The following is a 103,044-nucleotide window of genomic DNA, read 5'->3' as shown; positions in this document are numbered from 1 at the left end:
TGTAACATTTCTTTGCATTCTGTATCGATTCCGTTTTTTAAAACCTTTTTTCTGTATTTTGTACACCAGACAAGATGATACTGCAAGGAATAGACATATCCCCTACCATATGAAAGTTTGTTTTTATCTATATTAAATATATCTTTTTCCATATAAATATTATACCATATGTATTGGTTTATGTAAACATTTGTTCTGTTGTTTAGTAAAAAAATTTGCGCGTCTAACTCATCACTGAAAGTAACGAGAATGCGACGCGCAGTTATTCAAAATCATAACCGATCTCTATTTTACTCTGTTCTTCTTTTATTACAGGATTTACTGCTTCGCTGCCTGTTTTTTCCCCATCTGCAGTAATATCAAAAAGTCCAAACAGCTTATCCATATCCTGATAACCTGCCTGCTGTAAATAGGTATCTTCGATCACCCAGTTCATCTTATATGGATCATCTTTTATGATTAGTTCAGATACATATCCTTCTTTTTTTACCGACATCTTCAGTTTCTTATTCTCTATCACGAATTCGGAACTCCTTCCTGCTGCCATATTTTTATAGTTAACATCCTTTATTTAGTAAATCTATCGTATGTCTCGGGATTTTGGCATTTTCATGCCAAAACACCTCGCGGAATAGCGGACTACTGAATAGTTACAATCTATCACTTTATATTTCCTGATGCTACAGAAAATATCAAGCAAAACTTAAGAAATTTCACACAAAAAAATACCCCTTATCAGATCAGGATTGTTTTCCTGTCTGTTTAAGGGGTATCTTATTTACGGTCTGAGTTCTTTCATCCACACAAGCATTTCACCCTCTCCTCTGTTATTCCAGTAAGGATACGGGATTGCTGTCAGTTCTACGTCTTCCAGCTGTGGTTTCTGTCCGCTGTACAGGCTGTTAGAAACAGAGGATTCTACAATCTTCTTTCCTCTGGCTTTTACAGTCACGATTCCGCCAAAAAGATCAGATTTCTCTTCTTCCAGAGCTGTATCTGTGTCCACAAAAACGGCCGGAAGATTTTGTGAATTATCAATTTCTTCCAGACAGTATACCAGCGGTCCACGAACAATTGCTGCTTTTCCCGAATCTGCACGTACCTGTGGATTCGCGTAAACAAATTTAGCCGGTGCTGCAAAGCTTACTTCTATTCTTGTGTCTTTTTCTACATGAACTCTGCGGTAGCCTTTTTCCAGTTCTTTATTTTCTTCATACATATTTCCGTCTGCTGTTACCTGATAATCCTGTGCATAATCCGGTACACGAAGCAACAAATCCATTCCTCCTTCCGGTACATTCTTTATTTCAAGACTATAAGTATTTACCCACGGAAATTCTGTCTGAAGTTTCACGGAAATCTTGTTTTCATTCCAGTCGAGTTCTGTCTCATTGGATACAAAGAGATTAACATATAACTCTTTTTTCTTCGAGTTCTCTGCATAGATATACTGTCCGAGAGATGCAAGTGTTCTTGCAATATTCGGAGGACAGCATGCCACGCCAAACCATTTTTGACGGATTGGTTTTACATGTTTCTTCGATGTTCCTTCCATGCATGCAGGCGGCCATACTTCCAGAGGATTTACATAGAAAAAGCTCTTTCCATCCAATGCGATTCCCGCAAGAACGGTATTATACAATGCACGCTCAGCCACATCAATGTACTGACTTTCTCCTGTGATCTGTGCCATTCTCAGGCCAAACAGAGCCAGTCCGATAGATGCACAGCTCTCAGAATAGTTGCTGTCATTCGGCAGATCATAGTCAACTGTAAAACGTTCCAGATAACCAGAGGAACCAATACCGCCGGTAATGTACATACGTTTCTGAACAATATTATTCCACAATGTTTTGCAGGCATTCAGCAGACCTTCATCCTGATAAGCCTCCGCCAGATCAGCCATTGCACAGTACAGGTAAACCGCACGTACTGCATGTCCTTCTGCTGTTGTCTGCTCTCTTACCGGTTTGTCTGACTGGGAATATGCCGGTGTATAGTCTGAAAATTCAGGAAAAATCAGTTTATAATCCAGGCGGCTCATTTCTTTCATAAAGTAATTCTCGCCCACACCTCTGGCATCTATAAAATATTTCGCCTGATCCAGATACTTCTGATTTCCTGTGACACGAGCAAGTTTGATCAAGCCGATCTCCACTTCCTCATGTCCCGGATATCCGTGAATTTTTCCCTCTTCTGTTCCAAAAGTATCGCAGATTAAATCTGCAAATTTACACAGGCAGTCCAGAAGTTTTCTTTTTCCTGTTCCCTCATAATAGGCAACTGCTGCTTCCATCAGATGACCTGCTGTATATAATTCATGTCCTTCGCATAAATCTGTCCAGCGTTTTTCCGGCTCTTTAATCGTGAAATAGGTATTAATATATCCATCCTCACACTGTGCATCTGCGATCAGATCAATGACCTCATCTGCCGTTTTTTCCAGTGCTTCATCCGGATAGCATGCCAGTGAAAAACCAACTGCTTCCAACCATTTCGCTACATCTGTATCCTGAAAAACAGCTCCATAAAATTCCCCCTCGGCTCTTCCTGCTGCAATCTTAAAATTCTCCAGACAATGACTGGATTCTGCGTCTGGAATTCTGTCATTCATTGCCTCCCACTGATACGGGATGATCGCATTTCTTACAAGATCAACATGTTTTGACCAGAATGGATCATGGATAGAAATATTCTTTATATCTAATGAATTTGATCTCATATTCTACGTCTCCTTTTATCGTTCTTAATAGTAAATCAGTGTATGTTTTTAGTTTACGCTTTTACAGCTCCGTTTGTCAATCCACTGACAATATATCTCTGCATAAAGATAAAGATCAGTACAACCGGTGAAATTGCAATGATACCAAATGCCATAGTGGAGTTCCACAATGTCTGATACTGCTGTACATAATTATAAATACTGGAAGTGATCGGTCTCATGTTCGGGTTTGTGATAAATGTAATACCATAGATCAGGTCGCCCCATGCATATACAAAGGAGAATACTGCTGCAACAACTACGCCCGGTTTTGCGATTGGAAGCATGATCATGAAGAAAGATTTCCAGTATCCGCATCCGTCAATATTTGCGGCTTCATCCAGTTCTTTTGGAATGGATAAGAAATACGTTCTTAAAATAATGATACTGAACGGAATTCCCAGGGTGGCATCTGCCAGGATCGGTGCCCAATATGTATTTAACAGACCGATTTTTGAGAACATGATATACAGAGAAGTCAGTACCAGTGTAGACGGAAGCATCTGTGTGATCAGGAAAAACAGGATAAACGCTTTCTTTGCACGGAAACGGAATCTTGCCAGTCCATAAGCTGCCGGGATGGATAACAGTGTGGAAATAATGGTGGAACCAACTGCTATGATCGCACTGTTTTTGAATCCGCGAAGTGTATCACCGGACGCGGAAAGCTGTGCCTTAAATGCATCAAGAGTCAGATTTCTCGGCCACAATGGAGTCGGAATCTCAAATATTTCCACCTGAGTTTTTAATGCAGTTACAACCATCCAATACAGAGGAAAAATAAAAATAATGAAAATGATCAGACCAACTATAAAGGACACTACCTGGCCTTTTTTCTGTTTTTTACCCATTACATGATTTCCTCCTCTTCATTGATTAATTTAATGTAAAAGATTCCTACCACAAGCAGAATCAGGAACAGAATATTGGCTGCTGCCGCACCTTTGCTGAACTGAAACTCCTCAAAGGAAAGTCTGTATGCATAAGTGGAAACCAGCTCTGTGGAATTGATCGGTCCACCTTTTGTCATAACCCATACAAGGTCAAATACTTTGAATGTATATACGAATCCTAATGTCAGAACAGACATGATCGCCGGTTTGATCATTGGAATTGTGATCATAAATAAGGTCTGAATTTTATTTGCGCCATCCAAGCTGCAGCTTTCATAAACTTCAGCCGGAATTGTAGTAAGTCCTGTGATCAGAAGCATCATGTTAAACGGAATACCAATCCAGATATTCGCAACAACGATCGCAACCATCGCAGATGTCGGATGTAACAGCCATTCCATTGGCTGGTCAATGATATGTAACGAAACAAGAAACTGGTTCACAATACCGCCGGAACTTGCAAACATAAATTTAAAAAGCAGACCTGCAACTGTAACCGGAAGCAGCCAGGAAATCATAGTCACGCCTCTGAAAAAAGAACATCCCGGGAACTTCTTATTAAATAACAGTGCCAGTGCAAAACCGATAATAAACTGAAAGAAAATCGATCCGACTGTAAATACCAGTGTATTAATGATAGATTTACTTAAAATAGAATTTCCGCTTGTAAATAATTCGATATAGTTCTGTAATCCTACAAACATCTGATTCTGCGGCTGTGCAAAGGAATAAACATCCACATTTTTAAAGCTCAGGATCAGGTTCTGGATCATTGGATAGCCAATAAAAACCATCATATAAATTGCTGCGGGAAGGGCGAACAGAAATCCCATCTTTGCCCCGCCGTTTAACTTTCTTTGTTTTTTCATTTTTTCTGCCCCCTTGTGTGGTAGTCCTAAGAAAAAGATGCCCCAGCGCATGAGGCGAGGCATCTTTTCACTTGTATTTTCTGCATCTATCCTATAACAGTTATCTGCGTATTCAGAGTTCAACAGATATTATTTCATTTTTTATTTCACTGCGTCTACTGCTGCCTGTGTATCTGCAGCTGCCTGTTCCGGAGTCTTGGCAGAAGTCATAACTTCCTGGAAACCTGTCTGGATCGCACTTGAATAAGACGGCCAAGATGCGCTTGGTCCCCTCGGGATAGATGTTTCAATCTGAGTCAGGAATGCTTTCTGGATCGGATCTTCTGTCCAGTAAGTATCTTTTGCTGCCTCTGTTTTTGGAGGATAGGAACCATACTGTTTCATGGCTTCTACCATTACATCTGTCTGATCATAATATTTCAGGAAAGCTTCTGCTCCTGATGTGTCGTCTTTGTTTACAACACCCATGTTTTCTCCACCAAGGATGGAAGTTGCCTGACCGGAATCAGCATCTTTCTTTGGAAGTACCGTTACTCCATAATTTAAATCCGGTGCGTTTGCTTCGATTCCAGGGATCTGCCATGGTCCGTTCTGCTGCATTGCCAGGTTTCCAGCCATAAAGTTATTGTTTACGTCAGACTGTGTCCAGTTTACACACTCTTTTGTCCAGGAACCATCTTCGATCATTTCCTGCATTAATTTGTAAGCATCTACTCCATCTTCAATGTCTGTGTAGGAGCCGCCTGCAGTGTAAATCCACTGTAAACACTGGAAAGTACCTTCATCTGTATTTGTTGCTGCATTTCCAAATCCGTAAACACCGTCTTTTGTAAGTGCTTTTGCCATTTCATGGAATTCATCCCATGTGGTATTCTCATCTGGATAATCAATTCCTGCTGCATCAAACATATCTTTGTTATAATACAGAGCTGTACAGTTAGTTGCAAATGGAATTCCATAATGTTTTCCGTCCATCATTGTGGATTCCAGCGGACCTTCAATATACTCATCCCAGTTAATATCCGCATCAGAAATATCTCCGAATAATCCAAGCTGGATAAAAGATGCCATGCTGCATCCATCCAGAATAACCAGATCCGGAAGCTCACCGGAAGCGATTCCAAGTGTCAGCTGTTTCTCATAATCAGAAAACGGAACATACACATGTGTTGCTTCGTATTCATCCTGAGAAGCGTTAAATCCATCCAGTAAAGACTGGATCATTTCTTTCTGTGCATCTGTCTCAAAATAGTCCCAGATCACAACTTCTTTTTTGTCTGCTGCAGATGCGGTCACCGCTGTTGCAGACAGCATGGTAGCTGCACATGCCATAGATAATGCAACGGCCATAACTTTTTTCATCTTCATAAAAAAACCTCCCTTGTAATGATTTTCCTCAGCTCCTTTGCTGTTGAACTCATTATAAGAGAGGTTTTGTTTTTCGTTAATTCTAATAATTTAAGAAAAGTGGACTATTTTATTTTTTCTCCACCAGTTGATACATTTTATCTGTCAGTTTCTGAGCAACACTTTCCCACTGAGGAATCGATGTCCTTGTCACTGCATCTTCCATCTGTCTGACAAACACTTCCATTCTTTCATCCTGTTTCGCCATTTCCTGCGCTGCACTGATTTTCGCCGGAAGAACATTTGCTGTTTCACAGAAAGCCAGAAGTTCCTGACCATCCATACAGAAATTCAGAAATGCAAGAGAACCTGTTACATTTTTCCCCTTAATGATCGCGATATTCTCTCCTCCCAGAACAGCCGCATTCTCCGTCGTTTCAGCATCTTTGCCAGGAATCGGTGCAACTCCATAATCAATCCCGGACTCATCCAGCATCGGAAATGCCCATGGACCATTCTGTATTATCGCTGCTTTTCCCTGAACAAATTCCCTGGAAACATCTGTCTGGGTAAGATTAATGCAGTTTTCTGACAGACTGCCATCTTCCAGCAATTCCGAAAAGAATCCATAGGTTTGCGTCCATGGACTTTCCTGTGTATTCTCCTGCTGATCTGAAGGATCTCCACTTGCAGCCAGGATCCAGGAAAGGATCTGAAAAGCCCCCTGTTCTCCTTCTATTCCACACATAAGAAATCCATCATGCTCTCCGGTTGTAAGTTTCTTTGCTGTTTCCCTGAGTTCCGCCCAGGTAGAAGGCGGCTCACATCCTGCCTCTTTCAACATTGTTTTGTTGTAGATCAGAGCTGTATTATTGCAGTTAAACGGTACTCCATAATATCTGTCCTCGTATTTTACAGTATCAATAATGGAAGCATAATACTCTTTCTCCAAATTCCAGTCCTGCACTTCTTCTGTAATGTCTTCAAATAGTCCAAGCCTTATCATGGATGGGGTGTCAGGATTGTCCAGAATCGCCATATCTGGAAGTTTATTTTCTGTATATGCCGAAGACAGACCTTTCACAAAGCCAGTCATAGGAACATATTCCCATGATACATGATATTGATTCTGGGACTGGTTAAAATCCCGGATCAGTTTATTCAGCCCGTCCCGCTGTGCCTGCGTTTCATAGTAGGACCATATTACCAACTCTTCTTTTTTATTTTCCTCTTCCTGTTTTTCATAGTCTGCTTTCTGACATCCGCCAAGCCCGATCATTGCAGATAAAAAAACAGCCAAGCCAAGTTTCTTCCACATATTTCTTATGCCTCTCAGTTATTCTGTCTGTAGTCTCCCGGTGAAATTCCCATTTCTTCTTTAAATACTCTGTTAAAATACTTTGGATCATTGTAGCCAACCTGCAATGCAATCGAATAAATCTTCTCATCGGTTCCTTTTAGAAGACGTTTTGCCTGACTAATCCGGAAACGCTTCAGAAAAGTGGAGAAATTGATCCCTACTTCCTTGTTAAACAAAGTACTCAGATATTCCGGCGTAATCTCCAGACGCTCTGCCAGCATATCAAGGGAAATATTCTCACTGTAATGCTCCCGGATAAAATTAATGGCTCTTCGGATTGCATAATTACGGATATCTTCTTTTTTATCCTTGGATTCCAGGATAGTGTCCACTGCTTTTTGAAAACACGCTTCCAGCTCTCCTTCTGTAATTTTTTCAGAGGCAAGGTGTTCCAGATCCTGGTTCTGTAACAGTTTATATGCCTGCTGATTCACCTCGTGGCATACATTTTCCAGAAATGCCAGCATCTTTTTATAGGTCTTCCTGATATATTTGGGACTGCATTTCATCTCTTTGGTATATTTCAGGAAATTTTCGCACTCTTTTTTCAGCTTTTCTGATGACTCGCTGCACAACGCTGTCTGTATCCGGTTTTCCAGATGTACCGGATATTGGAAATCCTCCACAGGAACTTTTCTTATCTTTTCTTCTGTAAGAATTTCCCGATATCCCATACGGATTCCGTACAGATAATCTTTTCTCATTTTCTGAACATTTTCCTGAATTTCTTCCAGCTCATCAGAAATCGCAAATATCCAGACAGGCTGTTCCTCTTCTGTCAGATTCTGATAAAGCCGTCTTGTCAATTTCCGTTCCAGTTCTTCTTCCGAAATCTCACCCTGTACAAGCAAAAAGATTTCCTGCGTGTTTTCCAGTGTAACCGGATAAACATTTAATTCCGGATAACTCTCTTTCATTTTTTCGAACTGCTGCTGTATACTTCTGGAATATTTTGTGCTGGTATTTCCCACATATCCCGCAAGAACAAATACTGGCGTTTTCTCAGCAAAAGCACCTGTTTTCAGAAGCTTCCGGCACTTCCTGGATCAGTTCTCTTACCTTCACGGTCATCTCATTGAAATTATCTGCAATTGTACCGATCTCATCAAAAGACTGAACCGGTACCACAACATCCAGATTTCCTTTCTTTACTTCCTGCATTCCACTGACAACAGATTTCACAGATGTATCCAGGTTTCTTACTGTGTAAAAAATCAGAGCAAGAGCAAAAACAAGCAGCAATACTGTAATCCCAAGCTGTGTTCCCTGCGTTCTGGTCAGGTCTTTGAGCATATAATCTCTGTCATAAGCATTGTAGAAAATCCAACCGGTATCTGCATCCTCGTATTGATTCAGTGCCACATTTTTGTTACGGAGATATCCGGATACATTAACAAATTCCTGAATATTTAGCTGGGGATTGATCGCATTACCGGTAAAATCTTCATCCGGATAGGACACCACACGCTGTTCTTTATTCAGGATAAAATTCACACTCGGATCTTCTTTACTTCCATTTCCGCAGATAGAGCTTAAAATTTTCTGATCTACCGACATGATCACAGTTGCAATACTTCCTTTTTCGAGATTATTAAAATCAAACATTCTTTTGGAAATATGAAAAAAATGTCCTGCATTTTCTTCTCCCTGAAAATTCATGGTATCTGTCAGAACCATGCCGGGAGCATCCAGTGATTCACGATAAGGTGGAATCTGCCGCATATCCGAATAATTATGCCAGATGGTATTTAAAGACGAATCTGTCTCGAAATCATAAATTACAGCCGTTCCATCCGGGCAGACAATGCTCAGGCATCGGATCCCCGCATCACTGTTGCGGTACTGCTTCAGGCGCTTTATGATCTGATTATATGCAACTGCCTTATGGCTCTCCTGTATATCACTTAACTCGCTGACACACTCTGTCACCTGATCATCCTTGTAAATCTGATAGAGAAGATTCGTATATACTTCCATATTCAGATTTACACGCTCTGCAATCTGTGTCAGATTGCTGACCATCAGTTCGTCAATCTTTTCTGTCATCTGCTTTCTGTTTACCTGAAATACATAAACCTGCATCAGCAGAAGTGGAATAATGGAAGCGAACGCAAACGCACAGAGCAATTTATGCCCGAGTTTCCAACTATTATAATGTTTCAGTATTCTTTTCCATATCCTCATCTTTGACTTCTCCGACCAACTGCTCACAACTGAACAGTTCTCTGACTGCATTCTCATATACTGCACATTTCTCAGCCTTCTTGATTTTCTTTGCATATTTTTTATTGTTCGTAAACATTGGTGCCAGATAAGACCATAATTCTTTCATGCGGAACAGAATATTTCTGTCACCCGAAAGATCTTCGCAGTATTCCTGATACATAATATTGTGAAATCTGCGGATTTCTTCTTTCGATGCAGGTGCTCCGCCACGGATTTCTCTTGCAAGTGCAGGATTTTTCAAAGTTCCTCTGCCGATCATGATGCAGTCCAGTGACGGAAACATTTCCTGCAGTCTGATACAATCCTGTACAGTAACGATATCGCCATTATAACACACCGGACTCTTTGAATGTTCCACTGCTTCTCCGAATGTTTCCAGACGCGGTGTATTTTTGTAATAGTCTTTCTGTACTCTTGCATGGACAATCAGTTCTTCCAGAGGATATTTATTATAAATCGCCAGAAGGTCTTCAAATTCTTCCGGTTCATCCATTCCAAGGCGGGTCTTGATCGAAATCTTCATATCACATTTACTGAAAATCTCATCCAGAAATTTATCCAGTTCATCCGGCCTGTCCAGAAATCCTGCGCCTCTGCCTTTCGTCACAACAGTCTTTGACGGACAGCCAAGATTCAGGTTTACTTCGTTATAGCCATATTCCTGTAAAGTTTCTGCTGTCTGGATAAAATCCTCTGCATTCTTTGTCAGAATCTGCGGGACTGCATACATGCCTTCATTGTTCTCAGGCATGATGTCTTTCTTCTCTCTGGTGCTGAGATGGCCTTTCTGGTTTGGCAGGATAAATGGAATGAAGTACTTGTCAAATCCGCCGAAACACTGATAGAGTGCACGTCTGTATGTGTATCCTGTGATTCCCTCAAGTGGGGCTAAATATATTTTCATGTGTTTCTCCTGTTGTATTATAGTCAGGCGGATAAAATCATTTTCTCTGTCCGCTTCAAGTCAAACAGATAAAATCATCCCTTTCGCAGCCTGCTCATGACCGAATAACTGTTGTTTTGTAGTTTCGGTTAAATTCTTCATTTATTATACTGTAGTCATTCTGATTTCTCAATGCACATTTAAAACATCAGTTAAAATCTTCATGCACAAAAAGAGATACTTTTTTCAAGTACCTCTGACCATTTTCCCCTGTTCTTTTCATTCACTGTCTTTTACGGTTATCTAACTGTTTAAATGAATTTCAGACAAACTATACTCTACAAATCTACAAGACTTTGCGTCCATTTACTGTCAGCTTAAAAGTTGTTCCAAGTATTTCCGCTGATTTTCTGCAAAGCATCATACGTTCAAGGAAGATTTCGAAATAGTCATACAGAGAACAGATATTTTCATCAATCTGAAGATTCAATGCAATAACTGACTTATCTTCCGCAATTTTCAGTTTGGAATCTGTAACTGCATAATTTACACGGTCATGAATATCATATGCTGATTTTTCCTTCTGGCGTACACGGCTTCTTCTTACATCTGTTTTATCCGCTATGATAAGTGCTGCTGAAATGACATCCTCAGGACTTCCAGTTGATTCATCATGATTACCAATTGCTGCAATCACTGTTATTCTGTCTTCCAGAGACATATCGGTTTCTTTCAGCAGATCATTTGCAAGAAGCGCACCATATTCTGCATGATGGGTTCTGTTGATCGCATTTCCAATATCATGCATATATCCTGCAATCTTTGCAAGTTCAATTTCATGTTCTGAATATCCCATCCGTTTCAGGATTTTTCCTGCCTGATGTGCTACCTGTACACAATGCGCTTTCGAATGATCTGTAAAACCAAGCTGGCCCAGGTTTTCATTTCCTTTCTGAAGATATGCGTTAATCTCTTTATTATTTGCTATTTCTTTGTATTTCATATATTATGTCTCCTCTTCTGATGTCTCGGAATTTTCCTTATTGCATCCTTTATTCTTTTTACTTAATCTGATGTTATATTCTAAATTTCATTAATCATCTGTTCCAGATTATTAATGCCTGAACACAATTCTTTTTTATCATAACAGCAAAAAATAAAAACTGCTATCATACTATTGTATAGAGTCGGTAAAATAACTGTAAAAGGTAAAAGCAGGAAAAGCACAAACATCCTGTCCTCGACATAAACTATATAGAAATCCCCTTCGAGGTAAGCATTTGAAGGCTTTTTTGAAACCTTTGTCCCTATCCCAGGAAAAATATTATCTTCAAAAGTATCAGGAGGGTGATTCTCAGGCAAAGAATATCCTGATCGAGCATAATCTCCGGCTGGTCGCCCATGTAGTGAAGAAATACCAGGGAACCGGTGAAGATACAGACGATCTGATCTCAATTGGTACTATTGGACTGATCAAGGCGGTTACTACTTTTAATCCGCAGAAATCTTCAAGATTATCTACGTATTCTGCAAGGTGTATAGAAAATGAACTGCTGATGTACTTCAGGTCTAAAAAGAAACATTCGAGGGAAGTGTCGCTGTATGAACCGATTGGAACGGACAAAGAGGGAAATGAGATTAATCTGTTGGATGTGATCGAGAGTACGCCGGTAGATATTGTGGAGGATTGTTATATAAGGGAAAATACTTCTTATCTTCTGAAATCTCTGAAAAAAATCCTGTCTGATAAGGAATATCAGGTGATCTGTTACCGCTATGGGCTGTTTGGCATGGAAGAGGAAACTCAGCGTGAGATTGCCCGGAAGCTGTGTATCAGCCGTTCTTATGTCTCCAGAATTGAGAAAACAGCTCTGCAAAAGCTTCGCGGACTTTTTCCCCAGATACAGTAAACGCAGCCAACGTTAACTTTGTTGGCTGCGTTTATTTTTATTCTGCTCTTCTCAATAAATCATAAACCTGGATTTCTGTTCCCAGATCAATGAACAGTTTCTGCTGTGCGTGAGGTGCACTCTCCATTGGATTGCCCTCTTCATCATAGATTCCCTTTACAACAACAGATACGTTCTGTCCGTCTGGTTTCATGATCTCGATGGTTTCACCTACAGAGAATTTATTTCTCTGAGTGATCTGTGCATAGCCGCGTTCATCTACTGCCTCTGCAAAGCCCAGATAAGTATATTCTTTCTGATAAGTGTTATTGTCGTAGATCTGTGTATTCTCATCCGGTTTTCCATAGAAAAATCCGGTTGTAAACTGTCTGTAAGTACAGTTGGAAATCTGTTCCTGATACCATGGCATGTTTGCCTGATATTTCTCAGGACTCTCCATATAGTCGTCGATTGCCTTGCGATAAGTTCTGGCAACAGTTGCTACGTAGAGTGCGGTTTTCATACGACCTTCAATCTTCAGGCTGTCGATTCCGCTGTTTATGATATCGTCCATATGCTCGATCATGCAGAGATCTTTTGAATTAAAAATATAAGTGCCTCTCTCATTCTCAAATACCGGCATATATTCTCCCGGACGTTTCTCTTCCACGATGGAATATTTCCAACGGCACGGATGAGTACAGGCTCCTTGATTTGCGTCTCGTCCTGCCAGATAATTGCTGAGCAGACATCTTCCGGAATAGGAAATGCACATAGCTCCATGAATAAATGTCTCAATTTCCATATCATCCGGGATATGCTCTCTGATCTCTCTGATCTCAGCAAGAGAAAGTTCTCTGGCTGTTACTACACGTTTTGCTCCCAGATTGTACCAGAAACGATAAGTTTCATAATTGGTATTGTTCGCCTGTGTACTGATATGGCGCTCGATCTCCGGACAGATTTCTTTCGCATACATAAAGATTCCCGGATCAGCGATGATCAAAGCATCCGGCTTCAGTTCTTTCAGTTCTGTGAGATATTCTCTGACACCCGGCAGATCATAATTGTGAGCCAGGATGTTTACCGTTACATAAACTTTTACCCCGTGCTCATGAGCAAAAGCGATTCCCTCTTTCATATCATCATGAGAGAAATTCTTTGCTTTGGCTCTCAGTCCGAAAGCTTCTCCTCCGATATATACTGCATCTGCTCCGAAAATAACAGCAATCTTTAATACTTCAAGGCTGCTTGCCGGAACCAGCAATTCTATTTTTCTCATATTGTTCACTCCTGTTTCACACTGACTGTAACCCCGTCTCCCAACGGAATGATCGAAGTTATCAGGGATGGATTATGTTTCAGTTCATACAGATACTCTCGCATCCGTTTATATATGGTTCTGTTTCTGCGCTCCACCAGATAATGAGATTCTATGATATCTCCCTCCTGAAGCACATTGTCGGAAATAAGAACGCCGCCCTTTTGCATCAGACGCATCACATCAGGAAGCCAGTTGATATACTGTCCTTTTGCGGCATCCATGAAGATCATATCAAAAGGACCTTCCAGTTCTTTTAATATCTGTCCTGCGTCTCCTTCCAGCAGAGTGATCTGTGACTCACGGCCGGCTTTGCGGAAATTCTCTTTTGCAATGGGAATTCTTTTCTCATAATTCTCAATGGTAACGATTTCCAGATCCTGCGGGCCATATTCACACATAAGAAGTGTGGAGAAGCCAATGGCTGTCCCCACCTCCAGAATACGTTTCGGCTGGTTCAAAGCCAGAAACATCTTTATAAAACTCTGCATTTCTCTTCGGATAATAGGAACCCGTTCTCTGATGGCATACTGTTCCAGTTCCTCCAGAAACGGTGTATTTCCCATATCCAGTGAATTGATATAGGTACGCATTCGTTCATCAACTATCACGAATCACTTACCCCTTCCTGTTCGTCATCTCCTGCCAGGATTCCCATAATACGGTTCGGTGTATATGCAGTACTTAAGAGATAAGTTCCCGGCTGAAGTTTACCATGATAAGCGGACAGTCTCTCCTGCACATAGAACACCGGAGCGCTCTTGACAAGTCCTTTCTTCTGAAGAGTCTTGGCAATCTTGTACAGGGAAGCATCCTCTTTAATTACTACTGTGACCTCCTGTCCCTCTCCCGGGCTCATGGCCTGCTGGTTAAAGACATCATGTCCAAACTGGAATGAAGCCCTTCCCACCCAGAAAAGTAACACTACCACACAAACATAAAGTGCGATCTTAAAAAATACTCCAGCTACAACAACGCCTGCCGCACCTGCACGTTCTTTGGTATCACTCATAATTTATTTCCTTTCATAGTTACGCAATCGGCACATCCATGTCAATACCTTCTGCTACTTTCACGCAGATCCTCTGCATCATCTTGCAAAGCGCAAGTTCTGCATCCAGATAAGCATTTACCAGTGGATGTCTGCGCAGTTCTGCAGATTCTTTTCCCATCTGCTCTACAACTTCAAACAGATTGTCGGAATCGCATTCATTCTGGACTCTGTAGTTATCCGCTCTGAATGCATCTACTCTTGCTTTCAGTTCCGGATCCTTTTCCAGAAGTTCACTCTGCTTACGAAATTCCAGATATTCCGGACTCTCTTTGATTGCCTCTAAAAGTCCGTTAATACTTTCCTCTATTGTGTTTGGTTCCATTTTATGCCTCCATGATAATAGGCAGGATCATCGGACTTCTCTTTGTGCGTTTCCATAAGAATTCGCTAAGCGCATCTTTTACTACTGTTTTGATCTTGCCCCAGTCTGTGATATTGCGTTCCAGACAGGAATCCAGTGCATTCTCTACTACTTCTCTCGCATGATCCATCAGATCCTCGGATTCTCTTACATATACGAAACCGCGGGATACGATGTCCGGTCCTGCAAGGATCACATTGCTGTGGCGCTCTAAAGTTACCACAACGATCATGATTCCGTCCTCAGCAAGATGCTGGCGGTCACGGAGAACAATGTTTCCTACATCACCAACGCCAAGTCCATCCACAAGAATGGCTCCTGTGTGTACAGTTCCTGTTACCTGTGCACTCTGGCTGTCAAGTTCCAGGATATTACCGGATGCAAGAACAAAGATGTTCTCTTTCGGAATTCCAAGTTCCTCGACTACATTCTTCTGAGCTGTCAGGTGTCTGTACTCGCCATGAACCGGGATCGCATATTTCGGTTTTACCAGAGAATAGATCAGCTTGATCTCTTCCTGGCAGGCATGTCCGGAAACGTGAACATCCTGGAAGATAACTTTGGCACCTTTCATGGAAAGTTCGTTGATAACCTTGGATACGGCTTTCTCATTTCCAGGGATCGGATTGGAACTGAAGATAATAGTATCATTCGGCTTGATCACAATCTTCTTATGGATATTTGCCGCCATACGGGAAAGCGCTGCCATGGATTCACCCTGGCTTCCGGTTGTGATCAGAACTACCTGCTCATCCGGATAGTTCTTCACCTGGTCGATCTCGATCAGTGTCTGATCCGGGATACGGAGGTATCCAAGTTCTGCTGCAGTTGTGATAACATTTACCATACTGCGGCCTTCTACTGCAACCTTACGTCCGAAACGGTATGCAGTATTGATGATCTGCTGTACACGGTCTACGTTAGACGCAAAAGTCGCGATAATGATTCTGTTTGTCTTATATTCATTAAAAAGATTATCAAATACATGACCGACAGAACGCTCGGACATAGTGAAGCCGCTTCGTTCAGCGTTGGTACTGTCACACATCAGTGCCAGTACACCTTTCTTACCGATCTCAGCAAAACGCTGCAGGTCGATCGCATCTCCAAATACAGGTGTGTAATCTACTTTGAAGTCACCGGTGTGAACGACGATACCTGCCGGTGAGTAGATTGCAAGTGCAGATGCATCCTGGATACTGTGGTTTGTCTTGATAAATTCAATGGAGAAATCTCCAAGATTGATGACCTGTCCGTGTTTTACTTCTTTTAACTTGGTAGTACGGGTCATATTGTGTTCTTTCAGCTTGTTTGCGATCAGAGCAATGGTAAGCTTTGTGGAATAAACCGGTACATTTACGTCCTTGAGTACATACGGCAGTGCACCGATATGATCCTCATGTCCATGCGTGATCACAAAACCTTTTACTTTGGAAATATTCTCTTTTAAATAGGTAACATCCGGGATTACAAGATCGATTCCCAGCATGTCATCTTCCGGGAAAGCCAGTCCGCAATCTACTACTACGATGCTGTCCTCGTACTCAAATGCTGTGATATTCATTCCGATCTGCTCCAGACCGCCAAGTGGAATGATCTTTAATTTGGATGTTGGTTTCTTAGGTCTGCGGGAAGCATTCTTTACAGAAGCCTTAAACGGTACTGGCTTTCCGCTCTTTTCTTTGTCTGCCGGTGCTTTACGGTCCTGCATCGGTTTTCTTCCATGAGAGTTTCTGTGCTGTGGTTTGAATTTATAATTCTTTTTATACGGTCTCTTATATCCGGACTGTCCCTCATGATTCTCACGCACTTCATTATTAAATTGGTTGTTATTTTCGTTACTCAAGCATTACACCTCCACGCTACATTTCAAGGTCTACGTCATCTAACATCTGTTCAAATACTTTAAAAACTGCCTGCAGTTCGTCCTCGTCCTCGACCATCTCATAGCAGGCTTCCTGACTGTCATCCTCTGACACATCTTTAAAAATATAGGCCGTCGCCTCATCGTCCATAGAGTCAGATACCAGAAGATAAGCCGTTCCTCCGATCCTGGTCTGCTCTTCTACATAAAACTCCGCTACTGTTCCGTCCTCGAGCTGAAATTTGATTTTTTCCATTTGTTTATTCTCCTAACAGGACAGGGAATCCAGATATCCCTGTAAAATAAAAACAGCAGCCAGCTGATCCAGATACTGCTTACGGTTCTCTCTGCGCACACTGGCTTCCATTAAAGTACGATTGGCTTCTACTGTAGTCAGACGCTCGTCCCACATAATCACTTCAAGACCTGTGCGTCTCTCCAGCATCTCTTTGAATTCCAGTGATTTCTGGGCACGTTCCCCAATCGTATTATTCATGTTCTTCGGATATCCAAGCACGATCTTCTCCACGTGATATTCCGAAACAAGTTCTTCGATACGGGCAAGTGTCTGGCGCAGGTGGTTCTCCTGTTTACGCCAGATTGTCTCTATACCCTGTGCGGTAAGCCCAAGCGGATCGCTGATGGCTACACCGACTGTTTTTGAGCCATAATCTAATCCCAGGATTCTCATATCAGCGTTCCCAGGATTTGTTCTTAATATACTCGTTTAAAAGTTCCTCTACCAGTTCGTCGCGCTCTACTTTCATGATCATGCTTCTTGCGCCTTTATGACTGGTGATGTATGTCGGGTCACCGGACATAATATATCCGACGATCTGATTGACCGGATTGTAGCCTTTCTCATCCATTGCTGTGTAAACGAGATCCAGCACTTCTTTTACCTGAAGTTCCTGGTCTGGTTTTGTTCTGAAATATTGGGTATTACCCAGATTGTTCTCTGCCATTTTATTCACGTCCTTACCTGATTTATTGTTGCAAAGTCTTTTAATTGTTGCATCTGCTGTTATGATGCTATTTTCAATAATTTTTCACTTTGCTATGTATTGCAAGTTTCGTATGATAACTGTTCAGTGCGAAATTGTCATTACTGAATAGTTATTTCGTATACAATACACATATATTCTTCTATATTTTAATATAATTCCACGTATTGTGCAACCCAAATTTACTGCTGACTCTTCCACTACTTACAAACATATTACTGTTCACTCTGTGCCCAGCAACACACTTCGCTGGATATCACCAGTAAACAGTAACACAAACATTCATTATTATTCGAGAACCAACAGTATAATTTTCTAAAAAATTTATTCTACTCCCAGAACCTCACCTGTCAATGTATGCTCTTCCAGGAATTCTTCCGCTTTTACAGTAACGATGTCATTCACACCGTAATTGTCCTGTTTCTTTACTGCTGTTTTAATATATTCCATGCTGTGACCGATATACCACTGTTCTCCGTTAATTTCTACTACTTCCTCCAGAAGTACTTTCAGTTCACTGCCGAGCATGGATTTCTCATATTCTTTTGCATGCTGTTCATTTAAAGCAAGCATCTTGTCGCTTCTGACAGCTTTCTGTGCTTCTGTAAGCTGTCCGGACATAGCTGCTGCTTTTGTGCCGTGACGGCGGGAATATTTGAAAATGTGGGTTTCGTAGAAGTGAATGCCCTCTACAAAATTATAAGAAGCCTGGAAATCTTCCTCTGTTTCCATCGGGAAACCAACGATCACATCTGTGGTAAGTGCAGGATTTCCCAGATATTTTCTCAGAAGTTCACATTTCTCTGCGTATTCTACGCTTCTGTACCTGCGGTTCATTCTCTCCAAAGTGATGTCGCATCCGCTCTGCAGAGACAGATGGAAATGCGGGCACATTTTCGGCAATGCAGCGATGCTCTTTGCAAATTCCTCGGTGATGATTCCCGGTTCCAGGGAGCCAAGACGGATTCTTTCAATTCCCTCAACTTCATGAACTGCCTGGATCAGAGACAGCAGTGTTTCTTTCTCTTCTGCCGGGAAATCTACTCCATAAGAGCTCAAGTGGATTCCTGTCAGAACTACTTCTTTGTATCCCTTAGCCGCAAGTGCACGGACCTCATCCATTACATGTGCGATCTTACGGCTTCTGACACGGCCTCTTGCGTAAGGAATGATACAATAGGTACAGAACTGATTGCAGCCGTCCTGAACTTTAATATATGCACGTACATGCTCTGCAGTATGGTCGATCGCCAGTTCTTCATATTCTTTTGTCTGATTGATCTTAAGCACATGTTTCTGTTTGGTGTGCTGTTGCTCATATTCCTCAAGTACCTGAACAATATTTCCCTTCTGGTTATTTCCAAGGATCAGGTCTACTGCCTCGTCCTTGTCCAGCTTGCCCTCGTCAGTCTGCACATAACAGCCTGCTGCAATTACGATAGCATCCGGGTTCATTTTCTTTGCCTTGTGCAGCATCTGTCTTGATTTACGATCTGCAATGTTGGTCACTGTACAGGTATTAATTAAATATACATCAGCGCCTGGCTCAAAAGGTACGATCTCGTAGCCTGCCTCTTCCAGGAGCTGCTGCATGGCTTCTACTTCATAGGCGTTTACTTTACAGCCTAAGTTGTGAAGTGCAACTTTTTTTCCCATTCTTTCCTCCTAATTAGTTTTTCTGTTTTTTCTGTTTTTATATTCTATACTTGCATACTCATTTTCTGTAGTCTGGACTTTGTATACATGCTGACATTTTGGAAACTTATATGCTTACAGAATAGATTTTGTTTTTGCTTTAGTTATTGTTCATTTTCTACAAAACAGTCTGATATTTTAGCACTGTTCTACATTTTCACTAAATCTTTCTGGAAATTTTATCCGTTTTCACCTTGACTTTTATGACTGCTGCCGTTAAGATGAAAACTGTAAGCTGACAGGCTATTAGGTCAGCAAATAACTATTATTAAGGGAGGTTCTCATAATGAAAACAGTTAAAATTTCACTGAACTCTATCGATAAAGTGAAAGCATTCGTTAATGAAATCAGCAAATTCGACTGCGATTTCGATTTAGTATCCGGAAGATATGTAATCGACGCAAAATCTATCATGGGTATTTTCAGCCTTGATTTATCCAAACCGATCGACTTAAACATCCACGCTGATGGCGCTGCTCTTGATACCGTTATGGCAATCGTAGGCAAATACGTTACAGAATAATTTTTCGCAGTCATTGAGGAACTGGTAAACAGTTCCTCTTTTTTTGTGCCACCGGTTTTTTCTGCCGCCAATCCATTATAACTGTCGTGAAAATATTTGACAACCTTTATTTTCACCGCATCGCGTTAAACCAAACTTCTTTTTCCTGTAATAAACAATAAATTTTTTTACTTCTTCTGACTGTATCAATATGCTCATCTTTTCGAAGCCTTCCTGAAGCTTAGGCTTACCACATCTACAATCATAGTTTCAAAATCATTCTCTTTCATATTTGTCGCCATTAACTAATGCGCCTCCTTTTTCAGTTAGAATCCACCGTTTTGATATGCTCTTGCAATCACATATGATGGCTCATAGAATGCACTACAGTTATAATTGTCAATTACATCACAGATTTCATTGTTATATACCCTGATTATCCCTTCTACAAAATCTTCTTTTGAAGTTAATGTATCTCTTATCAGACGCTGATATACAGCTCCCATATCCAAAGGTGAAGGAATAATTGAAGCCATCTCTTTGTCAACTGCTGTAATATCATAATCTCCAGTTTTTAAATCATAATCACTTATCCAGTCTTCTTCTACCTTTAATGGATTTTCGCAATGTAATACATTTGCACAGCTAAGCAGATGATATAAACCATCTCGTCCAATTGTATTTACAACATACTTATTTTTCTGTTTAATGTGTCTTGCAACACGCTCTATCATATAACATACGAAATAAAGATCATTCGATTCTATATCTTCGTCTGGAAAGTATTTATTCTTCATAATGTCTCACTCCCTTCAAAAGTCAATGTTTTCAGTGCTGCTTCTGTACAGAACACAATCTGATGGGTAGGATAATTAAATCTTACCAACCCCCAGAATGCATCTCTTGGGATTCTTCCATCAATGAATCCTTCCACAAAGTTCCAGATTTGATTGTCTGCCATAGGTTCTTCCACAATGTCATAACTATGTTCAATTCCTCGTCTGCAGTCTGCCACAAAATCAATTATGTCCGTTTCATATGTAGGAATCTTGACATCCCTGACATCTACCTGACCTGTAACTACATCTGCTATAAGTTTTGTCCGAAGTTCTTCGACAAGGGTGATTTTTTGTTCAAGCTGAGATGCTTGTTTGCTAAAATTTAACAATATTTTATCATTCTAATACCAAAATTTCAATCCACTCCGGCTTGTTCAGCAAACTCCTGAAATGAATTTTTTAATTCCGCCACCCATTAGCCGATAGAATTTACTCTCGCATAGTAGGCATTTACTCTTTCACATAATAATGTTATGGTTGTATCTCTTTCTGACAGCAGTAAGCGGACAACCTTATCTCTATCTTGACCGTTCCGTATCTGTTCCCAGCGCCTTTGTAAATCAAATGCTTCGTGCATGAATGGAGCAGGCTGACAAACTGGAAAACGGTGAAATCAGCAAAAAAGAATATGATGAATGGAGATATAAGTACCCGGAACTAAATATCTACCAGAGACATGCCAAAGTGCCTTCTCAGAAATTGAGTGATTACCTTGTACAGGCTTTATTTGATAAGAAAAAGAAAGAAAAGAAAAACCTTACCGATATTCAGTTTTTTACTTCTGAAAATCAGTAAGGCTTCTTTATGTACGTTAAGAAATAAAATTTTTATCTTTTGAATAATCACAAAATGTTGCCATTTTGTCGCCAAGCACTAAGCAAATTTGTTTGTACCACGCATAAATACTGGTGACTTGTGATTGTGTGGATTATTCAACTTCAATAATCTCAACAGTCTCCAGTGCTGTCTTCATCAGTTCGTCAATCTTTTCTTCCAGTTTAGTTTCAGAACGGTGGATTACATTCAGGTTTGGTTTGGTAACCGGGTGTTTGGCTACGAAGATGGTACAGCAGTCTTCGAATGGCTGGATGGATGTCTCGTAGGTTCCGATCTCCCAGGATCTTTCAACGATTTCCTGTTTATCGAAGCCGATAACCGGGCGGTATACAGGAAGGGTGCAGACTTCGTTGGTGGCTGCAAGGCTCTGTAAGGTCTGGCTGGCAACCTGGCCGATGCTTTCTCCTGTGATCAGGCCAAGGCATTTGCTTTCTTTTGCAAAATGTTCTGCAATACGCATCATGTAACGGCGCATGATGATAGTCAGCTCGTCATGTGGACACTGGTCATAGATGTAAAGCTGGATATCTGTGAAGTTTACCACATGGAGACGGATCGGTCCACTGTATTTTGCTACCTGTTTTGCCAGGTCTACAACTTTCTGTTTTGCTCTTTCGCTTGTGTATGGCGGAGCATGGAAGTATACGGCATCAATCTTAACACCACGTTTTGCGATCATGTAACCAGCTACCGGGCTGTCGATTCCGCCGGAAAGGAGAAGCATGGCTTTTCCATTTGTACCGATTGGCATTCCGCCTGCGCCTTTGATGGTCTGGGAATATACATAGATCTTGTCACGGATTTCTACTGAAAGAGTCAGGTCCGGTTCATGTACATCTACGCTTGCATCCGGAAACTCATCCAGGATACGACCGCCAAGTTCTGCACTAACTTCCATGGATGTGATCGGATAAGATTTCTTTGCTCTTCTTGTATATACTTTGAAACTTCCGTCGTAGTTCGGATGGCAGTTCTTCATGTAGGAAACTACGTCCTTTGCCATCTGCTCGAATCCCTGATCTTCGTAGATCACTACAGGGCAGATTCCAACAATACCGAATACATGCTGCAAGGCTTCTACAGTTTCATCATAGTCATACTGCTCCGGGCAGAATACATAGATTCTTCCCTGTTCTTTCTTTACTTCAAATTCTCCCTCTACTTTGGAAAGGGCAATGTTCATCTGCTTTACAAGGGCATCTTCAAAGATGTATCTGTTCTTTCCCTTGATAGCGATTTCAGCGTATTTTATTAAAAATGCGTGGAATATCATTTGTTTCTCCTTCTCTCATTTTAATCATTATCTGCGTGCATAGCGTTTCAGCATCGGCAGTACTTCGTTCAGAACTTCCAGGCAGTAGTCAACTTCTTCGAATGTATTCTCCTCTGAGAAGCTGATACGTACAGTGTTCTCGATCTGTGCATTGCTCATTCCCATTGCGGAAAGTGTTGCGCTTGGTTTTCTCTTATGGCTGGAGCATGCGCTTCCTGCTGATACGTAAATGTTTCTGTCCTCTAAGGTATGAAGCAATACCTCGCTTCTGATTCCCAGAAAGCTGACGCTTAAGATATGCGGTGCGCCCTCTCTTACAGGCATTCCGTTGATCACTACGTCATCAATCTTTGAAAGTCCCTCTGCCATGCGTTCTTTCAGCTGGTAGAGATGTTCTACTTTCTCGTCAAAGTTCTGGTACATCATCTTTGCAGCAACGCCAAGTCCTGCGATTCCCGGTACGTTGTCTGTTCCGGAACGCATGCCGTTCTGCTGGCCGCCGCCAAGAATCAGCGGCTGCACTTTTGCTTTGCTGTTGATGTACAGGAATCCTACTCCCTTCGGTCCGTGGATCTTATGTGAGCTGACGGAAAGGAGATGGATGTTCCATTTCTTCGGATAAATGCGGTATTTGCCAAATGCCTGAATTGCATCTACATGATACAGTGCTTTCGGGCACTTCTCCTGGATCATGGCACCGATTTTCTCTACAGGCATAACTGCACCAGTCTCATTATTTACCATCATTGTAGATACGAGAATAGTATCCGGTCTTAATGCCTTCTCCAGTGCATCAAGCTTTACAACGCCCTGCTCATCTACAGGAAGAATAGTTACTTCAAATTCCTGTTCCTGAAGAAAGGCTACCGGCTGGCTGACTGCGGCATGTTCTACTGCAGTTGTGATGATGTGATTGCCGCTTCGTTTATTGGCAAGTGCACCACCGATCAGAGCTAGGTTATTGGACTCTGTTCCGCCGGAAGTGAACAGGATTTCTTTGTCTGTTACTTTCAGTATCTGGGCCAGTGTTGTGGCAGATTCTTTGACATACCTTTCTGCATCTACACCTTTTTGGTGCATGGCAGATGGGTTTCCGAAATCTTCCATCATTGTTTTTACCACGATGTCCTTTACTTCTTCGAAGCAGCGGGTTGTGGCTGAATTATCAAAATATGCTTCCATTTTTATTCTCTCTTGTTTCTATATATTATCATGATGTCTCTAAATTACTTTATTCCCTATAGTCTTAAATATAAATCATATTAAACCTAATAATTGAAACTTCATCTTTAATACATTTCATACCAGTTCAACACTTCACAAGTATAAAATACACTAAAGTTTGTTTTTGACGATGGAAATAAGTATTTTTTAACATCCTGAATATCTCATTTATTCATTCTCCAGTTGGAACATCAGCACTGACAAAATCGCCAATCCTGCTGTCTCAGTTCTGAGGATTCGTCTTCCAAGTGTAATTGCATGTGCACCTGCTTCCAGTGCTTTTGCTACCTCCTCTTCCTCGAATCCGCCTTCTGGTCCGATAAAGATGCCGATAGACTGTCCTGGTTTGATTTCGCCGAGGATTTCTCTGGTTTCTTTCATTCCTTTTGCAAGCTCATACGGAATCAGCTTTACATCCAACTGTTTTGCAAATTCCAGTGCCTGTTTATAGGTCATTACTTCATGAATCTCCGGAATCAACATTCGCTTGGACTGCTTTGCTGCACTCTCTGCAATCTGCTGCCAGCGGGCTACTTTTTTCGCGGCTTTCTTCGCATCCAGTTTTACCACACATCTCTTTGTCTCTACTGGAATTATGGAAAAAGCTCCCAACTCTACTGCTTTCTGGATGATCAGTTCCATCTTGTCTGCCTTCGGCAATCCCTGAAAGAGATAGATTTTATTCGGCAGTTCATATTCCGGCTCCTGGGCATAAAGGATATGAAGCAGTACTTCATCCTCCCCCAGTTCTTCAATCTGGCAATGATACTCTTTATTTCCACCATCACTGATCCAGACATCTTCACCGCATTTCATACGAAGAACATTCTTAATGTGATTTACATCTGTCCCATTGATATGGATACGATGTTCCTCTTCCTCAATCTGATAAGGTTCCACAAAAAAACGCTGCATAGGATCAGTCCTTTCTTGCTGTTACGGAAACCCACTCGCCCTGATGTGTCACTTCTACGACTGTCAGGCCTGCCGCTTTTACTGCCTCTACCACAACTTCTTCTTTCACGTCAAGAATACCGGAAGTGATGTAGTAAGCGCCTTTCTTCATCTGATTTACAATTACAGGAGTCAGCGGGATCAGAACATCAGCAAGGATATTAGCTGTTACGATATCGTATTTCTCATATCCTGCCTGATCCTGGATTGCTTTGTCATCAATGATGTTTCCGATCACCATATCAAAGCTTTCATCTGCGATCTGGTTTGCTTCTTTGTTCTCTGCAACCGCCGGAATTGCGCATGGGTCAAGGTCTGTTCCCAGAACATGTTTTGCGCCAAGTTTCAGGGCAACAATGCCAAGAATACCGCTGCCAGTTCCTACATCAAGCATCTCTGTATCCGGTGTTACATATTTCTTTAACTGACGGATTACAAGCTGAGTCGTCTCATGCATACCTGTTCCGAAAGCTGTACCCGGATCAATGTGGAGAATCATTTTGTCCTTATCTTCTGCTTTTACTTCTTCCCATGACGGTACGATAAGAATATCGTCTACATAGAACTGATGGAAATACTGTTTCCAGTTGTTGATCCAGTCCTTATCCTCTGTCTGGGATTCTTCGATGGTAGCTTCTCCAATGTCCATAAAATTCTTCAGATCATCTAATGCTTCACGAACATCTTTCAGGATTGCTTCTTTGTCTGCATCTTCTTCCAGATAGAAGTTCAGATACGCAAGGCCATCATCTGCAGGACCTTCCGGCATAATGTCTACAAACATCTGAGCTTTGTCTTCCTCTGTCAGAGGCTGTTTGTCCTGGATTTCTACACCTTCAATGCCGACTTCTGCGAGTGTGCTGATGACGATATCTTCTGCTTCTGTTTTCGTTTTTACTGTAAAACGGTTCCACTTCATATATTTGTCTCCATTTCTTTTATCATATATATTTATTATTAGTTATCATTTTTAATAGGAAAAAGCCTCATCTGCCAGACTGATATTCACACTTAACTTTTCTTTTTATTCTGGGTGTATATTCCGCCTATTTTTTCAAAAAAATTTCTAAAAATATTGTTGCGGTTTCCTTTACTGTAAAATCTCCACGCCAGTTCCACCAGTCCCACTCCTGCAATTGCATCCACCAGATAGTGCTGTTTCAATACCTGTGTAGAAATAATGATCAGGATTGCAAAAATCAGCGAAAAATGCTGATACCATTTTGGAATCTTCTCTGATTTTCTGACTCCGCGCCAGCTCAGCCAGCTTACATAGCAATGGATAGACGGAAATAAATTCGACGGACTGTTGCCGCCATCTACCAGATAAAGCAGTCTGAGGATCTGATCAGACCATGTACTGTCTGAAATCTCAGGTCTTATATTCGTTGTCGGTAAAATAAGAAAGATTACAAAACATGCAATGTGTACAGTCAGGTCTGTTGCCACAAAGCGATAGAATCCGTCTTTTCCTCTCTGTGCTGCCAGGATATAGTTTACCGCCCAGAATGGAAATGCCAGAATATAGATCCAGACAAACTGTGGAATCAATGGCACTGCTCTGTCCAATGATGAAGTAAAATCAAAATGATACCTGCTGGCCGTCAGTATGCCACTGCCCCAGTAGATCAGGCAATTCAATACAACTATGCTTACCAGCGGCAGTATTGCCCATGTTGGGAGATATTTCTCCCGAAAATCTCTGATTTTCTCTTTTTTAGTCAAATATCTCTCCATTTCTCAGGAAACTTTTATCCTGCTAAACTGTTATGAACCTGTATCATTTTCAACTATCGGAAATACTTGCATCTGTAGTCTTTTATTCTATCCCTTTTTGAGGTCATATAATCATTGCGACTTCTCTTCTGCATTTTACCGTTATCTTTCAATATACACGACCACGCAAAAAAAGAAAAGAGGTTTGCCCTCTTTTCTTTAATTTTCTTTTATATTTCTGAACTTTTATAGAAGTCCAACCCTTAGATCTGTAAGGATCAGTCTTCAAAAGTCTCTTTTAATTTATCCATGAAGCTCTTTTTCTTCTTCTCAGATTTCTCTGTTCCTTCAGAAGATTCTTTCGGGCGGTTGCCGCATGCTTCGTCGAATTTACGCAGTGCTTCTTTTGCTTCTTCGTTGAGGTTTGTAGGAACCTGTACAACGAAAGTTACATAGTGGTCGCCACGTACATTCTTGTTTCTTAAAGATGGCACACCTTTTCCTTTCAGACGGATCCTTGTATCTGTCTGAGTTCCCGGTTTCACTTCATATTCAACTTCTCCATCCACTGTGTTGATACGTACAGTACCGCCCAGCGCTGCCTGCGCATATGTAAGAGGCGCAGTAGAGAAGATATTCATATCCTGTCTCTGGAAGATCGGATGACGTGCAACATTTACTTCTACAAGCAGATCGCCTCTCGGACCTCCGTTTGTACCCGGTTCACCCTTCTCACGGATGCGGATGCTCTGACCATTGTCAATACCTGCAGGTACAGATACCTGAATCTTCTTTCTTGAAGATGTATATCCGGTTCCGCGGCAGGAAGTACATTTATCCTTGATGATCTTACCTGATCCATGACAATCCGGACAAGTCTGTACATTACGCACCATTCCAAACATGGACTGCTGTGTATAAACAACCTGACCTTCTCCATGACATTTCGGACAGGTTACCGGTGAAGTACCCGGCTTCGCACCTGTTCCATGACAGGTGGTACACTCGTCTTTCAGTACGATCTCCAGTTCCTTCTCACAGCCAAAGACAGCTTCTTCAAAAGTAATATTTACGCGTGCGCGGAGATTAGCTCCCTTCATCGGACCATTATTGGCACGTCTGCTTCTGCTGCCGCCGCCAAATAAATCGCCGAAAATATCGCCGAAGATATCACCCATATCAGCACCGTTAAAATCAAAACCTCCGAAGCCGCCGCCAGCACCTCCGCCACCGTTTTCAAAAGCCGCATGGCCAAACTGGTCATACTGTTTTCTCTTCTCCGGATCGCTTAAGATGGTGTAAGCCTCTGTTGCCTCTTTAAATTTCGCCTCAGCCTCTTTATCTCCTGGATTTACATCCGGGTGATACTTCTTGGCCAGCTTACGATATGCTTTTTTAAGTGTTGCGTCATCGGCGCTTTTGTCCACGCCTAAGACTTCATAATAATCTCTCTTATCAGCCATGATTTTAATCCTATACCCGTTTTATTTATAACACAACTATTCAGTGAGAGAGACTCTCCCACTGAACAGTTATTATTGATATTTCCGTTGCAAATCTCTGCTTTTACAGAAATGTCACATTATACTTCTTTATAATCAGCATCTACAACATCATCGTTGTTTCCTGCATCTGTGCTGCCTGCTGCACCGCCGCCCATATTCATGTCCGGTCCTGCCTGGCCGCCTGCCTGCTGTGTCTGCTCATACATTTTAGCGAAAAGCTTCTGAGCACTTTCCATCATCTTCTCCTGAGCAGCTTTGATATCTGCTACCTGAGAATCTGTCATCTCTTCTGCATTTGCAGTCTGAGACAGTAAATCTTTCAGTGCGTTCAGGTCTGCTTCTACAGCAGCTTTATCATTAGCATCGATCTTGTCGCCTGCTTCTTTCAGTGCATTCTCAACCTGGAATACCATGGAATCAGCATTGTTTCTTGTATCGATTGCTTCCTTACGTTTCTTATCCTGTGCTTCAAACTCAGCAGCTTCTTTTACTGCCTTGTCGATATCGGAATCAGACATGTTGGAACCAGCTGTGATTGTGATGTGCTGTTCTTTACCTGTTCCAAGATCCTTAGCAGATACATTTACGATACCGTTTGCATCGATATCAAATGTAACTTCAATCTGCGGAACACCACGACGTGCTGGCGGGATTCCGTCCAGACGGAACTGACCAAGGGATTTGTTGTCTTTTGCAAACTGACGCTCACCCTGTACAACGTTGATATCTACTGCTGTCTGGTTGTCTGCTGCTGTTGAGAAAATCTGGCTCTTTCTTGTAGGAATAGTAGTATTTCTCTCGATCAGTCTTGTTGCGATACCACCCATTGTCTCGATGGACAGTGACAGTGGAGTAACATCCAGAAGAAGGATATCGCCTGCGCCTGCATCACCTGCAAGTTTACCACCCTGGATAGAAGCACCAAGTGCTACACACTCATCCGGGTTCAGGTTCTTGCTTGGCTCTTTGCCTGTTAACTGTCTTACTTTATCCTGTACAGCCGGGATACGGGAAGATCCACCAACCAGAAGTACCTGGCCAAGTTCAGATGCTGTGATACCTGCATCTGAAAGTGCACGACGTACCGGTTCTGCTGTCATTTCTACTAAGTCATGTGTTAATTCATCGAATTTAGCTCTTGTAAGGTTCATGTCGAAGTGTTTCGGGCCTTCTGCTGTAGCTGTGATGAATGGCAGGTTGATGTTTGTAGTTGTTGCGGAAGAAAGCTCTTTCTTTGCTTTCTCTGCAGCTTCTTTTAATCTCTGAAGTGCCATCTTATCATTGCTTAAGTCAACGCCTTCTGCTTTCTTGAACTCTGCAAGCATATAATCTGTAACTTTCTGGTCAAAGTCATCACCACCAAGACGGTTGTTACCTGCTGTAGAAAGTACTTCGATAACGCCATCACCGATTTCGATTACAGATACATCGAATGTACCGCCACCTAAATCGTATACCATGATCTTCTGTTCTTTTTCATTGTCAAGACCATATGCAAGAGCTGCTGCTGTTGGCTCGTTGATGATACGTTTTACATCAAGACCAGCAATCTTACCGGCATCTTTTGTTGCCTGACGCTGAGCATCATTGAAGTATGCAGGAACTGTGATAACTGCTTCTGTAACTTTCTCGCCAAGGTATCCTTCTGCATCTTTTTTCAGTTTCTGAAGAATCATAGCGGAAATTTCCTGTGGAGAATATTTCTTCTCGTCAATTGTTACACGGTAATCTGTACCCATCTCTCTTTTAATAGAAGAGATTGTTCTCTCTGCGTTTGTTACTGCCTGACGTTTTGCAGGTTCACCTACAAGACGCTCTCCTGTTTTTGTGAAAGCTACAACAGATGGTGTTGTTCTTGCGCCTTCTGTATTTGCGATAACTGTTGGCTGTCCACCTTCCATTACGGCTACACAGCTGTTTGTTGTACCTAAGTCAATACCAATGATTTTTCCCATAATCTTGTTCCTCCTAATTTATTCTCAACTAGATTTGATATATTCTATATTACTAATACAAATTAATTGGCTACTTTTACCATACTGTGGCGAACTACGAAATCTTTGTAGGTGTAACCTTTCTGGAATTCCTCTACCACAATATTCTCACCAGCTTCTTCGTCCTCCACATGCATCACTGCGTTATGGAAGTTCGGATCAAATTCCTTGCCGACTGCTTCGATCGGTTTCACACCAAGCTCATCCAATGTTGTGATCAGCTGTTTGTAGATCATCTTCATGCCATCCGCGAAAGAATCACCTTCCGGTGCCTGTGCAAGGCCTCTCTCGAAGTTATCCACAACTGGAAGCATTTTCTCAACGATGTCTTTAGCTCCGATGATGTACATGCTGGATTTCTCTTTCTCCGTTCTCTTACGGAAGTTATCGAACTCAGCCATGTTTCGTTTCAGTCTATCTGTAAGTTCTTCGATCTGCTGTTCAAATTTATCTTTCTCTTTTTTCTTCTTGCCGAAGAAAGAAGTTTTTGATTTGCTGTCTTTCTTGTCATCCTGGGAAGCTTCTTCGTCTCCATCCTCTACCGGGATCTCTTCTGCTTCAGCTTCGCCATTCTCTACAACTTCAGGTTCATCCTCAACAGTTTCTTCTGTTACAGGAGTCTCTGTTGTCTCTTCTTCCTGAGCTGTGTTCTTTGTTTCTTCTGACACTCTCTATTACCGCCTTTCTAACTCTCTTTCTTAATCAGTTCGTCCAACTGGACTTTCAAAGCCTTCAGGCTGTCAACTACGTTTGCGTAATCCATACGCTTCGGACCGATGATACCGATGGTACCATGCATTCCTTTTCCAAGTTCGTAAGTGGCTGTGACCACACTGCAGTCTTTCATGGTCTGCACCGGCATCTCATCACCAATGTACACCTGAATTCCTGTGTTCTCGGTATCAGACATTCTCTCTTTCACCAGGTCTACCAGATCCTGCTTCTCTTCAAATGCTGAAATCAGCTCGCTCGCTTTGCTTGTGTCTGCAAGCTCCGGATACTTGAAAATGTTGGTTGCTCCTGAAGTATATATCTGCATATCATCTTCGTCTACCTGGATGGTGTCTGCCACTGCATCAAGGACTGTGCCAACCACAGAGCCATGTACACCTGCCTGTTCTTTCAGGCGGGCGATCATTCCCAGGTTGATATCCTGAATAGGCACCCCATTTAAGTTGGTGTTAAGAAGAAGATTTAATTTCAGGATTGTCTGATCGTCCATCTCCTCATCCAGATTGATGATCTGGTTTCGGATGACATTGTTATCACTCACTACTACTGCCACAAGCTGAAGGGGTGTTACGCGGGAAAGCTGGATGAATTTAATCTTGCTTCCGCTATACTGTGGAACAGAGATCATGGTTGCATAGTTGGTATTGGAGGCCAGTACCTTTGCTACCTGCTTCAGCATTTTATCCAGTTTGTCAGTTTTCTCTATCATGAGATCCTTGATTTCCTGAACCTCTGATTCCTTTTCTTTCATCAGCTCGTCTACGTAGAGGCGATAACCTTTATCAGAAGGAATTCTTCCGGCTGAGGTGTGGGGCTGTACGATATATCCCATATCTGTCAGGTCTGACATCTCATTCCGGATGGTGGCAGAGCTTACATTTAAATCTGCAAACTTGGAAATGGTCCGGGAACCCACCGGTTCGCCTGTTTCCATGTAGGTTTTGATGATGGCTTTTAGTATTTTCTTTTTACGATCATCTAATTCCTGATCCATGAAGTTCCACTCCTTTTCTGCCTTTCTTTTTTGATTGTTAGCACTCGATAATTAAGAGTGCTAACATCTATGTTCATAAGATAGCACTCTTAAAGTTGTTTGTCAATATTATTTTGTGAATTTTTTGTTATTTTATGAACAATTGGTTACTGTTCTCACGCCACTATCCCGCGAGGTGTTTTGGCATGAGAATGCCAAAATCCCGAGACATATCGCGCGAATTTATGCGAATAGCATAAATTAAGTTTGCGAAGCAAACGATACTCCTTGGGCTTTGCACAAGGAGGTTCATATTTTTTGCATCGCGAAGCGTGTTACTGGGCACGGAGTGAACAGTAACAACAATTGGGATTGTTACTTATCCAGCGTATCCAGGTTCTTTTTCAGGTCGATCATTTTGTCGCGGAGTTCGGCGGCCTGTTCGAAGTTGAGGTCTGCGGCGGCGGCGCGCATTTGTTTTTCTACCTGGGCGATGAGTTTGGTGAGTTCTTTGCGGGTCATGGACTCTGGGTCTTTCTGGAGTCGGACCTCGGTTTCGGCTACTGCTTTGGATACGGCAATGAGGTCGCGGACTGCTTTTTTGATGGTGGTGGGGGTGATTCCATGTTCTTTGTTGTAGGCTTCCTGAATGGTTCGGCGGCGGTTGGTTTCGGTGATGGCTTTGTGCATGGAATCGGTCATGTTGTCTGCGTACATGATTACATGGCCTTCGCTGTTTCGGGCAGCTCGTCCGATGGTCTGGATGAGGGAGGTTTCGGAACGGAGGAAACCTTCTTTGTCTGCATCCAGGATTGCTACCAGGGTGATTTCAGGGATGTCCAGACCTTCCCTGAGGAGATTGATTCCTACCAGTACATCAAAGACATCCAGGCGCATATCGCGGATGATGCGGGCACGCTCTAAGGTATCGATATCGGAATGGAGATAGCGGACTCGGATTCCTACTTCTTTCATATATTCTGTCAGGTCTTCTGCCATTCGTTTGGTGAGGGTGGTGATCAGGATTTTGTGTTTCTTTGATACTTCTTTGTTTACTTCTCCGATCAGGTCGTCAATCTGTCCTTCAATGGGGCGAACTTCTACTTTCGGATCCAGAAGTCCGGTTGGACGGATGATCTGTTCTGCGCGGAGGAGTTCGTGATCATACTCATATTGTCCCGGAGTGGCAGATACAAACATGACCTGATCCAGTTTGGATTCGAATTCTTCGAAGCTTAAGGGACGGTTATCCTTGGCTGAAGGAAGTCGGAAGCCGTAGTCTACCAGCGTCTGCTTACGGCTCTGGTCACCGGCGTACATTCCTCCTACCTGAGGTACTGTAATATGAGATTCATCTATAATAAGTAAGAAGTCATCTCCAAAATAGTCCAGCAGTGTGTATGGCGGCTGTCCGGGCTTTAATCCTGACAGATGTCTGGAATAATTTTCAATTCCTGAACAGAATCCTGTTTCTTTCATCATTTCAATGTCGAAATTGGTGCGTTCTGAGATTCGCTGGGCTTCCAGAAGCTTGTCTTCACTTTTGAAATACTCTACACGTTCTTTTAATTCTTCTTCTATTGCTACAGCAGCTCTCTGGATCTGTTCTGCAGGCACTACATAGTGGGATGCAGGGAAGATGCTGATATGGGAACGCTGGCATTTGATTTCTCCTGTCAGTACATCAATTTCTGAAATACGGTCGATCTCATCTCCGAAAAATTCTACTCTCACGGCTGTGTCGGAGCTGTTGGCAGGAAAAATTTCCAGAGTATCTCCGCGGACACGGAAGGTGCTTCGGTGGAAGTCCATCTCATTTCTGGTATACTGAATGTCGATCAGCTCCCGGATTACCTCATCCCGGTCTTTGGTCATACCTGGACGCAGGGAGATCATCATGTCAAAGAATTCCTGAGGGGATCCCAGTCCGTAGATACAGGAAACGGAGGAAATGACCACTACGTCTTTCCGCTCTGACATTGCGGCTGTGGCAGAGAGACGGAGTTTGTCAATTTCGTCATTGATGGAGGAGTCTTTGGCAATATAGGTGTCTGAAGACGGGACATAAGCCTCCGGCTGATAGTAGTCATAATAGGACACAAAATACTCCACCGCGTTCTCCGGGAAGAACTCCTTAAACTCCCCGTAAAGTTGTGCCGCGAGGGTTTTATTGTGTGCCAGAATGAGGGTCGGTTTCTGTAATTGCTGGATGACATTTGCCATGGTAAAAGTCTTGCCAGAACCCGTAACCCCTAGTAAAGTCTGGCATTGGTTGCCTTCTTTGAAGCCCTGGACCAGCTTCTCAATGGCCTGCGGCTGGTCGCCGGTGGGGGCAAATTCTGAGTGTAATTTGAACTCCATAACTGCATTTTTCCTTTCTAGTGACCCGTAAAAAAGTTCGCCTATATGCCAGAAATTCGTAAAACTGGGTATTCAAAGTCCTAGCATATAGTCGAACTTTTGGCATTTTACGAATGAAAGTCACTAAAACCCATTTTTTGAAACACCGCAACACCAGATAACATCAGGTGGAATTGGTATCACGGAAATTCACTAAAAAGTATAGCATACATAAAATAAAAAGTATAGATGTTTCCCAGAACATTTGTTCTTCTGTTCATCTATACTTTTTATGGCTACTGCAGATAGGGTTTGTAAAATAAAATCAAAAGTGCCGACAGCAACAGCGTACAAACGCTCATTGCCATCGGCAAAATCATTACCTACCCCACAAACCGATACCCACTCCCAACCACAGTCTCTATGTACCCTTCTCCAATCTTCCGTCTAAAGGAATACGCCACATTCGCCACAGTCGCCCCGCAATGCTCCGGGTTCTCTCTCCAGACCGCTTCGTAGATCTGTTCTTTCGAGAGAACCCAAGACGGGTGTTGAGTTAGGTAGAGTAAAGTAAAGAACTCATGGTGGGGCATTGGCACTAATTCGCCATTCCGATAGACCGTCTGCTCCTTCAAATGGATTTCCAAGTCAGAAAATTTAATGCTTGGGGAGAGGATGTTAAATACGTGACCTGGCACTGTGCCTTTGAAGATAAGAAGTACGTGACCTCCTTCACAATTCCATCCTCATCCATTGTTAAAAAGTCGCCTTTCCGAAAAACCTCTATTGCGTGGCTAATACTCGTTTTGGAGAAACCCATGTGTCGGGCAAGATTAATGGAACGCACCATACCTTTATTCTTTCGAAGAATGAAGATAGCCTCCAGATAATCCTCACCTGACTTATAAAGATTTTTCCTGCTAGTTTTTTTTCAGATTGTCCATCTTTTCCGAAAACTAGATTGTCGAACAAGAGATGCATATATACTATTTCTCTCAATCAATTCTTCATGTATCCCTTGCTCTTTTATTCGCCCACCATCCAATACTAATATCTGATGTCTTCCGAAATGAATCCTCACATAGGGAAGAATAAGCAAACGCTCAAAGTCAGAGTGATTATTCCAATAATCAGATATGGGATGTTAAATTTCAATAGCTTCAAAGGATCAAATTTGCTGATGGAATAAGCCATGGTTCCCGCTGCACAGCCTGTGGGGAACGCAACGGCATACCACGCTGCCGCATTGGCAACAAGAACAACCGCTCTTGGATCCATGCCACCCGCAAGTGCGGTACTTGCCGCAATCGGGGTCAAAACAGCCATTGTGCCGTGATTGGAAAGGAACGTCGACATAACAACTGCTGCAACAGCAAACACTAGCACTACTGTGAATCCACTGGGGTTCTGTCCAAGAAGACGGAGCACCAGTTTTCCAATTGCTTCACCCGCTCCGGAAGTGCTCAGAGCCGTAGACATTGCCAGCATACCGCCGATCATCCACACCATATCGCTCGTCATTATATGTACAGCTTCTTCACGCTCCATAATTTTGGTGAAAATTAGGATCAGTACACCTGCAACCGGAATCAGGTAGGAGATATCCCCAATCTGACTGTTGAACAAGAACCCGACAATGACCGCAACAAAGAGAATAAGGACGATAATTTCCTGCGGTCGGGAAAGCTCTTTGACCTCTTCCGCCTGTTTCGTAGTGCCTTGAATCTGGTCGTGGCTAAGCTTCATTTTGGGTATCAGTTTCCATGCTAAGATAGAAAATACAGTCATTGCGATGGCAGGAAGAATTGAGACTTTCGTCAGATCAAACATACCCAACATTTGATCTGCTGACGCCATTCCTTCATAATAGGCATTGGCCTGCATGGGACGAGCAGCGCCCATACCAACCGGGAATAATCCTGTCCACGCACAGAGAATTACAAAAATGAGATACAGCATCCTCGACTGACTCAGTTCCCCGTCGTCATCCATGTTCCGAATAAAGACGTATATGATCGTCAGGACAGCTGCCTGGCCCATTACCTGGCACAAGAGTATGGTGATGCCAATCAGCGCCAGCATCAGTCCGATCCCGCTCTTACCTTTCAATCGGTTCATCACGTCTTTCAATCTTCGAATCAGGCTGGTTTTCGAGATGGCATTTCCGAGTACCATGACTGTTGCCACCATAATGGTATTCTTATTCACCAATCCCGAAAAGGCTTCGGAAAAGCTCAGAACACCTGTGATAGCAAGGATGGCCACAGCTGTCATAGCCGTAACACCGAACGACACTTTCTGTGTCACAAACATAATTATCATGCCAACCATTACGGCAATAACAATATATATCTGTATGTTTTCCATAATAGATTTTCTCCTTTTTGTATGTAGTAATCCCTGTTACCATTGTTTTTTTCAAAACTTAGTATACTGGTAAATCCACATTGTTACAAATGTGAGGTCACTTCATCTTGTCCTATATGTTCTACTGAAGATTATCCCTCTTTACACGATCATCCAGCCAAGCGCTGAATTCTCCTGGGTAGTCTGCATCGCAGTGTCCTGATCCCCAGACCAGTGCGTAATCCACATCCTGGTGTCCAGCTGCCTCCAATGCTTTCGCCAGCGTGAAGGCAATACCAAACGATGTATCGGCATCCATACTGCCCACCCGTATGCGGAAATGCTCTGCCACGTGCTTCGTTCCGCACAGTTTTATATAATTCATAGGATTAATCAAAGAAATTCTCTTTAACAGATCGACATCCTTTGTCACAGAGGAATAATCCTCCGCATATATGGAACTGTATCCATTGAGTTTTTCATATCTTCCATCTGACATCAGCGTACCGATGAAAGAATCGAAATGCATGTAATCTTCTGTTTCAGAACCAAACACATGATTCTCATGCGTTTGCTTTTCCAGGGCATCAAACGCAGGGCATGCTTTCTTGCGTCCAATGATATGATGCACATAGGCATCAAGGTCCGTAATCTCCCAGTCCTTTCCGGTCCACATGACGGTGCCAGTCCCGGCATCCACCTCTTCCGCCAGCAGTTTTCTCTCCTCCTGCGTATGTCCATGTCGGATGAGAAAACGATTCAGTGATTTGGTAATCTCAGCCATGACCGCATTATAGTAACTTCCACTCCGGCCATCGCGATTTAACGTGAGCCCAAGATCCAAGCTGTTGATATACTCCGGGAAAGCATCAGCAAGGTCGTGAGATAATGCTCGCTGGAATTCGCTGTTTACTTTAGGCAGAGAGCTGGAATTAAAAACAGAGATTGCCTTCTCCCTGAACATCCACTCATATGCCATATCTGCATTTTCGAGATTTGTAATCGGGCAAAAACATTGTGATGCGTAGACACGATCACTCTCATCCATTTCGGCACCGATTTCTTCCAGATAGACATCATAATCCGGATGGTCGCCGGTCAGCCCAACCATGGAACTCATCGCTCCGCCAGCACTCCTTCCCACGCTGACAATCTTATCCGTATCGCCAGGGAACTCTCCCTTATGCGCACGTAACCAACGAATACCGGCTTTCAAATCCACAAGAGCCGCAGGGGCTTTTCCGATGCTTTTTCCGGAAGCATCCCGTGTCTCCTTGCCGCGCGAGCCGACACCGATCGTTACATATCCATCTTTGATAAATTTGATCGTGCGATCCGCCACTTCAGGTGGGGCAGATTCCCGATACCCGCTTACGCCGTTGACATAGATGATGGGAACGGTCTTAGCTGTATAAGATGAACCGTTGTGATTTAACACATTCTTGTCCCATGTAATCGTGCCGTCATGTCTCATGAAAACCTCAGGCACATAAATTTTCAGCGACTGTTTTTTAGGATCTTTCGGTTTTTTACAATAGACAATCTCATCTGAACAATAACAATGGTACGCATCGTTATAGTGCCAATGCATATATATCCCTCCTTTACTGTTTGTGTAGTCTCGGAAACTCAAATCTCTTTTATTTCCTAACTTTTCTCAACTCTAAATTTACAATTGCATCTCTACATTTCTGTAACAATTCTGTACTTTTTCTATTTTTTCAAAAAACATTTGACAAAATGCCTGAAATACGCGCGTTTCCACTTAATGACAAAGGCGGTATATTTATGTTCAAACCCGAATCATGGCAGAGCCACAATGAGTATCGAACCTTTGTTGATACTTTTAGCTGCAATATTACCGCAACAATCCCCATTACCACTTTAACCTTCATCTTAAAGAGCACCAAAAACTTTTAAGCCTGAACCTTGACCCTGTCAGGGACTACATCGCGGGGTATTATTCCAATACCAGCAGACCTGCAAAGTATCAGGCGCAAATCTAGCGTTCCCTGATTCTGACTGACTGCGTACGATACAACATCCCCGTTTCACTCAGACAAACGAAAAAAGGTTGAGTCCGACCTCAGGATCGAACCTGCGCTCGACACAGCCGTCGATTACACGGATGATCATCTCACAGGTAGCGGAGACCGTGGCACAGTTCAGATGCCCACCGTAAACTGAACCCTTATCATCGCCAGCACTCATATGCAAGTGGTGATAGAATTCCCCCCTCTTGGTAGTAACGGTACCTGTCAGGGAAACGATCTCAAAAGCACCCTGAAAGCGATTGGAATGATATTTTTTCTCTGCGGTGTTGAAGACGCCAACGGTAAAATCATTCACTGCTCCTAGCGCCTCGACACAGGCTAGTTTGACATCTTCTTTTTCACAGACTTTACGAAGTTGTGAGGTAATCTCCTCACCCTTATCTATGCGAACGATGAGCGTGTCCTGCAATCTACTGTAATCCATATTCTAAACCTCCCTTTTGTGCAGTGTTCCAGGTTGTTGGCGATTTTAATAAAGAATCATAACTACTTCTTATCTGCACCATAGTTCATGCCGAAACTCTCTGCATGGTGCCTGTAATTGAAAAAGCAGGACACCACTTCAATGCAAGACTTTGCCCAGATTGAAGCCACATTATCCAAAGAATCGGTAGTGACAGAAATATCCTAAAATACGATTTTCTTTATTGTTGTTCCATATAGTTGATCATGGCCTGTGCAGCCTCTTCTGCGGCGCGAACAGCGAGAACAACTGAGCGGGAACCGTGTACCACATCTCCGGCGGCGAAGACTCCTGGTCGGGTGGTCATTTGCTTGCCGTCCACCAGCAACCAGCCGCGCTTGTTGGCCTTAAGTCCTTCGGTTGTCTTGACCAACTTGTCCTTCGGCCCCTGACTGACAGCGATGATGGTGCTGTCCGCCTTGAACAACTCATCCTCATCCTCATAGCCAATGATGCTGTTGTTTTCATCTAACAGAGTATGCTTGAAGACGGGGCCTTCCGGCGTAATGCGCTGGATGCCTTTTTCGTAGAAAATCTCCGTACCATCAAGCTCTGCGAATTCGCGTTCGTGGTCGCTGGCACGGCAGGAGCGACGGCGCTCGAATAGCATAACGCGCTGAGCACCGTGGCGGAAAGCCGTACGGGCTACATCCATGGCGACATTGCCGGCACCTATGACGGCAACCGTTTTGCCCAGATTGTGAGCACCGGGATTCACCAAATATGAAATCCCAAAATGAACGTTTGCCAGAGTCTCTCCATGGATGCCAAGTCGGGCTGGACGCCATGCGCCGGTGCCCACAAAGACGGAGGCATAGCCGTCGCGGAAGAGATCTTCAATAAACAGGTCACCTCCCAGAACAACATGAGTGCGGATCTGCACGCCCATTTTCAGCAGACAATCGTGATAGCGATCGAGCACGGAATGGGGTAGACGATAATCCGGGATGCCGTAGCGGAGCATGCCGCCGATCATGTTACGCTCTTCAAAGATCGTCACACGATAACCTGCCTTTGCTAGGATAATGGCGACTGTGATACCAGCCGGCCCGCTCCCGATGACGGCGACAGACTGTTTTTTTTCCGCAGGAGTGACGGTATCCATGCGATCCAAATAAGCATCGGAGATATACCTCTCAATTTCGTAAAACTGGATCGGCTGACCCTTCCTGCCCTGGATACAGTGACCCATGCACTGACTGCCGTGATCACATACGATAGAGCAGACAATCGACATAGGATTATTATTAAAGAGCATTTCGCCGGCTTCCATCAGCTTATTTTCCTTGAAAAGCTGGATTATCGCTGGGATTGGCGTGTGAATCGGGCAGCCCTCTTGGCAGAGAGGCTTTTTGCAGAGATAACAACGGTTTGCTTCCTCCTTGATGTGTAGTGCCATTGTGCTTCCTCCTGTGTTTTTTTATTCCGCCCGCAACAGTGCCACAGCAACATCGTTAACGTTGGTGCCGGTGGGCCCAGTGAAGATCAAGCCGCCAACTGTTTTGAGTGCGTGATAGGCATCATTGTTCTTCAGAACATCAAAAATAGAAATCCTATGCAGTTCAAATTCTGAAAGTGATTCATGATCTACATAGCCGCCCGCTGCGTCCGTGGGGCCATCTGTTCCATCGCTGCCAACCGAAAAAACTGCGGCACCGGGAATGCCCGAAATACCGGGGACTGCAGCAAGAGCAAGTTCCTGATTACGACCTCCGCAGCCGTTTCCGGTAAGATGCACCACAGTTTCGCCGCCAGCGATGAACGCGATGGATTGATGACCGCCTGCGTGGCTTTTCAGAATGCTTGCGAGGAAGCTACCCGCCTCCCGTGCCTCACAGGAGAGCTGATCCGTCAGGAATACCGGTTCATAGCCGAGCTTTTTGGCGGCAGCCGCTGCGGCAGAGCAGAGTGCGCGCACGGAGCCATTGATATAGGTTTCCACGTTTTCGAGCGATTTGGGTGTTTCTTGATCCAGTAGCTGCAGTGCTGCGGGAGAGAGCCTGAGGCCGTATTTCTCCACAATGGCCTTCGCTTCCGCACAGGTGGAACTGTCGGGGTAGGCCGGACCGCTGGCGATCATATCCAGTGAGTCGCCCAAGATGTCGCTCAACACTATGCTCAACATTTTTGCTGGGGCACAAGCCAGAGCAAAGCGCCCTCCCTTAACTGCGCTAAGGCGTTTGCGAATGGTGTTTATCTCAACAATGTCCGCACCGCTGGCAAGGAGCTGAAACGTGATGTCCTTAATCTCTTCTTCTGGAATCAGGGGCAGTTCAAACAGTGCACTGCCTCCACCGGAAATCAGAAAAATAACAGTGTCATCGCCTGTGAGTTTTTCCACCAGCTCCAGTACTCTTCTTGTGGCGGCAAAACTGTTTTCATCGGGTACTGGGTGCCCCGCCTCATAACAGGTTATGCCGGGGAGTTCTCCCTTAACATGGCCGTATTTGGTGATGACAATCCCGCCATCCAACTGGTCAAGTGTATCCACAGCCGCCTTTGCCATCTGCCAGCCAGCCTTGCCCACAGCGACGAGCAAAGTCTTACCTGCGGAAGGGCGGTAGTCTTTTAGAGTCCGACGAACTGCTTCATCTGGCAATACGGCGGTAATGCTCTCGCGTACAATCTGTTCTGCGTCTTTTCTGAGTGAAGTGTTCATAAAATCCCCTCCTTCTGATCGGCTCAGGTAATCGGTGCAGGGTTAAAGATGCAGATATCATTGTGCCAGCGATACTGCTCGGAGAAAGGTTGCTTACGACCGCTGGCCACATCCAGGATCAGTTTAAACAGTTCCTCACCCTGTTCCGCGATGGTTGCTTTGCCAAGCGATGCGGGACCCGCATCATAGTCGATGATATCCGGCCACTGTTCTTTCAATTCGCTGCGTGAACATACCTTTATCACCGGCACCGCTGCCAGAGCATAAGGTGTGCCTCGGCCAGTCATGAAGACCTCCAGTCCCATGCCGCTTGCGAGCTGACTGGGTCCGCAGAACAGATCTGACGCCGGAGTCGCGGCAAAGATCTCGCCATGCTTTGTTGGCTTCTCGCCGGGAGACAGCACTTCTACGATCGGAGAGGTACCAGACTTGGCGATAGAACCCATGGACTTTTCGATAATATTAGAAAGCCCGCCTTTTTTATTTCCAGGGGTGGTGTTCGCACTGCGATCCACGCCGCCCGCCCGCAAGTAAGCGTCATACCACTTCATTTCTTCAACAAGCCTTGCACCAACCTTCTCATCAATGCAACGCTGGGCGATCATTTGAACGCCGTCACGCACCTCCGTCACTTCGGAAAACATTACAGTTCCGCCACCTGATACGATGAGATCAGCGGCATATCCAGCGGTAGGATTTGCAGTAATGCCCATGAATGCGTCGGAGCCTCCGCACTGCATTCCAACCAGAAGCGATGACAACGGCAACGTGACACGCCTACGCTCATTCAGTCGCTTCAGCTTGCGCTCCGCCATGTCCAAAATTGCCTTCATGACGGCATCACGCCCTTTGTGCTCTTGGAGAACAATCACATTTTCGGGAGTGTTCAGCTCCGGCCATAAGGTACAAAAGCGCTCGGGATTGAACTTTTCGCAGCCAAGGCTCACTAACATGAACTCGCCGCCGAAATTGGGATGCAATGCAATATTGCGAATGAGCCGCTGTGGAACCTGCGCTTCAGGTGCGTCAATTGCCACCCCGCAACCATACTGGTGGTTGACGGTCACTACATCGTCCACATTGGGATACTTCGGCAAAATCTCCTGACGGATTCGGGAAATCGCTTCATTGACCACGCCTGTGACACACTGAACCGTGGTATTAATACAGAGCATATTTCTTGTTCCCGCAGGACCGTCACCCCAAGGGTTCGGATAGCCCTCCCAAGATTTGACGGGAGGCTCAGGTAAATCAGTTCGAATATTGGTAGCAAACTCCATGTTGTCCAGATCCGGCGCGGGAGCTATGATGAGATTCGACTCATTAATCCAGCCACCACGGGGCATGTTTATCCGCATGGTACCGAGGACAACACCGTAGCGGATCACTTCCTCGCCTTCTGGGATATCCGTGAGAGCGATTTTATGTGCCTGGGGAATTTTTTCACACGTCACTATGCCGTCCGAAAGCCTCGTTCCTGCAGGAATATCTCGGATGGCAACCGCAACATTGTCTTTTTCGTTGATTTTTATACAGAGTGTTTCCATAGTTCCTCCTAATACAAAGCACTTGTCGTAACAAGGCTGATTCACATTTTTTCTTACGACTGTACGATAGTCGGAATTTACATGGTGCCTCTTACCTAATCAAACCAGCTTCACGCATGGTTGATTTGATTTGATCCAGCACAGATCCCTCCGGGGTAGATAGATTGGGGCGATAGGGCTCGCCTACATCAAGGCCACGGAGATTGGCCATATCTTTTGCTGCCACGGGGAACGACGCGGCATCCATAGAAAGGCGGACAGGGTTGAGCGTGAACTGTGCCTCGAGCGAGCCAGCCAGATCCCCTTCGACATACTTTTCATAAACCCTGCCGATGAGTTCCGGCATGAAGTTGCCCGCAGTGCAGACACCACCTACAGCGCCAACGCAGAGACTCGCATAGAGAAGCGTATCTTTGCCTCCGAAGACCTTGAAGTCCACATCGCGATTGAGGCGCACACACTCCTCGGTAAGGGTAATATCGCCGGAAGTGTCTTTCAAACCAACGATGTTGAAGACCTTATGAGCAAGCTTCGTAATGAGCGCAGCATTTAGACAGTAACCGACCCGGCCTGGGTTGTTGTAAAGTAGTACTGGAGTCTCGGGAATCGCCTCTGCAACAGTTTTGAAGTGGACATAGAGTTCATCGTCCGTGGGCTTTAAAAACATAGGCTGGAGGACGGAAACGGCCTGTGCGCCGTTTGCGACCGCCATTTTTGCAAGGCGCACGCATTTCTTTGTATTGATCGCGCCGATGCCGAAGTATACAGGGCTCCGGCCCGCCGCCTGATTAACGGCGATCCTAAGGCCGCGTTCCATTTCGTCCTCCTCGATCTGATAAAACTCGCCGTTGGAGCCATAGACCAGGATGCCGTGCATACCACTGTTTATCACATAATCTATCTGGCGGCGGAAAGCGGCTTCGTCGATCCGCTCCTCCGCATCAATGGGTGTTATGATCGGGACTACGACCCCCTTAATAAAAGATGTATCCATAGTTGTTCCCCCTAATGAAAGATGTATCCATAGTTGTTCCTCTTAGCGACCGATCCGGATACCGGTCAGGTATTCGTAATACTGAGCGATAGCGCTGTGATCCTTGCCGCCACTTTCGTGATTGTGCATCCACTGGAGAATTTCCTGCACGGAGGCAGTCATGGGCACCGGCGCACCGACGGAGTGGGCACAGTCGAGGGCATTATTCAAATCCTTAATGTGCAAGTCAATCTTGAAGCCAGGTTTGTCGTTGCCGGCAATCATCATAGGAGCCTTGGCATTCATGACCGTAGAACCGGCGAGACCGCCCTTGATGGCATCAAAGACCAGATTGGGATCTACGCCAGCCTTCTGAGCCAGGGTCAGTGCTTCAGCCAGAGCTTGAATGTTGCACGCCACTATAATTTGATTTGCGAGTTTCGTGGTGTTACCCGCACCAACGTCGCCGCAACGGACGACAGAACTGCCCATCGCCCCCAGCATATCCTTATACTTGTCGAAAACCTCCCGCTTGCCGCCTACCATGATAGAGAGTGTGCCGTCAATGGCCTTTGGCTCGCCGCCGGAAACCGGAGCGTCTAGCATCTCTACGCCGCATTTGGCGACCTCCTCACTCAATTCCTTAGAGTCCACGGGATTGATTGAGCTCATGTCGATAAAGGTGCAACCAGGCTTCATGTGTGCGGCTACACCATTTTCACCCAGCATGACAGCCTTGACCTGAGGCCCGTTGGGGAGCATGGTGATGATCACGTCGCAACTCTCGGCAACCTCGATGTAACTGCCAGCCTTGGCACCGAGGGCAACCACGGGATCACACTTTGCCATGCTACGGTTAGAGACGGTCACATCATAGCCCGCTTTGACGAGATTGATTGCCATGGGCTTTCCCATAATGCCCATTCCAATAAAACCAATTTTCATTTTTATAACCTCCGTTATCATATTTTTTGTGTTTTGCCTCTTCCTTTTGCTTTAGGCATTCTTTTTCACCTACTTAGTATCAGGCGATCTTTATATTTGGAGTATATCATAGCGTCTGCAATAAGTAAAACGCTGATATTTTAGAGAACTCTAAGTTTTTCTTATACATATTGCCGATGAACAAAAAAAATGCTCCGCCACAGCACTGTTAGCTTATTCAAATTTTACATCTTAAAATCCCAATTTTGTGCAAGATGTACAAAATTGGGATTTTTTTAATTCAATAACGAATCACCTTACTATTCAATTATGGCATTGTGATACGGTTCCAAGTATTAAAGACTTTTGCTTGTACCTTTTCTATTTTTCATCCATTGTCAATGCCTTTCTAGTTCCTACCATAGGTTATACCTCTGATTCGGATACATCTGTGATAAATCTCAGATTCTCTTCGTATGATTTTTTACTTTTTATGATTGCCTCCCAGATATCATCTTTTCTTTGTGCGTCACGCTTATCCAACAACTTTTGAAGCTGGTCGACTGCGTTATCATAAGCATCCTTTGTTTTGATTACTTTTTCCTGTGCTTTTTCTATCTGCTAGCAGAGCGTTTCTGCAGCTGGGGTTCTTCTACCACGTGACATTTATTTTGCCTCCTTCAGTATTCTGCTTATTTCGGCTGCCTAATACTTGATCACATTTGCATCCATATCAAATGCTTTCAGTATTGTCTTCTGTGTTGCGGTTACTGCATGGTCTAGCCGATACCTGTTATCTGTCAGCCTTACCATCTCTATCTTTTCCAGTTCCCGGATTGCTGCTGGAACAGTCATGAAATTCGGTCTGCTTTCCAGCGCCTCTTTTGCCGTCATCTTTTCTGAAGTGATGATACAGAAATAGCCGCTCAGGTCATTTTCCCGTTCGATCACATCTGTCCGGTCCTCCGGAAATTGAAATACTCTATTCTGCTCATTATAATGAAGGATATAGTAATGGCGGAAGCCTGGACTGAAATCGATCACTTCATTTGTGTGTTTCATAAGATGCGATTTCATTTTCGGAGCTTTTTGGCAAGCAAGCAGCGCCCTCTCATCCCCTTCTTTTGTACTGCTGTGAAAAAGGTGGAAGTATCGCTCTTCTTCGTCTGATTCATACAAACATGGCCCTCTCCTTTCAAGATGCATTTACGCCTTAATTACCTTAATTAATTGTAAAAAAATCCCGTAAAAAAGTAAGTAAAATCACTTATTTACGGGAAAAAATCAATTATTTTTATAAGAAAAGCTTTCAAGGCGTAAAATTTGAAGAAGCTAACAAGTACGGAGCATTTTTCGGAGAGTTCAGTTTTTTTGAGGCGGAATCAAGTGCTGTGTCCAGAATGTTTTTGCCAAGGAAATATAGTCTTTTGAAGCCTGCGTAAGGAAACCGTCTGAACGATAGAAAATTAAAAGATGCCATATTGGGTGACTCGGCAACGCAAAATAACGAAAAGCAGAGCTGTTCGTATCTGCGTAATATCTGGGTATGATACCGCAACATTCACAAATCTTAGCCATTTGAACAATATGTGGAGTTTCTGTGGTGTCCATCAGAACATTAGGGGTAAAACCAGCTTCTTGGAAGACACTGTCGCTTATTTCACGCAGGACACCCCCGGAAGAACCTTCTCTTGTTAACACAAATGGCATCTCGCGTAAATGACATAAATCAATCGTCGGGAGTATGGGGTACTCTCCGCAGGGAGCAATCGCAATTTCCTCAGGTTCTTTGATTGAATGACAGATCGGATGGGAAATTGGAACCTGAACAACCATTTCCTCCGCGCAAAGATCAATGCATGTGTACTGTGAAATCTTATTCTCCCGCTGCACCATAAATCCCAAATCAATTCTCCCATATGCCATGGCCTTCATTTGCTCTTGAGCGTTCAGCTCGATGGGTGTTATGGTGAGCTCTGGATACTTTTCGTGAAGTTTAGGGAAGATTGACGTAAACATGACGAGACCGCGATTGGGTGTGAGTCCTACGGTCAGCTTTGTCTTATGAGACTGGATGATTTCCGTAATCTGACGGTAGGTATCTTGTCGGATTAGCAAGGCTTTACGGCAACCTTCCAAGTACACTTCTCCCGCTTTTGTTAGTTGCCAATTGCGAGGAGTACGAATAAAAAGTTGTGTATTCAGTTCCTTTTCCAGTTTTAACAGGTATTGATTGACAGCGGATTGAGATACATGTAATCTCTCAGCTGCACGTGAAATATTGTTTTCTCTTGCAATTTCCACAAAATATTCCAAATATCGAAAGTCCATCTTCCTGTCGAGAAGCCCCTCTCGACCATTCACCTCTTTTCTTTGCATGAGTACTCTCGGAAACTCACAATCCTTGAAAACTCTGCATTTCCAAAGCACTCCATTTTTTCTTCACCTCCACTTTTCAGTGGTTCTATTTTTTTCTATATTTTCATAAGTTTTTTAAATATTTATTAACAAATCTGCCAGTTTGTGTGGTCGCGTTTCTTGGTTGAAATGCCTAATCAAGAAACGCGGCCTTTTCGGTTAAGGAGAACCCTTCACTTTTCACCCATACCAAAGGAGAACACACATATGTTGATTCACTGGCAATCCCATCAGGAGTATTTGAATTTTCTGCATGAGACAAAAGTACATCTTGATTCTTCCCATCGCACAAGGCTTCAGCTTGAATTCGGCCATGTCCGTCAAAAGCTCCGCCTGCTGAATCTCGATCCTGTTATGGAATATCATTCTGCTTCCTATTCTCCAATCGGTAGACCCGCCAAAACCAGGCTCAGATTATCCGCCCCTCATCCTTATGGTAAACCTGGGCTTCACCAGACTTACCCTCTGGCTTCAGAAACTCAGGCCAGACAACCTGCTTGCCACACTTATAGGCTGTTCCACGGACTCACTTCCGCCCCTGGGATCTTATTTCGACTTTATAGACAAGCTCTGAGCCCAATCCAAAGCCTTCCAGTAAGCCCGGTAAAGGCAAGAAGCTTCCCAACAGGCATTCCGGTATTACTGATACCATAACCGCTTATGCCCTGCAACATGAAAATTTTCCCTTCTATGAAGAACAGTTCCAGCAGGTATTCCGTCTCGCTGCAATCCTCCCCTCACTCAGAGACAGACTCATCCCTGTAGACGGGCTTCCCCTTTCCGGCGACGGCACCTGCATCCATTCCCACGCATCCCCTCATGGTCATAAAGTCTGCAGGTACGTGGAAAACGGAATCATACTTTGTCACTGTCAACGCCACTTCTCAGATCCGGATGCGCACTGGGATATCCGGCTCTATCCCCCCGTTACCAAGAGATACGGATGAATATAAGAAGATTTACAATAACCGCACTTTCTGTGAAAGAGTAAACAATCGGATTCTAAATGACTACCACCTGCATGATATGGGGATCCATACCCGGAAACGGTATTCCTTTTTCACCATGATCAGGATGCCCGGCTGAAAAAACGGAATTTCATCGTCGCCACACCGCTCTTCGGAACCCAATTTCTCATAAGGGGTATTATACTTCAACATTGTAGCAAGGTCAACAGTGTCGTTAAAGTAGCTCGAAGTTCTTTACGATTCAAAATTTTACTCCCGGACAGCTATCACGATATTCCTGGCGCCGTCCCACTCATAAGAACACGTTACCAGAGTAAGTATCTGCTTCGGATCAGTAGCTATCATCTGCCCGTTCTTCGAACAGCTGCAGTGCCTTTGCCTGTAATAGATACTGGGAGAGTCCGTCCGATTCCTGAAATACCATCTGCTGGAACAGGAACATGGACACATCTGACTTTAATACTGCCATGACAGTTTAGGAATAGACGCCGTCGGGATTCTGGAAAAGAACAGCCGGATGCTCCTTGCAGTAGGAAAGAGCGACGTATTCATCCAACGTCCCGAATATCACACCGCTTTTCATTTGTGACCGTAGATCACAAGATTCTGCCCATCCCGAACATCACAGTCCCTGCTTATTAAACGTCTTACATTTATAAAATCCCTCAGAAATGTTCCGAGGGATTTTTCTTTCAATTTAATTTCTTTAGCCATTCATCAGGTTCTATAGCTGACACTACAGAAGCCTCAAAATCTGCGGTATTTCGAGTAATTATATAATTTGCCGAAACCTCCTCGGCACATCTGTCCTGCAAACAATCTTCAAAATCTTTGAAGTTATCCATCTTAATAGCTTTCATGACTGCTTCCTGAGATGCAGACGCTACTTTTAGAATCTTGCAGACCTTTTCTAACCATGATCTTCTTGTCTCTGCTGGGACTTTTCTGAGAATGTACCACAGATTAGGCAAAGAGTGAAATGCTATATATCCCTCTGCTTCTCCAGATGCACATTTCTCCATCACATGCAACGCAGAATCGTAAAACGGTTCTCTTGCAACAAGAAAATCAATAATTACATTCGTATCAATCAATACTACCATATTTTTCCCTTCTTGCTGCTTCCAGCTCTGCATCCGGATCAAAGTCATCCGGCAAATATTTTTTTGCTTCACTTCTGGTAGCTACCAGTTCTTTAAACGCCTGCATTTTTTCATCTGGTTTCTGAGACGGATAAATAACACTGGTATATGTTTTCTTTGGTATTAATCGCTGAATCACTTCAATCAGAAAGCCTACATTATCATCGGACATATCCTGAATCATCTGAACAGCCTGCTCCTGTAACATAGTCATATGATACACCGCCTTTCCTTATCATTTTATGCAAATCATTATTTTCCTACTTTAATTATAACTGCTTTACACCTGTTTCTCAATCAATATTTTTCATGTATCAATTCTACTACTTTCTTCGACGAATTTTGTTCACCGTTATAACCAATCCATCATGTCCATTTGCGTTTAACCTATCGTTTATTTTACTTTATATAGTGTTATTCTGCATTATCCAATCAATATATAGTGCATAAATCAATATCAAGATACTAGGAAACAAAGTATTCCACTGCGTTCTCAGGGAAGAATTCCTTCATCTCGCCGTAGAGCTGCGCTGCCAGGGTTTTGTTGTGGGCAAGTACCAAAGTTGGTTTGTTGAGCCGGGCAATGACATTCGCCATGGTGAAGGTCTTACCGGAACCTGTAACACCAAGCAAAGTCTCAAACTGGTTGCCTTCCTTGAAGCCCTTGACCAGTTTTTCGATTGCCTGAGGCTGGTCACCGGTGGGTTTGTATTCGGAGTGTAATTTGAAGATTTGTTGTGAATTTTGCACAAAAGCACCTCCTGATTTTTATATCAAAAAAGTTCATCTATCAGGCAGAAATTCGTCGAAGCGCATTTCCTGATTTTACCCGAATACACCTCTCGACGAATTTTGTTCACCACCTGACATTTTATAGACTGGTAAAAAGTAGTAAAACTAACGTGGACGAATTAACACTCAAATGTAAAAAATATTATATCATGGAAATTTGAAATTGTATATATGATGCGAACATTAGTTCTTTAAAAATTTATCTACATTTATCATTGTATCCAGAACAATTTCTGTATCAAGCTCCTTCTTTTTCAGGAAAACTTCTTCCATATAAAAAAGCAATTCAGGCGGGATCTCCTCAGCTATAATATTTCCATTATCTCCATACACATCCATAGTTATCAACTATATCTGTGATATGCATAATTTCTATGCTGTCAGAAACCATGTTAAATTCGTTCTGCAATTATACCGTTTATGGTATGGAAATCACCCATCCGGGTACCTGCCACGAATAATGAAGCCGAAAGGCTTCTAAGGAATTATATACGGAAACAGGCGCAGGCCATGACATTTAGAAGTTTTGAAAGTATCGATCATCTCTGTCAATGCATGAGCATGCTTGTTTTGATGCGCCTTGAAGATCCGGCAAATATATATGACAGAGTGTCCGGGATATTTGGATAAAGAACAGTAACTAAAAAATCTGAAGAACCAGCTACAGTCCTTCAGATTTTTACGTCATTCTATGAAAAAAATGATCTGATTTTAATTGTTTTTGTTCAATCTGCAGATCATAACTGCCAGATGTCCGGCACAATTTCGGATTTCTTCTTCTGTAAGTTTACCTTCTTTATATGCCTGGCGAATATTCTTATCATCATCCGGATTTCCAGGCATGATAATGTCATTGCCTGCTGCCACACATTTCCATGGAACGCTTCCATTTTCCGGAACTGTTGTGTTCCAGTCTGACATAATTGCTCCGTCAAATCCCCATTCTTTTCTGGCAACTGTCATGCACAGATCTTTGCTGTTCGCCGCATGAATACCGTTGATAAGATTATAGGAAGTCATAATAGAAACAGGATTTCCTTCTTTTACTGCAATCTCAAAGCCACGAAGATAAATTTCCCGGAGTGCTCTCTCTGATACACAGGAGTCTACGCCCATACGGTTATCTTCCTGATTATTGCATGCAAAATGCTTAATTGTCACACCGCATCCCGGCTTACTCTGGACTCCCCTGGTCACTGCCGCTGCAAGCATACCTGACAGATACGGATCTTCTGAATAATATTCGTAATTTCTTCCACATAATGGGTTTCTGTGAATATTCATACCCGGTGCAAGCCACAGATTTACATGAAATTCTTCCATTTCTTCTGCGATTGCTTTTCCAAACTCTGTCATAAGATCTGTATCCCAGGTCTGTGCCAGTGCTGTTCCTACCGGAAAAGCAGTACAGTACTGATAATAAGTATCTGCATTCTCATGATGCACACCAGGTTCCAGAATTCCATTTTCCAGTGAACCAAGAACTCCCATTTCATAGATGCTGTCTGTCTCTTTATCTACCTCATACCACTGTCTGAGGCGGATTCCTGCCGGACCGTCTGCCATAACAAGAGACGGGATTCCATCCTCCTCCAGAGCACCACTGGTCTCACCTGCTGATCCCGGTACGCGGATTCCCGCTGCACCCAGAGTGCTAATATTCTCTGAAATTTTTCCATAAAGCAGAGGAATCAGTTCTTCAACAGATCTGCCTTCCAGAACAGAAAACAATCTCTTTTCTTCCTCTGTCAGGTTTTCCTGATTTTCCCCGTCATTTTCTGATTTTTCCGGCAACATTACAGGTTTAAAACAATATTGCGGCACCTGTGCTGTTTTCAGTTCTTTCTCCTGCTGCATAAGTTTTTCTTTGAGTTCTTCTGTCATATGAATTTGTCTCAGTTCTTCCTGCAACGGACAAATTGCATCCGTATGCTCCAACACTGAAGTATCTGAAATTACCAAAACCGCTTCCTGTTCCAGTTTATCAGAACTGTTTCCGATCAGGATACCATAGCTGCCTTTTTCTATTATCCATGTATGTGTTTCCTCGCAGAAAGAAGCCAGCTGTTTCTGTGAAATTTCTACGATAAGTGTCTGCCTTTCCTCCGGTTTCAGAAGTCTGGTCTTCGCAAATCCGGCCAGTCTTTTATACTCCTTTTCCAGTCCTGTCTGCGGAAGTGTAACATAAATCTGTACTACTTCTTTACCTGCATATTTCTTTCCCGTATTTGTAACCTGAACTTCTGCTCTGAGCTTACCTTCTTCCATATTCATCCCACAGCATTTGATTTCAAACGAAGTATAAGAAAGACCAAATCCAAACGGAAACAGTACTTTTTTATCAAAACTGTCAAAATATCTGTAACCTACAAAAATACCTTCTCTGTAATCTTCTTTTTCCAGATTTCCGTTCAGATATCCATATTCTTCTGATACCGGATAATCCTCATAGCGCCTTGCCCAGGTTGTTGTCAGTTTACCGCCCGGCACTTCTTTTCCCAGAAGTACATCAGCCAGGGCATCTCCCCCTTCCTGACCAAGCTGAGAAATATTTAAGATTCCTTTTATATTGTCTGTCTGTTCCAGAATATCTGTCAGCTCCACAGGACCACCTGCATTAAGAATAAGGATCACAGGTTTGTTCATTTCTGCAAGATAACGTAAATCTTCCTCTTCTCTCTCGCTTAAATAGTAATCTCCCTTTACTTTGCGGCGGTCTTTTCCTTCTCCTGAAATACGACTGATCACATAAATCACCACATCTGCTTCACAGATATCTTCCTCTGCCACCTTACGTCCCAGCGGCATTGCAAAAGGATTCTCTGCATAGGCATCAAAAGGATTATCTACTTTCTTAGCTTCTTCCAGAACTTTTTCTTTCCACGCCTCTCTCGCCTGCTCATAGCGATTGTGATAATCGCTGATCCAGTCTTCGCTTACAATTTTTACTCCTGCTTCTTTCAGTCCCTGATAAATAGAAATATTCTTTCTGTTGTTAACATCTCCAGAACCAATTCCACCCTTTACGGTTTTCTCTGCTCCATACCCAAGAAATGCAGCAGCTGTATCTTTCTTTAATGGAAGGATTCCTTCATTTTTCAGCAGAACAATGCCTTCTGACGCCGCTTTTCTGGCAAGCTTTCCATGCATCAGTTCTCTCTCTGACGGCTGTTCTTCTCTAGTTCCACTGTAAATCCATTTCTTCATATAATTATACTCCTGTTTTTAATATTATAATTCTCATGAAAAGAACCTCCATAGCATTCTCTCTATGGGGGTTCTTAATTCTCATTATTCTTTTACACCACCAAGTGTTACACCTGCAATAATGTATTTGGATAAAAGCAGATATACAATAATGATTGGCACGATCGCAACAGTGATCATCATGTAAATTTTACCCATATCAAAGTTCATATAATCAGCACCACGCAGAGTTGCGATCAGGATCGGCACTGTCATTTTGCTCTTTGACTGAATGATCAGGGCAGGAACGAAGTAATTGTTCCAGGATCCTACGAAAGTAAAGATTGCCTGTACTGCTACTGCCGGTTTCATGATCGGAAGTACAATACTGTTAAAGGTTCTGAATTCTCCGGAGCCATCAATTCTTGCCGCTTCCACAAGGGATAAAGGAAGGGAAGACTGAAGGTAACTGTACATAAAGTAAAAGACTGCCGGAGATGCAATGGATGGAATGATCAGCGGAAGTAAAGAGTCATACATTCCCATCTTTGTGATCAGTCGTAAAAATCCCATTGCTGTTACCTGTGTAGGCATAACAAGAATTGCCATAATAAAGGTAAAAGCTGCTTTCTTCATTTTAAAATCATAAGCATATAGACCATAAGCTGTCAAAGAAGAAAAATATGTACAAAGTGCAGCACTGCAGGAAGATACAACAACACTGTTAAGAATACCGCGGAACATCGGGAAACTTCCGTCATTTGCCACATTCTTCAGATTCTCAAGAAAATATTTTCCGGGAAGTGCTGAAAATCCTTTCTGTAGATCCGCATGGGAACGTGTTGCATTTACAATCAGAATGTAAAAGAAAAACAGACACAGGAAGGATAAAAAGATCAGCACAAGATGAACAAAAATACTGCGCACACGACCTGATGTATTTGATTTCATAGTTTATCTCCTCCTTCTTTCTTCTTTTGCTTTTTTCTTTGCAGCTTTCTTGGAACCATCCGGGTCTGTGTCATTTGTCATCTTATATACGATCATACATAAAATACCGCTGATAATAAACAGATATACGGACAGTGCACCTGCCATACCATAGTTCTTGCTCTTTAAGTGGCTGTTCAGGAACATGATCAGAGTCATAGATGTACGGTCCGGATTTCCCTGTCCATTTGTAAGAATCTGAGGAACATCGAACATCTGAAGACCACCGATGATAGATGTGATCAGTGTATAAGCAAGGATCGGACGGATCAGCGGCAGTGTGATATAGAAAAATCTCTTGATACTGTTACAGCCATCCAGTTCAGATGCTTCAAAAATATCCATACTGATACCCATAACAGCAGCCATCAGCATAATTGTTGTATTACCAAACCACATCAGGAAGTTCATAAATCCGACCAGAGATCTGGTTCCGATTACAGAACCCAGGAAATCTATCGGTTTTTTAACCCATCCCAGAGACATCAGAATAGAGTTAATCGGTCCGTTGGTAGAGAACATGGTAAAGAACAATAATGCAAATGCAGAAGCCATGATCAGGTTAGGAAGATAAATAACAACCTTGAAAAACTGCTGTCCATGGATCTTCAGACGCGCATCTGTAAACCAGCATGCCAGAACCAGTGCGATCACGATCTGCGGTACAAATCCGATTACCCACAGAATCAGTGTATTAGCACCGTATTTGAACATATCTGACTTCAACAGACTCAGATAGTTTGCCATTCCAATAAAATTCGGTCCGATTTCTTTAATTCCTGAACGATAATATTCATAGAAACTATAACGTACAGTATCTACCAGCGGAATCAAAGAAAAGATTAAAAAAGTTATAAAAAATGGAAGGATAAAGATGTATCCCCATTTTGCATAGCTGATGCTTTTCTTTTTTTTCATAGTTCAGCATTCCTTCCTTTACATATTAGTGCCAGACACACATCGCATTCATGCGTGTCTGGCAAATACAAATGCATCTGTACAGGTTATTTACACCTGAAACTTTTTAACTGTCAATTCAAAAGCGTTTATTATTCAGCCCAGTTAACTTCCTGGATTTCCGGATAACGTTCTTTGATTGCTGTTTCAAAGTTTGATTTTGCTTTGTCATAGTCTACCTGACCCTGGAAGTAATCGCTGAAAGCGTTCTGGATCAGTTCTACACATCCCTGGTCATAAGCAGAAAGTGGTGCGATCTTGATGTTCTCTGCAACCGGTGCGAAATATGTAAATGGATTCTGTCCGCCAAGGAAGTCAGATGCGAAAGTGTCATCTGTTGCAACTTCCTGCATACCACTCTTTGTATTTGTAAAGTCAGAATAATCTTTGGAAATCTTTAATAAATTGTCCTTATTTCCTGTCAGTGCAAGAATGATATCTTTTGCATGTTCCGGATTATCTGTTCCTGTTGCTGCATGGATGTAAGAACCGCCCCAATTGTATTCCTGTGGTGGATTTGTAACAGCCCATTCTCCGTCTTCTCCATCCCAGTTTGGTTTCAATGTAAAGTCAATTCCCCATGCCGGGAAGAGGAATGCAAATACTTTGGATTCAGATCCCATAGCTTTGTTCCAGTCATCATTCCACTGACCTTTTACAGTTTTGTTCAGGTATCCTGCATCCAGCCATTCTTTGGAATCTTTGATCCAGTTCATTACCTGCTGGTCTACATTAACAGTTGTTGCACCGTCTTCTACCCATGGCTGGGAAATGCTGTTTCCATACAGTCTAAATGTATCAGCATAAGAAGCAAATGTGTAATATCCTTTTGCTTTCAGTTCTTCAGCTGTAGCTTTTGCTGTATCCCAGTCTTTCATTTTCTTGCCTACTTCTTCAGGATCGTCGGTTCCGAACACATCTTTGGCAATATCACGACGATATACAAGAAGTCCAGGGCAGCACTGCCATGTAGATCCTCTCTGTACTCCATCTGCATCAGATGCAGTTGTTTTTGTAAAGTCATACTGATCTGCAAGATCTTTGTCAGGATCAATTCCAAGATCTGTCAGAGGCATTGCCACATCCGCTGCTGCATCTGTATATTTGTATACATAATCTGTTTCTGATAAGAAGATATCTACCTTATCATCTGCTGATGCATCAGCCTGATTCATAAGAGCTTCATCAAGTTTCTGCTGATAAACACCATCCTGATTTGGATTTATGATCCAGTGAATTTCTGTTCCATCGTTTAATGTTGTTACTGTTCCGTCTTTGGATGTTTCTTTTACTTCAGGATATACTGCTTCCAGACGCTGACGGAATTCATCATTCCAGGAATAAATATTGATTACTTTTCCTTCTTCATCTGCATGTACGATTGTAGCGGTTCCGCCCATTGTACCTGCAATTACGGATGCTGTAAGTAAAACAGCTAATGCTTTCTTTTTCATTAAAAAAGCCCTCCTTTTTCTTTTTTTCTCTTTGTGAGTTTCTTGCCTCACCTGATGTATCAGATTATAGCTTAAGCTGCTTTTCGGGTATATTATAATTTCCACCAAAATGTCAGATTCATGACCTCATTGTGTTCTTTTTATATACAGACAGATTTTGTCATTTAATAAGGAAATCTTTCCTAAAATCATGATCTTTCTGTTTTTTTATTAGTATTTTTGTATAAAAAGTACCATTTTTCTATAAATCAGCCAGATGAATATTCGCAATCTGATTCATTACCTGCTCATATATTTTTCTGAAATTGTGTTATTTTATGTCATGATTCTGATACTTACTTCATGTTTCTTATTTCCGAAAGATCTCAGTTCCGATATAATTTCCATACAATATTTATGGAAGGAGAAAAATGTTGAAACATATTAAGTTTATTGATAATCATGGAAGCTTTTGTGTGAACAGACCGGAAAATACCAGTTATCTTTATTTTCCTCTTGCATCAGAAGCAGGTCTGAAAAGTTCCGTCACACCAGTGCTTGGAGGTGACAGCAAAATTGATCAGGATACCTTCCTGCTGGAACCGGTCAGTTCCGAAAATCTTCATAACAATCGTTCTTCCAGAAATTTCTGGATCGTAAAAGAAGGACACATTCCTTATTCAGTAACAGGTTCCTCTACTCAGCAGGAGGCCGACCGTTTTACTGACAGGCAGGAAGACAGTGAACTAACCGCCGGATTCATGTGGCAGACTTTGAAAAGGACTTCCAGAGAACTTGGGCTCATCTCCACAGTTACTTCTTTTATCCCCAAAAGTGATAATGTGGAGATTATGTATGTGACGGTTGAAAACCAGACAGATACTGTACCGAAATTTACTGCATATGGTGCAATTCCTGTTTACGGAAGAAGTGCGGATAACATTCGTGATCATCGAAATGTCACTTCCATGCTCCATCGTATCGAGACAACAGAACATGGAATCAACGTCTGCCCCACCATGTCATTTGACGAGCGGGGACATCAGCCAAATCATAAAATCTATTATGTAAATGGCTGTTCCGGAAAGGGAGAAAATCCGATTTCCTATTATCCGACTGTAGAAGATTTTATCGGAGAAGGTGGTACCTATACACATCCACGCACAGTATATGAAGGATATAAGGGAGTTCCCGCACACAGTCTGGCAGCAGGAAAGGAAGCAATGGGTGCTTTCTGTTTCTCATCTTTCACACTGGCTCCCGGTGAAAAAACAGACTTTATTTTATTATCAGGTATTGCCGACAGTAAAGAAGAAATTGAAAATATTTTTGAAAAATACAATACTTCCGATAAAGTAAAAAATGCACTGGAAGAAACCAGAATTTACTGGAAAAAACAGGTAAACGTTGACTTCCACACACAGGATCCTGACTTTGACAGTTATATGAAATGGGTAAGTTTCCAGCCATTCCTGCGCCGTTTATTTGGCTGTTCTTTCCTTCCTCATCATGATTACGGACGTGGTGGACGCGGATGGCGTGATCTGTGGCAGGATTGTCTTTCTCTTCTGCTGATGAATCCTCAGAATGTAGGTACCATGATTGAAAAGAATTATGGCGGCGTACGTATTGATGGTACAAATGCTACTATTATCGGAGACGGTGACGGCAATTTTATCGCTGACAGAAACGGAATCGCACGTGTATGGATGGATCATGCACTCTGGCCGCTAATCACGACCAGTCTTTATATTAATCAGACCGGAGATATAGAGATCCTTAAGAAACAGGTTCCTTATTTTAAAGATGCACAAACCATGCGCGGCACAGAAATTGATACTCTCTGGAATGACGCATATGGAAATAAACAGCGCACCGAAGACGGTCAGGTATATACCGGAAGTGTTCTGGAGCACATTCTGATCCAGCAGCTTGCCGCTTTTTATGATGTAGGTGTTCATAATATTTACCGTCTCCGCGGAGCTGACTGGAACGATGCCCTGGATATGGCAGCAGAAAATGGTGAAAGTGTTGCCTTTACCTGTGCTTATGCGGGCAATCTCCACACTCTTGCTTCCATATTACGCCTTATGGAATCTGCAGGCGAAACCAGTATCCCGCTGTCAGAGGAAATTGAAATCCTGCTGAACGACCAGACAGATATGTTTGACAGTGTATCTGAAAAGAAAAAGGTTCTTACTGAATATGCCAAAAGCTGCAGGCATAACCTGAGCGGCAGAAAGAAAAACTTCTCTCTCTCCACACTTGCTGCCAACCTGATCCAGAAATCCAACTGGCTGACAAATCATATCCGTTCACAGGAATGGATTGATGGCAAAGACAACGAAGAAGGATGGTATAACAGCTATTACGATAATCATGGAGAGGCAGTGGAAGGTTTCCACCATGAACAGGTGCGTATGATGCTCACGGGCCAGGTTTTCTCTATTATGGGAAATGTTGCCACTGATGCGCAGATCAGAAAAATCGTAAAAAGCGCAGATCATTATCTTTACAGAAAAGAAATCGGCGGTTACCGCCTGAACACAGATTTTCAGGAACTGAAGTTTGATATGGGACGTATGTTCGGTTTCGCTTATGGCGAAAAAGAAAACGGTGCTGTTTTCTCTCATATGGCAGTTATGTATGCAAATGCCTTATATCAGAGAGGCTTTGCAAAAGAAGGCTGGAAAGCATTGCGTTCTCTGTCTGATACAGCTCTCGACTTTGATACCAGCCATATCTACCCGGGAATTCCTGAATATTTCCGTTCAGACGGACGTGGCATGTATCATTATCTGACAGGTGCTGCAAGCTGGTATCTTTTTACCATGATCACAGAGGTCTTTGGTGTCCGTGGAGTTTTCGGAAACCTTTTGGTTCATCCAAAACTTCTGGCAGAACAGTTCGATGAAGCAGGAACTGCTTCTGTCTCTGTTACTTTTGCAGGAAAACAGTTCCATGTTACCTACCGAAACACAGACAGAAAAGATTATGGTTCTTATCATATCGCCGCTGCGGACTGCGACAAAACAGCAATAGAAATCGCAGAAGATTCCCATATTATGATCTCCAGAGAATTTATTAACAACCTCTCTTCTGATCTTCATGAAATTACAGTGACACTTGCCTGAAAACAATAGCTGCTCAGCCTCCATAAAAGCAGTCGACAGGCAGTTATAAATATTGTTCTAACAGAAAGGATTTACTATATGAAATACGGATATTTTGACAATGAAAACCGAGAATACGTGATTACTAATCCGGCAACACCTGCACCATGGGTAAACTATCTGGGTTCCCCGGAGTACGGTGCAATCATTTCCAATAATGCAGGGGGCTACAGTTTTGCAAAATCCGGTGCAAACGGACGTATTCTGCGCTATGTTTTTAATAACTTTGACCAGCCGGGACGTTACATTTACATTCGCGATGACAGATCATCAAACTTCTGGTCTGCATCCTGGCAGCCTGTAGGCAAAGATCTGGCTCAGTATAAGAGCGAATGCCGTCACGGAATCGGTTATACAAAAATTTCTGCCGACTACAGCGATATTCACTCAGAAGCCCTTTACTATGTTCCTCTTGGAAAAAGTTATGAAGTATGGGCATTATCTGTGACCAATCATTCTGATCACGAAAGGAACCTGACTCTCAGCGGATATGCAGAGTTTACCAACCACAGCAATTACGAACAGGATCAGGTTAATTTACAGTACTCTCTTTTTATTTCTCGTACACTGTTCGAAGGAAACAGAATTACTCAGCAGATTCATGGAAATCTTGATGCAATTCCTGAAAATGAGAACGTAGATGAGAAAAATGTGACAGAACGTTTCTTTGGACTTGCAGGTGCTGAGGTTTCTTCTTACTGTGGGGACAAAAATGAATTTCTCGGAAGTTACCATGGATATGGAAACCCTGAAGGTATTGTCTGTGGTGATCTTGGTGATAAGACAAGCTATAATGAAAACTCCTGTGGTGCTCTCTCCTGCAAAATAACTCTTAAAGCAGGTGAAACCAGAACAATTGCTTTTCTTCTTGGAATGAAACCGTCATCTGAAGCTGCTGAAGTAATCAGATGTTACAAAAATCCGGCTCCAACTGTAGCAGAAGAACTGAAAGCATTAAAAGCTGACTGGAACAGTAAGCTTGATAATCTTAAAGTCAGCACTCCAAGTCCGGAATTTGATACTATGATTAATACCTGGAACGCATACAACTGTTTTATGACTTTCATCTGGTCCCGTGCAGCTTCCTTCATTTACTGTGGACTCAGAAATGGATACGGATACAGAGATACTGTACAGGATATTCAGGGAATCATCCATCTGGCACCGGAAATGGCACTGGAAAAGATTCGTTTCATGCTGTCTGCGCAGGTAAATAACGGTGGCGGACTCCCTCTTGTCAAGTTTACTCACACACCTGGAAAAGAAGATACCCCGGATGATGCTTCTTATGTACAGGAAACCGGCCATCCGGCTTACCGTGCAGATGATGCATTATGGCTTTTCCCAACTGTATATAAATATATTTCAGAAACCGGAAACACTGCTTTTCTTGATGAAGTGATTCCTTTTGCCAACAAAGAAGAAGCTACTGTATATGAACATCTGAAACGTGCGGTTGCTTTCTCTCTTAATCACCTTGGACCTCATGGAATGCCTGCCGGACTTTATGCTGACTGGAACGACTGTCTCCGCCTGGGTGCAAACGGAGAATCTTCTTTCGTTGCTTTACAGTTCTATTATGCAATGACAATCCTGAAAATCTTTGCAGAATACAAAAAAGATACAAAATATGTACAGTATCTTGAAGAGACTCAGAAAGCATTTGGCGAAAAAGTTCAGGAACTGTGCTGGGATCATGACCGTTTCGTGCGTGGCTATACAGAAGCCGGAGAAAGGATCGGCGAAGCGGCTGCTCCGGAAGCCAATTTGTGGCTGAATCCTCAGAGCTGGGCTGTCATCAGTGGTCTTGCCAGCCCTGAACAGGGAAACGCTGCACTGAACAATGTATACGAACGTCTAAACACAAAATATGGTGCGATCCTTATGGATCCGCCTTATCATGCGCATGCTTTCGATGGTGCACTGGCAGTTATCTATAATCAGGGTACCAAAGAAAACTCCGGTATTTTCTCCCAATCCCAGGGCTGGCTGATTCTTGCTGAAGCACTCCGCGGTCATGGAGAACGTGCTTTTACCTATTTTATGGAAAATTCTCCTGCTGCGCAGAATGACTGTGCCGAAATCCGTCGTCTTGAACCATACTGCTATGGTCAGTTTACAGAGGGAAAAGCAAGCAAACACTTTGGACGCTCTCATGTTCACTGGCTGACAGGAACTGCTTCTACTGTAATGGTAGGATGTGTGGAAGGTATCCTCGGACTTCGCCCTGATCTTGAAGGACTTCGACTGTCTCCTTCTGTGCCAAAAAGCTGGAAACACTTTGAGATTGAGAAAGTTTTCCGTGGAAAACAGCTTCATATCTCTGTAGAAAATCCAGACGAAAAAGAATCTGGCTGCTGCAGTCTGGTTCTTAACGGACAGAAATTAGCAGATAATTATATCCCAGAAAAACTTCTTCAGGATAAGAACGAAGTCATATTAACTCTTTAATCTCCCGATATTACCAGATGAAAATAAGCGGCCGGCTTACAGAAAATTTATATTCCCTGTAAGCTAGAGCGTGTCTGAAAAATCATTCCCGCAATCTGCACGCCCCACTTTGCGGGATATTTCACCCGAATTCAGTTGCCGTAGCCCGCTACGGCGCCCTCATCCGGGCAAAATATACCACAAATTGTGACGCACATCTTGCAGAAAGCCTTTTTCAGACACGCTCTAGCCGCCTGTTTTACTTATCTTAATATTTTGATTAATCCTGTTCTTTTTTCAGTTCCGACTCTGATGCGACACAAAGTTCTTTTTCTATATCCCAGTGTATCATATAATGTTCATCCCTGTATTTGCCCGGTGTCATTCCCGTAACTTCCCTAAACTGCTGGATGAAATGACTCTGGGAAGAAAAGGAAAGACGGTTTGCAATCTCAATGATCGGATAATCACTGTACTGCAAAAGATTTTTCGCCATTTCTATCTTCTGTCTGCGGATATAGGCACTGACCGATATTCCTGTTTCTTTTTTAAATAATCTGGAGAGATAGCTCGCAGATACTCCAAGTGAATCTGCAAGATCTTCTATTGTAATTCGTTCTTTGATGTGAGAATAAATGTATTCTTTACTTGCGTTGATATGTTTAGAATAAGTGTTGTCTCTGAAATATCTGCGCATTTTTTCAGTATAATCCATCACCATCTCATCATGAAGGCTCTGAACCTCTTCTACTGTATGAATGCCATCCAGTTTTTGAATATAAAAATCACTCAAGCGAAATGCCTGTTCCATCTCCATTCCATTTTGTTTACAGAGTCTGGTTATCATTGCGGTAGTGATAACAAAATGATATTTCATATTTGTGACCGCATTCTTTGACAGTACTCCCACACCATCACACTCTGTAAATCTCTGCTGTTCACAATTTTTCTTAACAGCTTTTATATCTCCACTTGCAACTGCACGATAGAACAATAATTCCTCTATCGGTTCTCTGTGCTCAATTTCATCAATCTCATCTTCTGCCTCAAAAAGAAGCCATTCGTTCTGATAACTCATTTGTTTCTCCTATGCCAATGCCAGCAAATATTATTGTTCACTCCGCCTGCTTAAAACCCCACAAATAGTCTTCTCAACTTTTTCTGCATCAACAGGTTTTGCAATATGTCCGTTCATTCCTTTTGCCAGTGCCTTTTTTCTGTCTTCCTCAAAGGCATTGGCTGTCATGGCTATGATCGGAATAATGGCTTTGCCTTTATCCGACAGTCCGCGGATCATCTCTGTTGCCCTGTAGCCATCCATATTCGGCATCTGGATATCCATAAGGATCAGGTCATAGGTGCCTGCCGGTTTCTGTTCTATCCTTGACACACACTGAACTCCATCCTCAACACGATCAACCATAAGTCCCATATCCTCCAGGATAAACTGTGCGATTTCCGCATTCAGATCATTATCCTCGGCAAGCAAAATATGTTTTCCGCTGATTCTGTCTGTTTCATCCACATCTGAAGATTTTTCCGTATCCTGTTCATAGTAGCTCTTATCAGCAATCCTGTATTCCAGGGTAACTGTAAATTTACTTCCTTCTCCCTGCTTACTTTCTACTTCAATAGTTCCGTACATCATATCAATATACTTCTTTATGATCGGCATTCCCAGACCTGTCCCCGCAACCTTTCCGGCCGTTGTATTTCGTTCCCTGGCAAAAGCCTCAAAGAGAGATGGAAGGAATTCTTCGCTCATTCCGATACCTGTATCAATTACCTGAGTCCGTATCCGCATATAGTCTTTCCTGTCACAGTCAAGCTCTGTGATCCTTATGGTAACTCTTCCCCCTGAAGCTGTATATTTTACCGCATTACTGATCAGATTGAGAAAAATTTCCCTGTTCTTTGTCTCATCGCAGATTACGTGCTCATGCTGCACATCGTATTCCATCTCAAGGTGAATACCTTTTTTCTCCGCTTCTGCCTGGAAAATTTTGTAAATTCCCTGATAAATATCTCTGATCTTCACATAATCCTCATCCAGTTCCACCTTACCGCTTTCAATCTGTGCCATGTCCAGCACATTGTTGATAATAGACAGCAGCAGATTTCCGGACTGTTCCATCTTCTCCTGATAGTCCAGAAGCTTGGGATCTGTCAGTTCCCTTTTTATCAGCTCACTGTATCCCAGCAGGGCATTCATGGGTGTCCGGATATCATGAGACATATTGAAAAGGAAATCTGATTTGGCGGCATTAGCCTTTTCTGCCTGAATCTGGGCTTTTCTTGCTTTCACCATCAGGTAAACTATAATCATTATAATAACCAGAACCGTACTTACAAAACCAATAGAAACTGCTCGCAGGTTATCCTTTATGTATTCTGCCAGAGTGACCTTTCTCGGTTCGTTTTCATATACGCAAAACTGACTGGAAAGCCTGGAAGCAGGCAGAGTCTGAATGGTTTTGTTCAGGATATTCATTAATGTTGTATTGTCCCTGGTGACTGCAAAGCAGGAATCCCCGGATTTCGTAAGAAAAATACTGCGCATTTTGCTGTCTGCCATTGTCTTTAATGACTGTCCTGCCTTCACAACAAAACAGTCTGCCTCACCGCTGTGAACTGCCTTCTCAACCTCATCGGATGAGTCATATTCCTTTATTTTCCAGAAAGGATAGTTAAAAGAAATATACCACTTTCCCAGCAGGTTATTCCTTCTCACTGCTACTGTATTCTCTTTATTTTCATCAAACTTTTTAACACCTGTGAGTACTGCAACATTGACTTCAAAAACAGTATTTGACAATATAACATCGTTTTGCTCAGCTTCATATGGATTCTGATTCATATGAAAAATCATATCAATCCTGCTATCCTTTAATGCCTGTAGCTCTTCCTCCTGGGAATCAAAGCCTGTCAACTGAAATTCTATGTTTTTTTCTCCCAGACAGCCAGAAGCCAGACTAATATAATCGTTAATAATTCCTACCGGTTTCTCTGACTCCGTACCCACAAGGCTGACACCCACATCATTTTTCAGATATCCAATCCTGACCGCCCCATGCTGTTCCAGCCAGTTCTGCTCCTCATCCGTAAGAGTTTCAAGGGAATTTGCGGAGAGATACCTCTTATAAAGATCGTCTGTATAAAAAGGATTCTCCCTCTCAATCTTTTGCATTGCCTGATCCAGCTCCTCTTTCAGATCCGGGCGTTTTTTGCTGACTGCAAAATAGTTATAGGAGCCGCCGATCAGAAGAGCTGGTGAAATGTTATCTCTTTCCCACTGTGGAGATTCATTCAAAACAAACCCATCAATTTCATGATTTTTCAATTTCTGACGGATATCGTCTACATCGATAATATCAACCTGCTGTGTGTTTACTCCATGGCTTTTTTCCCACTCATGAAACATTTCGGCAGAAAGTGTATCCGGCATCATCCCGATCCTCTTCTCATTTAATGTAGTCAGATTTGAAACAGAGATGTCTGTATTGGATGGATTCACATACAGATAATATCTATCCTCTCCCATAGGCAACGCTGAAAAAAGCATGGAAGTGGAGCGTTCCTCTGCATAGGAGATACCTCCCAGCAGATCGATCTGTCCTTTTTTCAGCATGCTCATCAGTTCTGCCCAGCTTCCATCCACATATTCATATTTCCATCCGGTATGCGCAGCTACTGCCTGCTGGTATTCGTAGCTGTAGCCTCTCCTCTGACCGTCTGGTCCCGTGGTGTTATAGATTCCTTCATACCAGCCTACTCTGACTGTTTTGGATTTTGCTTCCTCTGCTGATACAGTAAGGGGAAGCACAGTAATATATAAAATAAGGCATAATAAAATGCAGATGTGTCTCTGTACATTTAACTTAAACTTTTTCATATAACTTTCTCCAAATGATTGTCTGTCCGGTGAAGATATCTCAACAGATTATTGCCTTTTTCATTTACTTCACCCGGGTTATAGAAACGTGTAACATGCTTCTGCAGATATCATACCTTATTTTCCGTCATTGCAACAGCCCTATATTTATTTTTTATACCTATTTTTTCAGTTTTCAGATAATCTTTACTTGCCAAAATTCATGGGCTACGACAACCGAATTCGGACAAAATATATCGCAAAGTGGGCGTGCAGATTGCGGGAATGTTTTTTCAGACACGCTCTAATGTGTCGACATGTTAATTCCTGAAACAATCTTGCAGGATAATTTTTTTATTTCAAGGCGGAGGAAAAAGATGTAGCAGTGGCATAATCATTTGTACGCGAGTCCCCACCCACTGCGTATTGCTTTTCGCAACCTCCGCAGGGGACTTACTTGATTCGGTTAAAGTTACTATTTATTTAAATTTCGTATACAGAAAAAAGCAGCCCACGGACCATGTATGAAGGAAATTTGTGAGCCACCTTTTCTTTTCATCTTAGATGATGTTTATCTTTTTTTATCTTTGAAACAATAAAGAAGAAATCGTACGGTTTTTACTTTTGTAAAACTGAAATGCATTATTTAATAAACTTAACTTCCGGATAAATAGCCTGCTTAGCGGCTTCTTTTCTCTCATTGAAAATAACCTTGTTCTCTTCAATTCTAAGCATACGATATCCAATGCCAATATGTGTCTGGATGTATTGCACTCCATTTTTCTCAGGCTCCAGTTTTTTCCGCAATGTTGCCATAAAAACTCTAAGAGAAGCAATGTCATTATCCGAACATCGTCCCCAAATCTGCTGGGTAATATAGGTATGTGTCAATACCTTTCCCACATTGCGGGACAAAAGACAGAGCAGCTTATATTCTATAGGTGTCAGATGCAATTCCTCTCCCTTCAGATATATACAGCCTGCCGTATAGTCTATCTTTAATCCACCATTCTCAAAAACAGAGCTTTCTATCTGCTCTCCGCTCTGCATAACCGCAAGTCTCCTCTGGGTGACACGGATACGCGCAAGTAATTCCTCAACAGAGAACGGTTTCGTAATATAATCATCCGCTCCTGCATCCAGCGCCTCTATTTTATCTGTGTCCTCACTTCTGGCGCTGATCACAATAATCGGCATGTTCGACCAGGTACGGATTTTTTTTATCACTTCTACCCCTTCCATATCAGGAAGCCCCAGATCCAGAAGAACAATATCCGGATTGTGGGACGAAGCTTCCAGAATGGCTGAAGATCCGTTTTCTGCAGCCAGATATTTATAGTCATGTGTTTTTAATGTAGTAACGATCAGATTACGTATGGGTCTGTCATCCTCAACCACCAGAATTAATGTTTTATTCATTTAATGTCACCTCGCTTAAGGGTAAAGTAAAAATAAAATTGCATCCATGAGGATCATGATCTGTCAAAACCAGGGTTCCTTCATGTGCTTCTATAATAGAGTGGCAAAGTGCCAGTCCAAGTCCCAGACTTCGGTGACTATCCGCAACTGTTGTTTTCCCTGTATAAAACATCTCAAAAATATGTGTTTTCATTTCTTCCGGAATTCCCGGACCATTATCTTCCACACTTATCTGCGCTTTTCCATCTGTTTTCGTTCCCCGAATAAAGATCACAGAACCCGGTGGTGTATATTTTATTGCATTGTCAACTAAATTTACCAGAACCTGCATAATAAGACGTACATCCATACGTGCAAGAACAAGTTCTTCGCAGTCTGTCACAATTTTATAATCATCATGTTTCCGGCTGATATGCCGCAGGGATTCTGCAATCACCTCATCCAGAAGCTGGTCTGTAAATTTAAATTTCAGTCTTCCGTCATTCAGTCTGGTAATGGAAAGCAGATTCTCCACAACTCCGATCAGCCATTCAGAATCATCATAGATATCGCTATAAATCTGATGTTTTGTAGCTTCGTCCAGACGGTCGCTATTGCCAAGCAGCATATCTGCATTACCGGAAATGGAGCAAAGCGGCGTACGAAGATCATGCGAAATCGCCCGAAGAAGATCTGCCCGCAGCTGTTCATTTTTGGCCATAACTGCATTTTTTTCTTTTTCTAATGCATTTTTCGCATTTTCCATTGCAAGCGCACATTCATTTATTACAGACAGCAGGATGCTATATTCAAAAGAATCCAGTGTTTCTTTCTGCAATGGTATCCCAATTACACCGTAAACATTATTTCCGCTCCGGATTGCCAGATATATACATTTAGCCTGTGGAAAATAGTGTGTAGACGCACCGGCGCGCTGCCTGTTTTCATAGACCCATCTGGCTATCTGCTGCTCTTCCGGTATTAAAAAATCTTCTGTGTTCTCTTTTTTTCCGGAAAAAAGCTTACCCTCTGATAAAGCTCCATTTTCTACTACATATGCTGTAATACTGCGGTTTAGCAGACGGAGAAGCTGTGTACAGGTAACGTCAAGAATCTCAGTTTCTCCTTTTGCCTTTTGCATCAGACGGTCTGTATCGAACAGAACCTGCGTACGAAAGGCAAGCTGTGCAGACAGCTTTGCATGTGTTTTCAGCTTTGCTGCAAGCGCTCCCGTAAGTACGGACGAAATAAGCATTATGAAAAAAGTCACCGGATAACCTACCGCATAGGTCTGAAAGGACATCCTTGGTTCTGTCAGAAAAAAACAAAATAAAAATACACTTAAGAAAGAGCCTGCCACACTGCAAAGATAACCATTTGTCAGAATTGAAGTGAGCAAAACTCCCAGAATATATATGGTTACAATATTCGTATCTGTGAAATGGAACTTCTGAAACAACAAGCCAATTAAAGTGCATATCACAAATATAAAGATTGTGAGAAAATAATCTTTTACAGATGGTTTTTCCACATACCACACATATGGCCGCTTCTGATAGATTCTGGTTTTCATCGCATCTGGAATTATATGGATATCAATGTCCGGTACAATTTCAATCAGTTTTTCCGTCAGAGTTGCTTTACTGAAAAAGTAGTTCCGACGGGCATTACTTTGTCCGATCACAATTTGGGTTACATTGGATAAACGGGCATACTCTGCAATTTGTACCGGTATGTTTACTCCATGAGTCATCACTATTTCTGCTCCCATTTTTTCAGCATACCGAATATGTTCTTCCAGCTTTTCTTTATCTAAGTCTTCGGATTTTGTACCGGTTCGTACATATAAAGCTGTAAAACGTGACGGAAAGGCATTCGCCATTTTTGCAGCCATATTTATTATTTTTTTATTGGAGGGAGCTGCTGATAGACAAACGAGAATATGTTCATCTGAATATTTATTACTTTCCTCTGTTTTGAAGCTCATTCTGCTTTCCACCTTTTTCAGTACATCGTTTTTGAAATTATATCATGTGATTGCAGTATGGTCAAAAATCTTTTCTACATCCTCTGATTGGCTGTCAAAAATTATTATTTTAGCTTCTGAATATCGGCTTTTACACTCATGAATCTCTTTTAACAATTCATCATCCGAAAAGTCATCCAAAAATAGTATTTTTAAGGAATTCATTTTCCCTTCCTGTTCTTCTTTATCATTTTCCAGAACATTATCTAAAAACAGATCTATTTTATTAACAATATAAAATCCTAAGCCGAATATACATAACACAACAACTATTAATATTCCCTGTTCCATTACCATCACCTCTTTCACTGCCTCTTCATGGTAACCAAACTATATGCGGAAGCACTTTTGAAGAGCTATGTAATCCCCCAGCACCAGCAATTTGTTTTTCTCTGAAAAACACGTAGCCGGAGAAATTGCAACACTGAATTCTCCTTCATTTTTTATAGCAAGAATATTAATATTGTAACGCTTTCTGATATCCAGCCCGCCTACAGTTTTTCCAATCCATTCCCCCGGCACTTCTACCTCAAAAATCGCATGGGAAGCATCCACCTCCATGTAATCAAGGATATGGTCATCTGTGTAACGGATAGAGGCCCATTTTGCTACCTGCTTTTCCGGATAAACCACCTTATCTGCACCGTTGCGTAAAAGAAATTTTTCCTGGACATCACGTTCAGCTCTGGATATCACCAGTTTTGCTCCCAGTTCTTTCAGAAGGGAGGTTGTCTCAAGAGAATTCTGAAAGCTTCCTCCGATGGTAACAAAACAGATATCGTAGTTTCCAATCCCAAGGGATTCCAGGAATTCCGCATTAGTACTGTCTCCGATCTGGGCATTAGTCACAAATGGAAGCACTTTGTCCACCCTTTCTTCATTCCAGTCAACTGCCATAATTTCATGCCCAAGCTGATTAAGCTGCATGGCAATATGTCTTCCAAATCTTCCAAGTCCAATAATCAATACATTCTTCATAATATTATTTTTCTCCTTCTCATCCAACTGTAATTTTCTCCAGAGGAAGCTTTGCATTTCCCTTGTTTCTTCCAGAGAATACTGCGTAGATCAGTGTCAGACCGCCTACACGTCCCAGATACATCAGTATGATCAACACAACTTGTGAAAAAACATGAAGTCCCGGTGTGACTCCCAACGTAAGACCTACCGTACCCACAGCAGAAGCCGCTTCATACAGACAATCCAGAAGGGGAAGACCTTCGTATACGCTGATTGCAATACCTCCGCAAAAGAACAATGTAAAATAGAGCATGGCAATGGTCGCTGCATTTTTTATCACATGATATTCCAGTCTCCGTCCAAAAGCCCCTGCATTTTCCTGACTGCGAAAGGTTGCAATTGCATTCAGAATCAGTACCGTAAAAGTGGTAGTTTTCATTCCTCCTGCTGTAGAACCCGGCGAACCACCGATCAACATTAACAGTATCATAACCGCTTTTGATGCCTCGCTCATCTCTGAAATATCTATGGTATTAAAGCCGGCAGTTCTTGTAGTTACCGATTGAAACATGGCAGCTAACAGGCGTTCTCCCGCAGGCAGGTTTTTCAGATCACAGGCAAAGAAAAAAAATGCCGGAAAAACAATCAGGCATACAGTAGTCATGAGAATAATCTTGCTTTGCATGCGGTAACGTTTAAAATTCATTTTATTCCTATAAATATCATCCCAGGTAAGAAAACCAATTCCTCCTGTAATGATCAGCAGCATAATTACCACATTTATAAGGATATTTCCGGAATAGCCCGTCAGAGACGGAAAGGCATTATCTGCTGTTCCCAGAATGTCAAATCCTGCATTACAAAAAGCAGAAACAGAATGAAAGGCTGCCATCCAGATTCCCTTTAAGCCATAATCCGATACAAAAACCGGCAGCAATAACATAGCTCCTGCTGCTTCAATCAAAAGAGTCCCCTTTAAAATGAACCTTGTCAGTCTGACAATTCCTCCAACTTTAGGTGCTGAAATTGCATCCTGCATTGTACTTCTTTGCATGAGAGATATTTTTTTCCCTGAAAGAAGCGAAACCGATGCCGCTACGGTTACTACTCCAAGTCCACCTATTTGTATAAGCGCAAGAATAACTGTCTGTCCGAACACAGACCAGTAACTTCCGCTGTCCTTTACTACAAGTCCTGTAACGCATACTGCCGAAGTGGCTGTAAAAAGTGCCTCATGAAATGGCGTCGGCACTTTCTCCAAAGAAGAAACCGGAAGCATCAGCAAAATACTTCCCAAAAGGATCACACCTGCAAATCCCAGAATAATCAGCTGAAAAGATGTCAGGTGTTTTTTCTTACACATTTTTTCCGGCATAAATGATCATAACTCCTTGCTAATGATTCTATAGAAATATCTTCATAATGAGTTTTATTATATACAATTGCTTTCAAAGATAGTATAAAAGTCTATGATTCCGTATTAAGATTGTATAAAGACAGTCAACACTTTTACACAAGGCGTATCAATGTATACCATAATCTTATCAATGTAGAATTGTCTGTTTATCATAGAAATCACCTTCCTGGTCCCATGACACCCGCAATTTCATCAAAAAATAACAAGTATTGCGATTTATAACCGCAATACCTGTTATTTTTGCTACTTTCCTGATTCGGTGAAGCACACACTAATTCAGCTAGCATTTCTTCCCTTTTACTCCTGGTCAAATCAGCATCCTTTAATATTGCCAGATGTCTGGATATGGACGCCCCCGTCATCGAAAAATGTTCACATATCTCTCCTGCTGAAAGCCGTCCGCCCTTTAACAAATTTAATAGAAACACATCCTGTCAGATCACTCAACTCCTTTAATCCTCTCAACAACAGTTCCATTCTTTTCCAAAATAATCCAGGTAAGCACTGGAACCATAGTACAAACCAGAAAACTGATTCCCACTGCAAATAAAAGTGGAAGTAATGGCACTGAAAAAGCAATCCCCCGATAATTCATTGATTCATAAAGAAGATACGTTACTCCCATTCCTACTGTTAGCGTAACAAGCCATGCGCCACCTGCATAGAGAACTCCTTCCCTGACCAGCATTCCAAGAAGCTGCTTCGGGGTCATCCCGATACTCTCCATAACCGAAAGCTCCGTCATCCGGCTCTGCACATTTACTACAAAGGTGTTCATGTAGTTCATGATTCCGATAAAAGCCAGAATCAACACAATCCCGATTCCCAGTTGCGGCATATTGCCCTGTGCTTTTTCAATCTCATCCGCATCTTCGATTTTGGATTCCCAGGAAAAGTCTTTTGCATTGTCACTTTCTTCTAATAACGACAGAATTTTTTGCTCTGTATCTCTATCATATTCCTTGTGATATTTTATGCTGATCTTTAGTGTAATTGGATGATTGGCAAATGTTTTCACCACCTGATCACTGGCTATAATCGTCGGTGGGTATCCAAGGAGTGCTGCATAATAATTCTCGTCCGTAACTCCTTCTATGGTAAAAGTTTTTGTCGTTTGTTGATCTTCATACAAAGCACATGTCACATTTTTTCCTATTATGTCAGCATCTGAAAGATCCAAACCATTTCGATAAACAATACATACTTTTCCCGAAAGGAAGTCCTCTTTATTTATCGGATGCTCAAGACTGTTATTTAAATAATCAAATTCCTGTTCATCAATTCCAATCAGAGAGGATCCAAAATTCTCAGGATGATTCTGATACTCGATCTTTTCCTTACTATATGGAATGCTCATCCACTTTGCATAAAATTCTTTCATCCACATCTCAGCAAAATCCGGTTCCCATGGAACTGTAATCTCTGCAAATATCATAGAATGTGCTTCAGAGACTCCGGCATTTTCTTTGATTGACTTCACGAAAGAATCATCCAGAATGTCTCTTCTGTCTTCTGATTTTTCTTTGCATGCCGTATCATTTTTAATGACCATATCCGTATCCATATAATTTGACACTATGGTTCTTGCTGCCTGACTGTCCAGCATGGTCACAATACAAAAGTACACAGACAGACTGGCTGCCAAAGACAACAGTACCACCGCAGTTCTTTTCTTATCCTTTGTAAACTGCTCCAGGGAAAGTCTTGCTATTACTTTTCCCTTTCCTGCTTTTCTCTCTTTTACGGTTTTGTGGGTCGGACGATAACCAAGCGCTTCTATTGGAGAAATATCTGCTGCCATTTTTGTCGGTTTTTGGCTGGCCAGAAAGATGGTAACCCCAACCAGTAAGATGGTTGCCAGCAGAACTGCCGGATGAAAGCGAACCATACCTGCTCCAACATAGCCACTTTTGATTCCAAGTGATTTTACAACAACAGGAATCAGGAAAAAGGATACCAGCCCACCTGACAGACATCCAAGTACTGTCCCTGCAGATCCTATCAGAAGCATCTGTTCCTTCATCATCCTTTTTATCTGCTTTTCCGTCATTCCGACCGTCTGAAGCAGACCATAATAACGAACTTTTCCAGCTACGGAAAGATACATAATATTATAAATAAGCAGATATGCACACAAACAGGTAACTGCAATCAAGCCAATAAGACCTGCCAATATCTGAACCGATGCGCCAAAATCTCCCATGAAGAAAAGATTCTGCTGCTTTCCAAGATTCATACTTTCGATAAAAGCATTCTGCTCTGTTTTTGTCATTATTTTCTGCTTAAAATCCATAAAGTAACGACCGGAAGCTGCCTGCGAAAGCTTCCATCCCGATTGATCATAGAATTCTTTCGAGACATAAAACTGTTTCTTGGGTCCATATCCGTCCCAGAGCCCACAGATTCGAAAAGTCCCTGTAAAGATTCCCTCATGTGTTCCATAAGACATAGCAAGGGTATCGCCTACATCAAGATCTTCGTAACCACATTCTTTTAAAGCGGATTTTGTTACCATTATCTCATCCAAAGCTGTCGGATATCTTCCTTCCAGCTTTTCTCTGACCGGCTCCATCATCTGTGTCCAATATCCATCATCTGCCCAGATCAGTCCCACATCAGGTGTGGAATCCTGATCTGTTTTTTCTACCCATCCACAGACTCCCGCTGTACCTGTCAGAACGATATCCGGGTTGTTCTCACACATTTGCCTCTGTTCATCCGTCACTCCATACATAATTGCATCAAACTCAGCTCCTGACATACGGATATTTTGAATTTTCTGAAGCCTAAAATAAGAATCTCCAACTGTGAATATTGTGAATACCAAAAAGGAAGAAAGAAGAACCGCAAGGAACAGAGTAATGGTCTTTCTCCTGTTTACTTTTAGAGCATTCCCTGCCATCCTTTTGATCACTTTCTGATTCGGATTCTTAAGCATAGGAATCACTTCCCTTCCTGGTATCTCCTACAATCTTTCCGTCCTCAATATGTACGATACGATCTGCAAGCTGCGCAATGTCTCTGTCATGAGTGATCAGGATCAAGGTCTGGCTGAACTGTCTTGCTGCCATTTTCAAAAGTCCAAGTACATCATGGCTGGTAACCGAATCCAGATTTCCCGTCGGTTCATCAGCCAGAATAATGGCTGGCTTCGCCGCAAGCGCCCTGGCAATCGCAGCCCTCTGCTGCTGTCCACCGGATAATGTTCCAGGAAGAGCTTCCCTCTTCTCTGACAGCCCTAAAAGTTCCAGTATCCCATCCACATACTCCACATCAACCTTTCTCCCATCCAGTTCCACCGGAAGAATGACATTCTCATATACATTAAGATCCGGGACAAGATTATAATTCTGAAAAATAAACCCGATCTTTCTTCTACGGAATATGGCAAGCTGTTCTTTTTTCAGCCCCAGAAGGCACTTACCCTCTACCAACACTTCCCCTTCTGTTGGCACATCCAGTCCACCCAGCATATGCAAAAGTGTACTTTTCCCGGATCCGCTTTTTCCGATAATAGCAACGAATTCCTGATCTTTTACACGAAAATCTACGCCATCCAATGCCTTTACCGTATTTGCACCCATTTGATAGTATTTCTTTAAGTTCTTTGTCTCTACAATGTATTCTCTCATTGGCTTGCCTCCCTTTTGACATTTCATGATATCAGGGTCAAAAGACCTTTTTACCCTTTTCATAGAATATCTCACAAAAATCACAAACCTGTCTCAATTTTTAATTATCACAGAATTGTGACAAGCCCTGCCGATTATGTTACGGTTCATTCACTGGAAAATACAGGCGAAAACACGCCCCTTTTCCTATTTCAGACTGTACTTCTATATATCCCTTCTGAAGCTCCATGATTGTTCTCGCAAGATATAGTCCGATTCCAACTCCTGGTTTATCATGAACCTCCGGTTCACGGTAAAATCTTGTAAAAATCTCTGCCTGCCTCTCCGGGGCAATCCCTTTTCCAGTATCGGAAATGCTGATCTTAAAAAATAATTCCTGTCTTTCTGTCTGAATATGAATCTTTCCACCAGGTTCAGTATACTTGAGTGCATTATCCAGAATATTATAAACTGCTTCCTCCGTCCATTTGCTGTCATGACGGATCATCGTATTTTCTTCGCAGTTCACATATAGATCAATCCCCTTCAACGCCGCCTCCGGAACCACATCGGCAACTGCATGGCGGATTGTTTCGTATAGATTTTGGTCTTCCTTATGTATTTGCAGAATTCCCGTTTCGAGCCTTGACATTTTTATCATGTTCTGCATTAAAAATTCAATTTTTTCCATCTGCCCTTTGATTTTTCCCAAAAACTCCTGACCGTTTTGCGAAAACTCCTCATCCTCAAGGAGTTCCAGGTATAGTTTTATATTGGCAATGGGTGTCCTTGTCTGATGGGAGATATCAGAAATCAATCCCTTTACTCTTTCTTTCTCACGAAAACCGTCTTCTTCTTTTTTCCGAAATACGTTCCCGGCTTTCGCTAATTGTGTTCCTGTTCTTCCCCAGAGGCTATCCTCCAATTCTTCTTCCATGTTCCATTCTTTTCCCGTTACGATAGCATCCAGAGCATCTTCCACCTTTTCAGCAAACAACTTCGCTTCTTTTTTTATCCGGTAATTTTTCCATAACAATACCAGTACTGCTGCAAATAAAATTATCATTATGATATACATCAGCCAATCCATTGATACCCCATCCCGTATACATTTGAAATATATCTGTGATTCTCATCTTCGATCTTTCCTCTCAGGCGATTTATGTTTACTGCCAATGCGTGCCTGTCCACAAACTGTCCTCCACTATCCCATAACCGTTCCAATAACAGATCATAAGTCAGGAGCTGCCCCCGGTTCATAAGGAATTGACAAAGCAGACGGTATTCTGTCGGTGTAACAGAACTTTCCTGACCTTTTACCATCACTCGTGCATTATCCAAATCTATATATAAATTCTCATCTGTAAAAATCCGATGGTTGGCCGACGCAGTTCTTTTTAAAATGACATCGATTTTTCTAAGTAAAATCTTCATCGAAAATGGTTTTGTAACGTAATCTTCTGCTCCGGATTCGTATCCTGCCAGAGCATCCTCCTCCATATCCCTGGCTGTCAGGTAAATGACCGGAACTTCTCTTTGCTTTTTTACCCACTGGCAAAAAGAGAATCCCTCGCCATCTGGAAGATTCACATCCAAAAGGATTAGATCTATCTGATTCTCAATAAAAGTCTGTTTTCCTTTCTCCATAAAAGTCACACCATAAACTCCATATCCTGACTTTTTCAAAGAATAACAAATTGCCTGATTCAGATCATAATCGTCTTCTACAACTAATATATTCTGCATAGTCTATTTCCTCCAATACAGATATTCACCAAGTAATCTATGCACAGTACTGATACTTAATACTTTTCAATATTCTACCACAGACTTTTCCCAGGTATGAAAAAAAAGAAAAGAATCTCAATTTTGTGATTATTCACAGAAAGGAGGGATGAGGCGTAGCGGTGGCTACGACGATTGACGACAACGCCGCAGATGAAAAATCAGACAAGTCAATATAGAAGTTACTTAACATTCGCTGTACTAGAGCGTGTCTAAAAAATAAAAGTTGCACAAAACATATATTCTAATACCTTTTTTCATGTTAAAATAAAGAAAAAGGGGTGTTTACTATGTTGAGACGATACGAGTTAACTGATGAAGAATGGAACCGCATTGCTCCTTTACTGCCACCTGAAAATACTGAAAAACAGGGCCGCCCCCAAAAATGTACTCGGACAATTCTTAACGGAATTGTTTGGATTGCCCGCAGTGGAGCGCCCTGGCATGATCTTCCAGAACGTTACGGTGCCTGGCAAACCGTCTACTCCCGTTTTCGAAAATGGATTGATGATGGCATCATCGATAACACTTTTCGTGTTTTAAGCCTTGATGCTGAATTAACAGAACTATCTATAGATGCTTCTATTGTTCAGGCTCATCAGCACAGTGCAGGTGCAAAAAAAGGGGGCCTCCAAACGAAATCGGACATAGCCGAGGTGGAGCAAGCACAAAAATCCATGCCATAGTGGATGCCTATGGCTATCCGGTATATTTTATGATTAGTGAAGGTCAGCGTAATGATATTAATTACGCACTTCCATTGCTCGAACATGTGAATACAACCGGAAGCAATGTATTAGCTGATCGAGGATACGATAGTAATAAATTACTTGATTATGTCTACGACCATGGTGGAGAACCAACGATTCCTTCCAGAAAGGGAGCGAAATTTGACCGTCATTGTGATTGGTGGCTTTACAAAGAGAGACATTTAGTAGAAAACTATTTTCTCAAATTAAAAGCGTTTCGCCGAATGGCCACACGTTATGATAAACTGGCTTCCACTTTTCTGGGTTTCGTATGCATCGTCTCAATATTAATTTGGTTAAAGTAAACAACTCGAAATGTTTTTCAAACACGCTCTAATACGCTCATTCTTTTTGACTGAAAAATTCTATCTAATCATAAAATATAAATAAACATATCAGGAGGGTCAGAAGTTTCCAAAATCTCATCGTATAAACACGAATAATCTAAGAATCTTCTGACCCTGATATTTATTTGCGTTCTACAATATGATAGTAAGAACGCGCCGTCATAAGATAAATCAACCCATACACAACAGCAAAAATCAGAACTGTTCCCGCAGTACATCCAATAAACAGCTTCGTATTCGTCATTCCGAAAAGTAAAAGTAACCGGCGGATCATTGGAAATGCCATGGTGATATGAAGCATTGCCATTAACAGCGGGAGGAAAAATACCATCAGAATCTGTCTGCGGACAGAACTTCTGACCTCACGGCGGCTTAAACCAACCTTCTGCATGATTTCAAATCGTTTCTGATCTTCATATCCTTCGGAAATCTGTTTATAATAAATAATCATAGCTGTTCCCATAAGGAAAAGAGAACCGAGAAAGATTCCGATAAACAAGAGAGAACCATTATCCGCATAATAGGACTCATATTCCTGCTGACGGATTCCGGAAGTTATCCATGAGTTTTCTGACAAGCCTCCGTTTTTCCTCAAGTCTTTAACAGCCTCCATTACCGGGGTTCCAAAATCAATCTTATCTGTCTCCGAACCGGTAATATCCAGACCAAGATGAAGTGTCAGGTCCTCTCCCGCAGGAGCAGAAGAAACTCCTTTATACATTTCTGTACGCATCTCATCAAATTTCTTAAAATCTTCATCTGTAACAACCAGCACTGCATTATCACTGACTGCATCTTCGCCACAGGTCAGGGGATTCTTATCCAGCCATTTTTTCACTGTAAATTCTGTCTCATCAACAGTAACTGAATCTTTCTGCACAGCTGAAGGATACCATGCAAAAATTTCACCATCATTGAGATTTGCAGAAATTCCTGTAAGTCTTTCATATTCTGCCTGATTCAAAAGAGAAAGTACCAGTACTGAATCAGAATTTCGAATAGTATTTGTTGGTTTTATCAGAATCTGATCACCATTTTTGCTGCATACGATATCCAGATAGATTTCCTCCACAGACTTTTCTACCGGAACTTTATTATCCACAACAGCTTTTTCAAAAGCCTCTATTGCGGTCTGACATTCTTCTTCGCTTATGCTGGTAACAGACATATCAACATCATACGGATAGCGATTCAGCATAATATCATTTATTCCGAAATAAATGGAAACAGTCATGGAAATCATAAGCAGAACCCCTGTACTCAATATACAGATACTTGCCAGACCAATTGCGTTCTGCTTCATTCGATAAAGCATTCCTGATATGCTGATAAAATTTCCAGTCCTGTAATAAAAACTCTTTCTGCGTCGGAGAAATTTCAGAATCACAATACTTCCTGCGGTAAAAAGCAGATAAGTCCCTGCCATAACAAGAATAACAGCAAGAAGAAATATCGTAATTGCCTTGATTGGAGATTCAGTCGTAACCGCAAGGTAATAACCTGCGCCAAGGCAGATAAAACCAATCAATGCCATAAGCCATTTTGCTGCCGGTTCTTTTTCTCCGGTATTATTACCGCGAAGTAATTCTACCGGACGGCTTAAATGAATTTTCGCAAGGTTCAGAAACAGAATCATCAAAAATACGATACCAAACATGAACAGACAGGTAAAAATCCCCTTTACTGAAATGTAAAATCCAAGCACTGAAGGGATATGAAGCAGCTTTAACAGCAAAAGAAGCGCCAGCTTACTTCCAATAATTCCGGCTGCAATACCGCCGGCAAGTGAACCTATTGAGGTAATGATCGTTTCAAGAAACATTACGATTCCAATGTGATTTCTTTCCAGTCCAAGAATATTATAAAGACCTATCTCTTTCTGCCTTCTCTTCATCAGAAAACTATTACTGTAGATCAGAAAAATAATACAGAAAATCTCTACGACTATCTCTCCTGTAAACACGATCATACGCACTTCATCCGCCTGACGCACTGCCTGATCCAGCGTCGGGCAGTCACGCAGAAATTCCATCATGTAAATCATTGCAATACAGAAAATACAGGTGATCATGTATGGAATATATGTGCTTTTGTTGTTTCGGATATTCTGTTTTGCAAGTCTGGAAAAAATCCCCTTATGCATGCTGCTCACCACCTGTCGTAAGTATCGTAAGCGTATCCGCGATCATCTGATACATTTCCTGGCGCGATTTACTGCCTTTGTATATCTGATGAAAAACTTCTCCGTCTTTGATGAAAAGAACTCTGGACGCATGGCTGGCAGCCTGTGCGCTGTGCGTAACCATAAGAATCGTCTGTCCCTCTGCATTGATTTCGCCAAATATGGAAAGAAGTGCTGACGCCGCCTTTGAATCAAGTGCGCCCGTCGGTTCATCCGCGAGAATCAGTTTGGGATTCGTGATCAACGCCCTTGCAACAGCAGCACGTTGTTTCTGACCGCCGGAAACTTCATATGGAAATTTATCCAGAATTTCTGTGATCTTAAGAGCCTGCGCAATCGGGCGGATTTTCTGTTCCATCTCACGGTAATCTTCTCCTGTAAGAACAAGTGGAAGATAAATATTATCTCTCAGGCTGAAGGTATCCAGCAGATTAAAATCCTGAAAAACAAATCCAAGATTTTTTCTTCGGAATGCTGATATTTCTTTTTCTGTAAGGTATACGATATTTTTTCCTTCCAGAAGAACCTCTCCGGATGTCGGACGATCCAGAGACGCAAGAATATTCAGCAAGGTTGTCTTACCGGAACCAGATTCCCCCATAATCGCGACAAACTCACCTTCCTCTACAGAAAATGTAACATTTGAAAGCGCCTGTACCTTGTTTCCCCCGAAACGTGTACTGTATATTTTTTTGATATTTGTAACTTCAAGCAAAGCCATAAATGGGGCTCCTTTCTTTTAATTGATACCGTAAGTATAAGGATTTTTTACGGCTTCTGCCATCGAAACAGGTTACATTATATGAAAAAACCTTACATTTCTGTAAGGTTTCGTGTCACTTAAATATTAGCAGGTTTCCTCTAAAACGTGTAAAAAAACTCTAATACATATTCAAATCTTCAACTGAAAATTCAAGAAATACTTTCGTTCCTTTTCCTTCCGTAGAAGTTATATAAAGACGATGTCCCAGTTTGCGCATAATCTTGTTGCTGAGATACAGTCCGATACCTGTTGCGCGGTTATCATCCCGTCCGTTTACTCCGGTGTAGCCTTTTTCGAAAATTCGCGGAATATCTTCTGCACGAATACCAATTCCGGTATCTTCAATGACCAGTGTAAGGTTTTCTACTTTATTGCAGTCATCATTTCCTATCGAAATGCTTACATCATCTGTATCCAGAGATAATTTTTTCTCCAGATAAATTCGGATTCCTCCGGTTCGGGTATATTTCAGGGCATTGGATAAAATTTGTCCGATCACAAATCCCAGCCATTTTTCATCCGTCAGAACATCCTGCGAAATACTTTCATAAGTAAGTGTGAGTTTCTTTGAGACAAAAATTCCTGCATATTTATGAATCTGATCACGTATGATCCGGTCAAGAGAACAACGGGAAAGTTTGAGATCCGAAGACATATCCTCTGTCCTTAGATAACCAAGAACCATCTCCACATACTGCTCAATTTTAAAAAGTTCCGAAAGTTTCTCTTTATTTTCCTCAGGACTCTCCTGAAGTAAAAGTCGCAGTGCAAAAATCGGCGTTTTGATCTGATGTGCCCACATCGTATAATAATCTGTCATGTCTTCAGATGCCTTCTGGCTGGCATTCTCCACATCGATACGCATCTGATTTAACTGCTGCATAATTTCCTGTTGGAATCTTTCATCCTGACCGACAGGAGAATCCATCTGTGAAAGATTGATATCCGGTGCAGCTGCAATCAATTCCAACTGTTCTACCTTTTTCCTGTATCTGTAAAATCCGTTCAGACACGCACAAATACCAGTTATTAACCAGAAAACAGTAACATACACCATCGGTTCAATCGGCAGCTGATAAAGAAAAAAAATTATTTCTGCAAGCATTACAGGAAACAATTGCAGAATGATATAGAATTTAATTTTGCTTATATAATCCAGAAAAAGTTTCATAAAAAATCCTTTTATTTATACTGTCGTCTTATACCATATATCCAAGGCCTTTTTTGGTAATGATAAATTCTTTCAGTCCTTCTTTTTCCAGTTTCCTGCGCAGGCGGGTAATATTCACAGTCAGCGTATTATCATCAATAAAGCTGTCACTCTCCCATAGTTTCGTCATAATCGCATCTCTGGAAACAACCTTTCCGGCATGCTCCATCAATATTTCCAGAATGCGAAGCTCATTTTTCGTAAGATCAATATCGTTTCCATTCCACGTCAGAGTACAGCGGGAAGGGCTCAGAACAACCCCTTTATATTCCAGAACATTTCCCGGAGTTCCAAAGGAATATGTGCGGCGCAGAATCGCCTGAATTTTTGCAGTCAGTACATCCATATCAAACGGTTTTGCAATAAAATCATCTGCGCCACGACTCATTGCCATAACCATATTCATATTATCTGCCGCCGAAGAAATAAAGATAACCGGAATCTGAGAAATTCTGCGTATTTCTTCACACCAGTGAAAGCCATTATAGAAAGGCAGCTTCAGATCCAGCAGGACAAGCTGGGGATCTCTGCGTACAAATTCCTGTATAATATTGGAAAAATCCTCCGCACAGGATACATCATATCCCCAGGACGAAAGATTCTTTTTCAGTACTTCTGAGATGATCTCATCATCCTCTACGATAAAAATACGATACATAGTTATCCCTTTCCCTCTGTTCCACCCACTGCTTATTGCTCTCCGCAAATGCAGCAGGTGACTCGATTCATTTAAAAAGCACTCAGGAATCTCTATCTGATAAAATGTGTGAATGCATGTTCTTCCTTTTCCGGAAGTCCAAACTGCTTTTTACCAAGTTCGATACTCTTCATCAGAAAAGTCATATTTCTGGCGAGTACACGCATGGTCTGCTTTCTTTCTTCATCCCTGTCAGCTTCTCCCAGTTCGCGTCCATGTATGCAATTCCAGTACTGGCTGGCCGCAATCGGCATGTTTTGTGCCTGTTCTTCAATATCTGTCAAATAGAATCCCTGTCCAAAATCCTTGTATAGTCTGCACTATACTTTGACACTTAAATTATGTTTATTGGCAAATTCATTTACACACGCAACGGTAAAACCAATTTTTCTTTTTTGTTCGCTCATTCAAAAACTCCTTATTATTCTGGATTTCATAAAAAATGTTTTTCTTATCTATTTTCATCTCAAGAATCAGAATTTATAACTGTTCTCTCACTAACATTAAAGCATATCCCAGAAGATTGTTGCCTCTCCATTTGCTTCGCTCAAACCTGTTTGGATCTCCCATGGATAAACCTATTCCCCAGATCTGATCTCTTACTGCACATTCAGCTAACACAGCATCACCTGTATCAACAAGTTGTCGTTTTAAGTCTGTGTTTTGACTGAATTTCGCTTTTAATCCCTCATAAACAATAATCTGCCTTACACCATTCCAGACATTTTCATCATAGGCATGTACTTTACGACCTAATTTCTTAATCTCTGCAACATTATCTGTATGAAGTATGTTATCAGCTACTTCTTCATCATGAAAGCGATATGCCTTCTGATACATCATAAACTGCTCCATTGACGAAAAATCTATTCCGTTGACTGTGAAATGACTAAGATACCAGTTACTTAAATAGCCATTTTCTTCATCTGGGTTATGGAAACATATAACGTTCATTACATTTCACCTGCTTTCTTTTTATAAAATCATTTAATTTAGATAACCTACTGTTCTAATTTTCCCTACGGATTTGCACTACTCACTGGTTTTTCCAGTTGCACAGTGTGTGCCTTTAAAGACTTCATATTATGAGGTCTTTTTCTTTTTCCAAAATAGAAATAGCTTTTCACATATCCGCCCTTTACCCTCCTGATAGAGCAACTGATCATGCAATGTTTATAGTAAAATGCTATCTCCTTCTTCTGATAATCTTTACAATTCCAAAGATCAACAGCAGAATCACCCCAACAGCCACAATACAGATTCCCACAATCGCTATGGCAAATTTATTCGGATGTTTTACCAGATTTATGATGTTTTTGCTGTTGTCTGCAACTTTTCTTTCGTGTGTTGTATCATAATATTCCGGCACATTTGCAATTCCGTCTTTGTCTGTGTCTTCAAAGGATTGCATATACTCTGCAATTGCAGCCCAGGCTTTCAGTTCTTTTTTTCCATCCATGACTGCATAATCTTCCAGATTCTCTATGGGATTGCCATTTTTATCTTTGGGGACGATGGATATCAGAACATAGGATTTGTCCAGAACAGAGCCAAGCATACGGCCAGTGTACAGGTCGGTGACAACATGATATAATTTATCGTCCTGTATTTCTTCCCTTTCCCCGTCCTTGCCTGTCAGATAACAGTCTGTTACTTTATTTAAGATCATGCGGTGGGGATTATAGGTGAAATTCATTCCACTGCAATATAATCTGGCTATTGTCATAAAATCTGAAATTGAGGCATCTACCTCTGCCACTGTTTTCAGTTCTTTTCCCGTTAAATATGCACTGATCAGAGGATAACCTGCAAGTCCGTCCTTTCCTGTTCCCAGCGAGAAGGAATTATATACCTGCTCCACTGTTATATCGCCTTTTGTATAAGTATCTCTTACAGTTCCGGCAGGTACGATTGCAACATCTACTTTTTCTCCGTCAGAGTCTCCTGTATTCTCTACTGCATATACATAAGCATCTGATATGATATCTCCCAGATTTAACTCCTCATGCTTTGTTTCCATCTCACTGAGGCTGTTAAATTCAATGTCATTCTCTGCCAGAATTTCCTCTCTGGTGTAACCAAAATTGGAAAGATAATTGGTGTCAACAGTATCTGACAATTCATCTATTTTCTTCTGTGTGGCTTCATCTGCTTTGATTTCATCCGTAACCGGAACAAGCTCATAGGTATCCGTTTCCCACCGTCCATTCTCTTTCTGAGTCATGGAAATTGTTCCCAGGTTTTTCCCATATTCTCCACAGGATACGATGCAGGTATCTCCCTGCAGGATTGGTTCTGCCAACTGTGTGTGGGTATGTCCGCTGATGATCAGATCAATGTCCGGAACATTCTTTGCAAGGATTTCGTCCTCTGATACTTTTTCGTCCTCCCATGTTCCGCTGTGTGATACACAGGCGATCATGTCTACATCTTCGTTCTTTTTTATTTCCTCTACTGTTTCTCTGGCTGCTTCTGACGGGTCTTTGAAAAGAAGCTCGCAGGTAGGAGCGCAATCCAGAGAATCCTTGCCGAAAACACCCAGTACTGCAATCTTTACATCGCCTTTTTGAATTACCGTATAGTCTTTTACCCCATATGTCTGAAATGCTTCATAAATCTGTTTCTGTCCTTCACTGAGGCCGGCTTTTTTCATTGCATCCCAGTCCACATTACACACAACCATCCCGGGAAGGTTTTCACCTGAACTGACTGCGGCGTTCAGCATATCTGCCAGGCCATCAGAGCCGTAATCAAATTCATGATTTCCCAGAGTTGTCACATCACAGCCCAGATATCCAAGCATCCTCAGTTCGGCGGCCTCTGTGTCATATACAGTCTGTATCAGAGTTCCCATGGAGAAGTCTCCTCCATCCAGTATAAGTGTATCTGTATTCTCTTTCTCATACTCATTGATCAATGTTTTCAGCCGGGCAAATCCTCCGGTCTCCTGCTGTGTCCCGTCTACAATCGTTTGAAAGCTGTTCAAATGGGAATGCAGATCATGGGTGAACAGGATATTCAGATGTTTGGGCTCCTCTGAGGCGTTTACCTGATATCCTGTCAGACCTGAAACGCTCAGCATAAATATAAATATGAATGCGAATACTTTTTTTAATAATTTCATAAAATTCTCCTGTAATATCAAAAATGGTTCCTCAGTATCATTTATTTTCCCGCAGGATAATGATACCATGAAACCATTTTACAAAAAACTAATTTATCTTTCATCTCCCACAAAGAACAAAGCCATTGTTCCCGGACCTGAGTGAGCGCCGATGGTGGCTCCTACCTGATTCATGATAATCGTGTTGATCTGGTATTTTTCTTTTACTTTCTCTGCCACATAATTTGCATCGTCTTCACAGTCGCCATGACTGATAAAGATGGTATGGCAGGTATCATGATAGCTGCCGATTTTCTCATCCATAAGCTTTACCAGCTCCTGAAGGGATTTTTTACGGCCGCGGACTTTGCCGATGGCAGTGAGTTTTCCGTCATTGTCCACATGAAGAACCGGTTTAATATTCAGCATGCTTCCTACTACTGCAGTGGTTCTGGAAATGCGACCTCCACGGTATAGGTGGTTTAAATCATTGACTGTAAAAAGGTGTACCATATGAAGCCTGTTCTCTTCTGCCCATTTCGCAACTGTCTCCAGATCTTCTCCCTGCTCTTTCTTCTCCTGTGCAAGGTAAACCAGAAGTCCCTGACCAAGGGAAGCGCCAAGAGAATCTACCACGATGATCTTGCGGTCCGGATAGTCCTCCATCAGTTCCTCCGCTGCGATACGGCTGCTATTGTATGTACCGCTTAAGGCAGAGGAAAATGCAATATGAAGAATATCTTTTCCTTCTTTCAGATAAGGCTCCAGCAGTGCTTTTGCATTTTCAGGATTTACCTGTGCTGTGGTTGGCATGGAACCGTTTCTCATTGCCTCATAAAATTCATGCTCCGGAAGGAAATTTCCATGTGTATAATTTTTTCCATCCATGGAATAACTGAGATACATGCAGCCTACTCCATGGTCTTTGAGATATTCCTCCGGAAGATCTGAATTGTTGTCGGTGGTGATCACATATTCGCTCATGTTGTCGCCCTCTCGTTTTCTGATATTTTTCACTTTCTGCCCATTAACTGTTCAGTGTCTTAGCAACTACAAATCAAAATCCGCTGCCTGCTCAGCAATAGGCTTTTCATCTTATCTATCAAGTCAGGGGTAAAATACCTTTCAACCCTGACATCATATATACAGTATAGCATCAAACCATCAGCCAAACAACTACTTTTCCTTCTCAACTGCCTTAATCGCTTCCTGCAGCTGATTATCCTCCTCATGGGTAATCTCGTCTTTATTCTTATTCAGCAGGCTGGTATCCAGAGAAACCTCTATATCAGGTTTGATTCCTGTTTTGTTGATGTTGTTTCCTTTTGGAGTGTAGTAGTTGGCAACAGTCAGTTTAATGGCACTTCCGTCTGAGAGCTGGCGGATGGACTGTACAACGCCTTTTCCGTAGGTGGTTGTTCCTACGATGGTTCCAATTCCATAGTCCTGCACTGCCCCGGCAAAAATCTCTGATGCACTGGCGCTGCTTTCATTTACCAGGACTGCAAGCGGAATCAGGAGTTCATTTTTGCCATCACATTTTTCCACTTCCCTGTTTCCATCTTTATCTTCCGTGTAAACAATCAATCCTTCCGGAAGTATCTGGCGCAGAATATCGCAGACAGAGTCCAGCAGACCACCAGGATTGTCTCTGAGATCTACAATCAGTTTCTCCATTCCCTGGCTGTTCAGATCATCAAATGCTTCCTGATATTGCTCACTGGTAACACCTTTAAATTCAGTGATACGGATATATCCAATCTTTGAATCCAGCATTTCATGGAAAACCGACGGCAGTTCCACATCCGTGATCGGTACAGTGATCTCCATAGCATCATCTACATTCTCCCGATGTACTGTAAGTACTACGCTGTCTTTATCAGAATTACGTACAAGATCTGCCACATCAGAAACTTCATCATCTGTAATATCCTCACCGTCAATAGCGCTGATAATATCTCCTGCTTTCAGACCTGCCTCTTCTCCTGGGCCGCCTTCATAACACTCTACGATTTTTACACCGCCCTCTTTGTTCTTTTCCATAAGGATGCCAATTCCCACATAAGTTCCCTGGCTGGAAGAATTCTCTGCCTCGTATTCTTCTGCTGTATAATATCTGCAATAAGGGTCATCCAATCCATACAACAGACCTGTATAAAGACCTTCCTGTAATTTTTCCTCATCTTTATCTCCCAGATAGTATTCATCGATCAAGTTCTCGAGGTATGTCAGTTTTGATCTGCATTTACGGTCTCCAAGTACCGTATCTTTTGTTGCAAGACCTGCGCCTGCATAAGCACCGACTGTCACACACGCAACTACTAAGGCGCCTGCTACAGTGCCTTTCCAAAATTCTTTGTTCTTCATGTCCACACTCCTGTAAAAAAAAGCCGCCGGCCTATGATATGTATCATTTGCACCGGCAGCTTAAGGCTCATTTCAGACAGATCATCTGTCTGTTCTGCGATCTGGCCACACTTGAATCATTACTGATCAGCAGGTCAATTATACTCTTAAATGTTTTCTTGTTGTAAAAAAGCTTCCAATAAGTCCGATTCCGATTCCAAGTGCCAGACTGATCGGAAGTAAAGTCTGATAGATCTGCCATACCGGAATGAAATCTACCACGCCGGTAAGTACATTGAATTTGGTCAGTATATAGGATACTGCGGCATTATAGCAGAAGTAAAGTCCTGTCAGAGGAATTGCGGCTCCGATCACTCCCAGTACCATACCCTCTAACAGGAATGGTGCTCTTACGAATGCATCGGTGGCACCTATATATTTCATGATCCCTATTTCTTCTTTACGGACTGCAATACCAACAGATACGGTATTGCTGATCAGGAAAATGGAGATGATCAACAGTAGTGCAATGATCGCAATGGATACATAAGAAACCAGCTTGTTGATGTTTCCAAGAGTCTTGGCTGCTTCTTCGGACTGGTTGACTTTTCTTACGTGTTTCAGATCCTGGATATAAGAAACAAGTTCTGTCTGTTTCGTAATATCGTTCATATATACACGATAGTTGGCTGAGTTTGCAAGCGGATTGTCGTCCTTGAATCCATCTGCTGCCTCTGATCCCTGGAAATACTTATCTTTGTATTCCTGCCATGCTTCATCTGCTGACTGATACTCGATCTTCTCTACTTCCGGACGTGCTTTGATCTTCTTTCCGATAGCTTTGATCTGCTTGTTTGTGGTTCCTTCATCGAAAAAAACGGTAATCGGGACTTCCTGCTCTACTTTGTGTGCAATATTGTCAACATTATTTACAATAGAGAAAAAGATTCCGAACAGAAAAATGCAGGCAGTCATTGTAATAACAGATGCCAGGGAAAACATCCAGTTTCTCTTAATATTCTTGATACCCTGTTTCAGGGTATACCATATTGTACTAGGCCTCATGATATTCTCCCTCTTTCTCGTCACTTATGATGGAACCTTCATGCATAGTAACTACTCGTTTCTTCATTGCATTTACGATTTCTTTGTTGTGAGTTACTACCAGGACAGTGGTTCCTCTGTCGTTGATCTGTTCCAGAAGTTTCATGATTTCCTCAGAAGTCTTCGGGTCCAGGTTTCCTGTTGGCTCATCTGCCAGAAGGATGTCCGGACGGTTGACCAGAGCTCTGGCCAGGGCGACTCTCTGCTGTTCTCCACCGGAGAGTTCGTCCGGGAAAGATTTATATTTGCCTGCAAGGCCAACTTCCTGAAGTACTTCAGGAACACGTTTGCGGATAACTCGTGTCGGACGGTTGACTACTCGCTGAGCAAATGCTACGTTCTCATATACGTTTCTGTCTTTCAGGAGTCGGAAATCCTGAAACACTACACCAAGTTTACGGCGGTATTTGGCTACTCGTCTATGTTTCATTTTCTCCAGACGCTCACCGCTTACGATGGTCTGGCCGGATGTGGAATCCAGTTCTTTCATGAGAAGTTTGATCAGGGTTGTTTTGCCTGATCCGCTGTTTCCTACTACGAAGACGAATTCGCCCTTATCTATATGTAAGTTCGCATGGTTTACGGCCGGAAGACCAGGACCGTAGGATTTGCTTACATCTATTAGGTCTATCATAGATTTTTTCCTCCAAGGGGTTCATGTTTTTGTAACAATATTGTAATATATGTTTTTGGGGATTGCAAGTGGGTTTTTGAGGTTTCATAGAATGTTCATAGTTTTTCTCAGTAAGGGACGACAGGAAATTTATTGGTTGCGAAGGCGGTTTCGGAGTCTAGTAATTCTGCAAATGCCCTCGCAACCAATAAATTTCCTGCCTGTTACTTTGCTGTGGAACTGTCTCGCTATGTAACATTTTAAATTATATAACTGCATATCCTTACTGCAATCTCGAATTCTAACTATACACTGTGAAATAAGATTTGTAAAGAGAGAAAATGCCTGCTGCAGTAATTGGCACTGCAGCAGGCATTGATGTGTTCCTTCTATTATAATGTATTAATACTCTAGTGTTTCCATATACTTCATATAGCGTACTACCATAAGCGCAATCTTGAATGTAATGGCGTCTTCAAATACGCGAAGGTCTAATCCTGTGCTCTTCTGGAGTTTATCGAGGCGGTAGACCAGAGTGTTTCTGTGGATGTAGAGTTGTCTGGATGTCTCGGAGACATTCAGGCTGTTTTCGAAGAATTTGTCGATGGTCACTAATGTTTCTTCGTCGAAATCATCCGGGGATTTGCCACCGAAGATTTCTTTGATGAACATCTTACAGAGCGGGATTGGTAGCTGATAGATCAGTCGTCCGATTCCCAGAGAACTGTATGCGATAACCTCTTTATCTCCAAAGAAGATCTTGCCTACGTCGAGTGCCATACGGGCTTCTTTGTAGGAACGGGATACTTCTTTGAGTTCGTTTACGATCGTACCATATGCCATATGTGTCTTGCCATCATTGCCCATTCCAAGTGTGTCGAGGATTGTGTGTGCAAGCTGATCCATCTCCGGATAGTTCTCGCCATCGTCAAGTTCCTTGACTACAATGATGCTCTTCTCATCTACTGCTGTGATGAAGTCTTTGCTTTTGCCGCCGAAGAGACTCTTCACACTCTCCATGGAGCTGTGATCTTTCTCCTGAGGCATCTCGAGGATCATTACTACACGACGCACGTCTGCTTCAATATGCAGTTTCTTCGCACGGTTATAAATGTCAACAAGAAGCAGGTTGTCAAGAAGCAAGTTCTTAATGAAGCTGTCTTTGTCAAAGCGTTCTTTGTATGCTACGATCAGATTCTGGATCTGAAAAGCTGCGAGCTTGCCGACCATATAAGTATCTTCATCGTCACCGTGAGCAACCAGAATATATTCAAGCTGATAATCATCACAAACTTTAAAATACTGGAAGCCCTTTACCAGCTGGCTGTCGGCCTGTGATTCTACAAAAGCCTGTACGTCTGGCGTTGCGATGGAAAAATCTGCAAATGTACTTGCGAGTACTTTGCCTTCTGTGTCAAGGACACAAAATTCTGTTCTGGAAATTTCTTTTAACCCTTCAAGAGTATTCTGAAGCACCTGATTCGATATCATCCAATTTCAATCCCTTCTCATCTATAGTATTTGTTCGTACTGCCATTCACACGCTACTATTCAGAATTTCATTGCCTCAGGCAGTTTTGAAATGAATTTTGGTCTCATTATTAAATACGTAATGAATAGCAACGTTTGTTTCCGTTTTAACCATAAAAACTTATACCTGTATTGTATTTTAATACATATTTACCAAAAATAAAAGAGGAAAGAGAAAAAAACTTACAATTTTTTGTATATTTTTTTGTGAGTGTTCACTCTATACAACCTGATAACAACTTTCTGTTTCAAATATATCGCTTTATAATCCGGCAGAGACTGTTTATATTTCAGTTAAAGTATCCAAACTCTATATTTTTACTTTTTCTCAATAAAGCCTTCCCCATGTACTTCTCTTGCATCCGTAACGATCACGAATGCTGACGGGTCGATTTCGTCTACTTTTTCTTTGAGCATTACGATTTCTTTTTTGTTTACTACGCAGAAGAGCATCAGTTTATCCTGTCCGGAGTACATTCCTTTTGCGCTGATGCCGGTGACACCTCGATCCAGGTCGTTGATGATCATGTCGGAAATTTCTTTGGGCCTAGATGTTATGATATAGGCGGCTTTGGAGAATTTCAGACCTTCGATCAGTCCGTCGGACACTTTTGTTACCAGATATACGGCAATGATCGCATAGAGTGCTTTGTGGATTCCGAATACGTACATACCAACAAGCACAACGCCTGCATCTATGATCTGCATGATCTGTGCAATGGAATAATGTTTAAGGAATTTCTGAATGATGGCTGCCATCATATCCGTTCCTCCGGTTGTTCCTCCTCCAAGGAAAACAAGACCTATGCCGACTCCCTGGATCACGCCACCGTAGAGTGCCGCAAGAAGCAGGTCATCACCGGCAAGGTTCCACACCGGCTGAAGTGCAAGCCATGCAGAGAGAGAAATTTCTCCTACCAATGCTTTCTTTACAAAAGAAAAACCATGGATTTTCCACCCGATCAGAAACAGCGGGATATTGAGTCCCAGGTTCGTTACCCAGAGAGGGATTCCGCCATCGATGATTCCTTTTGTCCATGCTTTGATAATAATTGCTACGCCGGAAAATCCTCCGGTTACCATTCCGGATGCATCGAATACAGAATTGATCGCCAGGGACATCAGTCCGGTTCCTACGATGATCATCAGGTATTCGAGCAGTTTTGATTTTTTTCCATTTGCTAATTTCATCTTTCTCCTCCTGCATCTTTTATATTCTCAGGGATCAGTGGATTATAGTATATCTGCCACTGTATGATCAGACACTTGTCGGTATTCTGATCAAAGTAAATCATGAAGCTGCACAATCAGCAAACCGTAATTTAAGTGAATAAAATCATCCGTTTTGCTACGCAGCTCTACACTAACTAACCACTTCGCAGTGGATTTGGTTAAATAAGATACCACTTTATCACTGTGCCGTAATTATTTTCCCGTAAATTACAAGAACGGCAGCAATCCACATAGGACTGCTCCCGCTCTTATTCTTACCTTATTTTCCAGGCTTATTGATAAAATTTACAAAATGATAACTCTCCATTATCTGGAAGTATTTAACGATCCTTGGATATAAAGGCTCTGCCTTCTCCCCAAATTCGTCTTTTACCAGTGCAGCAATATCTTCCACTGTCTTCCTGCCATCTATGAGTGGCCAGATAAATGTGCCATTGTCATCCAGATGTATCTTCGTATATCTGGGTTTTCCAAACAGCTTCTGGGCAATCGTGTTAAACGCGCCCTTATTCTCTATTTCCAGCACCATTCTCCCCCTGATATCAGTATGCCAGCGAAGCTGTGCACTGCGCTCAGGAATGAGATCCAGATAATTGATCTGTAATTCTTTTTTCTTTTTACTCATTTAAATATTATCATCTCCGCCTGATCAGGCTTTCTTCTTGTTCCAGATACTGAATTTCAGAAGGCTTAAGATCATAAGTAACATCAGGATCACGCCGCCTGCATTACCAAGGTTAATGCTTCCGGAGAGATCAAATACACTGCTTACGTTTACTACTGCAAGGATTGCAAGAAGGATACCTACAAGACCTTCACCTGCGATCATACCTGCACAGTAAAGTGTACCGTCTGTTGCCTGTTCTTCTTTTTTCTTATCATCAACATTCTTTCTTCCGTCAACGAACATACGAACAACACCACCGATCATGATAGCAGCGTTGAGGTAGATTGGAAGGTAAAGACCGATAGCAAATGGCATAACCGGAATTCTTAAGATTTCCAGACCAATTGCAAGGAATACACCGATAAATACCAGTGTCCATGGAAGCTTGCCGCCCATGATACCTTCTACGATCATCTTCATCAGAGTTGCCTGAGGAGCAGGTACTTCTGCACTTCCGTATCCCCATGCAGTGTTCAGAAGATAAAGAACACCACCGATAGCAAGACCGGCAGCAACAACACCGATAAGCTCACCGATCTGCTGTTTCTTAGGAGTTGCGCCAAGAAGATAACCTGTCTTTAAGTCCTGTGAAGTATCACCTGCGATCGCTGCTACGATACAGATTACGGAACCGATCGCAATTGCAGCTTTCATTCCGTCGATACCTGTTTTGCCTGATGCTTTGATAACCATTGTTGCGATCAGAAGTGTAGCGATAGCCATACCTGATACAGGGTTGTTGGAGCTTCCTACAAGACCAACCATACGGGAAGATACAGTTGCAAAGAAGAAGCCGAAGATTACGATGATCAGCGCACCGATCGGGTTAACCGGGATAGCCGGAACAAGCCAGATGATCGCAACCATTGCCACAATACCGATCAGGATAACGTTCATCGGAAGATCCTGTGCAGTTCTTTCTGTACTTGTATTCTTGCCACCCTTCATGCTCTTCATGGAATCACGGAAGGTTGTAATGATCAGAGGCAGGGATTTGATCAGGGAAATAATACCACCTGTTGCGATAGCTCCTGCTCCGATATATTTTACATAAGTACTCCAGATTTTAGCTGCTCCGCCTGCTGCATAAAGAGCAGAAATTGTTTCTGTTCCGGGATACATAACTGTATCAGCTCCGAACAGACAGATTACCGGAATCAGCACCATCCAGCCAATAAGAGAACCAACAAACATAAAGGATGCGATTCTTGGTCCTACGATATATCCAACACCGAGAAGTGCAGGATAGCATTCCATACCAATTTCACCTTTGAATCCTTTAAATGCTACTGCAACGTCTGCAGGGATTACCTTTAAACCGTCAACGACAAATTTAAAGATCGCTGCGATTCCCATACCTGAGAATACTGTCGCAGCGTTTGCACCACCCTCTTCACCTGCAAGCAGAACATCTGCGCAGGCAGTTCCTTCAGGATAAAGAAGTGTTGCATGCTCTTTTACGATCAGTGCGTTACGAAGTGGTACCATAAAAAGTACACCAAGAACACCACCGCAAAGTGCGATTAATGTGATTTCCACGATACCCGGCATTTCACAAAGTCCTTCTTCTGCCCAAAGGAACAGAGCTGGCATTGTGAAAATTGCACCGGCTGCCAGTGATTCACCGGCTGAACCGATTGTCTGGACCATGTTGCTCTCCAGAATGGAGTTCTTTTTCATGATCTTGCGAATTACGCCCATGGAAATAACTGCTGCCGGAATGGAAGCAGATACAGTCATACCAACACGCAGACCAAGATAAGCATTGGCTGCACCGAAGATGACTGCAAGGATAACACCCATGATGATGGATGTCACCGTAAATTCCGGTGTGATCTTGTCAGCCGGAATATACGGTTTGAACTCTTTGTTTTCGTTCATGATTTCCTCTCCCTTTTGTATTAATTTATAAACATATCACATTATAGCGAAATATATACAAAAAGGCAAGGTGAAAATAATGGATTTTTGTACACTTTATCGTATTGACGTGATGATTTGATAAATTTCTACCTTGTTAGCGTTTTCTAACATCACTTTTTTGCGTTATTTTGTCTGTTTATTCATCAGAATCCAACTGTTTGATCAGATATCGTCCGACAATTCTGGAAAAGTTCGAAATATCACGAATATATGCAAAGTCCTTTCCAAATATCTTTTTTTCCGTCGAAAGGTCCTTTTCTTCTCCTGCAAAAACACCCAGGACACTGACTCCCAGGTTTCGCAGATGACGTACTTCCGTTGCAGTGTCATTGACTGCATATTTTCCCATATAAGGTTCCGGGTTCTTTGCGTGTGGCCTGTTTACAATGACATCGTATGGTTTCCCATCGCTTAATACAATAAGGATTTTCTTCTCCTCCGGTCTCTGGAGCAGACCGTATCCTGCAGTTTTGATGGCAAGGCCGTCTCTGTTATTGGAAGAGGTCACATAATTGAAAATATTTTCATTCGCTGACTGTGGGTCATCGTACTCACGGAATCTGTGAAGAATGGTGTAATCCCAGAATGTACAGAAACTCATAACACGATGAGGCAGGTTTACATTGCTCAGTGCCTCACTGATGATATATGCCTGCAATGCCACGTCTCCCTGCCTGGACATCTGAGACCCGCTGGCATCGATCAGCACATCAACTACAAAATCGGATGCATCTGATTTCAGTTCTCTTTTGAACAGATTTGCTTCACTGCTTCTTCCCACACGCCAGAGTCTGGATGGGATGATCGTGCCTCTGTCTGAAAGTACTTCCTGTGTCTCACTTTTCAACACCAGTGTCTTTCGCAACAGGTCTGTGAGCGATGCGATGTTCTGTTTCACGATCCTGTGTTTGTCATGGTAAAGCCAGATGTTCTTGTTCTTCAGGCGCACTGCGTATTCGTACTGATAGTTTCGTTTGACCGGATTTTTGAGAATTCCTTCTGTAAAATAAAGGCTGCAGTCTCTGTGAAGTTCCCGGCACATCAGATAATTCATGCGCTTCTCTTCTGCAGGAGTAAGGTAAGTTTTCCCGAAATTCAGTTCCACGTAGGTGTAGGCTTTCTCCAGTTCCTCTTCTGTCAAAATCGTAATTTTGTGTTTTGTCTGGCGCTGTTTTTCCATTTCTTCCGTGACAGAGGTATCTTCCATGTCTGTGATACGGTTTGCCATCTGCTCAATGTAACTTTCCAGTACTTCTTCATAGAGATCTTCTGTGAGAAAATCCTCCCAATCGTATTCTGAAAGTTCTTCCATGGTGACTGCCATGATCTGTTCCAGCGTGCCATGGTCTTTCTCAAAGTTCGGATCAATGATCGTATTGTAAAGGCTGTCAATGATACGGATCAGTTCCATGGTATCTGCGGCAATTCGGGACTGGTAAACCATATCGCGGATTTTGCGCAGACGCTCTTCTACATGATGGTTTCCATTCTGCAGGTGGTCACGCAGGATGGCGATTTTCAGGCGGCCAAGAATATCTCCGTATGCCGGCATCTGTTCAAATTCCTGATCAAGGATATCTTCAAATGCCTGTTTCTGCATTTCCCGGACTCCCGGGCGCTCCAGACAGATTTTATCTCCGATTGCTTCTTCCACACAAAGCTGTGCAATTGTAGTCAATTCTCCTTCGCCTGCCTGACAAAAAACTTTTTTTACCAGATATAAGCCCAGCAGATCTTTATCATAATATTTTGCAAGTGCTCCCTGCTTGATTCCGTCATACAGGGCAATTGCTTTTGAGCGGAGATACAGGGGAACGTCTACTTTCATATTTAATGTGTAATCTCCGCTGATTGTCCAGAGGAGATTGCGGATTCTGGTTTCCAGTTCCAGGCGGTAATCGTCAATTTCTACGATTTTCTCATCTTTCATATACATCATCCCTTGTCCAGTCTGCCGGAATTCTGGTTCTTACTACGTCTTCCACGATTTCTTTCTCGAAAATATCAAAAGTCTTGTTTACCACACCCATGGTAACTGCTTTTCGCGGTGAAAGTCCTGTCTCTACGATTTTCATGGCAGCAAGGAGACCTCGCAGGTCCAGCGGTTTGGTGGATATTTCGCTGTTTGTGGCTTTGAGCTGCAGATCCAGAAATACACCGATGAATTGTGTTCTGGCGTTTTCTTTTACATTCGGGAACATCTGGTGGAAAATGAATTCCAGGGATTCTTCAGTCTGGGCGGGCATATCGATGACCAGAAATCTGGATACCAGAGCTTCATTGAGTTCTTTTGTTCCTGCGTATCCGTAATTCATGGTTCCGATAAAACGGGCTGCAGGGTGGAGGTCAATTTTATCATAGCCTGGGACATCAATGGAACGACGGTAGTCCAGAGTTGCATGGAGAACGGAGACCGCGTCGTTCTTTGCCATGTTGATCTCATCGAGGATTCCGAATCCGCCGTATTCTGCACACTGATAGATAGTTCCCTTGCGAAGTTTTACTTCATTGTCCACGAAAGTGTCTGTTCCGATCAGATCGCCGCTGTTTGTATTCACATGGAAAGAAACATTATATGCAGGGCGGTTGAAAATGTATGCAAGATTTTCTGCAAGAATATTCTTTCCTGTTGCTTTCGGTCCGGTAAGTAAGAGGTTTTCTCCTTTGAGTAGTCCGGCGATTGCCATTTCCAGAATGTCCTTTCCGTAAAATGGGATGGAAGGTTTCACAATCCTGCCGGTCACCTCCGGTGCTACATCGTACTGAGTACGGAATTCTTCTACTCTCTTTATCAGTTCAGGGGATACCTGCTGTTCCTCCAGAAATTTCAGTTCTTCCATTTAGTTCTCCTTCTTGTTATGTTATTCCTTATCAGATATCAGAAGCAAATAAGAGAAAGACATTCATATAATACGCTTTCTGATTGCTTCTTTATGTGACTATTATAGTCCAGTTTGTATTTCAGAAAAAGGCCGCTCATCTGTTTTTAGACTCACGACCTTTTTATTATAGCATTTCTGTCTGCGTTTTTACAATAATATTATACTTCGAATACAAGATCTCCATAAGACGGCATTGGCCACATTTCCTTATCTACGATCATTTCCAATTCATCTACAGGCTCACGTAAAGCTTCCATTGCAGGTACGACTTTCTCTTTGCAGAATACTGCTCTGTCCTGTCCCTCTGCATGTTCCGGAATCTTCTCAACCAGTTTACTGAGTTTGCTCATGGCGCTGTTTGTGCTCTTTAAAAGTTTTGATGCCTTCTTGAGCAGGTCAAGCTGTACACTCACATCGATCAGGCCCTCGCCTGCTGCCTTAACTGTGTTGATGGACTCGCCAAGTACAGTTGTATATCTGATAACTGCAGGGATGATCTGTTTAGTTGCAATATCAATCATTGTCTTTGCTTCGATGTTGATTGCTTTGGAGTAAATCTCATATTTGATCTCTGCACGGGATTCCAGCTCTGTTCTGGAGAATACGTCAAATGCTTCAAACAGTTTGACAGATTTCTCTGTGGTAAGTGCAGGAATAGCATCTACCATAGTAGGAAGGATCGGAAGTCCACGGCGTTTTGCTTCTGCTTCCCATTCCGGTGCATAGCCGTTTCCGTTGAAGACGATCTTCTGATGTTCTGTTGCGTATTCTTTGATCAGGTCATGTACTGCCAGGTCAAAGTCCTGTGCATTTTCCAGGCGGTCGCATGCTTCCTTAAATGCTTCTGCTGTAATGGTATTCAGGACTACGTTGCATCCGGAAATGGAATCTCTGGAACCTACCATACGGAACTCGAATTTATTTCCTGTGAAAGCAAACGGTGAAGTACGGTTACGGTCTGTAGCGTCTTTCATGAAATCAGGAAGTGTCTTAACACCTGTTTCCAGTTTGCTTCCTTTCTTGCTGTGTGTTGCTGTTCCTGTGTTGACTAACTGCTCAAGAACATCCTCAAGCTGTTCTCCAAGGAATACGGAGATTACAACTGGAGGTGCTTCATGACCACCAAGTCTCTGGTCATTTCCTACATCTGCTGCTGATTCACGGAGAAGATCTGCATGCTCGTCTACTGCTTTGAGGATACAGGTAAGAACCAGCAGGAACTGGATATTGTCATGCGGTGTTTTGCCCGGATCCAGAAGGTTGATCCCGTCATCTGTGGTAAGGGACCAGTTATTGTGCTTACCGGAACCGTTTACACCTGCAAATGGTTTCTCATGAAGCAGGCAGCGCATTCCGTGACGGCTGGCTACTTTCTTCAGGATACGCATCATCATCTGGTTCTGGTCTGCTGCGATGTTGACCGGTGCATAGATCGGTGCAAGTTCATGCTGTGCAGGAGCAACTTCATTATGCTGTGTCTTGGCAGGTACGCCCAGTTTCCAGCATTCTTCGTTTACCTCTTTCATATATGCGGAAATTCTCTGGCGGATTGTTCCGAAATAATGGTCATCCATCTCCTGGCCTTTAGGAGGCATGGCACCGAAAAGTGTTCTGCCTGTATAGATCAGGTCTTTTCTCTGAAGCCATTTCTCTTTGTCTACCAGAAAATATTCCTGCTCTGCTCCTACGGACGGAGTTACTTTCTTAGAAGTTGTGTTGCCGAAAAGTCTGAGCAGGCGGAGTGCCTGGGTGTTGATCGCTTCCATAGAACGAAGCAGCGGTGTTTTCTGGTCAAGGGCTTCTCCTGTGTAGGAGCAGAATGCGGTCGGGATGCAGAGAGTTGCACCTGCTGCATCATGGCGTACAAATGCCGGTGATGTGCAGTCCCACGCTGTATATCCTCTTGCCTCAAAAGTTGCTCTTAATCCACCGGACGGGAAAGAAGATGCATCCGGTTCACCTTTAATCAGTTCTTTTCCGGAGAAGGACATCAGAACCTTGCCATTATCCATCGGAGCTGTGATAAAGGCATCGTGTTTCTCTGCTGTCACGCCTGTAAGAGGCTGGAACCAGTGGCTGTAGTGTGTGGCACCTTTTTCAATGGCCCATTCTTTCATCTCGTGTGCTACTACATCTGCGATTTCCATAGACAGTTCTTTGCCCTCTTCTATGGTTTTTTTCAATTCTTTGTAGATCTTCTTCGGAAGTCGTGCCTGCATGACGGAATCATTAAACACGTCACATCCAAAAGTCTCTACTACATTGATATACTCACCCATTTTATTTCTCCTTTTTATTTATTAACGGGGAAATGCCAATTGTTTTGGTTTCCTCATTCTTGGTACTTTTAAGATACAGATTCAGTGCTTCGTGGCAGTTCTCGATCTCTACCTGTGTATGGCTGCCGCCGTATTCACCGTCCAGAGTCCATGGTACCGGTTCTTCTGTGGTAATGGTCACCCTGGCTGATTTAAAAGAATGGATCAGATCTGTATTGTCCTCTGCTGTCAGCATTGCAGTCATGATCTCCTGCAATTCCAGCGGATTCTTCGGTCTTGTGATCATGGTAACTTCAAAAAGTCCGTCATTCATATCCACGTTCTTGCCTGTAAGGTTCTTGAAACCTCCCACTGAACGGGAATTGGTGATCATTCCAAAGATGAAGTCATCCTCCACAGTTAATTCTTCGGATTCAATTCTCATATGGTATGATTTGATATCAAAAAGGCGTTTCACTCCCTCAAGAAGATAGGCTACATGGCCAAGGATATTCTTGAGATCCTGATCTGTCTGATAGGCTACATCTGTAAAAAGACCGAAAGCTGCTATATATGTAAAGCTCTGGTTATTGAATCTGCCGATGTCACAGTGATAAAGTTTCTCTTCCATGATCATGGAAGCGGCATCTGTCATGCTTTTCGGCATAAAGAGACTGTTTGCAAAGTCGTTGGTGCTTCCTGCCGGAATGTATCCGATGGGAATGGAACTCTTCTTTTCCATTACTCCGGTAACCACCTCATCAAGAGTCCCGTCTCCGCCGCTGCATACGATAAGATCTACTTTGGATTCGTATTCTTTGGCTTTCTCGTAGGCATCTTTTGGTTTCTGTGTGGAATAGATAATTACTTCATAACCGCCTTTATTAAAAATGTCCACTATATCAAGCAGGTTTGCTTTGATCTTACCTTTGCCTGCTTTTGGGTTGAAAACAAAGAGCATTTTCTTATCCATTTTTATGCATTCCTCCTTCTTTTTCAGAGTTTGAACGCGTAGGTTTATGGGTACGCGGAATTCTATTTATATAATATAAAAAAAAAGAGGGGAAAAGTCAATGGGGTTCATGGGGCAAAAAAAGTTTGGGGACGGCAGGAAATATTTTTGTTTTCAGGTGCGGTTTCGCGGGCTAATAACTCTAGGTGTGTGGAAATCTGCTAAAAACATTCAAAAATTGCTCAAACTCGCTTCGCTCAGACAGTGAGCAATTTTTGAATAACGCAGATTCCCACGCACCAAGAGTTACTACGCCCACTGCAAATGCACCTGAAAACAAAAATATTTCCTGCCTGTTGGCTGGCTATGGGACTGCCGGGCTGTTACTGCTCACTTCGTTCACAGTAATGCGCCTTGCAACGACAGGCCCGTCTTTAGGATTTAGCACTATCATTTTTTGCAGTACCAAAAATTCGACCACTACTCAAACCAGCATATTTGCTGGCTTTTTTTCTTTTTAAAAAACTTGACAAAATATTTTTTACC

Annotated in this window: 84 protein-coding genes and 7 pseudogenes; 8 read left to right on the top strand and 83 right to left on the bottom strand. The window is 42.4% G+C overall.

Going from position 1 to position 103,044, the window contains the following annotated elements; all coding sequences use genetic code 11:
• The 11 genes from KQI87_RS17370 to KQI87_RS13780 form a co-directional block, all read right to left on the bottom strand.
• A partial coding sequence (locus KQI87_RS17370) for a transposase (RefSeq protein ID WP_216458472.1) occupies positions 1-152 on the bottom strand: 152 nt, incomplete at its 3' end.
• 110 nt (positions 153-262) lie between these two features.
• Entirely contained in the window at positions 263-520 is a 258-nt protein-coding gene (locus KQI87_RS13825) for a hypothetical protein (protein ID WP_216460640.1), read from the bottom strand.
• A 258-nt stretch (positions 521-778) separates the two neighbouring features.
• Positions 779-2,722, bottom strand: a complete 1,944-nt coding sequence (locus tag KQI87_RS13820; protein WP_216460639.1) for a glycoside hydrolase family 127 protein — start codon at positions 2,720-2,722, stop codon at positions 779-781.
• 53 nt (positions 2,723-2,775) lie between these two features.
• Positions 2,776-3,612 (bottom strand): carbohydrate ABC transporter permease, encoded by an 837-nt coding sequence (locus KQI87_RS13815; protein ID WP_216460638.1) that lies wholly within the window; start codon positions 3,610-3,612, stop codon positions 2,776-2,778.
• Complete coding sequence (locus tag KQI87_RS13810; RefSeq protein ID WP_216460637.1) at positions 3,612-4,523, bottom strand: carbohydrate ABC transporter permease; 912 nt, start codon at positions 4,521-4,523, stop codon at positions 3,612-3,614. The genes KQI87_RS13815 and KQI87_RS13810 overlap by 1 nt, the downstream gene beginning before the upstream one ends.
• Before the next feature lie 141 nt (positions 4,524-4,664).
• Positions 4,665-5,891: an ABC transporter substrate-binding protein gene (locus KQI87_RS13805; RefSeq protein ID WP_216460636.1), complete on the bottom strand. Its 1,227-nt coding sequence runs from the start codon at positions 5,889-5,891 to the stop codon at positions 4,665-4,667.
• 109 nt (positions 5,892-6,000) lie between these two features.
• Complete coding sequence (locus tag KQI87_RS13800) at positions 6,001-7,188, bottom strand: ABC transporter substrate-binding protein (protein ID WP_253292534.1); 1,188 nt, start codon at positions 7,186-7,188, stop codon at positions 6,001-6,003.
• A 14-nt stretch (positions 7,189-7,202) separates the two neighbouring features.
• Complete coding sequence (locus KQI87_RS13795) at positions 7,203-8,147, bottom strand: AraC family transcriptional regulator (protein ID WP_216460635.1); 945 nt, start codon at positions 8,145-8,147, stop codon at positions 7,203-7,205.
• Positions 8,148-8,232: 85 nt separating this feature from the next.
• Positions 8,233-9,414, bottom strand: coding sequence for a HAMP domain-containing protein (locus KQI87_RS13790; RefSeq protein ID WP_253292533.1), 1,182 nt, complete (start codon positions 9,412-9,414; stop codon positions 8,233-8,235).
• Positions 9,380-10,360 carry a tRNA dihydrouridine synthase gene (locus KQI87_RS13785; protein ID WP_216460634.1) on the bottom strand — a complete coding sequence of 327 codons (981 nt, stop codon included), beginning with the start codon at positions 10,358-10,360 and terminating at the stop codon, positions 9,380-9,382. Before KQI87_RS13785 ends, KQI87_RS13790 begins: the two co-directional genes overlap by 35 nt.
• Positions 10,361-10,685: 325 nt before the next feature.
• Positions 10,686-11,342 carry an HD domain-containing protein gene (locus tag KQI87_RS13780; RefSeq protein WP_216460633.1) on the bottom strand — a complete coding sequence of 219 codons (657 nt, stop codon included), beginning with the start codon at positions 11,340-11,342 and terminating at the stop codon, positions 10,686-10,688.
• A 277-nt stretch (positions 11,343-11,619) separates the two neighbouring features.
• On the opposite strand from KQI87_RS13780, the gene sigK reads away from it, so the two are divergent.
• A complete protein-coding gene (gene sigK / locus KQI87_RS13775) occupies positions 11,620-12,249 on the top strand; it encodes an RNA polymerase sporulation sigma factor SigK (RefSeq protein ID WP_216460632.1) in 630 nt (209 codons plus the stop codon).
• Positions 12,250-12,286: 37 nt separating this feature from the next.
• Here the strand turns inward: sigK and KQI87_RS13770 are convergent, their stop codons facing one another.
• The 9 genes from KQI87_RS13770 to mtaB all read right to left on the bottom strand — a co-directional run bounded on the left by KQI87_RS13770 (position 12,287) and on the right by mtaB (position 19,488).
• A complete protein-coding gene (locus tag KQI87_RS13770) occupies positions 12,287-13,510 on the bottom strand; it encodes a peptidase U32 family protein (RefSeq protein WP_216460631.1) in 1,224 nt (407 codons plus the stop codon).
• A gap of 5 nt (positions 13,511-13,515) precedes the next feature.
• On the bottom strand, positions 13,516-14,160 hold the full coding sequence (locus tag KQI87_RS13765) for an O-methyltransferase (RefSeq protein WP_216460630.1): 645 nt from the start codon (positions 14,158-14,160) through the stop codon (positions 13,516-13,518).
• Positions 14,157-14,561, bottom strand: coding sequence for an endolytic transglycosylase MltG (locus KQI87_RS13760; RefSeq protein ID WP_216460629.1), 405 nt, complete (start codon positions 14,559-14,561; stop codon positions 14,157-14,159). The genes KQI87_RS13765 and KQI87_RS13760 overlap by 4 nt, the downstream gene beginning before the upstream one ends.
• 19 nt (positions 14,562-14,580) lie before the next feature.
• Positions 14,581-14,925 carry a YlbF family regulator gene (locus tag KQI87_RS13755; protein WP_216460628.1) on the bottom strand — a complete coding sequence of 115 codons (345 nt, stop codon included), beginning with the start codon at positions 14,923-14,925 and terminating at the stop codon, positions 14,581-14,583.
• A gap of 1 nt (position 14,926) precedes the next feature.
• Positions 14,927-16,675 carry a ribonuclease J gene (locus tag KQI87_RS13750; RefSeq protein ID WP_253292536.1) on the bottom strand — a complete coding sequence of 583 codons (1,749 nt, stop codon included), beginning with the start codon at positions 16,673-16,675 and terminating at the stop codon, positions 14,927-14,929.
• A 151-nt stretch (positions 16,676-16,826) separates the two neighbouring features.
• Positions 16,827-17,084, bottom strand: a complete 258-nt coding sequence (locus KQI87_RS13745; protein ID WP_216460627.1) for a DUF1292 domain-containing protein — start codon at positions 17,082-17,084, stop codon at positions 16,827-16,829.
• A gap of 12 nt (positions 17,085-17,096) precedes the next feature.
• Entirely contained in the window at positions 17,097-17,519 is a 423-nt protein-coding gene (gene ruvX / locus KQI87_RS13740) for a Holliday junction resolvase RuvX (protein ID WP_216460626.1), read from the bottom strand.
• Position 17,520: 1 nt separating this feature from the next.
• Positions 17,521-17,793 carry an IreB family regulatory phosphoprotein gene (locus KQI87_RS13735; RefSeq protein WP_020994102.1) on the bottom strand — a complete coding sequence of 91 codons (273 nt, stop codon included), beginning with the start codon at positions 17,791-17,793 and terminating at the stop codon, positions 17,521-17,523.
• Between the two features lie 363 nt (positions 17,794-18,156).
• Positions 18,157-19,488 (bottom strand): tRNA (N(6)-L-threonylcarbamoyladenosine(37)-C(2))-methylthiotransferase MtaB, encoded by a 1,332-nt coding sequence (gene mtaB, locus KQI87_RS13730; RefSeq protein WP_216460625.1) that lies wholly within the window; start codon positions 19,486-19,488, stop codon positions 18,157-18,159.
• A gap of 325 nt (positions 19,489-19,813) precedes the next feature.
• Here mtaB and KQI87_RS13725 point away from each other — a divergent pair, with 325 nt between their 5' ends.
• Entirely contained in the window at positions 19,814-20,050 is a 237-nt protein-coding gene (locus KQI87_RS13725) for an HPr family phosphocarrier protein (protein ID WP_008707401.1), read from the top strand.
• A 305-nt stretch (positions 20,051-20,355) separates the two neighbouring features.
• On the opposite strand, the gene KQI87_RS13720 is transcribed toward KQI87_RS13725, so the two are convergent.
• On the bottom strand, positions 20,356-20,826 hold the full coding sequence (locus KQI87_RS13720; protein ID WP_216460624.1) for a hypothetical protein: 471 nt from the start codon (positions 20,824-20,826) through the stop codon (positions 20,356-20,358).
• Entirely contained in the window at positions 20,823-21,197 is a 375-nt protein-coding gene (locus tag KQI87_RS16685; RefSeq protein WP_253292532.1) for a DUF3990 domain-containing protein, read from the bottom strand. The genes KQI87_RS13720 and KQI87_RS16685 overlap by 4 nt, the downstream gene beginning before the upstream one ends.
• Before the next feature lie 250 nt (positions 21,198-21,447).
• Between KQI87_RS16685 and KQI87_RS13710 the strand changes: the two genes are divergently transcribed.
• Positions 21,448-21,663, top strand: coding sequence for a hypothetical protein (locus KQI87_RS13710; RefSeq protein WP_330655869.1), 216 nt, complete (start codon positions 21,448-21,450; stop codon positions 21,661-21,663).
• Between the two features lie 133 nt (positions 21,664-21,796).
• Here KQI87_RS13710 and thiI read toward each other — a convergent pair whose 3' ends face one another.
• The 29 genes and pseudogenes from thiI to KQI87_RS13565 all read right to left on the bottom strand — a co-directional run bounded on the left by thiI (position 21,797) and on the right by KQI87_RS13565 (position 57,289).
• Positions 21,797-22,978, bottom strand: coding sequence for a tRNA uracil 4-sulfurtransferase ThiI (gene thiI, locus KQI87_RS13705; protein ID WP_216460623.1), 1,182 nt, complete (start codon positions 22,976-22,978; stop codon positions 21,797-21,799).
• 27 nt (positions 22,979-23,005) lie between these two features.
• Complete coding sequence (locus tag KQI87_RS13700; protein WP_216460622.1) at positions 23,006-24,160, bottom strand: cysteine desulfurase family protein; 1,155 nt, start codon at positions 24,158-24,160, stop codon at positions 23,006-23,008.
• A gap of 210 nt (positions 24,161-24,370) precedes the next feature.
• A complete protein-coding gene (locus KQI87_RS13695; protein WP_216460621.1) occupies positions 24,371-25,117 on the bottom strand; it encodes a 16S rRNA (uracil(1498)-N(3))-methyltransferase in 747 nt (248 codons plus the stop codon).
• 4 nt (positions 25,118-25,121) lie between these two features.
• Positions 25,122-26,075 carry a 50S ribosomal protein L11 methyltransferase gene (prmA, locus tag KQI87_RS13690; protein WP_216460620.1) on the bottom strand — a complete coding sequence of 318 codons (954 nt, stop codon included), beginning with the start codon at positions 26,073-26,075 and terminating at the stop codon, positions 25,122-25,124.
• 92 nt (positions 26,076-26,167) lie between these two features.
• On the bottom strand, positions 26,168-26,881 hold the full coding sequence (locus KQI87_RS13685) for a phosphatase PAP2 family protein (RefSeq protein ID WP_253292531.1): 714 nt from the start codon (positions 26,879-26,881) through the stop codon (positions 26,168-26,170).
• Between the two features lie 269 nt (positions 26,882-27,150).
• Positions 27,151-28,335 carry a molecular chaperone DnaJ gene (gene dnaJ / locus KQI87_RS13680; protein ID WP_216460618.1) on the bottom strand — a complete coding sequence of 395 codons (1,185 nt, stop codon included), beginning with the start codon at positions 28,333-28,335 and terminating at the stop codon, positions 27,151-27,153.
• A 119-nt stretch (positions 28,336-28,454) separates the two neighbouring features.
• A complete protein-coding gene (gene dnaK, locus KQI87_RS13675; RefSeq protein ID WP_215680599.1) occupies positions 28,455-30,332 on the bottom strand; it encodes a molecular chaperone DnaK in 1,878 nt (625 codons plus the stop codon).
• Between the two features lie 62 nt (positions 30,333-30,394).
• Positions 30,395-31,039 (bottom strand): nucleotide exchange factor GrpE, encoded by a 645-nt coding sequence (gene grpE, locus KQI87_RS13670; protein WP_215680597.1) that lies wholly within the window; start codon positions 31,037-31,039, stop codon positions 30,395-30,397.
• 17 nt (positions 31,040-31,056) lie between these two features.
• The gene (gene hrcA / locus KQI87_RS13665) at positions 31,057-32,097 is read right to left on the bottom strand and encodes a heat-inducible transcriptional repressor HrcA (RefSeq protein ID WP_008707388.1); all 1,041 of its coding nucleotides are present in this window, start codon (positions 32,095-32,097) and stop codon (positions 31,057-31,059) included.
• A gap of 354 nt (positions 32,098-32,451) precedes the next feature.
• Positions 32,452-34,437 (bottom strand): excinuclease ABC subunit UvrB, encoded by a 1,986-nt coding sequence (uvrB, locus tag KQI87_RS13660; RefSeq protein ID WP_216460617.1) that lies wholly within the window; start codon positions 34,435-34,437, stop codon positions 32,452-32,454.
• A gap of 362 nt (positions 34,438-34,799) precedes the next feature.
• Entirely contained in the window at positions 34,800-35,009 is a 210-nt protein-coding gene (locus KQI87_RS17365; protein WP_253292535.1) for a winged helix-turn-helix domain-containing protein, read from the bottom strand.
• 38 nt (positions 35,010-35,047) lie between these two features.
• Positions 35,048-35,314, bottom strand: a pseudogene (locus tag KQI87_RS17615) (hypothetical protein); the annotation flags it as partial.
• Between the two features lie 179 nt (positions 35,315-35,493).
• Complete coding sequence (locus KQI87_RS13645; RefSeq protein ID WP_216460616.1) at positions 35,494-36,783, bottom strand: SLC13 family permease; 1,290 nt, start codon at positions 36,781-36,783, stop codon at positions 35,494-35,496.
• Positions 36,784-36,904: 121 nt separating this feature from the next.
• Positions 36,905-38,353, bottom strand: a complete 1,449-nt coding sequence (locus tag KQI87_RS13640; protein WP_216460615.1) for a subtype B tannase — start codon at positions 38,351-38,353, stop codon at positions 36,905-36,907.
• Between the two features lie 464 nt (positions 38,354-38,817).
• A complete protein-coding gene (locus KQI87_RS13635; protein ID WP_216460614.1) occupies positions 38,818-39,240 on the bottom strand; it encodes a PPC domain-containing DNA-binding protein in 423 nt (140 codons plus the stop codon).
• A gap of 220 nt (positions 39,241-39,460) precedes the next feature.
• The gene (locus tag KQI87_RS13630; RefSeq protein WP_216460613.1) at positions 39,461-40,678 is read right to left on the bottom strand and encodes an FAD-dependent oxidoreductase; all 1,218 of its coding nucleotides are present in this window, start codon (positions 40,676-40,678) and stop codon (positions 39,461-39,463) included.
• Between the two features lie 21 nt (positions 40,679-40,699).
• Positions 40,700-41,938 (bottom strand): glycerate kinase type-2 family protein, encoded by a 1,239-nt coding sequence (locus tag KQI87_RS13625; protein ID WP_216460612.1) that lies wholly within the window; start codon positions 41,936-41,938, stop codon positions 40,700-40,702.
• 23 nt (positions 41,939-41,961) lie between these two features.
• Positions 41,962-43,485: a UxaA family hydrolase gene (locus KQI87_RS13620; protein ID WP_216460611.1), complete on the bottom strand. Its 1,524-nt coding sequence runs from the start codon at positions 43,483-43,485 to the stop codon at positions 41,962-41,964.
• Positions 43,486-43,576: 91 nt separating this feature from the next.
• The gene (locus tag KQI87_RS13615) at positions 43,577-44,479 is read right to left on the bottom strand and encodes a dihydrodipicolinate synthase family protein (RefSeq protein WP_216460610.1); all 903 of its coding nucleotides are present in this window, start codon (positions 44,477-44,479) and stop codon (positions 43,577-43,579) included.
• 42 nt (positions 44,480-44,521) lie between these two features.
• Positions 44,522-45,427 (bottom strand): annotated as a pseudogene (gene garR / locus KQI87_RS13610) (2-hydroxy-3-oxopropionate reductase); the annotation flags it as partial.
• Positions 45,428-46,087: 660 nt separating this feature from the next.
• Positions 46,088-46,561 (bottom strand): hypothetical protein, encoded by a 474-nt coding sequence (locus tag KQI87_RS16665; RefSeq protein ID WP_253292530.1) that lies wholly within the window; start codon positions 46,559-46,561, stop codon positions 46,088-46,090.
• Positions 46,562-46,744: 183 nt separating this feature from the next.
• Positions 46,745-47,761 carry a LysR family transcriptional regulator gene (locus tag KQI87_RS13600; RefSeq protein ID WP_216460608.1) on the bottom strand — a complete coding sequence of 339 codons (1,017 nt, stop codon included), beginning with the start codon at positions 47,759-47,761 and terminating at the stop codon, positions 46,745-46,747.
• A 1,699-nt stretch (positions 47,762-49,460) separates the two neighbouring features.
• The gene (locus KQI87_RS13595) at positions 49,461-49,871 is read right to left on the bottom strand and encodes a type II toxin-antitoxin system VapC family toxin (protein WP_055067222.1); all 411 of its coding nucleotides are present in this window, start codon (positions 49,869-49,871) and stop codon (positions 49,461-49,463) included.
• Positions 49,855-50,124: a hypothetical protein gene (locus KQI87_RS13590; protein WP_055067221.1), complete on the bottom strand. Its 270-nt coding sequence runs from the start codon at positions 50,122-50,124 to the stop codon at positions 49,855-49,857. The genes KQI87_RS13595 and KQI87_RS13590 overlap by 17 nt, the downstream gene beginning before the upstream one ends.
• A gap of 254 nt (positions 50,125-50,378) precedes the next feature.
• A pseudogene (locus KQI87_RS13585) lies at positions 50,379-50,660 on the bottom strand (DEAD/DEAH box helicase family protein); the annotation flags it as partial.
• Positions 50,661-51,413: 753 nt separating this feature from the next.
• Entirely contained in the window at positions 51,414-53,909 is a 2,496-nt protein-coding gene (locus KQI87_RS13580; protein ID WP_216460607.1) for a glycoside hydrolase family 3 protein, read from the bottom strand.
• 84 nt (positions 53,910-53,993) lie between these two features.
• Positions 53,994-54,839, bottom strand: a complete 846-nt coding sequence (locus KQI87_RS13575; RefSeq protein WP_055059513.1) for a carbohydrate ABC transporter permease — start codon at positions 54,837-54,839, stop codon at positions 53,994-53,996.
• Between the two features lie 3 nt (positions 54,840-54,842).
• Entirely contained in the window at positions 54,843-55,796 is a 954-nt protein-coding gene (locus KQI87_RS13570) for a carbohydrate ABC transporter permease (protein ID WP_216460606.1), read from the bottom strand.
• A 131-nt stretch (positions 55,797-55,927) separates the two neighbouring features.
• Entirely contained in the window at positions 55,928-57,289 is a 1,362-nt protein-coding gene (locus KQI87_RS13565) for an ABC transporter substrate-binding protein (RefSeq protein WP_117844231.1), read from the bottom strand.
• A gap of 413 nt (positions 57,290-57,702) precedes the next feature.
• On the opposite strand from KQI87_RS13565, the gene KQI87_RS13560 reads away from it, so the two are divergent.
• Together KQI87_RS13560 and KQI87_RS13555 are read left to right on the top strand one after the other, a co-directional pair.
• Positions 57,703-60,402: a GH36-type glycosyl hydrolase domain-containing protein gene (locus KQI87_RS13560; RefSeq protein WP_216460641.1), complete on the top strand. Its 2,700-nt coding sequence runs from the start codon at positions 57,703-57,705 to the stop codon at positions 60,400-60,402.
• A 78-nt stretch (positions 60,403-60,480) separates the two neighbouring features.
• Complete coding sequence (locus tag KQI87_RS13555) at positions 60,481-62,892, top strand: GH36-type glycosyl hydrolase domain-containing protein (RefSeq protein ID WP_216460605.1); 2,412 nt, start codon at positions 60,481-60,483, stop codon at positions 62,890-62,892.
• 47 nt (positions 62,893-62,939) lie between these two features.
• On the opposite strand, the pseudogene KQI87_RS17355 reads toward KQI87_RS13555, so the two are convergent.
• Positions 62,940-63,068, bottom strand: a pseudogene (locus KQI87_RS17355) (DUF6783 domain-containing protein).
• Here KQI87_RS17355 and KQI87_RS17350 point away from each other — a divergent pair.
• A pseudogene (locus KQI87_RS17350) lies at positions 63,027-63,143 on the top strand (DUF6783 domain-containing protein); the annotation flags it as partial. The pseudogenes KQI87_RS17355 and KQI87_RS17350 overlap by 42 nt on opposite strands.
• Before the next feature lie 8 nt (positions 63,144-63,151).
• Here the strand turns inward: KQI87_RS17350 and KQI87_RS13550 are convergent.
• Both KQI87_RS13550 and KQI87_RS13545 read right to left on the bottom strand, forming a co-directional pair.
• The gene (locus tag KQI87_RS13550) at positions 63,152-63,949 is read right to left on the bottom strand and encodes a helix-turn-helix domain-containing protein (protein ID WP_216460604.1); all 798 of its coding nucleotides are present in this window, start codon (positions 63,947-63,949) and stop codon (positions 63,152-63,154) included.
• 30 nt (positions 63,950-63,979) lie between these two features.
• Entirely contained in the window at positions 63,980-66,763 is a 2,784-nt protein-coding gene (locus tag KQI87_RS13545; RefSeq protein WP_216460603.1) for an ATP-binding protein, read from the bottom strand.
• Between the two features lie 202 nt (positions 66,764-66,965).
• On the opposite strand from KQI87_RS13545, the gene KQI87_RS17610 reads away from it, so the two are divergent.
• A complete protein-coding gene (locus KQI87_RS17610) occupies positions 66,966-67,073 on the top strand; it encodes a DUF6783 domain-containing protein (protein WP_442860624.1) in 108 nt (35 codons plus the stop codon).
• Positions 67,074-67,462: 389 nt separating this feature from the next.
• Here KQI87_RS17610 and KQI87_RS13540 read toward each other — a convergent pair.
• The 10 genes and pseudogenes from KQI87_RS13540 to KQI87_RS13495 form a co-directional block, all read right to left on the bottom strand.
• Positions 67,463-68,161 (bottom strand): annotated as a pseudogene (locus tag KQI87_RS13540) (response regulator); the annotation flags it as partial.
• Positions 68,154-70,127: an ATP-binding protein gene (locus KQI87_RS13535; protein ID WP_216460602.1), complete on the bottom strand. Its 1,974-nt coding sequence runs from the start codon at positions 70,125-70,127 to the stop codon at positions 68,154-68,156. The gene KQI87_RS13535 and the pseudogene KQI87_RS13540, both read right to left, overlap by 8 nt.
• Positions 70,128-70,169: 42 nt before the next feature.
• Complete coding sequence (locus KQI87_RS13530; protein ID WP_216460601.1) at positions 70,170-70,457, bottom strand: hypothetical protein; 288 nt, start codon at positions 70,455-70,457, stop codon at positions 70,170-70,172.
• A 39-nt stretch (positions 70,458-70,496) separates the two neighbouring features.
• On the bottom strand, positions 70,497-71,144 hold the full coding sequence (locus tag KQI87_RS13525; protein WP_216460600.1) for a potassium channel family protein: 648 nt from the start codon (positions 71,142-71,144) through the stop codon (positions 70,497-70,499).
• A 19-nt stretch (positions 71,145-71,163) separates the two neighbouring features.
• Complete coding sequence (locus KQI87_RS13520) at positions 71,164-72,501, bottom strand: TrkH family potassium uptake protein (RefSeq protein ID WP_216460599.1); 1,338 nt, start codon at positions 72,499-72,501, stop codon at positions 71,164-71,166.
• A gap of 200 nt (positions 72,502-72,701) precedes the next feature.
• The gene (locus KQI87_RS17605; RefSeq protein WP_442860623.1) at positions 72,702-72,971 is read right to left on the bottom strand and encodes an ArsR family transcriptional regulator; all 270 of its coding nucleotides are present in this window, start codon (positions 72,969-72,971) and stop codon (positions 72,702-72,704) included.
• Positions 72,972-72,982: 11 nt separating this feature from the next.
• Positions 72,983-75,481, bottom strand: a complete 2,499-nt coding sequence (locus KQI87_RS13510) for an ABC transporter permease (protein ID WP_216460598.1) — start codon at positions 75,479-75,481, stop codon at positions 72,983-72,985.
• Positions 75,474-76,175: an ABC transporter ATP-binding protein gene (locus tag KQI87_RS13505; protein ID WP_118522031.1), complete on the bottom strand. Its 702-nt coding sequence runs from the start codon at positions 76,173-76,175 to the stop codon at positions 75,474-75,476. The genes KQI87_RS13510 and KQI87_RS13505 overlap by 8 nt, the downstream gene beginning before the upstream one ends.
• 139 nt (positions 76,176-76,314) lie before the next feature.
• On the bottom strand, positions 76,315-77,244 hold the full coding sequence (locus tag KQI87_RS13500; RefSeq protein WP_216460597.1) for a sensor histidine kinase: 930 nt from the start codon (positions 77,242-77,244) through the stop codon (positions 76,315-76,317).
• Entirely contained in the window at positions 77,232-77,900 is a 669-nt protein-coding gene (locus KQI87_RS13495; RefSeq protein ID WP_118571034.1) for a response regulator transcription factor, read from the bottom strand. The genes KQI87_RS13500 and KQI87_RS13495 overlap by 13 nt, the downstream gene beginning before the upstream one ends.
• A 329-nt stretch (positions 77,901-78,229) precedes the next feature.
• On the opposite strand from KQI87_RS13495, the pseudogene KQI87_RS13490 reads away from it, so the two are divergent.
• A pseudogene (locus KQI87_RS13490) lies at positions 78,230-78,993 on the top strand (IS5 family transposase).
• Positions 78,994-79,156: 163 nt separating this feature from the next.
• Here the strand turns inward: KQI87_RS13490 and KQI87_RS13485 are convergent.
• From KQI87_RS13485 to KQI87_RS13395, 19 genes are all read right to left on the bottom strand, one after another.
• Positions 79,157-81,178 carry an FtsX-like permease family protein gene (locus KQI87_RS13485; RefSeq protein ID WP_216460596.1) on the bottom strand — a complete coding sequence of 674 codons (2,022 nt, stop codon included), beginning with the start codon at positions 81,176-81,178 and terminating at the stop codon, positions 79,157-79,159.
• Complete coding sequence (locus tag KQI87_RS13480; RefSeq protein ID WP_118573896.1) at positions 81,171-81,938, bottom strand: ABC transporter ATP-binding protein; 768 nt, start codon at positions 81,936-81,938, stop codon at positions 81,171-81,173. The genes KQI87_RS13485 and KQI87_RS13480 overlap by 8 nt, the downstream gene beginning before the upstream one ends.
• 160 nt (positions 81,939-82,098) lie before the next feature.
• Positions 82,099-83,151 carry a sensor histidine kinase gene (locus KQI87_RS13475; RefSeq protein WP_216460595.1) on the bottom strand — a complete coding sequence of 351 codons (1,053 nt, stop codon included), beginning with the start codon at positions 83,149-83,151 and terminating at the stop codon, positions 82,099-82,101.
• 28 nt (positions 83,152-83,179) lie between these two features.
• On the bottom strand, positions 83,180-83,848 hold the full coding sequence (locus KQI87_RS13470; RefSeq protein ID WP_216460594.1) for a response regulator transcription factor: 669 nt from the start codon (positions 83,846-83,848) through the stop codon (positions 83,180-83,182).
• A gap of 92 nt (positions 83,849-83,940) precedes the next feature.
• Positions 83,941-84,171: a hypothetical protein gene (locus KQI87_RS13465; RefSeq protein ID WP_330655863.1), complete on the bottom strand. Its 231-nt coding sequence runs from the start codon at positions 84,169-84,171 to the stop codon at positions 83,941-83,943.
• A 196-nt stretch (positions 84,172-84,367) separates the two neighbouring features.
• Positions 84,368-84,841 (bottom strand): NADAR family protein, encoded by a 474-nt coding sequence (locus KQI87_RS13460; RefSeq protein ID WP_216460593.1) that lies wholly within the window; start codon positions 84,839-84,841, stop codon positions 84,368-84,370.
• A 232-nt stretch (positions 84,842-85,073) separates the two neighbouring features.
• A complete protein-coding gene (locus tag KQI87_RS13455) occupies positions 85,074-87,011 on the bottom strand; it encodes a bifunctional metallophosphatase/5'-nucleotidase (RefSeq protein WP_216460592.1) in 1,938 nt (645 codons plus the stop codon).
• A 93-nt stretch (positions 87,012-87,104) separates the two neighbouring features.
• Positions 87,105-87,974, bottom strand: a complete 870-nt coding sequence (locus KQI87_RS13450) for a DegV family protein (protein ID WP_118573892.1) — start codon at positions 87,972-87,974, stop codon at positions 87,105-87,107.
• Positions 87,975-88,166: 192 nt separating this feature from the next.
• Positions 88,167-89,357 carry a S41 family peptidase gene (locus tag KQI87_RS13445; RefSeq protein WP_216460591.1) on the bottom strand — a complete coding sequence of 397 codons (1,191 nt, stop codon included), beginning with the start codon at positions 89,355-89,357 and terminating at the stop codon, positions 88,167-88,169.
• A 138-nt stretch (positions 89,358-89,495) separates the two neighbouring features.
• Complete coding sequence (gene ftsX / locus KQI87_RS13440; protein WP_216460590.1) at positions 89,496-90,401, bottom strand: permease-like cell division protein FtsX; 906 nt, start codon at positions 90,399-90,401, stop codon at positions 89,496-89,498.
• Positions 90,391-91,074: a cell division ATP-binding protein FtsE gene (ftsE, locus tag KQI87_RS13435; RefSeq protein WP_216460589.1), complete on the bottom strand. Its 684-nt coding sequence runs from the start codon at positions 91,072-91,074 to the stop codon at positions 90,391-90,393. The genes ftsX and ftsE overlap by 11 nt, the downstream gene beginning before the upstream one ends.
• Before the next feature lie 381 nt (positions 91,075-91,455).
• Entirely contained in the window at positions 91,456-92,544 is a 1,089-nt protein-coding gene (locus tag KQI87_RS13430) for a PucR family transcriptional regulator (protein WP_216460588.1), read from the bottom strand.
• A gap of 357 nt (positions 92,545-92,901) precedes the next feature.
• The gene (locus KQI87_RS13425; protein ID WP_216460587.1) at positions 92,902-93,774 is read right to left on the bottom strand and encodes a YitT family protein; all 873 of its coding nucleotides are present in this window, start codon (positions 93,772-93,774) and stop codon (positions 92,902-92,904) included.
• Between the two features lie 301 nt (positions 93,775-94,075).
• Positions 94,076-94,441: a PqqD family protein gene (locus KQI87_RS13420; protein WP_216460586.1), complete on the bottom strand. Its 366-nt coding sequence runs from the start codon at positions 94,439-94,441 to the stop codon at positions 94,076-94,078.
• Between the two features lie 24 nt (positions 94,442-94,465).
• Positions 94,466-96,364 (bottom strand): OPT family oligopeptide transporter, encoded by a 1,899-nt coding sequence (locus tag KQI87_RS13415; protein WP_216460585.1) that lies wholly within the window; start codon positions 96,362-96,364, stop codon positions 94,466-94,468.
• Positions 96,365-96,542: 178 nt separating this feature from the next.
• The gene (locus KQI87_RS13410) at positions 96,543-98,336 is read right to left on the bottom strand and encodes a cobaltochelatase CobT-related protein (protein WP_216460584.1); all 1,794 of its coding nucleotides are present in this window, start codon (positions 98,334-98,336) and stop codon (positions 96,543-96,545) included.
• Positions 98,326-99,246 (bottom strand): AAA family ATPase, encoded by a 921-nt coding sequence (locus KQI87_RS13405; protein WP_216460583.1) that lies wholly within the window; start codon positions 99,244-99,246, stop codon positions 98,326-98,328. The genes KQI87_RS13410 and KQI87_RS13405 overlap by 11 nt, the downstream gene beginning before the upstream one ends.
• Before the next feature lie 200 nt (positions 99,247-99,446).
• Positions 99,447-101,567 (bottom strand): glutamine synthetase III family protein, encoded by a 2,121-nt coding sequence (locus KQI87_RS13400; RefSeq protein WP_216460582.1) that lies wholly within the window; start codon positions 101,565-101,567, stop codon positions 99,447-99,449.
• 1 nt (position 101,568) lies between these two features.
• Complete coding sequence (locus KQI87_RS13395) at positions 101,569-102,519, bottom strand: diacylglycerol/lipid kinase family protein (protein WP_216460581.1); 951 nt, start codon at positions 102,517-102,519, stop codon at positions 101,569-101,571.
• Positions 102,520-103,044: the final 525 nt, after the last annotated feature.

The sequence above is a fragment of the Blautia sp. MSJ-9 genome, from assembly GCF_018919065.1.
Lineage (GTDB): Bacteria > Bacillota > Clostridia > Lachnospirales > Lachnospiraceae > Blautia_A.
The sequence above is the reverse complement of the archived record's forward strand: the minus strand, read 5'-3'. Positions and strand labels throughout refer to the sequence as shown.

What these genes read in the sequence shown, in the direction of transcription:
- KQI87_RS13820 (WP_216460639.1), bottom strand. Translation starts at nt 2,722, where the DNA reads ATGAGATCAAATTCATTAGATATAAAGAATATTTCTATCCATGATCCA.
- KQI87_RS13815 (WP_216460638.1), bottom strand. Translation starts at nt 3,612, where the DNA reads ATGGGTAAAAAACAGAAAAAAGGCCAGGTAGTGTCCTTTATAGTTGGT.
- KQI87_RS13810 (WP_216460637.1), bottom strand. Translation starts at nt 4,523, where the DNA reads ATGAAAAAACAAAGAAAGTTAAACGGCGGGGCAAAGATGGGATTTCTG.
- KQI87_RS13805 (WP_216460636.1), bottom strand. Translation starts at nt 5,891, where the DNA reads ATGAAGATGAAAAAAGTTATGGCCGTTGCATTATCTATGGCATGTGCA.
- KQI87_RS13800 (WP_253292534.1), bottom strand. Translation starts at nt 7,188, where the DNA reads ATGTGGAAGAAACTTGGCTTGGCTGTTTTTTTATCTGCAATGATCGGG.
- KQI87_RS13795 (WP_216460635.1), bottom strand. Translation starts at nt 8,147, where the DNA reads ATGAAAGAGAGTTATCCGGAATTAAATGTTTATCCGGTTACACTGGAA.
- KQI87_RS13790 (WP_253292533.1), bottom strand. Translation starts at nt 9,414, where the DNA reads ATGAGGATATGGAAAAGAATACTGAAACATTATAATAGTTGGAAACTC.
- KQI87_RS13785 (WP_216460634.1), bottom strand. Translation starts at nt 10,360, where the DNA reads ATGAAAATATATTTAGCCCCACTTGAGGGAATCACAGGATACACATAC.
- KQI87_RS13780 (WP_216460633.1), bottom strand. Translation starts at nt 11,342, where the DNA reads ATGAAATACAAAGAAATAGCAAATAATAAAGAGATTAACGCATATCTT.
- KQI87_RS13770 (WP_216460631.1), bottom strand. Translation starts at nt 13,510, where the DNA reads ATGAGAAAAATAGAATTGCTGGTTCCGGCAAGCAGCCTTGAAGTATTA.
- KQI87_RS13760 (WP_216460629.1), bottom strand. Translation starts at nt 14,561, where the DNA reads ATGAGTGATACCAAAGAACGTGCAGGTGCGGCAGGCGTTGTTGTAGCT.
- KQI87_RS13755 (WP_216460628.1), bottom strand. Translation starts at nt 14,925, where the DNA reads ATGGAACCAAACACAATAGAGGAAAGTATTAACGGACTTTTAGAGGCA.
- KQI87_RS13750 (WP_253292536.1), bottom strand. Translation starts at nt 16,675, where the DNA reads ATGCAGGACCGTAAAGCACCGGCAGACAAAGAAAAGAGCGGAAAGCCA.
- KQI87_RS13745 (WP_216460627.1), bottom strand. Translation starts at nt 17,084, where the DNA reads ATGGAAAAAATCAAATTTCAGCTCGAGGACGGAACAGTAGCGGAGTTT.
- ruvX (WP_216460626.1), bottom strand. Translation starts at nt 17,519, where the DNA reads ATGAGAATCCTGGGATTAGATTATGGCTCAAAAACAGTCGGTGTAGCC.
- KQI87_RS13735 (WP_020994102.1), bottom strand. Translation starts at nt 17,793, where the DNA reads ATGGCAGAGAACAATCTGGGTAATACCCAATATTTCAGAACAAAACCA.
- mtaB (WP_216460625.1), bottom strand. Translation starts at nt 19,488, where the DNA reads ATGGGAAAAAAAGTTGCACTTCACAACTTAGGCTGTAAAGTAAACGCC.
- KQI87_RS13725 (WP_008707401.1), top strand. Translation starts at nt 19,814, where the DNA reads ATGAAAACAGTTAAAATTTCACTGAACTCTATCGATAAAGTGAAAGCA.
- KQI87_RS13720 (WP_216460624.1), bottom strand. Translation starts at nt 20,826, where the DNA reads ATGAAGAATAAATACTTTCCAGACGAAGATATAGAATCGAATGATCTT.
- KQI87_RS13710 (WP_330655869.1), top strand. Translation starts at nt 21,448, where the DNA reads ATGGAGCAGGCTGACAAACTGGAAAACGGTGAAATCAGCAAAAAAGAA.
- thiI (WP_216460623.1), bottom strand. Translation starts at nt 22,978, where the DNA reads ATGATATTCCACGCATTTTTAATAAAATACGCTGAAATCGCTATCAAG.
- KQI87_RS13700 (WP_216460622.1), bottom strand. Translation starts at nt 24,160, where the DNA reads ATGGAAGCATATTTTGATAATTCAGCCACAACCCGCTGCTTCGAAGAA.
- KQI87_RS13695 (WP_216460621.1), bottom strand. Translation starts at nt 25,117, where the DNA reads ATGCAGCGTTTTTTTGTGGAACCTTATCAGATTGAGGAAGAGGAACAT.
- prmA (WP_216460620.1), bottom strand. Translation starts at nt 26,075, where the DNA reads ATGAAGTGGAACCGTTTTACAGTAAAAACGAAAACAGAAGCAGAAGAT.
- dnaJ (WP_216460618.1), bottom strand. Translation starts at nt 28,335, where the DNA reads ATGGCTGATAAGAGAGATTATTATGAAGTCTTAGGCGTGGACAAAAGC.
- dnaK (WP_215680599.1), bottom strand. Translation starts at nt 30,332, where the DNA reads ATGGGAAAAATCATTGGTATTGACTTAGGTACAACAAACAGCTGTGTA.
- hrcA (WP_008707388.1), bottom strand. Translation starts at nt 32,097, where the DNA reads ATGGATCAGGAATTAGATGATCGTAAAAAGAAAATACTAAAAGCCATC.
- uvrB (WP_216460617.1), bottom strand. Translation starts at nt 34,437, where the DNA reads ATGGAGTTCAAATTACACTCAGAATTTGCCCCCACCGGCGACCAGCCG.
- KQI87_RS17365 (WP_253292535.1), bottom strand. Translation starts at nt 35,009, where the DNA reads ATGCCCCACCATGAGTTCTTTACTTTACTCTACCTAACTCAACACCCG.
- KQI87_RS13645 (WP_216460616.1), bottom strand. Translation starts at nt 36,783, where the DNA reads ATGGAAAACATACAGATATATATTGTTATTGCCGTAATGGTTGGCATG.
- KQI87_RS13640 (WP_216460615.1), bottom strand. Translation starts at nt 38,353, where the DNA reads ATGCATTGGCACTATAACGATGCGTACCATTGTTATTGTTCAGATGAG.
- KQI87_RS13635 (WP_216460614.1), bottom strand. Translation starts at nt 39,240, where the DNA reads ATGGATTACAGTAGATTGCAGGACACGCTCATCGTTCGCATAGATAAG.
- KQI87_RS13630 (WP_216460613.1), bottom strand. Translation starts at nt 40,678, where the DNA reads ATGGCACTACACATCAAGGAGGAAGCAAACCGTTGTTATCTCTGCAAA.
- KQI87_RS13625 (WP_216460612.1), bottom strand. Translation starts at nt 41,938, where the DNA reads ATGAACACTTCACTCAGAAAAGACGCAGAACAGATTGTACGCGAGAGC.
- KQI87_RS13620 (WP_216460611.1), bottom strand. Translation starts at nt 43,485, where the DNA reads ATGGAAACACTCTGTATAAAAATCAACGAAAAAGACAATGTTGCGGTT.
- KQI87_RS13615 (WP_216460610.1), bottom strand. Translation starts at nt 44,479, where the DNA reads ATGGATACATCTTTTATTAAGGGGGTCGTAGTCCCGATCATAACACCC.
- KQI87_RS13600 (WP_216460608.1), bottom strand. Translation starts at nt 47,761, where the DNA reads ATGCAAAGAAAAGAGGTGAATGGTCGAGAGGGGCTTCTCGACAGGAAG.
- KQI87_RS13595 (WP_055067222.1), bottom strand. Translation starts at nt 49,871, where the DNA reads ATGGTAGTATTGATTGATACGAATGTAATTATTGATTTTCTTGTTGCA.
- KQI87_RS13590 (WP_055067221.1), bottom strand. Translation starts at nt 50,124, where the DNA reads ATGACTATGTTACAGGAGCAGGCTGTTCAGATGATTCAGGATATGTCC.
- KQI87_RS13580 (WP_216460607.1), bottom strand. Translation starts at nt 53,909, where the DNA reads ATGAAGAAATGGATTTACAGTGGAACTAGAGAAGAACAGCCGTCAGAG.
- KQI87_RS13575 (WP_055059513.1), bottom strand. Translation starts at nt 54,839, where the DNA reads ATGAAATCAAATACATCAGGTCGTGTGCGCAGTATTTTTGTTCATCTT.
- KQI87_RS13570 (WP_216460606.1), bottom strand. Translation starts at nt 55,796, where the DNA reads ATGAAAAAAAAGAAAAGCATCAGCTATGCAAAATGGGGATACATCTTT.
- KQI87_RS13565 (WP_117844231.1), bottom strand. Translation starts at nt 57,289, where the DNA reads ATGAAAAAGAAAGCATTAGCTGTTTTACTTACAGCATCCGTAATTGCA.
- KQI87_RS13555 (WP_216460605.1), top strand. Translation starts at nt 60,481, where the DNA reads ATGAAATACGGATATTTTGACAATGAAAACCGAGAATACGTGATTACT.
- KQI87_RS13550 (WP_216460604.1), bottom strand. Translation starts at nt 63,949, where the DNA reads ATGAGTTATCAGAACGAATGGCTTCTTTTTGAGGCAGAAGATGAGATT.
- KQI87_RS13545 (WP_216460603.1), bottom strand. Translation starts at nt 66,763, where the DNA reads ATGAAAAAGTTTAAGTTAAATGTACAGAGACACATCTGCATTTTATTA.
- KQI87_RS17610 (WP_442860624.1), top strand. Translation starts at nt 66,966, where the DNA reads ATGGGCTACGACAACCGAATTCGGACAAAATATATCGCAAAGTGGGCG.
- KQI87_RS13535 (WP_216460602.1), bottom strand. Translation starts at nt 70,127, where the DNA reads ATGAGCTTCAAAACAGAGGAAAGTAATAAATATTCAGATGAACATATT.
- KQI87_RS13530 (WP_216460601.1), bottom strand. Translation starts at nt 70,457, where the DNA reads ATGGAACAGGGAATATTAATAGTTGTTGTGTTATGTATATTCGGCTTA.
- KQI87_RS13525 (WP_216460600.1), bottom strand. Translation starts at nt 71,144, where the DNA reads ATGAAGAATGTATTGATTATTGGACTTGGAAGATTTGGAAGACATATT.
- KQI87_RS13520 (WP_216460599.1), bottom strand. Translation starts at nt 72,501, where the DNA reads ATGCCGGAAAAAATGTGTAAGAAAAAACACCTGACATCTTTTCAGCTG.
- KQI87_RS13510 (WP_216460598.1), bottom strand. Translation starts at nt 75,481, where the DNA reads ATGCTTAAGAATCCGAATCAGAAAGTGATCAAAAGGATGGCAGGGAAT.
- KQI87_RS13505 (WP_118522031.1), bottom strand. Translation starts at nt 76,175, where the DNA reads ATGAGAGAATACATTGTAGAGACAAAGAACTTAAAGAAATACTATCAA.
- KQI87_RS13500 (WP_216460597.1), bottom strand. Translation starts at nt 77,244, where the DNA reads ATGGATTGGCTGATGTATATCATAATGATAATTTTATTTGCAGCAGTA.
- KQI87_RS13495 (WP_118571034.1), bottom strand. Translation starts at nt 77,900, where the DNA reads ATGCAGAATATATTAGTTGTAGAAGACGATTATGATCTGAATCAGGCA.
- KQI87_RS13485 (WP_216460596.1), bottom strand. Translation starts at nt 81,178, where the DNA reads ATGCATAAGGGGATTTTTTCCAGACTTGCAAAACAGAATATCCGAAAC.
- KQI87_RS13480 (WP_118573896.1), bottom strand. Translation starts at nt 81,938, where the DNA reads ATGGCTTTGCTTGAAGTTACAAATATCAAAAAAATATACAGTACACGT.
- KQI87_RS13475 (WP_216460595.1), bottom strand. Translation starts at nt 83,151, where the DNA reads ATGAAACTTTTTCTGGATTATATAAGCAAAATTAAATTCTATATCATT.
- KQI87_RS13470 (WP_216460594.1), bottom strand. Translation starts at nt 83,848, where the DNA reads ATGTATCGTATTTTTATCGTAGAGGATGATGAGATCATCTCAGAAGTA.
- KQI87_RS13460 (WP_216460593.1), bottom strand. Translation starts at nt 84,841, where the DNA reads ATGAACGTTATATGTTTCCATAACCCAGATGAAGAAAATGGCTATTTA.
- KQI87_RS13455 (WP_216460592.1), bottom strand. Translation starts at nt 87,011, where the DNA reads ATGAAATTATTAAAAAAAGTATTCGCATTCATATTTATATTTATGCTG.
- KQI87_RS13450 (WP_118573892.1), bottom strand. Translation starts at nt 87,974, where the DNA reads ATGAGCGAATATGTGATCACCACCGACAACAATTCAGATCTTCCGGAG.
- KQI87_RS13445 (WP_216460591.1), bottom strand. Translation starts at nt 89,357, where the DNA reads ATGAAGAACAAAGAATTTTGGAAAGGCACTGTAGCAGGCGCCTTAGTA.
- ftsX (WP_216460590.1), bottom strand. Translation starts at nt 90,401, where the DNA reads ATGAGGCCTAGTACAATATGGTATACCCTGAAACAGGGTATCAAGAAT.
- ftsE (WP_216460589.1), bottom strand. Translation starts at nt 91,074, where the DNA reads ATGATAGACCTAATAGATGTAAGCAAATCCTACGGTCCTGGTCTTCCG.
- KQI87_RS13430 (WP_216460588.1), bottom strand. Translation starts at nt 92,544, where the DNA reads ATGATATCGAATCAGGTGCTTCAGAATACTCTTGAAGGGTTAAAAGAA.
- KQI87_RS13425 (WP_216460587.1), bottom strand. Translation starts at nt 93,774, where the DNA reads ATGAAATTAGCAAATGGAAAAAAATCAAAACTGCTCGAATACCTGATG.
- KQI87_RS13420 (WP_216460586.1), bottom strand. Translation starts at nt 94,441, where the DNA reads ATGAGTAAAAAGAAAAAAGAATTACAGATCAATTATCTGGATCTCATT.
- KQI87_RS13415 (WP_216460585.1), bottom strand. Translation starts at nt 96,364, where the DNA reads ATGAACGAAAACAAAGAGTTCAAACCGTATATTCCGGCTGACAAGATC.
- KQI87_RS13410 (WP_216460584.1), bottom strand. Translation starts at nt 98,336, where the DNA reads ATGAAAGATGAGAAAATCGTAGAAATTGACGATTACCGCCTGGAACTG.
- KQI87_RS13405 (WP_216460583.1), bottom strand. Translation starts at nt 99,246, where the DNA reads ATGGAAGAACTGAAATTTCTGGAGGAACAGCAGGTATCCCCTGAACTG.
- KQI87_RS13400 (WP_216460582.1), bottom strand. Translation starts at nt 101,567, where the DNA reads ATGGGTGAGTATATCAATGTAGTAGAGACTTTTGGATGTGACGTGTTT.
- KQI87_RS13395 (WP_216460581.1), bottom strand. Translation starts at nt 102,519, where the DNA reads ATGGATAAGAAAATGCTCTTTGTTTTCAACCCAAAAGCAGGCAAAGGT.